Genomic DNA, 112746 nt, shown 5'->3' with positions numbered 1-112746 from the left:
GCTTCGGCCAGCACAATGCGGGCGAACTCCAGCGTCCCAAGTGTGAGGAGCGGAGCAGCCAGGTTTGGCAGAAGATGGCGGATAAGGATGCGTCCGGTGTGACAGCCAAGAAGCTCGGCGGCTTCCACAAAGGCGGTCTGGCGCAGGCTCAGAACAACGCTACGTGCCATGCGCGCATAGACCATCCAACCGTTCAGCGCCAGAACGACAATCACCGTGGTCATGCTCGGCCCGATGACGGCCAGAATGAGCAGCGCCAGCAACAGGCCGGGAAAGGCGACGTTGGTGTCAATGAAACCAGTGATCCACTGATCCGTTCGCCCGCCTGCGTAGCCCGCGATAAGCCCGATGAGAACGCCGAACGTGCCGGCCAAGAGCACGGTCGCAAAGCCGACGAAAAGCGAAATGCGGGACCCGTGGAGCAGCCGAGAGAGCACGTCTCGACCGAGGTGATCCGTTCCCAAAATATGCGCCCAACTACCGCCATCCATCCAGACGGGCGGCTTCAGACGTGCGATGATATTCTGCGCGGCAGGGTCATAAGGCGCCAGGAGCGGGGCGAAAACCGCGATGAAGAAAAGGCTGCCCAGGCAGATAAAGCCAATGAGGCCCGGCGTGTCACCCACCAGGTCCGACCAATAACCGCCGCCCGGCCGCGCATCGGCAACAGGAACGATTGTGGCTTCACCTCCAATTTGCGGATCGGACTCGGCGACACTCATTTGGCGTTCATCTCGATGCGCGGATCGATGGCTTTAAAGAGCACATCGAGCAGGAGGTTGAGGACAACCACAGAGATTGCCGTCACGAAGACAATAGCTTGTAGGAGAATGAGGTCTTGTCGCTCAATGGCCTGGATGGCGGTGAGGCCAAGGCCAGGCCAGGCGAACACTGTTTCCACAACGACAGTGTAACCCGACAGCGTGCGGATAAGCTCCCAGCCTGCGATGGTAAGGATCGGCACCGCAGAATTGCGTAGGGCATGCACACCGACCACGCGCCAGGGCCGGATGCCTTTGGCGCGCAGCACCTTCACATATTGCGCATTAAGCTCATCGATCATGGTCGAGCGAACCACCATGACCAACCGCGTAAGCGCTGGAAGCGCGAGCGTGAGGGCTGGCAGAATGAGGTGGTCCAGCCCTCCCGAACCGGACGTGGGCAGCCAGCCCAAGGTCAGGGAAAACAAGACGATCAACAGAAGCCCGAGCCAAAATTGCGGGATTGACAGCCCCAGCAGGCTGATGATGACAACCACACGGTCGACCAAACCTTCAGGGCGAAGAGCGGCAACGATACCCAGCGGCACCGCCAAGAGGACAGCCAGGCCAATGGCTGAGAAGGTTAAAAGGATCGTGGCGGGCGCTCGCTCGACGATAATCTCTAGCACTGGTCGCCGCTGCCAAAGCGACTCGCCGAAATCGAGTACGGCGACATCGCGCACATAGGTCACGAACTGTTCGAGGATCGGTCGGTCCAGGCCAAGCTGGGCCTCGAAGGCTGCCCGTTGTTCAACGGTCGCCTCTAGCGGCAGCATGACCCGGACCGGATCACCGATCAGACGCGTGAGGATAAAGACAACGACAACGACAGACAGGACGACGATCGCGCCCTGCCACAAGCGGTTGACAACAAATCCACCCATCGCCGTTGCGCCGACCCTTCCGCTACTCGACCGTCATGGTGCTGATGAACATTTTTCCGTCAACACGTGGGTCCCAGCTGAGGCGTTCGCTCATGCCCCAGATGTTGTTGATGTTGAGAAGGAAGGTCAAAAGCGCTTCCTCATGGGCATACTCAACAACCTCTTCATAGATCGCTTGGCGGGCATCGAGATCAATCTCGGTGCGCGCGGCGGTGATCCATTCTTCCATCTGCGGGATGCTGTTGGAGGCACCGAAGCCCGATGGCGCGAGGTAGGCTGAGAACGACCGATCCGCATCCAGCAGCTCATTGCCCGATACGATGAAGATCGCATCGGAACGCTGGCCGTCTTCCGACCGGAAGAGGCGTTGCAGATATTCGTCAAACTCATAAATCTGGACATCAACATCTAGACCAACCGCAGACCAATACCCGCCGACGACCTCGGTCAGTTCGCGGTCTTTCAGCCAGCGACCAGATGTGCTGACCAGCGTGATCTGACCGCCCTCGGCACCAGCTTCAGCCAGCAGTTCGCGGGCACGATCAGGATCATAGGGAAAGGCTGTGACGTCTTCATTGTAGCCGAAGTAGGTCGGGCCAAGCAGCTGACCTTGCTCAACCTGGGCTTGGCCTTCGAACAGGGCTGAGGCCAGCGCCTCCTTGTCGATGGCAAGGTTCAAGGCGCGGCGCACACGGGCGTCAGCGGTGATGCCGCCATCGGCGTTGAGCAGCACCATCGGATGCTCAAGGCTGCGCATCGATGCAGCCTGTGGGACTTGGCCCATGAACTCCGGCAGCAGGTTGGTGACGAGATCAACCTCGCCAGCCAGCAGCGTCGAAAGGCGGGTGCCCGGCTCCTCAATGAAGCGATACGTCACCTGGGAAACATCCGGTGCCTCGCCGCGATAGTTTGGGTCGGCCTCAAGAACGATCTGGTTGCCGCGGTCCCAGCTGACAAAGCGATAGGGACCACTACCAATAGGCGCCTCGGCGAAATCCGTCGCCTGGCTCGCTTCTGGCGGCACAATCATGAAATAGTACATGCGCGCTGGCAGGATTGGGTCCGGTCCGGAAGTGCGCACATGCACGGTCAGTTCATCAACCGCCTCGGCGCCAGCAAAAGTGGAAAAATAGGAGAGCTGTTCTGAGTTCAGCTCTGGATCGATCATCCGCTCGATCGAGAAGGCAACGGCCGCAGCATTCAACGGTTCACCGTTTTGGAAGGTGATGCCCGGCTCGATCTTAAATTCCCACGTAGTGGGATCGATCTGTGTTGGCCACTCAGAGGCGATGCCAAGTCCAAGATTACCTTCGGTGTCCCGCACCATCAGCGTATCGAAAATGTTGTCATTGACTGCTTTTTCGCCGCCATCATCAGCAGCATGCGGATCAAGAGTCGTTGGCTCGCTGCCGATCACGATGGTGATGTCGTCAGCGACAGCCGAGAGCGGTGTTAGAGCCAGAACGGCACCTAAACACCAGCGGATGAAGGGGCTACGCATGGAGGTTCTTCCTTTACTGTGGCATCTCGCCAGGCACGTGGTCGAAGATGGCGCGAGCTTTGCCTTTACGTCAACCGGCAAGCGTTAATTAGGCAGATAAGCAGCGGCATCGATGGCGGGCGTCCGGCCCGCCATTAGGTCGGCGACCAATTGGCCGGCGCCTGCTGCTTGAGTCCAGCCGTTTGAGCCGTGGCCAAGATTCAGCCAGAGACCGTCAACACTGCGCGCCGGCCCAATGCGTGACCGCCCGTCGGGTGTCATCGGACGCAGGCCGGCCCAAGGTTTTGGGTCCGGCAAAGTGTGCAAAGCGGGAAAAAATCTCTCGGTTTCGCGGCGAATGGCGGTAAGCTGTCCTATGCGTAGTTTGGTGTCGAAACCTGAAAGCTCAGCGACGCCGGCAACGCGCAGCTGATTGCCAAGCCTTGTGAACATCAGTTTGGAGTCTTCATCCATAACCGACGACCGGGGGGCAGTCAGTTCATCGTCCAGATCGCCGTTCAAATCGTAGGTAAGGGAGTAGCCCTTCACAGGATAGATGGGTTGCTGTTCCGACAAGGGTGCGAGCAAGCTGTTGGCAAAAGGTCCGGCTGTAAGCACCAGTTCGTCGCCACGGATTGGGCCATTCGCGGTTTCCAGCCCGGCGAACCGTCCGGCAGCAGCCTGTATGGCTGTCACCTCGACACCATAAGAAAACCGAACACCTTGCCCCGATAACCACTGGGCAAGCGCCTTACAAAAGGCTGCGCAATCGCCCGTTTGATCGTCAGGCAGATGCAGGGCACCGGTAAACCGGTCCAACGATCCGGCCAACGCTGGTTCGATCTGCGCGATCTCATGAGCGTCAACCAGCCTATGGTTGATGCCCAGGCCCTCCAAAACGGAAGCGGCGCGCCGACCGGCAGCCAAGGTATCCTCTGAGCGGAAGGTCTGAAGAATCCCGCCACGGCCATGATCGAACTCAACGCCGGTATCGTCCATGAGGGCTGCCAGCCGATCCTGGCTGTAATGGGCGATGGCTTGCATGGCGCGCTTGTTGGCCGCGCTGCGGTCAGAGTTGCATTCACGTGCGAAGGAAAGAAGCCAGGCCCATTGGGCCAGGTCGAGGCGCGGACGGATCTTAAGCGGGGCCGACGGTGCGACCATCCACTTGATGGCCTTGGCGACCATACCAGGTGCGGCCCAAGGGCCAGCAAAGCCCGGACAGAGCCCGCCTGCATTGCCAAAACTTGTAGCAAGACCGGGACCATTCAGCCGCTCAATGACGTGAACGTCCACCCCGTCCTTATGCAACGCATAGGCCGTGGCAAGGCCGATCACGCCGGCGCCTAGAACAAGGGTCGTCATGGCGATGAGCGGTGCGTTTACGCTGCTACTCGGCGGCCGCCATCGCAGCCGGGCCGGTTCGAAAGCCATAGCGCTGATCGAGACCAAGCGCGCGCACCATGTCCAGGCCTGCTTGGAGAGCCGGCTCGGGTAGAGGTTGCAGCGGCTCGCGCAGCGGACCAGCAGGCAGGCCAATAGCACGCATCAGAGTCTTCACCGCAACGGGATTGATGGCCGAGTAAGCAAAGTGCAGGACCGGCAGATTGTCGAGCCAGGCCTGGCGGCACGCAAAGGCGTCCTCCCCCGTTTCCCAGGGCCTAGAGATAGTCGCCATCTCACGGGGAATAAGATTGCCGGTCATGTTCGCTGTGCCGTGGCCACCGAGCGCCATGGTCGGGATCACCAGACCGAGGTTCGGCGAACAGCAGCACATGATGGCCATGTCTGGCTTTGCGGCGCAAACCTGAGCCACCTGGCCGACGCGTGTTGTCGACTCTTTCACCACAACCATGTTGGGGTGGTCGGCCAGCTCTAGAAGATTGGTCCAGTGGAGGTCCGTCTTCACGCGCGGTGGGTTGTTGTAGAACCCCATTGCCAGATCGGTACTGTCGAGCACTTTGAACGCGTAATCGGTGATCGCGGCATTGTCGGCGCAGATGTAGGAGGGCGCGGCAATGATGGCTCCATCTGCCCCTTCTGCTTTGGCAAAGCGCACATACTCTATTGTTGTGGCCGTGTTGTTGCCGGTGCAGCCATACCACATCGTAACGCCTGGTTTCCGCATGGCGAGTGTCCTGCGGATGACCTCGTGGCGTTCCTCTGGCGACAGCATAGAGACCTCGCCGGTCGACCCCATGATCAGCAAGGCCGACGTACCGTTTTCCGCGTGCCAGTCGATTAGAGTGCGAAAGCCCTCATAGTCGATCGAACCGTCGTCATTCATCGGGGTGACGAGCGCAACGAAGGATCCGCTCGGCTTGGCGTGAGGCATGCTTTCTCTCCTAAGGTCAGTTACAGCCACATTAGGACATGATGATGGGCTGTCAAAGGGTGCCTGGGTAATCGCCGCCATCCATCAAAATCGACTGCCCGGTCATCAGACCTGCATGGGCCGAAGCCAGAAAGGTAAAGAGCGCGCCGATTTCCTCCGGGCGGCCGAAACGCTTGGCTGGACTTTTGGCGGCGCGAACGTTCCAGATCTCCTCAAAACTCTTGCCGGTTGTCTCCACCAGCTTCTCAACATGATGACGTTGGCCATCGCTGTCCACGATCCCAGGCAGGATATTGTTGATCGTGACATTGTTGGCAACGCCCAGCCGGGCGATGCCGGCGCAGAAGCCCACAAGCCCTGTGCGCGCACCATTTGAGAGCGACAGTTCAGCATGCGGGATTTTAACACCTCGCGAGGTGATGTTGACGATGCGGCCAAAGCCGCGCTGAACCATGCCATCGAAAGTAGCTCGTATCATCTCGATGGGCGCAAGCATCATCAGATCCAGCGCTTCAATCCATTGATCGCGGTCGTGGTCGCGAAAATCGCCCGGTTTCATGCCACCGGCATTGTTAAGAAGGATGTCTGGCTCCGGGCATGCCGCCAGTGCCGCCGCGCGCCCTTCGAGCGTTGTAACATCGGCGGCAACGGTCTGCACGGTTGCGCCGGTCTTTGCCTGGATGTCGGAGGCTGTTTGCGCCAGCGCCTCCTCGCCGCGCGCGATGATCGTCAGGTTAACGCCTTCCTGACCCAGCGCTATGGCACAAGCGCGGCCCATACCCTTGCTGGCCCCGGTGAGCAACGCATTGCGACCGGCAAATCCCATATCCATTTAGATTTCCTTTTAACTCGCCGCGTCTTTGCGGCCCTAAGGGCAGGTAAGCAAGACTGCAATGAACAGGAAAAACGGAGAACGTCCAATGGCATCGCAGAAAGTAGCGCTGATAACAGCCGGCGGTCGCGGCATCGGGGCCGGGGCTGCCCGGCAGTTGGCTGAGAAGGGCTATGGGGTTGGCATCCTGTCGGTGTCAGGCAATGGCGAAGCCTTGGCCAAGGAGTTGGGCGGTGTTGGCATCACTGGTTCCAATCTGGAAACAGCTGATCTGCAAAAGCTGGTGGATGCTGCTATGGAGCGCTGGGGCCGCATCGATGTTCTGGTGAACTCGGCGGGCCATGCGCCGAAGGGCGACCTTTTGGAGATCAGCGATGAGGACTGGCATATAGCCATGGACTATCTGTTGATGAATGTGATCCGACCGACCCGTCTAGTCGCGCCGATCATGGCAAAACAGGGCGGCGGCGCGATCATCAACATTTCCAGTTTTGCAGCTGCCGAGCCCGACTTGGCCTTCGTCACCTCTGGCGTTTTTCGATCTGGTCTTTCTAGCTTCGCCAAAATGTTTGCCGACAAATACGCCGCTGAGAATGTGCGCATGAACAATGTGTTGCCGGGCTTTATTGATAGCTTGCCGGAGAAAGACGAGCGCCGACAACGCGTGCCCATGGGTCGCTATGGCAAAGTGCAGGAAGTGGCTGGCCTGGTCTGTTACCTTGCGTCTGACGAAGCAGCTTACGTGACCGGCCAAAATATCCGCATTGATGGCGGTATGACGCGATCAGTTTAGCCAGGAGTAGGCCTTGAACATTGGAAGATGCGCACGCTTCGGGATAAACTGGAACCTCACGCGTTCTGGCTTGCGCTCGAACCGTTGCCCAAGCGTCATAACCGGAAGCGTCTGGCCGCGGGATGCGTTCATTGTTTCCCACTTTGTTGCATGGGTCTTTACGATCGCAGATAAGCAGCGTGCGCGTTTCGGCTCGGCTAGCCCAGCGATGGGCGTCGTCGCGCCGTAAAAAGGTCTCACTGGCATAGCGTCCTTTACGCCATACTTGGACGCGATAAGCACCGGAAGGAAGCCCAGAAATGGACGCCATTTTAGTGTGCGCTAGCCGTCATCGATGCGGAGCGATCTAGGGGTATTTCGGGCGAAATCCAGCGTAAGAACCTCGACTGTGGCCAATTGAAAAAAAGATGAAAAATCAAGGTTTTAAACTATCCGTGGCTCCAATGATGGATTGGACGGACCGTCACTGCCGGTATTTTCATCGGCTGATGTCGCGGCGGGCCGTGCTTTACACCGAAATGGTGACGGCGGATGCTGTGATCCACGGCGTCCGTAAGCGTTTGCTTGGGTTCTCGCCCGCAGAACATCCAATCGTCCTTCAGCTAGGTGGTTCAGACCCTGCTAAGTTGGCTGAGGCTGCGCGCATTGGTGCTGACCGTGGCTATGATGCGATCAACCTGAATTGTGGTTGCCCGTCGGATCGCGTCCAGTCCGGCACATTCGGTGCCTGCTTGATGCGCGATGCGGCGCATGTAGCAGGCCTTGTGGAGGCGATGAAACGCGCCACGACGATCCCTGTCACAGTGAAGTGCCGCGTTGGCGTTGATGATCAAGACCCGCACCAGGTGCTTCCAGATTTCATCGCCAAGGTGCGCGATGCCGGGGTCGATGCGGTGATTGTTCACGCTCGAAAAGCCTGGTTGGAAGGACTTTCACCGAAAGAAAACCGCGATGTTCCACCGCTGGACTATGATTTGGTGCTGGCGATGAAGCGCGAATTCCCTGACCTCTGGATGGGCATCAATGGTGGTATTGCAGCTCTGGCAGATGCCAAGACCTTGCTTGATCAGGGCATGGATGAAGTGATGATCGGTCGGGCTGCGTATCAAACCCCAGCCGACATTCTGCTCCACGCCGATGAAGTCCTGTTTGGCGATACATCATCCTCTCAATCGCGCGGTGATGTGGTGCGCGCGATGCTGCCCTACATTGAAAAGCACCTCGTACAAGGTGGCCGTCTCAACCAGATCACCCGTCACATGATTGGGCTGTTCGCCGGTCAGCCGGGCGCGCGCCAATGGCGGCGTATTCTCTCAGAAGGTGCTCATCTGGATGGCGCTGGGCCGGAGCTGGTGCTGCAGGCTCTCAGTGCGGTGGAGCAGCGCCAAACGCAAAAGGCCACCGCAGCCTAAGCTGCGATGGCCTCCAAAACCAAGCTGAGTCGTCGGCTTTACGTGAACTGATCCATGCCTGGGATCTGCGCGATGATTTGGCCGACAACTTCGTCGCCCGCCTTTTCACGCGCGAAGCCAACCACTTCCTGTGTCACACCCTGAATCTGGCCCATATCAAGCCCAGCGCTCATCAACTCGCTGGCTGCTGACATCAGACCACCGGTTTGTCCGCCCATCAAACCACCAACAGCACCGGCAAGTCCGCCTAGGCCACCGCCGCCGCTCGATCCGCCCATCAGGCCACCGAGCGCTCCAGCGAGGCCGCCACTGGCGTCATCGCCGCCTTCGGTAAGGTTGGCGATGAACGCATCAGCGCCAGGAATGGCCTCCATAAGTTGGCTCATCGCATCGTCTGGGCCTTCCTTGTTGAGAAATCCCAAAATCACTCCAATGGCCGTTTGCGCGGTTTGTTCGTCAATGCCCACAGCGTCCGTGATGCGGCCAATCAGCTCTTCCATGCTCGCTTCCTTCCTGTCCTAAGCGAATGCGTTGCGCGCACCCTTGCGTCGGGCAAGGCTGGATTTCAAGGCATTTCCTTCCATCTTGCCCTTGCATCCCACGGCAAATCCCCAGACAAAGCGGTACTTTGCAGGTCATACTCTGACCCGTCGCCGCCATTCCTCACTAGCGATGAGACCATCATGTATAAAGACGATGCCATCTACCTTGGAACCGCAAGCTCCGACACCGACACGCCTGCGCCTCAACATCTGGCGTTGAAGCTTGCCAACCGGCACGGGCTGATCACCGGTGCAACCGGTACGGGTAAAACCGTGACCTTGCAGATCATGGCGGAGGGTTTTTCTCGCGCAGGCGTTCCGGTGTTCTGTGCCGATGTCAAAGGCGATCTCTCCGGCATTGCTGTCGCTGGCACAGAGAAGGATTTTTTGGAAGCGCGCGCCGAAACCATCGGCTTCAAGGATGAGTACACCTATGAAGCAACGCCAACGATCTTCTGGGATCTGTTTGGCGAAAAGGGTCACCCAATCCGCACAACGATCTCGGAAATGGGACCGCTGCTTCTCTCCCGCCTGATGGATTTGAATGAGACGCAGGAGGGCGTGCTCAACATCGCCTTCCGCATCGCTGACGAAGAAGGCTTGATGCTGCTCGACCTGAAAGATCTTCGGGCGATGCTGCTGAACCTGGATGAGCGTAAGGATGAGATTTCGGCCAAGTACGGCAATGTCTCTACTGCCTCCATCGGGGCGATCCAGCGTCGCTTGTTGGTGCTGGAAGACCAGGGTGGGGCCAATTTCTTCGGCGAACCGGCGCTAAAAATCGCTGATTTCATGCGCACGCACACCGATGGCCGTGGCATCGTGTCGGTGCTGGCCGCCGATAAGCTGATGAACAATCCGCGCCTCTACGCAACCTTCCTGTTGTGGTTGCTTTCGGAGCTTTTTGAGGAACTTCCAGAGGTCGGCAATCCAGACAAACCACGCGTTGTGTTCTTCTTCGATGAAGCGCATCTGCTCTTTGATGAGGCGCCCAAGGCGCTGCTGGAACGCGTGGAGCAAGTGTGTCGCTTGATCCGCTCGAAGGGTGTCGGCGTCTACTTCGTCACCCAAAACCCCTTGGATGTGCCAGATGAGGTGCTCAGCCAAATCGGCAACCGCGTGCAGCATGCTCTGCGTGCCTTCACCCCGCGCGATCAACGCGCTGTGAAAGCCGCCGCTGAAACGTTCCGCCCCAACCCCGAACTCGATGCGTTTGAGGTGATCACCCAGCTTGGCGTCGGCGAGGCGCTGGTTTCAACGCTGGAGAAAAAGGGCGTGCCGTCCATCGTGCAGCGCACGCTGATTCGCCCGCCATCCTCGCGCCTTGGCCCGCTTGAGGACGATGAGCGTGCCGAGCACATGAAAACCTCACCGGTTCTTGGCCAGTACGACGAAGCCGTCGACCGCGAGTCCGCGTATGAAATCTTGAAGAAGCGTGGTGAGGATGCGGCAGCCGCCGAGGCGCGCGCCCTGCAAGAGGAAGAAGAGCGCAAGGCCCGGGAGAAGGAAGAGAAAGAACGTGCCCGTCGTCGTGACGACTATGAAGATGACGATGACTACGATGATCGCCGGTCCGGCAGCCGTCGCACCCGTTCTGGCTTCGATATTCCCGAGTTTGGTCCCCGCAGCCGGAACTATGATTATGGTGAGCGCGACTCGCGCCGAACCGAGCGCCGCACAAGCTCACGATCTAGCTCATCCCGTCGGCGTCGGTCTTCCCGCCAAACGCCAACCGAAGCGATGATGAAATCGATCATGCGTTCGGCTGGTACTCAGATTGGTCGCGCGGTTGTGCGCGGTATTCTGGGTAGCCTGCGGCGTTAGCTGGCCTTCACCTCATATCGTTTGCCAAGATCATCCAGTCCGGCGCGGATGATCTCGGCAAGAACATCTTCATCCACATCGGCAAGCTTGTTGACGTATAAACAGGCCTTGCCAATTTTGTGCTTGCCCAGCCGGTCGAGCATATCGCCCATCTGTTGGTAGCCGGGCATGATGTAGAGGCTGAGGCTCGATTTGCGCGGTGAGAAACCTGTGGCCAGGAAATCGCCCTCACGGCCGCTTTCATAGCGATAGTGGTACTGCCCATAGCCCACGATGCTGTCGCCCCACATCACTGGGTTCCATCCGGTCACGCGCCGGAACAGTGCGTCCAAAGCGATCCCATCGTCACGCCGCCGATGTGGCTCAACGGCGCTGAGAAAACGTTCCACGCTTGCATCGGTTGCTTGGGTCTTGTTCTCTGCCATTCCCATCCTCCGGTTCTGGAACCGATTCTATCATGAGCACATCATCCACGTCACTTGCGCCAGCGCTAAACGCTGCTGATGCGCAGTTTGAGCAAAGCCTTGAGCGCCTGTTCGCGCTGCTGCGTATCCCCTCTATTTCCACCGATCCAGCCTATAATGGCGAGGTCAGAAAAACCGCTGCCCATGTGCATGGCGAGTTGGAGAGCTTGGGCTTTAAAGTCACCACGCATACAACCCCTGGCCATCCCATCATCGTTGCCAAGTGGGATGACGCTGCAAGCGACGGTCCACGTGCGCTGTTCTACGGGCACTATGATGTGCAGCCTGTAGACCCGTTGGAGCTTTGGGATCGCGACCCGTTTGATCCCATTGTCGAGACCCGTGCCGACGGGTCAAAAAAGATCGTGGCGCGCGGCGCGGCTGATGACAAAGGTCAGATCATGACCTTCATCGAAGCGTGCCGCGCTTGCATCCAGGCAACCGGCAAACTGCCGATCCCGATCACGATCATTTTTGAGGGAGAGGAAGAGTCTGGCAGCCCTTCTTTGCCTGGCTTTTTGGATGCCCACACCGATGATCTGAAAGCTGATGTCGCCCTCGTCTGCGACACGAATATGTGGGATCGCGACACACCCGGCATCACCACGCGGCTGCGCGGTATGTATGGTGTGGAAGTCACGATTGAGGCGGCGGATAAGGATCTGCATTCAGGCTATTTCGGTGGTGCTGCGCGCAACCCGGCCCACGTCCTCGCCAAGATCATTGCCGACCTGCATGACGATGACGGCGCGATAACGTTGCCAGGATTTTACGATGGCGTGGCCGAGGTGCCTGACGACATCATGGCGATGTGGCAACAGCTCGATTTCTCACCAGAGGCGTTTTTGGGTGATGTCGGCCTGTCTGTACCAGCAGGTGAAAAGGGCCGCTCGGTGCTGGAACAGATTTGGTCGCGCCCAACGCTTGAAGTGAACGGTATCACCTCCGGCTACACCGGTGAGGGCTTCAAAACGGTGTTGCCTGCCGCCGCATCCGCCAAAATTTCCTGTCGATTGGTCAAGGGCCAAGATCCTGATGCTGTGCGCCGGAGCTTTGAGGCGTTTGTTACCGAACGCCTGCCCGCAGATTGCAAGGCAGTGTTCAAAAACAAGGGCGCAGGGCCGGGCATTGAACTGGACACAACCGGACCGGCTTTTGTTGCCGCGCAACAAGCGTTGACCGATGAATGGCCAAAACCTGCTGCGTTCATTGGCGTTGGCGGCTCGATCCCCATCGTCGGCGATTTTCAGACCCGATTGGGTCTGGAAAGCGTGCTGGTTGGGTTCGGTTTGGGCGATGATCAGATCCACTCGCCCAACGAAAAGTACGAGTTGGAAAGCTACCGCAAGGGCATCCGATCTTGGGTGCGCATCCTGTTTGCCCTGGGAGAAACAGCGTGAAGGCGGCAAAGATGAAATCGGTCTGCGTTTTCTGCGGGTCGAACCCTGGCAACCATCCTGACTACGCAGCAGCTGCTGAGGCGCTCGGAACAGCCATCGCCAGACGTGGGGCAACGCTGGTCTATGGCGGCGCGGAAGTCGGTCTTATGGGCATCACCGCGGATGCGGCTTTGGCAGCTGGTGGTGAGGTCATTGGCATCATCCCAAAAGCGCTGATGGACAAGGAAATTGGCCACAAAGGTCTCACCCGGCTGGAAGCCGTCGGGTCCATGCATGAGCGCAAAGCGCGCATGGCGGAGCTTTCCGATGGGTTCGTCAACCTGCCCGGTGGCACTGGCACGTTGGAAGAGATGTTTGAAGTTTGGACGTGGGGCCAGCTTGGTTTTCACGACAAGCCAATTGGCGTGCTCAATGTACGCGGCTTCTACGATCCTTTGATGGTGTTTCTTGATCACCAGCGCGATGAAGGCTTTGTGAAACCTGGCCTGCGCAACACGCTGCTTTCCGCAAAAGAGCCTGATCCACTGCTTGATGCGATAGAGGCCTATGAACCGCCCGTGGTGCAAAAATGGGTGGAGCGCGAAACGCTCTAACGTGCCTGTCAGCATGCGTCAGCAACAAGGCGCGCGGCATCCTAGCTATTGACCGTGCGCAATGGCAGGTGCTGCCCGCTATGCTTCTCCTCCTTCGGCACAGAGGGGATCCATGGCTGCTACTGACAAGACTGAACTGCGCACCATCACCGAGAAAGAGTTCGCAAAGCTCATCAAACTGCTCGATGGTCTGGATGAAGACCTGGCCAACCAGCCTGACAAAGACGATGCGGTATCGATCAAACAGGTGATCGGCCACCGGGTCCATTGGATGGATCTGTTCTTCGGTTGGTACGAAGATGGGAAGGCTGGCCGAGAGGTTGAAGTGCCTGCCCCAGGGTACAAATGGAACCAGCTAAAGCCCTACAACGCCAAAGTTTATGAGGCAGCAGCGGAGCAATCATGGGCCAACATGATGGCTCAGCTCAAAGAGCACCATGCCAATTTCCTCGCCCTCATCGATAGCTTGGACGATGATGTGCTCTACGCCAAACACATATATCCCTGGACCAACGATTGGACGCTCGGTCGCTGGGCCGAATCCTCTGGCCCAAGCCATTACCGCTCGGCGGCAAAGTTCGTGCGCAAGGTTAAGCGCGAAGCTGCGGCTTAAAGCGCAGCCAGGCCGTTCAAGTCGGCAAGCACGGCAGCCGGCGATAGGTCCAGATACTCGTCCGGCATACCGGCACGATTGATCCAAACGGTACGGAACCCAAACGCGGTCGCGCCTGCGATGTCCCACCGGTTGGAAGACTGAAATGAGACTTTGTCAGGAAAGGTGCGAAACTGGCTGGTTGCCATGTCGTAGACGTCGGGATGCGCCTTGTAGGTGCGCAGTTGGTCCACAGACAGTACGGCGTCCAGAAGCGGTCCAATACCGGCAGCTTCCACTGCACCCTCCAGCATGGACGGCGAGCCGTTGGAGAGAATGGCAAGCTTTGCGCCGCCTTCTGAAAGCGTTCGCAGAACAGCGGGCACCTCGGGGTAACAATCAAGGCGTGAATAGGCCGTCAGCAGATCGTCGCGATAGGCCCGGTCAACGCTCGGCACCAGAGCAAAGGCGGTATCAAGGGCTTCTTCGGTCAACTGCCAAAAGTCTTTGTACCGCCCGGACAGCGCGCGCACCCAGGAGTATTCCAACTGCTTATCACGCCAGATTTGCGACAGTTTGGCCCCATCCGGCCCTATCTGGTCGGCGTAGCGACGCACAGCCGCGTGTACGTCAAACAGAGTGCCGTAAGCATCAAAAATGTAGACCGGATAAGGCATGGACAATGGCTCGCTGAGCAAGGAGGAGGAGTGCTGCGCAGTTCTAGGGGCATGGGGTGCAAGGTCAAGCCTTGCCTATGGCTGATAGGCTTGCGAAGAAGAGTGCAACGCATTGCTTTTCTCCAACTTTTGGCCACGCCATGAATCACCATACGCACGCCAGCCACCACCATCACGATGCATCGCAATTGCCCGATTGTTGGACGTTTTTTGATGGACGTTGGCAGGAGGGCAACACACCCGTTGCCGGGCCCATGACTCATGCCTTTTGGTGCGGCTCAACAGTGTTTGATGGCGGCCGGATTTATGACGGCATCGCCCCCGATCTGCTCGCGCATTGCCAGCGTGTGAACCGTTCCGCTGAAGCCCTCAACCTTGCCCCAACCATGGAAGCTGAAGAGATCATGGCGTTGGCGCTGGAAGGGGCGAAGAACTTTTCTGCCGACCAAGCGCTTTATGTGCGCCCCATGTACTATGCTGAGGGTGGAGGCTTTATGGGCGTCCCGCCGAGTGCGGAGACGACGCGCTTTATCATGACGCTGTTTCACGCCGACATGCCTGACCCAGCCGCAGGCATGTCGATTGGTGTATCAAGCTTCCGCCGCCCGACGCTCGAAACCATGCCGACAAACGCCAAGGCAGGCTGCCTCTACCCCAACAATGGACGCGCAATCCTGGAAGCCCAGCAACGCGGTTTTCAAAACGCATTGGTGCTCGACATGCTGGGCAATGTGGCCGAACTGGCCACATCCAACGTGTTTTTGGTGAAAGATGGTGTGGTGCGCACACCTGCACCTAACGATACCTTTTTGAATGGTATCACCCGCCAGCGGATCATCGGTCTTTTGCAGGATGACGGCATCACGGTTGAGGAGGTGAAGCTCACCGTGTCTGATTTCCACCAGGCTGATGAAATCTTCTCCACCGGCAACTACTCCAAGGTGATGCCGATCACCCACTTTGAGGGTCGCGATATTGCGCCAGGTCCATTGGCGGCCAAAGCGCGCTCGCTCTACACCGCTTTTGCCAATGACGGGTCGCACGCCCTGTGAGTGCAGCCCTTGTGAAAGCAGACCGCAGCCAGCTTCTGATCATTGATGTTCAGGAACGCTTGGTACCAGCCATGCAAGACCCGGCAGGTGTCGTCGATACTTGCGCTTTCCTGGCCCAAGCTGCGGGGCATTGCGGCGTGCCCATCGTGATATCGGAGCAGTATCCCAAAGGCCTTGGTCACACCGTGCCTGCTCTACTGGAAGCCTGCACCCGCCCGACCTTGATCGAAAAGACCGCTTTCTCCGTCGCCCAAGAGAAAAAGCTCCTCGACAAGCTGCGCAAAAAGCGCAGCGACCAGCGACGCGATCAGATTATCATCGCTGGCGTAGAAGCCCATGTTTGTGTGTTGCAATCGGCGCTGGAGCTCTCAGTGGCCGGTTTTGAGGTGTTTGTGGTCGCCGACGCCATCTCCTCGCGCCACATCGGTTCACGAGACATTGCGCTCTCACGCATGGCGCATGCGGGCGTGGTGCCTGTCAGCAGCGAAATGGTGGCGTTTGAATGGGTAGGCGACGCCAAAGCCAAGGCATTCAAGCCAATCAGTGCGCTCGTACGCACGCGATGATCAATTGGCGTTGAGCAGAATAGTAAGCGCCAACAGTCGGAACCTATTGTCGCCGTCGGGGTTGGGCCTTAAGTAATGACCCTAAGGCAAGCTGATCTCACATTCAGGTTTGCCGATCTTCTTCTTAACCCCCGATTTGCGGAGACATTCCATGGCTTTCGAACTGCCTGATCTTCCCTATGCTTACGACGCGCTTGGCCCTTACATGTCGGCTGAGACGTTGGAGTTCCATCACGATAAGCACCACATGGCCTATGTCTCCAAGGGCAATGAGCTGGCTGAAGCCGCTGGCATGGCCGACAAGTCGCTTGACGAGATCATGAAGGCGAGCTTCGGCTCCAATGCACCGCTGTTCAACAATGCCGGTCAGCACTTCAACCACATCCATTTTTGGAAGTGGATGAAGCCAAATGGTGGCGGCACGTCCCTGCCAGGCGCTCTGCAATCAGCCATTGATTCTGATCTTGGCGGCTATGACAAAATGCGCGCGGACTTCATCGCCGCAGGTGTTGGTCAGTTTGGTTCCGGCTGGGCTTGGATTGCGGTCAAAGACGGCAAACTGGAGATCATGAAAACACCAAACGGTGAAAACCCAGTGGTGCACGGTGCAACCCCAATCCTGGGCTGCGATGTTTGGGAGCATTCCTATTACATCGACTACCGCAACGCGCGTCCAAAGTATCTCGAAGCGTTCATCGACAGCATGGTCAACTGGGACTATGTGGCCGAGCTTTTCGAGGCCACACGCTGATAAAAGCACAACCGGTGAATGTAGCGTTCAGCGTTTGACGTTACGTTCACCGGTTGTTAGCTCTCCACCACTACATCCTTAGCGATGGTTGGGGAACCTCACTACGCTAACAAGTCAGCCATCGTGCTCGACGACAATCCGCAGATGCGTGGCATCTTGCGCTCGATCCTGAACACGATGGGTCTGCGTTCGGTTGCGGAGTTTTCAGATCCCATAGGCGCGCACAACCATTTGGAAGGCCATCATGTGGATGTCGCCGTGGTGGACCTTGTCCTCAACAGCAGCATCAATGGCATGGAGTTGGCGCTTGCGGTTCGACACAATCCATTGATTGTGAACCCGATGATGCCAATCGTCATGGTTACGGGCTACGCCAGCGCATCCGTTATCACCCAAGCCATCAATTTCGGCGTGGATGAGCTGGTCACCAAGCCGTTCAGTGCGCGCGACTTGATGGCGCGCGTAGAAAAAACGATCAAACGCCCACGCTCTTACATCCGCACACCATCGGGCTACTTCGGCCCTGATCGCCGTCGCCGCATCGACCCGATGTATCGCGGTCCAGAGCGCCGCCAGGATGATTTGGCTGACATTCTCAATTCGCAGGGAAACACGGTGCGCAAGGCCATCAAGACGCTGCGCCCGGACCCGGTTGTTGAAAAACGCTCGGTTGAAGAAACGGTTGAAGAAGCTGTGTTTATGCTGGATTAGAGTGGACTAGCTCTTCACTTACTGGCCATCGTTCACCAGGATAAGACTGCATGACGCCTGGGCTCGTGATCTCCGCACCATCGTCCGGTGCTGGCAAAACAACCGTAACGCTTGGTCTGCTGCGCGCGTTTGCTGATGATGAGGTGTCAGTGCAGCCTTTTAAGGTTGGTCCTGATTACATCGACCCGGCCTTTCATCACGCCGCTTGCCGCCAACCCTGTTACAATCTCGACAGTTGGGCGATGGCGCGCGGTCTTACCACCGCCATTGCATTCAAAGGCGCAGACGCTGACATGGTCATCGCTGAAGGTGCGATGGGCCTTTATGACGGGGCGGAGAAACCTGGTGCAAGCGGATATGGTTCCAGCGCCGAACTGGCCGTACAGATGGGCTGGCCCATGGTGCTGGTGGTGGATGTCGCCAAACAGGCCCAATCAGCCGCCGCCGTGGCATTGGGGTGCGCAACGTTCAATCCCGACCTTCCTTTTGCGGGCGTCATCCTGAACCGCGTCGCGAGCGCCCGCCATGAACGTTTGGTGCGATCAGGGATGGAAATAGCCGGACTGCCCGTGATCGGCGCCTTGCCGCGGCGCAGTGATCTGACGTTGCCAGAACGACATCTTGGCCTGGTCCAAGCCATGGAGCACCCAGACCTTGAGCACGCCATCGCGCTGGCTGCTGATACTGTGCGTCAGCACTGCGATCTGGCTGCTTTGCGCGCCAGTGCGAAAGCTTTGCCACCGATAGAAACGGGCACGTCTTTGCGACCACCGGCGCAGCGCATTGCGCTGGCGCAGGACCAAGCCTTTTCCTTCCTCTATCCCCATCTGCTCGACGCGTGGCGGCAGGCTGGCGCTGAGATCATGCCGTTCTCACCGCTGGCCAATGAAGCGCCTGATCCGTTAGCCGATCTTGTCTGGTTGCCTGGCGGCTACCCGGAACTGCATGCCGGGCGATTGTCCGCAGCAGACCGATTTTTGAAAGGCCTACGTCTGCACGCAGAAACCCGTCCCGTCCATGGCGAGTGCGGGGGTTACATGGTGCTTGGCGAGGCGCTGATCGATGCAGATGGCACCCACCACAAAATGGCCGGTCTGCTTGGCCTTGTCACGAGCTACCAAACCCGCCGTCTCCACCTCGGCTATCGCCACGCTGAACTGCTTGCGGCAATGCCCGGCTTCCCAAAAGGCGCGATGTTGCGCGGTCACGAGTATCATTATTGCTCGATCATCGAGCAACCGGACAGGGCACTGGCCAAAATCGCAGATGCATCAGGCAACACGGTTTCGGAGACAGGCTCCTGCCGAGATCAGGTGACGGGAACCTTTTTTCACCTCATCGCGCCAGATGTTTGAGTGGATTATCACCCGGGAACAACCTTCACCCGGCCACTTCGATGGCGAAGGCAAACACCTCGCCAATCTCATCCAAGCGATCAAACCGCCCGGCCGCGCCGCCATGGCCCGCATCCATGTTGGTTTTTAAGAGAAGTGGTGCATCGCCGGTTGAGAGCTCGCGCAGCCGCGCCACCCATTTGGCCGGTTCCCAATAGGTCACACGCGGATCTGTCAGACCGGCTAGCGCGAAAATCGCCGGATAGTCTTGTGCGCTGACCGCGTCGTAGGGCGAGTAAGCCTTGATGCGGTGAAACGCCTTCTCATCCTCAATTGGATTGCCCCACTCTGGCCATTCCGGCGGGGTTAGGGGCAGCGTGTCATCAAGCATGGTGTTGAGTACATCAACAAAGGGCACCTGTGCGATGATGCCAGCAAACTTCTCGGGCGCCATGTTAGCCACGGCGCCCATCAGCATGCCGCCCGCTGACCCGCCTTGCGCAACGATCTTGCTTCCATCGACAATGCTTGAACTCACCAAATGATCGCGCACGGCGATAAAATCGGTGAAGGTGTTCACCTTGTGCTCGGCCTTGCCCTGCTTGTACCAGGCAAAGCCTTTGTCCTTGCCGCCACGAATGTGCGCGATGGCGTAGACAAAGCCGCGATCCACCAGGGATAGGGCGTTGGTGGAGAAACTGGCGGGGATCGAAATACCGTAAGAGCCATAGCCATAGAGCAGGCAGGGCGCCGACCCATTATCTTTGTGATCAGCGCGTGTGAGCACGGTGACAGGCACCTCTGCCCCATCGCTGGCCTTGGCGAAGATGCGCCGCACGGCATAGTCCGCTGGATTGTGGCCTGAAGGCACCTCTTGCACCTTGCGCACGGTTTGTTCGCCGGTGCTGAGATCAACATCGATGGTGCTTTGCGGCGTGGTGGGTGAGGAGTAGCTGAAGCGCAGCGTGTCCGTCGCGTGCTCGTAGTTGGTGCCAAAGCCCAGCGCGTAAGCCTCTTCGTCAAACGCAACCGCATCGACAGTGCCGTCAGCCCTGCGGTAGCAGAGGCGAGGCAGTCCACCGGCGCGCTCCAGCCAGACAAGCCAGTCTTTGAAGGCCATATGCCCCAGGATCAGGCGGCCCGGTTCATGCGCGACCAGATCGGCCCAGGTGTCCCTGCCTGGCGAAGAAACAGGCGTGCTAACGATTTTGAAGTCTTCCGCGTCATCAGCATTGGTGAGGATGATGAGTGCATCGCCTTGATCCTCAACGGAATACTCGTGCCCAACCTCGCGATGCGCCACACAAAACAAATCTGATTGTGGCGCGTGCAGATCAAGCAGCCACACTTCGCTGGTCTGGTGATCATGGCAATCAATCACCAAAAACCTGCCGGACTGGGTGCGTCCAACCCCGACGAAAAAGCCGGAGTCTTCTTCTTCGTAGATCAGTTCATCCTCGGCGGGATCAGCGCCAAGCTGGTGACGAAACACTTTTGATGGGCGGTGATTATCATCGAGCCGCGTGTAGAACAGTGACGTGCCATCGGCCGACCAAACACCACCACTGCTGGTTTCCTCCACCGTGTCCGGCAGGTCCTCGCCGGAGGCGAGATCGCGAATGCGCAACGTGTATTTTTCTGAGCCCTTATCGTCTGCCGACCAGGCTAACAACGTGTGATCGTCGCTGTGCGAGGCGCCGCCAAAACGGAAATAGGCTTTGCCCTTGGCCAGCGCATCACCGTCCAGCAAAATGGTATCCTCGCCGCCATCTCTGTGTGTGCGCACAAACAGGGGATGCTGCCCGCCCTCGCGATAGCGCGTGCCATAAGCGTATGCCCCATCGGGCGCTGGCACAGAGGCATCATCCTCTTTGATGCGCCCGCGCATCTCTTTCACCAGCGTTTCTTTCAAGCTCTGCAACGGTGCCAGTGCCGCTTCGGCATAGGCATTCTCTGCTTCCATATGCGCGCGGATATCCGCGGCAAGTGTCTCTGGCTTGCGCATCACCTCCTGCCAGTTGTCAGCACGAAGCCAGGCATACAAGTCGTCCAGCGGAACGCCGTGGACGACGCGGTTTGTTCCGTGCTTGGCAGCAACAGGAGCGGGCAGGGTGGGGGCAGAAAAGCTCACAACGGACGCCTTAGCTTTCGGTCTCTTCAGGTTCAAAGTGCAACGCCACGCCATTCATGCAGTAGCGCAGACCGGTCGGCTGAGGGCCGTCGGTGAACACATGGCCCAGATGTGCATCGCAACGTGAACAGCGATTTTCCACCCGGCGCATAAAGAACGAGCGATCTTCATGATCGTCCACAGCGCCCTCGCCAATTGGCTGGAAGAAGCTTGGCCACCCCGTGCCGGAATCGAACTTAGCGGACAACTCAAACAACGGTTGCCCGCAGCATACGCAGCTGTAGGTCCCTTCTCGTTTTTCCTCATTGTAAGGATGGCTGAAAGCGCGCTCCGTGCCGTGCTTGCGTGCCACTTTGAAAGCCTCAGGCGTCAGACGCTCTTTCCATTCAGCTTCCGACACGCTCATCGGATCAACATCATCGGGGAGGGGGCTGTATGTTTTTGTCATCATTGCCTCATCTGGCTTGCAATCAAAATGTGAGGCGAACATAGGCGCTTGTGCGCGAACAACAAGCAGACTTTCAAGCGCGTTTTAGTGAGCCAATTGTGAGCTGTTTCACGCGACATGCTTGAGGCGTCGCTGACGGGCCGACGTTAATCTGTGCATTTTAGGAACAACTGCGATGCTTTGATGTCGATTGTGCACCGAAAACCATTGACCGGGCGCGCAGGGTGTATAGGTAATCATCCCAACACCTTAGCTCGCATCATTCAATTCGAGTATCGCGCTCGCACACCTGTAACCATAGGCACCCCTCTTCAGTGATCGGCCCTGATAGTCCCGCTGGCTTTTATCTCGCGCTTGCCGCGCCGTTCATTGCCGCCGCCATTGCTCCCTTCGCCCACAAGTGGCTAGGCCACCGCGCTGCGTGGCTCTTGGCATTAGCGCCGGCTTTCATTGTTCTTCACTTCCTTGGCTACATGGTGCCGACCGAAACGGCTGACGGTATATTGCCCTCAGTTGCTGAAGGCGGACGCTATCTGTTTGCCTTGCCCTGGGTGCCTTCGCTTGGCATTGGCGCGGACTTTTATGTTGATGGTCTGGCGCACACCTTTGCTCTGCTGATCTCCGGCATTGGTTTCTTCATCGTTCTCTACGCTGGTGGTTACCTGAAGGGCCATGAGCATCTGGGGCGGTTTTTCTCGTTCATTTTGCTCTTTATGGGTTCCATGCTTGGCGTGGTGTTGGCTGACGATGTCATCACCCTCTTCGTCTATTGGGAGCTGACGTCGATCACGTCATTCCTGCTGATCGGGTTCAACCACAAAGCAGAGCGCTCGCGCCGTGCTGCCATTCAAGCGCTGATTGTCACCGCCGGCGGTGGCTTGGCCCTGTTGGCTGGCTTGCTGTTGATGGCTGCTTACACGGGCACCTTCTCACTGTCGGAAATGGCGACGATGACGCCATTGATCAAAGGCTCGGTTCTTTATGTGCCGATCCTGCTGTTGGTGCTGGGTGGCGCGTTCACAAAGTCCGCGCAATTCCCATTCCATTTCTGGTTGCCCAACGCGATGGAAGCGCCGACGCCCGTTTCGGCCTATCTGCACTCGGCCACCATGGTGAAGGCAGGCGTTTACCTGCTGATGCGCTTGAACCCGACACTCGGTGACACGGTTCTTTGGTCCACGATTCTGCCGATCTTTGGCTGTGTGACGTTGCTGGTGGGCGCGCTTCTGGCACTGCGTCAGACCGATCTGAAATTGATGCTCGCCTACACCACTGTCGCCTCATTGGGGCTGTTGGTGGCGCTGACGGGCACATCCGACGAGGCGATTATCAAGGGCGCGGCGCTCTATCTGGTTGCCCATGCGCTCTTCAAAGCCGCGCTCTTCATGGTGGCTGGCACTATTGATCATGAGGCAGGCACACGTGACCTCACCAAGCTTGGTGGCCTGCGTGCGGCGATGCCAATCACGGCTGCTGCTGCCTTATTGGCGGCGCTCTCGATGGGCGGCCTGCCACCGTTCATTGGTTTCCTCGCCAAAGAATACATGTACAAAGGCGCAGCCTATCCAGACCTGCAATCGATCCTGCTCACCACATCACTGGTGCTGAGCAATGCCATGATGTTTGCAGCCGGTTTTGCTGTCGCGCTGCGCCCGTTCTATGGCGAGAAAAAAGAAACGCCCAAAAGTGCGCATGAGGGCCCGCTGATGCTTTGGGCAGGTCCGGTAACGCTAGCAACGCTCAGTCTAATCGGTGGTGTTTTGGCGGCGACAACGGGCGACATCATCATACAGCCGTTGCTATCGGCCATTCTGGGCGAAGATGTTTCGGTGCATCTGCATCTGTGGGAAGGCTTCAACATAGCTGTAGCCCTGTCGCTGGTGACCATAGCCATTGGCACTACGCTTTATCTTCTCCTTGATCGGGTGCGGGGCGTCATTGCAGGCGTCCTCGACTTTATCGGCTGGGGGCCAGACAAAGGTTTCGATCAGGCCCTCGCTGGCTTGGTCTCGATTTGCTACGGCCTCACCCGTCGCATCCAGTTCGGCCGTATGGAAGGCTACATGACGATCACTTTTGCCCTGGTGGCGGTGACGTTCATCGTGCCTCTGACCATCTATGGCGAATGGCCAAGTCTTGCTGAATTGGCTGATATCAGTGACGCCACATTCTACGAGCTGGCGGTTGTTTTCATTGCGCTTGTCGGTATCGCTGCGGTCCTTACCGCTTCCAACCGTCTGACAGCCATTGTCTCTTTGGGCATTCAGGGTTTTGCGGTCGCGCTCATTTTCATGCTCTTCGGCGCGCCGGATCTGTCGTTCACCCAGTTTATGGTTGAAACGCTGTCTGTGGTCATTCTTGCCCTTGTTATGACGCGTATGGCGCTCTTCAAGCGCGATCATCGTTCGTTCTGGCAGTCCATGATGGATGGTGCCATCGCGATTGCCTGCGGCGTTGGTCTCACTGGCTTGTTGCTCTCCGTGCTCTCGCATCCCTTTGATGGCCGCTTGTCCGAGTTCTTTGCCGAGCACTCTTATCCCATCGCCCAAGGCCGTAACATCGTGAACGTGATTATCGTCGATTATCGCGGTTTGGATACGCTGGGCGAAATCGGGGTGGTTTTGATTGCCGGCTTGGCAATCCTCGCCTTGGTGCGCCTGAAGCCAAAGCCCACAAAACCAAGCAAAGCTGATGAAGCCGCCCAGCAGGTCACTCGGGAGGCTGCAGAATGAACACCGTCATCTTCCGTGCGCTGGCGCCTTACCTCACAACATTGATGGTGCTTTTCTCCATCTTTATCTTGTTGCGCGGCCACAATGAGCCGGGTGGCGGGTTTATTGGTGGCCTCATCGCAGCATCTGCCCTGGCGATTTATGGTATTTCCAATGGCGTGCCAGCGGTACGCCGCGCGATCTGGGCGCACCCGATCCACATTGCTGCTTTTGGGCTTTTTCTGTCCGGACTTTCCGGGCTGCCATCGATGCTGGTTGATGCGCCGTTTCTGACTGGTCTTTGGACGTCACCAACGATCTTTGGCGTTGAGCTGAAGCTGTCCACCATCCTGTTCTTCGACATCGGGGTGTATCTGGTCGTGCTTGGCACCATTGGCGGCATCGCTTTGGCCCTTGAAGAGCGAACGGATAACTAGCGATGGAGTTTATTCTTTCCCTTCTTGTTGGCGTCTATTTTGCCGCTTCGGTCTACTTGATGCTTTCGCGGCACGTGATCCGCTTGCTGCTGGGTGCGGCACTGCTTTCCAATGCGGTCAACCTGCTTATCTTTACCGCAGGCCGCCTGGTGCATGAGGTGCCACCTGTTATTCCGCTTGGGCTGACAGCGCCGCCGACTGTCACAGCCAATCCATTGCCGCAAGCGCTGGTGCTGACGGCCATTGTGATTGCCTTTTCAATCTTTGCCTTCTTGCTGGTGCTCGCCATGCGCGCCTACCAGGAGCTTGGCACCGACGACACTGACCATATGCGCGTGGCTGAGCCGGTGGATGCACCGCGCCCACCGCAAGGCTACTGAGGACTGAACGCGTATGGCCGGTGAAACCGCCTCCTATTCTTACGTTGATCTGAGCGTCGCCTATGTCGACGCAACGATAACGGCTGCCGACTATCTGGTTGTTTTGCCAGTGGCTGGGCCGCTTATCATGTCCGCTTTTGCTTTGATGATGCGCCGCCAGCCCCACCTGCAGCCGTGGATCGCCGGGATCACGCTTGGTGTTGTCTTCATTGGCAACCTGGCACTTACTGCGCGGGTGCTCGACAGTGGTCCAGTCTTCATGGCCATGGGCCGTTGGCTGCCACCCTTTGGTATCTCGTTCAACGCCGATGCGCTTGGCGTCATAATGGCGCTCACGTCATCCTTGGTGGCGCTGGTTGCCGTTCTTTACTCGGCCAAGAGCGTTGATGGCGATGGCCGCCGCTATGGCTTTTATCCGTTCCTCCTGATGCTGACATCAGGTGTGTCTGGGGCGTTCCTCACCGCTGACCTCTTCAACCTCTATGTCTGGTTTGAGGTGCTGTTGATTTCATCGTTTGGTTTGATCGTGCTTGGTAACTCGCACGCGCAGCTCGATGGCGCGGTGAAGTACGCGTTTCTGAATCTGGTGGCCACAACACTGTTCCTAATTGGCGTGGGTTACACCTACGGCTTGTTTGGCACACTCAACATGGCCGATCTGTCACTGCGTATCGCTGAAAGCCAGGCGACGGGTGGCATGCCGTTGGCAACGCTCGGAGCACTGTTTGTTTTTGCGTTTGCAATGAAAGCGGCGGCCTTCCCACTCAATTTCTGGCTGCCCGCCAGCTATCACACGCCCAACATCGTTACGTCCGCCGTGTTCGCCGCCCTGCTGACCAAAGTGGGCATCTACGCCCTGCTGCGGGTGGTGGGCATGCTCTACCCCGGCACCTTCGATACGTTCCAGGACGTGCTCATTTGGATTGCGGCGCTGACCTCGCTTTTGGGCGCAGCAGGCGCGTTGGCAAGCACGGACATTCGCAAAATCCTGGGTTTCCTGGTCCTCTCGGGGATCGGTGCTATGTTTGTTGGTATTGCCATCGCAACCCCTGACGGACTGCGTGGTACAATCCTTTACGCCGTTCACTCCATCTTGGTGATGGCGGCGCTCTATCTTGCCGCCGGGGTCATCGGACGCATGAACGGATCGTTCGACTTGCGGTCCGTCGGCGGCCTCTACCGAGCCAGCCCGTTCTTCGCGGCTATGTTCTTGATCTTGGTTTTCGCTATTTCTGGTTTGCCGCCCTTTTCCGGCTTCTGGCCAAAGGTGATTTTGGTCCGCGCCTCCATGGTGGCAGGTGAGGGGTGGCTGACCGCGGCCTACCTCGTCTCCAGCTTCGTTGCGATGATCGCCATTGGCCGTGTTTGGCTGTTCGCTTTCTGGCGCAACGATATCGAAGGTGGAGCCATCCCCGTAACGGGGCTTTCGCTTGACGAGGCGCGTACCTATTTAACACCCATCGCGGTTCTTGTTCTGGTTATCATTGGCCTTGGCATCATCGCAGACCCGGCAGTCAATCTGGCAAGCCTCGCCGCCGTCGGCCTTGTTGATCCTTCCGCTTACATCACGGCCATCTCGCCGGTGGCGCCATGATGCGCACACTGCTCAACCCAACAAAGGGAGCTCCCACATGACCGGCATGTTTCTTGTCAACGTGCTGCTCGCTGTGGCCTGGGTGTTTGTGACCGGTGGGTTCTCGTTCCTCAACGGCCTGTTTGGTTTCGTGCTGGGTCTTGGCGCGCTGTCGCTTATTCGCGAGCAGATTGGCACGATCGGCTATGTGCGCCGCGTGCGCCGCGTGACCTCGCTTGCCTTCTTGTTCCTCTATGAGCTGGTTATGTCGGCGATCCGCGTGTTCAAGCTGGTGCTGACGCCTGACCTTTCCAAGCTGGAACCAGGCTTCATCGCGTATCCACTAACCGTCGACCGTGACTTCGAGATCAGCTTGCTTGCCAATCTGATCACACTAACGCCTGGAACCCTGTCTGTTGATGTGTCGGACAACCGCCGCACGCTCTACATTCATGCCATCCATGTGCCTGATCCAGAAGCGTTGAAGGAAGACATCGCAACAGGGTTTGAGCGCAAGATCATGGAGGCCTTCCGATGACAACACAGGATTTCCTGGTCCTCTGCTCCCTGATCGCTCTGGGTATCCTGGTGGCAGCATTCTTGGTGATTGCTGTGCGCATCATCATCGGGCCCACGCTGCCGGATCGCGTGTTGGCGCTCGATATGCTAGTAGCAACCGGCATCGGCTTTATCGCCGTTGTTGCGGTCAAAACAGGGTATTTGCTGTTTTTGGATATCGCGATTGCGCTTGGACTTGTTGGGTTCTTGGCAACAGTCGCCTTTGCTCGCTTTATTCTTAAACGTGACCGGCCACCAGAGGCCGACGCCGATATGATCGATATCGAGCACGAAGCACATCCGCCACGCGATAAAGACAGCAAACCGGAGCCAACTGTACGTCCACGCGTCAGTGGAAGGCCATCATGAACGGTATCATCGACATCCTTACCGGTTTGATCATCATTACCGGGGCTGTTTTCACCTTAGTGGCTGCTATGGGCATCTTGCGGTTTCCTGACCTTTACAGCCGAAGCCATGCCGCTTCTAAGGCTGGGACCTTGGGGTCAGGGCTTTTGCTTGCTGCTCTTGCTTTGCACTCAGGTGAGTTGGGTGTTGTGACCCGCGCGTTTGCAGCATTTCTGTTCTTGCTGCTCACCGCTCCTATTGCTGCGCATCTGCTTGTTCGCGCCGCCTACTATGTTGGCCACAAGCCATGGGAAGGCACGCAAATCGACAATCTGGCAGGTAAATACAAAGATGATGGTCGTAATTTACGTTGCGATAGCTTTGATTGACCTTCGCACTTTCTGCGAATGCCTGTGTTGTTTGCGTTTCATTAGGTAAACTTGTTTCAACGAATTGTATCGCACTGACATGCTACTTATCTTTGCATGGCGGCATAGTGGCCGCTAATAAGTAATTGTTCTGTTGCCTGAGAATCAGCTTCAAAACGTATTTGAGGCCATTGGCCATAAATTTGCCCACCCAGCGCTGTTGAATACATTTAAAGGCGCGCGCAGGTGTGAAAGGAATAAGTATGAGCGAAGAAACAGCCGGACAAGCCGAAGCTGTCGACACCCAAGGAATACTGGTTGATCTCACCGCGGATATTGTGTCCGCCTATGTTAGCCACAACGTCATTCCTGCTAGCGATGTGCCAACACTAATCAACGATATACATGGAACTCTCGGCACATTGATGGGCCACCCTGCCGAGCCACCCAAAGAAGATCAGAAGCCTGCCGTACCGCCTAAGAAGTCGATCACACCAGATTATCTTATTTGTCTGGAAGACGGTAAGCGCTTCAAATCTCTCAAACGCCATTTGAAGACGCACTACGATCTGTCGCCTGAGCAGTATCGCGAGAAGTGGGGCCTGCCGTCTGACTATCCAATGGTGGCACCAAACTACGCTGAAGCCCGCTCACGTTTGGCCAAAGAAATGGGTCTTGGGCAGCGCCGCGCGAAAGCCAGCTAGTCTGCATTTCTGGCCCGGCGCATTCACCGGGTACCACACTTCGTCTTTCTGCTGCGCGCCAAGAGCGGGAGACAGATACAACAAAAAGCGTCCAGGGTTGTCCTGGGCGCTTTTTTTCTTTGCAAAAAGACAGTGAAACTTATCCCCGCCGACCTGCCCATGGATAACTTAGGAATTTATACCTATAGTATCCAACGAGGAGGTTCACGTGCCAGTTTCGTTTTTTCCCGCGGTCTCGCAGTATAGAGACAAGGATAGCATCAGTGCATCGCGCGCCCAGGGAACAGCGCCATTTGGTGCCGGCGATGCCCGGCACCTGCGTACCGATGGTTTGATCCAGGCGCGCACGCGCAATGTCGAAGCGTGCGTTGCTTTGGTGTTTGGCGTGCGTCACGAGTCGTTGCGCGCAAGTACCCGCGGCAAAGCCGATGTCGCGCGCGCAAGGCAAGTGGCCATGTACCTCTGCCACACGACGCTGGGCTTCTCTCTAACAACAGTTGGTGACTTGTTTGACCGCGATCGCACAACGGTCAGCCACGCATGCCGTGTTGTTGAAGACTTGCGTGACGTTTCAGACTTCGATGCCCGTTTGTCTTACCTGGAGCACACCGTTTTGGCTGGCTGTATTGCGGCACCACAGCCTATCTCAACACCGGCTTGGGAGCGTGCCCGTGGCTAGCGAAACGGCACGCCGTGCGATGGCAAAAACACCCGTCCGACTGCGAGATCTTCAACGCACCCTCAAAGCGATTGGCGCCGGACGATCGCTGCCCAAGTCGCAGTTTGGTTGGCTGAAAGCTCAAGGGTTTGTCGGCGGCGTAGCAGAAAGGCCGATTCTCACCGCCAAGGGGCGAAGTGTCGCCGGGGCAAACATCGCGTTGGCTCAGGAGGATTCGATCATATGCGATGATACTCTGCATTTGCCCGACGCCATGGATCGGCTGGCAAGACCCCGTAATGGTGAGGAGCCTTTGATTGAGCGATGTGATCTGGCCGCTGCGCGCAAGTTTCAAAGCGACCTCCAACGCGCTGGGCTGCGCCAAAGGATCACCCAAAGCTGGTCGCTGGCTTCACTTGGTCAAAGTGGTGGGAAGACCGCAGGCAGTTCGTCACGCCATGAACCGATTTGCATGCTCGACGCTCGCGAGCGAGTGAACCGGGCTTGCGCATCCATTGGTCCTGAGTTTTCAGGCCCACTGATTGACATTTGTCTCTATGAGAAATCACTCACCAGTGTGGAGAAAGAACGTCGCTGGCCAGCGCGCTCGGCCAAGCTTGTGATTGCGCTGGGGTTGCGCGCTCTGGCTCGTCACTATGGCCTCACGCGAGCAGCGACGGGTGGAACCGCGGGCCCTGCGTAAACGGATCAGGCCGCTTGGGCCTGTTCTGCTTCGTGGCGAATACGCTCGATCATCGCGCGCAACCCGTTAGAGCGTTGGGGCGAAAGATGTTCGTCCAAACCTAAAACGGCCATGCGGCCCAGCGCATCGACCTCCAGCGCATCACTGGGCACGCGACCATTGTAGAGTGCCAAAACAATCGCCACCAATCCACGCACGATATGGGCATCGCTGTCGCCGCGAAAGTGTAAGCCGCCCGACGCATCCAGCTCATCGCGTACCAGCCAGACTTGGCTCGCGCATCCCAATACCTTGGCATCGTCGTTGCGTTCATTGTCCTGAAGCGGCTCAAGGGTACGGCCAAGCTCGATCACATAGCGGTAGCGATCTTCCCAGTCGTTCAAGAACTCGAAATTGTCGCGGATTTCGGAGAAGTCAGCCATGCGCTTGCCATCCAGACAGTGTTGCACCCCGATCCATTGCTTTTGATCGTTGGTGTGTCCTGCAAGCAGATAGCGGCCCAGCTCCCGCCCGGCAAGGCAGATTGCGTCGGTCTTTTTTACCTCGCTTAAAGCGGTGGGTACTCGCTGGCTGGAATGCGCCCATCCGCCGCCATGATCAATGCCGCCACATCATCGCGGTTTGCATCACCCTGGGGAAGGGGGACTGCGAGATCATCCTGCGCGCGCACCGGTATGGCATCGGTCTGTCCCTCATCAGCGAGCCAGCCTTGAACAACGCCAGCGGAGTACACCGCCTTTTGGCGCAGCACATCCACAGTGGCAGCGCCCGTGGCGCAGGCGTTGGGATTGCGATCACAAAAACCACGCATATCGCTCACCACGGTTTGCACGGCGGCAAACGTCTCGAACGCCCCTGGGCCGTTGGCAATCCCTGCCTCTTCGCGGTCGATGGGCAAAACAAGCAAAATTAATGCAAGCCAGAAGGCTGTTCGTATCAAAAACATGATGGAGCGTCCGTCCCGTTGAAGCTCGATTGAGCAGAACCTAGCAGGCGGCTGTGAAAGGCGGGTGCAAGAGGGCCCGCGCTTTTGAAGCAACATTGAGTCAAAGGCGACACATTTCAGCAACCAAGGGTTAACCATGGTACCGGGAAAGAACCTTTAAAATGCAATCAATCGCGGCGCGAATGGACACCCTTTACGGTTCATTCAACGCTGCCTGCGAGCGTGCCAGTCGAAGGGGTTCGCACCTTAGATGCGCGAGCCCTGCCCACAGGCAAGACGCGGTTTGATGAGTATCAGCGTACAGACCGATAACCCTTCCAAGGGTGCAAACAGCACGCCAAGCGCAGCCGTCAAGCGGGTTTCGCATGGCCGGTCGCGGCGTCGTGAGATGCTGCGTTATGCGCCGCTGTTTTACCTATCTTGCATCGGTTCATTGGCCTGCATGGCAGTGGCCATGCCCGTTGCTATCGCCGCAACTGGGCAACTGCCACAAACGCCGCTCTTGCTGTCTTTGGCCGTGCACATGGTTGCGCTTGGCCTGTTCTTCTTTGCTGGCCACGTGCGCGATGGGGCCTTGGTCTGCACGGCTGGTTTCATCGGCCTGCTGGCATGGTCAGCCGCTCTGACAGGCGGTCTGTCGTCGCCTTTGATGGTGCTGTTTTTGATCCCACCGATTGAAGCGATCCTCACACGTCGTATCCGCTGCACACAGCTCGTCTTCGTGATGACCCTTGCTGGATTGGTGCTGACGGGCATGTTTGCAAGGCCGCTTGAGGCTGACTTTGCTATCTCCAGCAGCCAGCTCGTCCTCATGACCATGCTGGGTATGCTTTATACGCTCAGCCTGGCCGCGCGCATTGTGCGGGCCCATTCGGTCAAAGACATGCGTGCCAAAGCAGAGCGCCGCGCCGTTGAGCAGTTTCACACCGTCACGCACGATGTGTTCCTCATGCTCCAACGCGATGGCACTGTCACACAATCGTTTGGGGCTCTGCAGGCGGTTCTTGACTGCGATGCCGACGGTTTGGCCCGCTCTGGCCTGATGCAGCGCATTCATGTGTCAGATCGACCGAGCTTTCTTGCGACGCTTGATCGTGTGAGCGCCACCACGCAACGCGATACCGTCGACGTGCGTTTGCGCACCGGTGCTGATGATCAGCCGCAACGCTTTATATGGGCTGAAATTGACCTGTCCGTCTTGCCAGGCGCCAATGGGCACCGCGAGATCTGTGCGCTCATCCGTGACATCAGCGCCGTGAAGAAGCGTGCGGCAGAACTCACTTTGGCGCGTGAGAAAGCCGAAGCCAATGATGCCGCCAAGGGGCGTTTCCTTGCCACTATGAGCCATGAGCTGCGCACGCCACTCAACGCCATCATTGGCTTTGCTGATATTCTCGATGAGGAAGTGTTTGGCGCGCTCGGCAACGATCAGCAGCGCGAATATGTTGGCCTTATCCGTGAGTCCGGTGGCCATCTGCTGCAACTGGTCAATGACTTGCTGGATATGTCCAAGCTCGATGCCGGCCACTTCCAAATCGTTGCGGAACCGTTTGCCTTCATGGCCGTTGTTGATCGCTGCACGCGCTTGGTTGGTCAGCAGATCGAAAAAGCCGGGCTCACGATCTCCATTGATGTGCCCGATACACTGCCCGAACTGGTGGCAGATCAGCGTGCCATTCGCCAGGTGTTGATCAACCTGCTCTCCAACGCTTGCAAGTTCACCCCCTCAGGTGGCTCGATCACGCTGCGCGCCCGCAAGGATGGTGGCAATCTGGTGCTGTCCATTATCGACACCGGTATTGGCATTGCTGCGAAGGACTTAGGCAAGATTGGCCAGCCATTCTTCCAGGCCAACAATGCCTATGACCGTGATCATCAAGGCACTGGCCTTGGCCTGTCGGTCGTCAAAGGTTTGTGCGAATTGCACGGCGGTTCCTTCTCCATCTCAAGTGTTGAGGGCGAGGGCACCACGGTGACCGTGCGCGTCCCATTTGCTGGTCCCCGCACTGCTGATTGCGGACCAACTGATCCTGATGTTGCCAACACAGTGGTTTTGGCCAAGCTGCAACGCGAGCGCTCCGCAGCGCCTGCGGTCAAGGAAACGCGTGATCTCGATGGCGTCGATCCGGACGCACCAAAACAAGATTTGTTCGAAGAAGAAGGGCACCGCGCTCATGGTTAGGCACGAACCCACCCTTGATGGCCATCACGATCATGGCGAGCAGCCTTATGTGTACCACCGGCCAGGCCGGTCGGCGTACCCAGCCGATGCCTATGATGATGGCGGCTATGACGATGAGTATGGCTATGACGACGAACCGCACGGCCTAATCGACCGCATTTTGGCGGCACCTGGCAAGGTGGCGATGACCACCGTTGCACTGGTTGCCTTTGCCGTTGTTGGCGTCAACGCGGCCTATATGCAGCCGGGCGCCCATCCTGCGCCAATGCTTTCAACGCGCGGGGATGCCCCTGCGCTGGCCATGCCGGTTGAAGACAACCGTCTGCCCGATCAGCGGGCTGTCACGATGGCCCCGGCGCCCATTGTACCGCCAAGCCGTTCTTATGATGCGACCGCGTCAATCCAGAACCCCGCAACGTCTGCTGATGATCAGATCGCCTCGCTTTTGCCCCGCCAGCCCTATGTGGTGCCTTCCCCCATCGCACGTCCGCAGCTGACCGCCCAGCGCATTGTCCAACCGTCTGGCCAAGCCGGGCCCCAGCCGGTTTCGCAGCCGATTGCAACTGTGCCGGTGGCCACGCAGCCATCTGTGCCAACACCGCGCCGGGTCGAAACCATTGCCGTCAACGATGCGATTGGCGCCCTTCTCGCACCGGTGATCGCGCCCAACCCAACCGTTGGCACCAACCAGCCGTTGCCGCAATCTGCCAGCGCGCGCTCAGTGCAGCCCGTTGTGGCGGCTGTTCAGGCGGTTTTGGCCGATATGGGCTATCAGCCCGGCAGCATCGATGGGGTGATTGGGCCGAGCACCGAAGAAGCGATCCGCCGCTTCCAACTGCGCCGAGCGTTGGAGCCCAATGGCCAGATCACCAACGATCTGCTGCGCGAGATTGAACGGGTGACCGGCACACGGATCAGCACGTCCTAACGACGTGCTGGAAGGCGGTCGGCCTGCAAAGCCGCCATTCTCGCGCCAAAGCAATTTCAACAAAAGTTGCAGGCTTTTGCGCTCGCGAAATTGCGTAAAAAACATGGATAGAGCATTTTTGAGTGACTCACTGGTCATGAGACATGCGCTAGAGCCGTTTTTCAAAAAAGAGGTCGGGGTACGGGTCGTCATTGAACCGCTCAATCTCCGTCCACCCCATCGTGCGGTAGAGATTGACGGCCTCAAACAGCGCGCTGTTGCTGTCCAAGCGTAGCACGTCCATGCCCAGTGATCGCGCCGCGTCTTCTGCAGTGATCATCAGGCGCCGCGCCAAGCCCAATCCGCGCGCAGCCGGCGCAATCCACATCCGCTTCACCTCTGCCGGCGCGCCATCATTGCCCTTAACACCAACACAGCCCACCGGCATGTCGCCAAGTCGCGCGACCACAAATGTTCCATGGGGGTGCTGCATTTGGCGCAGCTCTGGATCGCCAGCTTTCTTCAGGTCGAAGTCGAGCTTCAGCCTTTCGCCGAGTTCGGCCGCGTAGGCGTTCAAGCATTTGGTTGCGATATCCGAGGCGTAGTCAGCTTCTTCGAACACGATATCGTCACGCGATAGAGCGATGGTGACGATGTCCATGGCATCAAGCAGACGGCGCGCATCTTTGTGCCGCGCCAGTATGGAAGCAGCCCGCTCATCGGACAGCTCCTCATAGATGTCGAATTCCTTTTTGCCTTCTGGTGTAAGGCTCGCAATGCGGCAACGGCGGTCGGTTGGGCTTAGCTTTGTTTCAACCAGACCCTCGGCTTCAAGACCGCGCAGCAGGCGGCTGAGGAGGCCGGTGTCCAGTTTCAGACAAGCCCGTAGCTCCGAGACATTTTCGTATCCAAGCCCAATGGCATTGAGAACACGCGCTGCGCCCAGCGGTCGTCCTCGATTGAGGTAGCGATCCTCCAGCGCGCCGACTTCGACAGCGACGGACCGACCAAAGTTGCGAACGCGGGATACTGGATCTTGATGCATTTAGCTGACTTTAGTCAGCTAAATCGAAAGCTCAAGCGAAATCTTGGGTTTCTGGTACGTGGATCAGGCGTCTTAACAGCGCTCTGGAGGGGCGGCTGACCTGCAAAACCACGGTTCTGCGACTGACAACTTTCAGGTGCATCCCTCGCTCTGGGACGGGATTTCTATCGCTTTTTGAAACGGTAGAACGGCAGCAGTGCAGTTTGCTGTCGTTCGCTGCGGCCGGGCCAAAGACTGCTTTAAGTACGCTAGCTTCTGACTAGCGCTTTCGCTTTTGCAGATCTCGAAGCGTAATCCCTTCCGAGATTGCGAGCATTGCCTCGCTAATTCTCCGCTGCTGCGTTCGCGCTGTTTTTGCTGACGTAACGTGATTGATGAACATCCGTTTCTTGCCAGGAGTCAGCTTGTCCCATTGAGTGGAAGAAATGTCGTCGGCGTCGAGCACCGCTTGGAGGCTGAGGGGCATGTCCACATAATCTTGATCATCCACTCGAAAACGCATCTCGACCTCATCACCAACATCAAGCCCGGTCTGTTCCTTGATCTCTGGTGACACGATGAAGTAGCGCCTGCCGTCGCCGATGGGCATCCAGGCACCGCGTACGGGGACGACCGTGATCTTTGCTGCAACTCGCAAACACGGATGTGTCTTGAAGGGCGGTGCCTCTAGCACGCCGGTATGATCAATGATGATCCGGCTCTTGCTCGCCCTGGAGCCAAAGCGGGTTCAACACCATCGTCTTGAAAAGGATCACAGGCCGTAAGCCGCCCATCGAGGTCATCCGTGGCCGCGTGTCCATCTTCGTTGTCGTAACTTCATGAAACCAAAAGAAACCGGCGAGCGCAGGGAGGAGGCGCTCGCCGGTTCGGTTAGGGTTTTGTTCGTGGCACTTATGTGTTGGGCCTAGCCTTGGAAGGCGTTGCCGAGCTTGTAGTTACAGCTCTCCTCATCGAAGAGTCTCTGGCTATCTCGGCTAACGCTCCACTTGGCGGACCAGCGAACACTTTCAGCAGCCCTTAAGCTTATGAGAACAAGAAGCCGCGATTGCTGTTTTCATCACCGGAGTCTTCCTCACCGGCAACAGATGAGAGCAAGAAGCCGCGATTGCTGTTTTCATCACCGGAGTCTTCCTCACCTGCAACGGACGAGAGCAAGAAGCCGCGATTGCTGTTTTCATCACCGGAGTCTTCCTCACCTGCAACGGACGAGAGCAAGAAGCCGCGATTGCTGTTTTCATCACCGGAGTCTTCCTCACCGGCAACAGACGAGAACAAGAAGCCGCGATTGCTGTTTTCATCACCGGTATCTTCCTCACCGGCAACAGATGAGAGCAAGAAGCCGCGATTGCTGTTTTCATCACCGGAGTCTTCCTCACCGGCAACAGATGAGAACAAGAAGCCGCGATTGCTGTTTTCGTCACCGGAGTCTTCCTCACCGGCAACAGATGAGAACAAGAAGCCGCGATTGCTGTTTTCATCACCGGAGTCTTCCTCACCGGCAACAGATGAGAGCAAGAAGCCGCGATTGCTGTTTTCATCACCGGAGTCTTCCTCACCGGCAACAGATGAGAACAAGAAGCCGCGATTGCTGTTTTCATCACCGGAGTCTTCCTCACCGGCAACAGATGAGAACAAGAAGCCGCGATTGCTGTTTTCATCACCGGAGTCTTCCTCACCGGCAACAGATGAGAAAAATAAGCCGGGATCGTTGTTTTCATCACCGGTATCTTCCTCACCTACAACGGACGAGAGCAAGAAGCCGCGATTGCTGTTTTCGTCACCGGTATCTTCCTCACCGCTAACGGACGAGAACAAGAAGGTGCTATAGCTGCTTCCAACCTGCTGCACCGATGGCGTAGAGTCTGCAAAAGCGAGAGCCGATGAAGCAGTTCCAAGAGCTAGAGCAGCGGCGGCGATAGTAATAATCGACTTTTTCATAACATTATTCCTTTGGTTTTCTGTGTATTGAAGAAAGATGACTTTCTTCATTTTTCCTGGTGGGCGTTTTTGTTTGCCCGCTCGATGACGATGAATGTATAGATGCTGCTCGCTTGTGCAATCCACGAATGCTTCACTTGGCGTCACGCGCTTGTGAGGGGGTTGCGACGGACCCGTGAGGAGCGCGTGAACACTGCCCGGCGCTCAAGCTCAAAGCCCCAGAAATGCGGCTTTTGGTGATCACGACAGAGCACGTAGCCCGTGTGAATTTGCTCACGAAGAAAGATGCTTGATGCTGAAAAAAGCTGAGAAAAACGCGTCACTTGTCGATCGGGCAAACCAAAAACGAGGTCTAAGCCTCGCTACCTCTCAGCGCCGTGAGGAAAAAGACGCACCCAGTACGCGCTTGGCAGTATCTGGCGCGTTGTTCCCTCTGGACTCGTACATGTGTGGCATTGTCGAGAACGCTTTATTGCCAGTCTGTCGTGCTTTATCCCTTGTTCCGCGCATCGCCCTTCGGTTTGCGGCAAGACATTGACGATCTGGTCACCCTCTCTCCGCGCTTCAGGTCAGTTCCGGGGTATCTCGGCCTGCGGCGAGCCATGGCTGTACCTGCGTTCACGGTGACGGGGTTCGCTCGCACACAGGGCGCGAGCATGCAGGGAGCGAGCTTGGCCAAGCTGGCTGTCCTGAATCTGAAATATACAGCACTTGAAAGTCAGCTTCCCACCGTTTCTGCGTGTTCGTTACTGGGTAGCGAACGGCTGGTACGGGCTCAAAGCAGACGACCCCCTCAAAACGCCACAGTCTCCGCCACCAAAAAATCGACCACATCCCGCAGCGCTTCTTGCGGCGAAGCACCTTCGTCGATCCGTTCGCGATAAAGCGCCAACTGCTTGTCAGCCGATGTACCCTGCTGGCTGATGGTGCGCAGATGCGCCAACTCGGTTTCGCAGCCAAGCTCGCGGGCATCCTCGCTGAGCATATCAATCAGCTCCTCGATCAGCTCCTGCATGGGGATCAGCGTGCTGCGCCCGAAATCAACCAGCTCACCTTGCACGCCATGGCGTTGGGCAAGCCAGCGGTTTTCCTCAATCAGAAAATGTGAATAGCTGCGCCATCTCTGGTTCTTTCCACGCAATCGATAGAGCATGCGGGTGAGACACTGGAAAAGAGCGGCTACAGCAGCTGCGTCGGCCAGATTGGTGCAGACATCAGCAACCCGCATTTCCAGTGTTGGAAACTTGTTAGAGGGCCGCAAATCCCACCAAATCTTGGTGGCATCCTCAATCAGCCCAGCGTTCACCAATGTCTTGATCGTGCGCTGATACTCTGAGTATCCAGCAAATTGCTCCGGCAGGCCGGTGCGCGGCAACTCGTCAAACACCGCAAGGCGGTAGCTTTTGAGACCGGAAACGTTGCCGCGCCAAAAGGGCGAGGAGGTGGTGAGCGCCAAAAGATGAGGCAGGAAGTAAGTCAGCTGCGCCATCAAGTCGACGCGCAGATCATCGTCCTCAATGCCCACATGCACGTGCATGCCGCAGATGACCAGGCGCGCCACGACCATTTTCAAATCATCGGCCAGCGCATTGTAGCGTTCTTTGTCGGTGTGGGTGAGGCGGCTCCACTCGGCAAAGGGGTGAGTTGAGGCCGCCATCGGCGCTAGGTCAAACGGGGCCGCCGCCGCGTGCAAGCAACTGCGCATATGTTGAAGCTGTGCACGCGCGTCTTCCACCGTTTCGCACACCGGCGTACCGACCTCGATCTGACAACGCAAAAACTCGTGCGTTACCTGGTCGCCCAGAACATCTTTGCAGGCCTCAAACGCCGCCTCCGGTGGATTGGCCGCCAAGTCTCGGCTCTCCCTCTCCACCAGCAAATACTCTTCTTCCATACCGAGGGTGAAGGAGGGCGCTTTGTGCATGGTGTGTCCTTACTGCCCTCGTGCGAGGCCCTAGGTGAAAACGCCATTCAAAACGTGACCGATGCCAAATGCAACGATAGCCGCTGAAAGCCCGATGGCGAGCGTTTCCAGGCTTGAGCGCCACCAGGGGCTAAGAGACCATCGGCTTTTGCCAAAACCAATGCCGCAAAAGGTCAACGCGGTGGCGGCCAAAGCGATCCATCCAGCGTTGGAAAGGCCGAGCAAAAACGGCACAAGCGGCACCAGTCCGCAAACCAAGAACCCACCAAAGGTGGCCATGGCGGCCCTTATGGGGGAACGGCGGGCGGCCGCCACGCCATATTCTTCAGAGAGCATGGTGGCGATCCAAACGTCGCGGTTGGCCGTGATCACGTCCACCGCCTCGTCCAAGACCTGTCCGGCAAAGCCTTTGGCCGCGAAAATCTGGCGGATTTCTTCGCGCTCACCCTCAGGGAACCGGGCAATGTGATCAGCCTCCACCGCTTCCAGCCGTTTGGCATCATCATTGTCCGCCTTGGTGCCCAGATAGTTGCCGGCTGCCATGGAGAGGCCATCGGCCAAAAGATTGGCAAACCCCAAAATGAGAATGATTTTCGCCGAAAGCGATGCGCCCAGACTGCCGGCAACAATGGCAAAGGTGGTGACGGCGCCGTCGATGCCGCCATACACCCAATCCTGAAGATAGTTGGCGCGGTGCTCCTCGCGCAGGCGTTTGGCGATGCCCGAAGGCGTGTGGGAGTGTTCTGTTTGGCTCATGGCAAGGGTCCAACTGCTTGTTTAGAACCATTCCACTCTGTTGCGGATTTGCCCGCTATGCGCTCGATCAACACCGGTTCACCGCGCTATGGACGTTCCACTCATTGAAATCAGCGCCCGTCTCCATTAGGAAACCGCCCATCCTTCGTCCTTTTTGTCTGTTTTACCCCGTGAGGCCGAAGGGTTTTTGGGAGAGAGTATTATGCCAATGTCGAAATTGCCGTCGCGCCCTCTGGCCGATTGGAGCCCCAGCTCATGGCGCTCCAAGCCGATCCTTCAGGTGCCAAGCTATCCAGACGCGCAAGCTGTCACCGACGTTGAGGCCCGCTTGGCCAGCTATCCACCGCTCGTTTTTGCAGGTGAGGCCCGCAATTTGCGCGCAGAACTGGCGCGGGTGGCCAAAGGTGAAGCGTTCCTGCTTCAAGGCGGAGATTGCGCCGAAAGCTTTGCCGAACATGGAGCGGACAACATCCGCGACTTCTTCCGTGCCTTCCTGCAAATGGCAATCGTGCTCACCTATGGCTCTGCACGCCCGGTGGTGAAGGTTGGTCGTCTGGCCGGTCAATTCGCCAAACCGCGTTCCTCCGACATTGAGAAACGCGATGGCGAGGAGCTGCCTTCTTACCGGGGTGATATCATCAACGGCATCGAGTTCACGCCCGAGGCCCGCATCCCCGATCCGGCCCGCCAAGACATGGCCTACCGTCAGTCAGCCGCGACGCTGAACCTGGTGCGCGCTTTCGCGTCGGGGGGATATGCCAACCTTGAAAATGTTCAGGAATGGATGCTCGGCTTCGTCGCCGATAGCCCGCAGGGTGAGCGCTACCAAGAGCTTGCCCAGCGTATCTCTGAGACCATGAACTTCATGCGCGCCATCGGCATCACGTCCGATCAGTACGCGCGTCTGCGCGAAACCGACTTCTACACCAGCCACGAAGCGTTGCTGCTTGGCTATGAAGAGGCGATGACCCGTAAGGACTCAACGTCCGATGATCCGGATGCCTGGTACACCACATCCGGTCATATGATTTGGATCGGCGACCGCACCCGTCAGCTGGACCACGCTCATGTTGAGTTCTGCCGCGGTGTGCGCAACCCGATCGGTATGAAGTGCGGCCCCTCCATGGAGGCTGACGATATGCTGCGCCTCATCGACCGGTTGAACCCGCTCAATGATCCTGGTCGCCTGACACTGATCGCCCGCTTTGGCCATGACAAAGTCGAAGCGCACCTGCCCGAGCTCGTTCGCGCGGTCGAACGTGAAGGCAAATCGGTTGTTTGGTCCTGCGATCCAATGCACGGCAACACCATCACCGCCAACAACTACAAGACGCGTCCGTTCGAACGCATTCTTGGCGAGGTGGAAGCCTTCTTTGATGTGCACGAAGCCGAAGGCACCTATCCCGGCGGTATCCATGTGGAAATGACCGGCAAGAACGTCACCGAATGCATGGGTGGTGCCCGCGCCATCACCGCAGAGGATCTGCAAGATCGCTACCACACCCATTGCGATCCACGCCTCAACGCCGATCAAGCTTTGGAGTTGGCCTTCTTGGTGTCGGAACGTCTGAAAAAGGGTCGGTCGGAAACGCCGGTGGAGCTGCCACAGGCCGTCTAAAACACTATCAACGAACGATTTGAAAGCGGGGCTTCGGCCCCGCTTTTTTGTTGAGCAACCGAACGGCAAGCTGCTGGCTATGCAGCCTCTTCCTCTTCCTCATCTTCATCCCAATACCACCAGGCCACGGCATAGGTGATCCCAAAGTAGATCGCGAACGTGACGGGCCCCGAAAGCGCATTGTAGGTCACCCACGCGTCGGTGGACGTGTTGCGCCAGACCAGCTCATTCAGCGTCGCCAAGGTAAGAGCCAGGGCAATCCATGCGATGTGCAGCACGGTCCACCCGGTCGGGATCATTTCCAGCTTGTAGCCCATAGAGCGCTGCAACATGCTCGGCCGCGCCAGCATGCCACCGGCCAAGATGATCGCGAAGGATACGCCGCCAATGGTCGGTTTAACTTTGATGAAGCGCTCATCGTCCTGCACCAACCCAGCCCCCAGCATGACAATGGAAAGCAGAACCGTCGAGATCGCCAAAAAAGGCAGCTGACCATCAATGCGGTAGCGCAGATAAACAGCCAGCATGGCGGCCAGGATAGCCGCGCCGGTGGCAACATAGAGCGTGGAAACGGCGTTCACGGCCAGGAAAACAAGGCCTGGCAGGAACTCAAGAAGAAGACGACGATCTAAAATAGGGGGAACTCACAAGACAGGGATTCGTTAGGTGGACTGATACCAATCCTATCGCTGCCCCGGCAATGATGAACCGCTTGAATACGATCTGCTGAAAAGATCGTCACCGAATGCCAGGTTTGTTTCCGCTGGATGAAAGGCGGGTGGGCGCACGAAGCACCATTTCGCTGCATTCGCAGCCAAGGACTGCTTTGACACACCTATCGAGACCGCACGCCGACCTTGACGCTCACGACCTCAGGGTTATCGGCCGAGTAAACATCGTAGTCTGCGAGATACGAACGAGCGAGATCGCCATTCCAGATCGCTTGCCATTGACTGATCAAAGATTGCGGCTGCGGACCTTCGACATGGTATGTAAGCACAGACTGCTTGGGGATCTCTGCGCGATAGAGACCTTCAGGTGCGTCCATGGACAGACTCCGATAGCCGATTGTCATTCGGTACGGGTCCATAAAGCCACCTTCGTAGGCATGATAGACGCAGTAAACGTCTCGGGACGCATCAGCACTGACCTTTGAGCGGACATCAGATGAGTGGAACGCCTCCCATAGGGCATCAATCGATGCGGGGTCATCATTTTTGACCACCTTCGACAGACCGATAACACAGAAGGCATTTTCCTCTTCCAGCTCAGACATTTCGCTTCTCTTTCAATAGGTACTCTGTAAACTAAGATAAACAATATCGGAGTTAATAATGCAGCTGTCGGAAACTGTCGAGTGGGGACTTCACGCCTGCCTCGCACTCGCGATGATGCCGGAAGGCGCACGTATTCCTGCGCATGCATTGGCCGAGTACCACGGTCTCAAACCCAGCTACTTTTCCAAAGCCATGCAAAAACTGGTCGCGGCCGGGATTGTGCGGTCGATTGAAGGCCGGTCAGGCGGGCTGGCCTTGGCCAGACCAGCAGACGATGTTTCAGTTCTGCACATCGTGATGGCGTTGGAGGACCAGAAAACTCTGTTTCGCTGCACAGAGATCCGCCAAAAAGGCCCCTGCGCAGCGGCTCCAAAGCACTACACAGCGCCGTGCAATATCGCTCGGGTCATGCACAAAGCGGATGCAGAATGGCGTCGTGTACTCGCCGAGACAAGCCTTGCGGATTTGAGGAAATCGGCTGTTGCAGAACCGATCTTTGGCGTCAACGAGGCGACGCAGGCTTGGCTTTCTGAAACCGGAGCACTGCGAGGGGTATGATCTAATGGTAGACAATCGATCTCAGTGAGAGAAATGCGCCACTTCTATGGGTGTTCCGTCTGTGCCATGCTCAAAGACACGCACAGGTTTCTCGCCGACCGTGAGCCGGAAACGTGTCGCGCGATGACCAGACAAGTGGGCCTTAGTGCGTTGTGCAGCATCGGTTCTTGTGGGCTCGAAGCCGACATCTAGAATGATGGATGCCTATCGGTTTGCATCACAGGTGGATCGGTGGTTCTAGACCTGCGCTTGGAGCATCTTTTTGATCTTCGATGCTTTCTCAAAATGATCGAGCTGATGTGTTTCAATCCACCACGTCGCAGCTTCCATTAGCAGCGCCGGGTCATTATTTTTGTTGGCAAAGAACGCATAGAAGGATAGCCCCACGGCGTCCCCTTTTTGGGCGATCTTCCGGTCACAAACAGCGATTGCCTTCTCTCGTAGGGATGCACGCACATCAGTCTCCTTGGTTGGCAGCAACCGGTATCACATCACCAGTCTAGAAACTGTCAGCAGTGCAGGCTTTGGCGATGAAAGGGCTGCTCATCCCTAATTTGCTCAAAGTGAACAAAAGGGTGATTGCCACCCGCTGTTCGGAGCGTTAGACCGCTGGCCATGAGCAAAGATACCCTCAACATCGCCGTCGCCCAGCTAAACCCCGTTATGGGAGATTTGGCGGCCAACATCTTGATGGCGCGTGATGCGCGCATGGAGGCAAAACGCCAGGGCGCTGACCTGATAGCATTCAGCGAGCTTTTCATCTCCGGCTATCCGCCAGAAGATCTGATCGACAAAGACGCCTTTTTGCACGCCTGCCGCGAGGCCTGCGAGGAGCTGGCGCGCGAAACGGATGATGGTGGCCCAGCGGTTCTGATGGGCACGCCCTGGCTGACGGATGATGGCAAGCGCTACAACGCTGTCGTTATGATGGACGGCGGTGAAGTGACAGCGGTGCGGGCCAAGGTCGATCTGCCCAACTATTCCGTCTTTGATGAAAAGCGCGTGTTTGATGCTGGTCCACTGCCCGGGCCGATTGATTTTCGCGGCGTGCGCTTGGGCGTTCCGGTTTGCGAAGATGCTTGGTCCGAAGAGGTGCCTGAGTGCTTGGCCGAAACCGGCGCTGAGCTGCTTATCGTTCCCAACGGGTCGCCTTGGTGGGAAGGCAAGACCGATGAGCGTGTGCACATCATGGTCCAGCGCGTTGTGGAGACGGATCTGCCCCTTCTTTATATCAACCAGCTGGGTGGCCAGGATGAGCTGGTGTTCGATGGCGGGTCCTTTGCGCTGGCCAAGGACCGAACACTGGCGCTGCAAATGCCGCAGTTTGAAGCCGCTGTGCAGATGATCAATGCTAAGCGCATCAATGAAGGTTGGACCTTTGAGCGTGGCCAAATCGCCGCCTTGCCGGATGATCTGGAAGCCGATTGGCGTGCCTGCGTCATGGGTCTTGGCGATTATGTGAACAAGAACGGCTTTCCTGGCGTTGTGCTTGGCCTGTCGGGCGGCATCGACAGCGCGATCTGCGCGGCGATGGCTGTGGATGCGCTTGGTGCGCATCGGGTGCATTGCGTGATGATGCCCTATGAGTACACAGCCCAGCACTCCTTGGAAGATGCCGAGGCCTGCGCCAAAGCGCTGGGGGTACGCTACGATGTGGTGGAGATTCATGCGCCCGTTGAAGGGTTTTTAAGCGCGCTTGGTCCCTTGTTCGAGGGCACCAAAGAGGGCGTGACCGAAGAGAACCTCCAGTCGCGCACCCGCGGCACCATTTTGATGGCGCTGTCGAACAAGTTCGGTTCCATGGTGGTTACCACGGGCAACAAGTCAGAGATGTCGGTGGGCTACGCAACGCTCTATGGCGACATGAACGGCGGCTTCAATCCGATCAAGGATGTCTACAAAACAGATGTCTATCGCATGGCTGCCTGGCGCAACGCGCACCAACCCTGCGGTCTGATGGGACCAGGCGGTGAGGTCATTCCAGAGCGGATCATCACCAAGGCACCCTCTGCCGAGTTACGCCCGGACCAGACCGATCAGGACTCATTGCCGGAGTACGATGTGCTCGACGGCATCTTGCGCGGCTTGGTTGAGGATGAAAAATCCCTCCAAGGCATTGTCGCCGACGGCTATGACCTTGAAACGGTTGGGCGCATCGAGCATTTGCTCTACATCGCTGAATACAAACGGCGTCAGGCCGCGCCGGGCGTCAAGCTTACCAGCCGTGCTTTTGGCCGCGACCGTCGCTACCCCATCACCAACCGCTTCCGGGATCGCCGCGATCCGGCCCATCCCCAAGGGACAACGTCCTAAGCCCAACCGGATTGATATCAAAACCAGATGACCATCGTTCGCTTCGCCCCATCACCAACGGGCTATCTGCACATCGGCAATGCGCGCACAGCGCTGTTCAATGCCCTGTTCGCCCTCAAAACCGGCGGCCAGTTCGTGCTGCGCCTGGATGACACGGACACAGCCCGGTCCACGCAAGAGTTTGCTGACACCATTTTGAGTGACATCGCCTGGCTCCGTATCCAGGTGGACCGGCAGGAAAAACAGTCCGCGCGCATGGCGCGGTATGATGGCGTGCGCGATGAGCTGAAGGCCAAAGGCCTGTTGTATGCCTGTTATGAGACTGCCGAAGAGCTGGATTACAAGCGCAAGCGCCAAATGGCACTTGGTAAGCCACCGGTCTATGACCGCACGGGCCTGAACCTCACCGACGAAGAGCGCAAAGAGCTGGAAGCTGAGGGCCGCAAACCCCATTGGCGCTTCAAGCTGACCGGCAAGCGTGTGGAATGGGATGATCTTTGCAAGGGCGCGCAAACCATTGATACAGCGTCACAATCCGACCCGGTCCTGATCCGCGAAGACGGCTCCTATCTCTACACACTGCCGTCGATCATTGATGACATCGATTTCGGCATCACCCATGTGATCCGCGGTGAAGATCATGTCTCGAATACCGGCACGCAGATTGAGATTTTTGAAGCTCTGGGCGCCAGCGCGCCCAACTGGGGTCACCATAATCTGTTGATCGCTGCCGATGGCTCGGCTCTGTCGAAGCGCGAAGGATCCTTGTCTCTCAAGGCCTTACGCGAAGAAGGTACGCAGCCCATGGCGGTGGCAAGCGTAGCAACCCTGGTGGGCACATCGATGGCCATCGCGCCGCGTGGAAGCCTTGCAGAGCTGACCGAAGACTTTGATCTGTCGAAGGTTTCCTCTGGTCCAGCTCGGTTTGAACCCAAGCAGATCGCCGACTTTTCCGCGCAAATGGTTCACGCATTGGAGCCTGCCGATGTCGCGGACACGCTGACAAACCTGGGTATCCCCACTACCGTTCAAGCTGATCTGTGGCTTGCTGTGCGCAAGAACTGCGATGCACCGCAGGACGCCAAAACCTGGTGGGACATGCTGAATGCTGATGCTGTGACGAGCGATCTGGAGAGCGATGATGTCGCCTACATCACGTTGGCCATGACCCACCTGCCAGAGGGAGATATCAGCTCAGAAACATGGGGTGATTGGACCGGTGCTTTGAAGGCCGAGACGGGCCGCAAGGGCAAGGCGCTTTTCATGCCCCTGCGCAAGGCGCTCACCGGTCAGGAACGCGGTCCAGAAATGGGACCGATCATTGTGCTTCTTGGTCGTGAGAAATTGCTCGACCGTCTGCAAAAAGCAGCGGACTAGAGCGGAATTCAAGCGGACGGTCCGCTCAATTTGGCGGACTAAGAGCGGACGAGAAGAAGACCGTCTGCTGTTCGTCCGCCTCAGATCGTGATGTCGCTTAGTTGTCGAAGTAGCCGTGGCTCGGACCAACCCGGCGTACCACTTGCTCACCATCCTGTTCCGGGCGGGTGAGGCGGCCAAGCGCTGAGAAGCTCATCCCGGCATCGTCCAAGGCGCGGGTTTCAGGGTCGCTGGCCATATCGGGTCGCGCGGTTGGCTGCGGCACCTGTGGGCCGGTTGGGGCAGCCGCAATCCGGGTCGACGCGCGCAACTCCTCCAGCACCACCGCGGAGGGCGTGCAGCGATTGTCGGGGTCGAAATTTTCCCGGTACGCAAAGGCATAGCTTTGCGTGGTGTAGGGTTCGCCGGTGAGCGTGTTCATCATCGCATCGACCTGTTGGCCAGGGTTGCGATAGGCAAACAGCTCAACGCTCGTCCCAGGGCACATGGCGGCACAGAGACTGCGATCTTCATCGAACCGGTCGCGCGTGGTGGAAAAGCTGATTGGCCAATAAAATCCGTCACTTGTGCGCACGCACATGGTGCGAAACGTGTTGCCTCGCAGGCGAAACTCTGGCTCGCGGGTGAACTCACCGGGACGATCAAAGCCTCTGGTGCGCGGTTGGCCAGGCATCACAATACCTGACGGATCATCGGGGCGCCGCGCCACATAGGTCGGTTGCGAGCGGATGCCGAAAATCGCTTCCAGCAGATTGCCTGGCTGTACCGATTGACGTGCCTGCTGCTGAATCTGTCGTTGGCCGGGGCCACACTGCGTCGCGAATGCACGTTCCAGCTCAGCAATCCGCCGTGGATCACCGCGACCGCCCCCACCGCCGGAGCGTGCAAGCTGGCGCTGCATCTGGTTCAGATTGGCCTGCATCTGATTGAGCGTCGCCACAATCGAACCGCATTGCGGTGAAGCACCAAAGGCGCATTGGAACCGGTCGAATGCGCCTTGCGCGCGGGCCATCTCGCGCATTTGCTGATTGATGGATTGTTGCAGCTGGCTCGATCCGCCACCGCCGCCATTATGGAGCGCCGCCAACTCGCTTTGAATACGCGCGCACGAGTTCTGAGCGTGAGCTTGAGAGGTAAAGCCAAGACCGAGCGCGAAAACAGCCGCTCCAAGCGTCAACGCCTGGCGTTTCAAGGCCTTTTTCCAATCGTGATGGGCTGTTGCCGTCACGTGCTCATCCACCTCGCGGTTGCCATATCAGAATGCTGAAACGGGTTGATCATTCAACGCGCCAGCAGCCGATAGGTTCATCCTAGCCACCTAGGGTTAGCCAAAGGTTGGCCAAACCGTGGCAATCGACCATGTGGTGGTATCAGGGCCTTAATGAACCCAAGATGAATGATGCTCGTTGTGCGAGGTCGGGCGTTTGGCAGGGCGCGTGTCAAACTGCGGCAAGCGCTCGCGCGCACAGGGTGTAAGGCCCTGTTCTGTGCATTTGGCTGTGTAAGTGGCAACCTCAGACGCGTCGTCCAATTCGAGCACAGCGCCCTCGCTGACTTTCAGCCAAAGCGTTGCAAACAAAAGGCTTTCTTCGTGTGTCAAACTCATGGCACTACCTTCCCTGATCGACCGACCCCTCTCTTGGCGGAGGTTGCCGGTTGCGGATCTCAAGTTTCGGCACACTGCACCAGCCCCACTGGGCGCGCCGTGTTGTTCATCACACCTTCGGTCCGCCTGCATCGATCACGACACGTTGCACACCTGCACTGATAAAAGGATTAAGGCTTGACGAGTTTGCCCAAAACACGGCAGGGAAAAGGCCATGTTTAGGCCGTATGATTATCAAAGCCCTGCTGAAGCTGCTCTAATGGCAGCCATTAGCATTGTGGAGATTTGCAGCTAGCGCACTCACCGCTGGCACGGCCCCGTTTTGCTCCCATCCTACTGAAACGGTTCCTCGCCAGCGGCGGGCTAACCTCTTGTGCGTTACACCTGTAACGCTTTCTACGATGGAACGAGCACAATGACTTTGCAGTTCACCAACACCGCGACACGCTCGAAGGAACTCTTCGTTCCGATCGATGACAAGAATGTGCGCATGTATGTGTGCGGGCCGACGGTCTACGACTTTGCCCATATCGGTAATGCACGGCCTGCCGTGGTGTTTGATGTGTTGTTCCGCCTGCTGCGCCACGTCTACGGCGAGGATCACGTCACCTATGTTCGCAACATCACCGACGTGGATGACAAGATCAACGCCCGTGCAGCGCGAGACTTCCCCGATCTGCCGTTAAACGACGCCATTGCGCGAGTGACCGAAAAAACAACTGTGCAGTACCACGCGGACCTGGCTGCGCTGGGATGCCTTGAACCGACGCACGAGCCACGCGCCACCGCCCACGTCCCCGGCATGATCGCCATGATCGAAACACTGATCGGCAAGGGCAACGCCTATGTCGCTGAGGGTGATGAAGGCCAGGAGGTGCTGTTCGACACGGCGAGCATGGACGGATCATCCGGGCCCAGCTATGGCGCGCTCTCAAAACGCAATCTGGATGAGCAGAAGGCGGGGGTCCGTATCGATGTTGAGGGCCATAAAAAGAACCCTGGTGACTTTGTGCTCTGGAAGCAGTCCTCCGCCGAGGAACCGGGATGGGACAGCCCGTGGGGCAGGGGGCGTCCGGGCTGGCACATCGAATGCTCAGTGATGAGCGCCCACCATCTGGGCACCACGTTCGATATTCACGGTGGCGGGCTCGACCTCATCTTCCCGCATCATGAAAACGAGATCGCCCAAAGCTGCTGCGCCCACGGGACAGACAAGATGGCCAACACTTGGTTGCACAATGGCTTTGTGCAGGTCGAAGGGCGGAAGATGTCCAAGTCCGAGGGCAACTTCGTCACGATTCATGATGTGCTGCACACCGAAAAGGTGGGCGGGCGAAAGTGGCCGGGTGAAGTCGTACGGCTAGCCCTTTTGATGACGCACTACCGCGAACCGATGGATTTTTCGGTCAAGCGACTGGAGGAAGCGGAAAACTTGATGGCCAAATGGCCGGAACCGGAGCCAAGCGATGCACCGTGCCCGCCGGATGTGTTTGAAGCGCTGCTCGACGATCTGAACACACCGGCCGCCTTGCAAGGCATGCAGCGGCTTTGCACGCGTGATACCGCAGGCTTTGCAGCGGCGGCTGCCGTTTTGGGCGTTGCCAAGGCAGCAGCACCCAGCGTTGATCTCTCACCGGCGGAAGCGGAAGTCATCGACCGAGAAGTCGCCACCCGCCTGGGCTTCATCGCGAACAAAGACTGGGGCAATGCCGACCGCATCCGCGATGAATTGGCAGGCCGTGGCATCGCGTTGAAAGACGGCAAAGACCCGGAAACCGGAGAACGCACAACGACGTGGGAAGTGAAGCGATGACCACCTCGCTCTCCGGTGGTTGCCAATGCGGCGCGGTGCGCTACCGCGTGACCGGCACGCCCGAAACGCCCCATCTCTGTCACTGTCGCATGTGCCAGAAAGCCTCCGGCAACTACTTTCTGCCATTGGCCTGGGCGCCTGGCGACATGCTCACCATCTCGCGCGGCGCGCCGTCTTGGTTCCACTCGTCTGACCCGATCCGCCGCGGCTTTTGCTCAACTTGCGGCACGCCGCTGTTCTATGACCCGATATCCGAAGAGGGCGTGGCATTCACGCTGGGCAGCTTGGATGATCCAGCGGCTTTGCCGCCCGCCGCCAATGATGGTGAGGCAAGCCGCGTCCCCTTTTTCCAGGCGCTTTGCGATCTCCCGTCTGATGAGATCGGCCAGGATGATCTGTCGCCGGTGATCACGGCCACAAACCACCAGCATCCTGATCGCGACATAGAGAACTGGCAGGTGAAACGATGATCGGTCCCTACTCTGGCGGCTGCCAATGCGGCGCCGTGCGTTATCGTTTCGAGACGCTTGGTAAAGCGAGCATCTGCCATTGCCGCATGTGCCAAAAGGCAGTGGGCAACTATTTTCTGCCTCTGGTCGAAGTGGAAGGGTTCGAATGGACGCGCGGTGAGCGCGGTCTGTTCGCCTCATCCAACCTGTCCAATCGCGGCTTCTGCACCAAGTGCGGCACGCCGCTGACGCTTGAGACCGATGAGATCGTCGAGGTGGTCATCGGCACGATGGACGACCCATCCATCGTGCCCATTGAGTACCACGCCAACACCAATGATCGCCACGAGGTGGTGATGTGCCTGAACACCATTCCCGATGCGGCTCCTGAACGCCGTGAGGAAAACGATGCGTGGAACGCGCGCATCATCTCGCACCAGCACCCCGACCACGACACAGAAACGTGGGAGCCAAAACAATGACCCAAGAAACACATCAAAAAGAACGCCTCTATCTCTTCGATACCACGCTCCGTGACGGCCAGCAGACGACCGGCATCGATTTTTCGTTGGACGACAAGATCACCATCGCGCGCATGCTCGATGAGTTGGGCGTGGACTATGTTGAGGGCGGCTATCCGGGCGCGAACCCCACCGATTCCGCCTTTTTCGAAGAAACGCGAACCCAGAATGCCACCTTTACCGCCTTTGGCATGACGCGGCGCGCGGGTGTTTCCACCTCCAATGATCCGGGCCTGAAAGCGCTGATCGATGCAGCGGGCGATGCCATCTGCTTTGTGGCCAAGAGCTGGGACTATCATGTGCGGGTGGCGCTAAAAACCACCAACGAAGAGAACCTCGCCTGCATTCAGGACAGTGTGATGGCAACGCTGGCCGCTGGCAAAGAGCCAATGGTGGACTGCGAGCATTTCTTCGATGGCTACAAAGCCAATCCTGAGTATGCCCTGGCTTGCGCTGAAATCGCTTACCAGTCGGGCGCGCGCTGGGTGGTGCTGTGCGACACCAATGGCGGCACGCAACCCGATGAGATCGAAGCCATCGTCAAAACCGTAATGGGAAAGGTGCCGGGCACGCATCTCGGCATCCATCCGCACAACGACACCGAGCAGGCTGTTGCGAACGCGCTGGCGGCGGTGCGCGCGGGCGTGCGGCAAATCCAGGGCACGCTGAATGGCATTGGAGAGCGTTGCGGCAATGCCAACCTCACCAGCCTGATCCCAACGCTGATGCTCAAAGAGCCCTATGCCAGCCAGTTTGAGATAGGGGTTACACCCGAGCAGCTTTCCAAGCTCACCGTCACCAGCCGCACGTTCGATGAAATTTTAAACCGCGCGCCGGATCGTCATGCGCCCTATGTTGGCGCTGGCGCCTTTGCCACCAAGGCCGGTATTCACGCTTCGGCCGTGCTGAAAGAGCCGGAGACCTATGAACATGTGCCACCTGCTGTAGTGGGCAACACGCGACGGGTTCTGGTGTCGGACCAAGCTGGCAAATCCAACCTTCTCGCCGAACTTGGCCGACTTGGGATAGTGTGCGACCCGAAGAACTCCCGTCTCAACGATCTGCTTGCAGAGCTGAAGGAGCGCGAAGCAGCCGGCTACAGCTATGAAGGCGCCGATGCCTCACTGGCGCTGCTTGCCATGGCCCGACTTGGCACTGTGCCGACCTACTTCAAAGTGGAAAGCTACAAGGTGGCCGTCGAGCGTCGCTTCAACGCGCTGGGTCAAGAGATCGATCTCTCTGAGGCGGTGGTGAAGGTGGACGTTGACGGGCAGCGGCTGATGTCGGTCGCCGAAGGCAACGGGCCGGTGAACGCGCTGGACAATGCCCTGCGCAAGGACCTTGGCCGCTTCCAGTCGGTGATCGAGTCGCTGGAGTTGGTGGACTACAAGGTGCGTATCCTCAACGCCGGGACGGCAGCTATAACGCGCGTTCTGATCGAGAGCGAAGACACCGCCACGGGCGAGCGCTGGTACACGGTTGGCGTGTCAGAAAACATCGTCGATGCCAGTTTCCAAGCGCTGGAAGACTCCATCACCACCAAGCTGATGCGCGCGGATGGGCTGATGATGGCCCCGGCGGCGGAGTAAGCTCGTGACCTGTCCCATGGCACGCGAGAGCAACACGTCTGACCTTCCAGGTTTGGAGGTGCTCTACCCGGCAGCCTTTCCTGACGAGGACTTGCTGGCCTTGGTGCACGACCTGGCGGTGGAGCCGAATGTGCTGTCGCTCGTGCTCGACCAGTCTGGTGCGATCATCGGGCATGTCGCCTTCACGCCATGCACAATCCAGGGCGATCGCCAACCACTTGCCCTGCTTGGACCGCTGGCGATCCATCCAGACTGGCAGAAGCAGGGGTGGGGTGGCGCCCTAGTGCGCGAAGGGTTGGCGCGCCTGCGAAAACAAGGTGTTGCTGGGGTCCTCGTCCTCGGTGACCCAGCTTATTATGGCCGTTTCGGATTTGTAGCTCAGGCAAACCTATTCCCGCCGCATCCTTTGCCAAAAGAATGGGCAAGCGCCTGGCAATCCTTAGCTTTGGGTGATGAAAAGCTGGGCGGGGGGCAGTTGAAAGTCCCAAAGGTTTGGGACGATCCAAAACTCTGGGCAGAGTAGGTCTACAAGCGCTCAAGCGTTTCCTCGTCGCCTTCCAGGGCCGCCTCTGACAACGCGGCGACCTCGGTGCGCAATTTGGGTACGATCTCGCTTACATCTTCCGTGATCAGATAGCGGATCATGGTCTGCTGGGTGATGAAACCTTCGTCGATCATGTGATCCATGAGTTCGGTCAGTGGTCCCCAAAACCCGCCAATATCGGCAAGCAGCACCGGCTTTTTGTGACGGCCGAGCTGCGCCCAGGTGATCATCTCCACCACTTCTTCCAGCGTACCGATCCCGCCAGGCAGCGCGACAAAAGCGTCCGCCTCATCGAACATACGGCGCTTGCGCTCGTGCATGTCGTCGGTGATCACCAGATCTTCGACACGGCGCAGCATCACCTCGCGTTCTTCCAGGAAACGGGGGATGACACCGGTCACCTTGCCGCCCGCATCCAGACAGGCACGTGCGACCGTTCCCATAAGGCCGACCGATCCGCCGCCATAGACAAGCCGTATGTTGGAAGAGGCCAACGCCTCGCCGAGGCCTTGGGCGGCACGTTCGTAGGCGGGATTTTCGCCGGTGCGTGAGCCGCAATACACGCACACTGAAGTCAATTTGCTCATGGCTCTTGAGTGACACTGGGCAAAGCAAGCGTCAACCACCGTTATCCCTGGCCAATGGCCTTCCTTGCGTGCACTGCAAAACGGTACTAAACCCAACAGAATCGGGCTGTATGAAGGAAATGTGATGAACTCTGGTGTCGTAGGAGCCATAGCCCTGCTGGCGGTTGGCGGAGCGCTCTATCTTGGATCGACCTATTTGGGCGATTATTTCGGTGAGCCTGATGCTGCAACGCAACAAGCTGTTGGCAGCGAAGAAGGTGAAGCTGAGGCTGGCACCGAACCGCTCGCGCTCGTTCCTGATGCTGCCGAGACAGCGTTGGAAGAAACCGCTGAGGCCGTCACCGAAGCTGTCGAGGGTGCCGCTGATGCAGTTGCTGAGACAGTCGAAGGCGCCGTAGATGCCATCACAGACACTGCCGAGACGGCCAGTGAGGCTGTCACCGAAGAAATGGCTGCGCTGAGCGAAGAAGCAGCTGGCGAAGTTCTTCAAAACCTTGGCCACGATATGCCCGAAGAGGCCTCTGAGCCTGGCACCACGCCGGTGCTTGATGTTGTGCGGGTTGAGCCGACGGGCGATGTTTTGATCGCGGGCAACGCGCCTGAAGGTGAGCGCGTTGGTCTGATCTACAATGACGAGGTCGTTGCCGAAGCCGAAGTGACCGAGGGCGGGGATTTCGTGCTTGTGCCCGAAGAAGCCCTGCCGACCGGCGAAGGTACGCTGGAAGTTGTCGTGATCGATGAAGACGGCAACCGCGAGGCGCAGTCGGACGAGCAGGTTGCGATTGTACTGCCAGAAGAAGGCAATGAAGCTGGTTTCCTTGTTGGCGTCCTGCGTCCCGGTGAGCCGGTCGAAATCATTGAACGTGAAGCACCTGAGGTTGATGTCGCCTCCAGCGGAGAAACAGCAGCAGAGGTTGCTTCGGAGGTCGCTGATACAACCGAGGCCGCCGAGGTCGAAACGGCTGCGCGCACTGAGCCAACAACATCAACAGAGGCAGAGGCTTCCCCGTTTGTTGTTGTGGATGCCATCGAGCTGGAAGGTCAGGAGATTTGGATTGCCGGTGCAGCTGCACCTGGCACCGTTGTCCGTCTCTACCAGGACAACGAACTGCTTGGCGAAACTGTCACCGGTGAAGAAGGCCGCTACCTGTTCGAGGGTGTTCTTAACGATGCCGTAGGCGAGGTCACCGTGCGCGCTGATGCGCTTGACACCGGGTCGGCGGACGTGATCGCGCGTGCTGAAGTGCCGTTCGATATGCCTGGCACAGCAGCCGAGGTTGAGATGGCAGATGCCGACATGTCAGCCGACGATGTGGCCAACGACGATATGGCGGGAGAAGAAACGACCGGCGATGGTATGTCTGACACCGAGATGGCAGACGCCACGGCTGAGACGGCTGACGTGGTGGCAGAGACAGCCAACGCTGCCGCTGACGCTGTTGGTGAAGCCGTAGCAGATGCCGCCGAAAGCGTCGCTGAAACAGCTACCACTGTTGCCGAAGCGGCAAGCGATGCTGTTGAAGCCACCCAAGAAGCGGTTGCCGATGCGGTGGAGCAAGCCGCTGAGGTTGCAAGCGCGGCGACGTCCACCGAAACGTCAGAAGCGGCCCCGGCAACGTCAACCACCGCAACATCGGCCGATGAGACAGAGGTCGCTGCCACCACAGCACCGGCCGCCAGCAATGAGCGCGTCTCAGTGCTCGATACCGGTCGCGTGATCATCCGCCGTGGCGACAATCTCTGGCGCCTGTCGCGCCGTGTCTTCGGTCAGGGTATCCGCTACACGTCGATCTATGATGCCAACCGTGATCAGATCCGTGATCCAGCACTCATCTTCCCAGGCCAGGTGTTCGACCTGCCAACCCCACAAGAAGAGTGGGGCGCCGTGCCTGGAGTGGAAGCGCTGGAGCCTGATCAGATCCCAGGCTCTGACGACGCGCAAAACTAGCGGCAACCGTTTCGCCGCCACACAAGGGGTTGTCGCGGACGCCGCGCGCCCCTATTTCATCGTTAGATGACGATGAATGCCCGGACACAGCATTTCACTCCCGTCGTGCATGATGATGAAGCGTTGGCCCGCATAGCCAAGGCGCTTGCTCACCCTGCGCGTCTGGCGCTCTTGCGCGCTCTGTCGGCGGAACCCTGCTGTTGCGGTCACCTTGTGCGCGATCTTTCACAGCGCGATATGGCGCTTGCGCAATCCACCGTCTCTCAACATCTCCGCGTTTTGGTTGATGCGGGTCTTGTCACCCGCACCGCCTGCGGCGTGGAAAGCTATTTCAATGTGAATGCCCAAGCCGTTGACCGCGCTTTGGCGGCATTTGCCAACCTTACATCTGTTGGCTCGACATCGGTGCGGCCAGCCAACGAACCTTTTGAGAAGGCGTGAGCCCTATGGCGATTGCCGCAGATTCCCCCCACAACAAACCTGAAGCCAACAAGCCTGCGTTGTCAGTGGATGACCGCGCAATGGCCGATACGCTCAAAGTTCTCTTCCCCTATATCTGGCCGAAAGATCGGCCTGATCTGAAACTGCGCATCTACATCGCGCTTTTCATCCTCGTGCTTGCCAAGCTTGTCACGGTCCTGGTGCCCTACAGCTACAAATGGCTCACAGACTCGCTCACCGGTGAACTGGGTGCGCCTGCCAGCGTCCCAGAGTGGCTGATCGTACCGATGATGCTGGTGGTGGCCTATGGCGTTGGCCGCTTGATGATGGTGGGCTTCAATGAGCTGCGGAATGCCCTGTTCGCCAAGGTTGGTCAGCACGCCGTGCGCAACCTCGCCAACGAAACATTCGGCCATATTCACCGCCTCTCGCTGCGCTTCCATCTTCAAAGGCGCACAGGCGGTCTCTCGCGCATTATTGAGCGTGGCACCAAGGGCATTGAGATCATCATCCGCTTCCTGATCCTGACGGCAGTGCCGACGATCTTAGAGTTCGCGCTGATGATTGCCGTCGTTACCTACCAGTTCGACTGGACGTATGCGGGCATCGTGATTGCCATCGTGGTTGCTTTCATCTGGTTCACCAAGGTCGCCAGCGATTGGCGCATCGCCATCCGCCGCGCCATGAACGAGGCCGATACCGACAGCAACACCAAGTCCGTCGATGCAATGCTCAACTACGAGACGGTGAAGTACTTCAACAATGAGGCTATGGAGGCCCGCCGTTTTGATGGGGCGATGGCCAAATATGAAAAGGCGGCCACGCAAACCTTCACGTCGCTGGCAACGCTCAACTTTGGCCAAACCTTCATTTTTACCATCGGCCTGGTCGCCTGCATGATTTTGTCCGCCCAAGCGGTGCAGGCCGGCACCCAGACGCTTGGTGATTTCGTCATGATCAACGCGCTTCTGTTGCAGCTTTGGCAGCCGATGAACTTTTTGGGCTTTGTCTACCGTGAGATCAAACAGGGTTTGGTCGATCTGGAAACCATGTTCGATCTGCTGCGCCAGAACCCGGAAATCACAGATAGCCCCGATGCCCTGCCGCTGGATGTGAGCGGCGGTGCCATACGGTTTGAGGATGTCCGTTTCTCCTACGACCCCAATCGACCGATCCTCAAAGGTATTTCCTTCGAGGTGCCAGCGGGCAAACAGGTGGCACTGGTCGGACCGTCGGGTGCCGGCAAGTCGACCATCTCGCGGCTGCTTTACCGCTTCTACGATGTCAGCGAGGGATCAATCAGCATCGACGGGCAAGACCTTAAAGACGTAACCCAGACGAGCCTGCGTCAGCAGATCGGAATGGTGCCGCAGGATACGGTCCTCTTCAACGATACGATTGCCTACAACATTCGCTATGGACGTCCATCGGCCAGCGAAGAAGAGGTGCACGAGGCTGCTCGTATGGCCCAGATCGCCGACTTCATTGAGCAATTGCCTGACGGGTTTGAAACCCAAGTCGGTGAGCGTGGCCTAAAACTCTCCGGTGGTGAAAAGCAACGCGTTGCCATTGCCCGCACGCTGCTGAAGGCACCACCCATCCTTATCTTGGATGAGGCCACGTCGGCGCTCGACACACAGACTGAGAAAGAGATTCAGGCAGCGCTGGATGTTGTTTCCAAAGACCGCACCACACTTTTGATCGCCCATAGGCTCTCCACTGTGATTGATGCCGACGAGATCATCGTGTTGAAAGCTGGCGAGATTGCCGAGCGTGGCACCCATGATGAGCTGCTGGCGATGAACGGTCTCTACACCACCATGTGGAACCGCCAGCGTGAAGCCAGTGAAGCCGAAAAGAAACTGGCCGAAACCCGCGCCCAGGATGTTGAGGGTGTGATTGATCGCGGTCCACGGGCGGGCGAGCCGAGCTTGGCTTAGGCCTATATCGCAGTTTTCTCGACAGGGGCGAGCGAACCCGGTAGGACCGGCAATCCCCCTGTTCTAATGAGTTTCAACCCTTCATGAGCATTGCCCAATCGATCCGCACCGCCATCCCGCCAATCAACCCGGCGGGCTATCCGTTTATCGGCCTCTTCGCGCTTGCGTCGGTGGCACTCGGCTTTTTGTCGGTCAGCCTGTTCTGGATCGGTGTGGGCCTCACGATCTGGTGCATCCTCTTTTTCCGCGATCCTGCACGGGTTACGCCGGTTGATGATAGCTTGGTGATAAGCCCTGCCGATGGACGCGTATGCTTTGTCGGCCACCGTGCGCCACCGCCAGAGCTCGGCCTTGGTGATCAGCCAATGCGCATGGTGGGCATTTTCATGAACGTGTTCGATGTGCATGTGAACAGGGCGCCCGTGTCGGGTTCCATCACCAAGGTTGCCTACAAGGAGGGGGCGTTTTTCAACGCCGATCTCGACAAGGCGAGCGAGAAAAATGAGCGCAATGGTTTCGTGTTCAACACCCCGCACGGTCCTTTGGCCGCCGTGCAGATCGCAGGATTGGTCGCGCGGCGCATCTTGGCGTGGAGCGCCGAAGGCGACAGTGTGACAGCCGGTGAGCGCATCGGCATGATCCGTTTCGGAAGCCGTGTCGACGTTTATCTGCCGGAGGGTGCCAAGGTAGACGTGGCCATGGACCAGCGCACCCTTGCCGGTGAAACCGTGATTGCACGGTTTGGACAAACGTCCTCTGGCGAACGCTTTCACCGGACGAGCTAATGCGGTTGGCGCTTGCGCCAGAGCAGGAATAGATGCTGTGACTCATACATGAGTGGGTTGTTCCAAGATTTTGAGCCCGGCGGAAAGCCAGGGTCTAAGCGTGGGCGGCGTTGGCGTCGGTTGAACCGAGTGCCGTTGCGCATGGTGTTGCCCAATATGGTCACGCTGTTGGCGCTATGCTCTGGACTGACAGCCATCCGATTGGCGCTGGAAGGGCGGCTGGAACTGGCCATGATGGCGATCCTTCTGGCCGCGTTCCTTGATGCCTTGGATGGCCGGTTGGCGCGCATGCTGAAGGGCACGAGCCGGTTTGGCGCGGAACTGGATTCGCTTACTGATTTTGTGAATTTCGGCGTGGCGCCTGCGCTGATCCTTTACCAGTCATCGCTTTCGGCCATCGACAATCTCGGGTGGATTGCAGCCCTGCTTTACGCCATCTGTGCAGGGCTCCGGCTGGCACGTTTTAACGCGGCCTTGGATGTTGAAGGTCCAGACCATAAGGCTGACTTTTTTGTCGGTGTCCCGGCACCAGCCGGTGCTCTATTGGCTCTTCTGCCGATGTACTTTGCGCTGCTCGGTGGCAACTGGCTCACCGGCTCACCGCTTCTGGTGGCTGCCTACATCGTGGTTATCGGCTTGTTGATGGTGTCGTCGCTGCCAACGTTTTCTGGCAAGCGGTTGGGCGCGCGTCTTCCCTCTGACAGCGTGCTGCCATTGATGGTGGCCATGGCAGCTGGAACCGCGCTGCTGGTGGCCTTCACATGGCATGTGCTCATTGGCCTCTCCTTTGTTTACTTGGCAGCTCTGCCCTTGGGCGTTTGGTACGCCCGCAAACTCGATGCCAAGGCCAAAAAAACCATATCGGCTCTTACCGATGCGCCTGACGAGTGATTTTGTCGTCAGCGCGCTGGTTCGGCGCGTGGAAGGCGAGGGCGCTTATGCCACCGTCGCGCGTCGGGGGGACAACACAGCGGGCGCCATTTTTGTGCTTGTTGATGGGCTGGAAGGCGAGGTCGCTCTTTACGGACCGGCGCCGCCACAAATGGACGATGAGCCTCTACCAGCCGACGCAGCTCTAACCGGCAACCGCCTGTTCGCGGTGATCCCCTTGGAGCCAGAACCAACGCGCGCCGCTGCCGATGAGGCCTTGCAGCGCCAAATGCGGTTTGATCCCGATGTTTGGGTGGTGGACATTGAAGACCGCCACATGCGTGCCTTCGTGCCAGTGGTGGCCAACTAGCCTGCGTTGCGCAGCTTCTCTTCGATCATCGCAGTGCGGTCAGCCAGCGACATGATCGAGCGGGTTTGCGGGCGCGCAGAGGGCTCAGAGCCGGCAGCAGACGCAACCGTTTTTGGCGTTTCACCGCGCATCGCGCCGACAATCATCCGCGCGCTTGCCTCCGGCATCGCATTGAAACGATCGACCAGGGCAAAGGTGTCGCGTGGACTTCCGGTCAGGCCGGTTTTGCCCAGGATCAGCATGCGCGCAAATGCGGTGGACGAAAGCCCAGATGCCCGTGCAAGCACCAACAGCGCATCGCCGTCAGCCTCATCAAGCAGTTTGCCAACAAGAGTGCGGTCCAGGTTCAGCGTTTCAGCAAACAGATCGGCGAGCTTTGATGAGTCACGCAGCGCAATGACGGTCAGGAAGGCCAGATCGGCATCATTGCGCGTTGGGTCGAGTGCTTTGCGGGCTTGCTGAAGGCTCACCGTTCCCGGGCGATCTTCAGCCAGGCGTCGCATGACCGCCCGGCGACCGGCACTATCAAGATTGGCAAAATCCTGCGCGCTGCGGCGTGGATCGGCGGTGCCGGTTGGATAAGCTGGGCGTGCGGGCGCTGCTATGTCCGGCTCTTCTTGTTTTTCAGCTGCTGTTTTGGCGGCATTGGCCACGCCACGCTCCACCAGCTTCTGCGCATCGGCGCTAAACTCGGTTTGCCGATTGTCGAGCAGTGCTTGCAACACCGGCCCGCTTCCATCGGCAACCAGCATGGTAACGTGTTTGCCGTGCAGTGTGTGGTGACGCGCAATCAGGGCACGGATTTCCTCGCTGCCTGTTTCCAGGAAGTAGGCAATGGTTTCATCACCCAACCGATTGGCGCGAATAAGGGTGTGGGCGGCGCGCTCACTAGCGCGCGCCAAGCGATCTGCCAGACCGCTGTTAACGTCCTCCCGGCTTGCGACGGCCTTGGCCAGCGCCACCAGCTCTTCCTCGCTGGCGATCCCAATATAGCCGTGGGCGAGAGCCGTCAGCCGGGCCAGCTCTTCAGAGCGACCACGCGGGGTGAGCGCCAGGAGCGTGGAAACTGCCCCCATCAGCTTGATACCCGCCAGCGGTTTTGAGGCATTTGCGGCAGGTGACGGACTGTTGCTGGAAAGCGCAAGAACGGCATCTGCAGCATTGTCTGTGTCGGCAACCCTGCTAGCACCTGCACTCGGCCCATCGGCTTTGTCTGCCGTGTCGGGCCTATCTCCAAACGTTGGAAGGTGCGCCATAGATGGTCTCGTCATGTTGCCGCGGAAAAGAAGAGCTTTCTTGTGCCAAAACTCCGTTAGCAAAGGATTAACCTTGCCACTTTCTTAATGCCCCAACACGAGGCGAGGCGTGGGCTGATTCGGCTCACCATCCTTGCACCAAACGATGCGCAAAGGGCCTGTTTCTATAGGGCAACTGAAATCCATGGGTGACCGCAGCCAACAACGCAGCTCACGTCAACAGCGCGGCCTCAACAAGGCCGTCAACGCTGATGCACGCGCGCGCCGAGCCACCAAAACGGCAAGCAATGTGGTGCCGCTGCCCCCTGTTGATCGTCCATCGCAAAGTCCACTGCCCAAAGATCATCAAGCGCAGATTGTGCTGTTCACCGGTGTGCAGATCGTCCGCAATGGAACGCAAGGCTAGCCGAGGGCCGATGGGCCGTTTCCTTTCAGGCAAAGCTCTCATCGCTGCTGCATGCGCGCTGATACTGGCCGGTTGCGCCCAAACAGGTGATTTTGGCAGGCAGCGCCCCAATGTCATCAATGACAGTGTTCTGCCCGTCGTTGGTATGGTCTCGACCTACAGCGCTGGCGAACCTGTTTCACACTTCAACTACACCGATGATGAGCGCACCCTGCGCAACCTTGGCTGGACCTTGGTCGTGCCAACTCACTCCCATGATTGGATTGGTCGTACGGCTGCTGAGCTGCAGCGTGCGCAGATCATCCGGCGTCTGGATCTGGTGCTCAGCCCTGAGCGCTACTCGGCCATGCTGTCGGGTGAGCGTTACCGTTCCAGTGATGCGCGCTACGCCCGTATCATGGACGATGCGGTGAAGGATATGGCTGCAATTGAGCCTTACATGGCTTACGTTGCGCGCGTTCGCATCGCCGATGAACAACGTATCAACGCCGCTTTTGGCCTGCCGGATATTGGCGCTTCAGAGCTGGCAGCTGCCCATGGCCGTGTGGCGGAGAACCAGCGCCAGATGGCGTGGGTGAAGCGGGCCATGCTTTTCCGGCTGTATGCCTATCGCTATGCGGTGGATCGATTGATGATCCAAACGCCCTCGCGCTTGGCAGGGCAAACCATTGAGCGTCTCAACGCGCTTGAAGCCTTGATCCAAAATGCAATTGCGGTGGACCTTGAGCAGGCCCCCATCAGCCATCCCGGTCAAATGGTCGATCTGTTGGAGATCGTGGCCAAGGCTTGAAGCATCCTCGTGATCGCAAGAGTTGTCCGGGGCCTTGTGCCGAGGAGCCATTGTCCCATTGTTTTTGTGCAGACACTTGAGACAGGCCAACTGTCTCCCAGACGCTATTGCTCACCACCCGCCTCTTCCAGGTCGGGCCGCACCACAGGTTGCGGCACGCTGGGCGGACCAGAGGGTGTGGCTGGGCCTCGCGGTGTTTGCGAACCATCATCATCGATCTCAGGCTCGGCAAAAGTAAAGGTCGCCAGCGAGCACTGCATTTGCGCCAGCTGATCGCGCAGGGCCGGGCGCAGCGCATTGTAAGTGGCAAGGCCACTGATCCGCACCACTCCCAACGGTCCGTCCATCTCCACCACCAGTGCATCGCGTGGCAATTGCGCCCCGGCAGCTGAAAGATCGCGAGCAAGTGCGGGTCGCATCACCAGCAGTTCCAAACCACCGCCAGAAGCCGCGTTGTGGTTGACCGAGCCAACAACCAGGCCGCTGAGCGTGTGCACTGAGATCGACCAAAAGGGCACGTCCAAGTTGCCAGCAACCCGCACGGCACCGTCGCGCAGATCAAAGCTGCAATAGACGCTGTCCATGCGATCATCGGCGTACCGAAAACTGGGGCGTGGTTCACCGGCTTGGCCAGTGTAAAGACGAGGCGCGGACTGTCCGGCTGGGATAACCTCATCGATCAACACCCCGCGACCAATCGATGGCAGCGCAAAAACGATCACAAAGTGCACCACCAGTGTCGCGAGCAGCGTTAGCGCAAGCCAAAGACCCAGCGCGCTTGCAACTTTGCGCAAGGTGGGGCGTGTGCGAGCTTTGGGCAGCAGAAAATCGATATCACTCATCAGCCGCACCCAGGGCCGGTCGACCCAACAGAGATGGTGGGAAGAGAGGCCTCGCCGCTTTCTGGAACAGAGGTGATTGCGCCGTCGTAGACGTGAAGCACCAGGCTGATCGGCAGGCCTGAGCGCACCAAAATGGAATTGGGCGCATCAGGGCTCGGACCGATGGTCAGTGAAAAGCTACCATCGGCATTGTAGACAATATCTTGGCTGTGAAGCGCTAAGCGCGCTGTAGCCCCGGACTGCGTCTCACCCAGTTCCAGCGTCGCACCACTGGCCTGCGCCAAGGACAGCGTCCAAAGGCGGGCGATTTCAACGAATCCAGAGACGATAATAGAGCAGTTGGGCAGCAGGGCCTGGTCGGCATGGGATTCAAGCGCCACAAAGCGCATACCCTCCGCGCTACCGGGCGGAAGCTGGCCGGAAGAGGCGATATAGGCGTGGGCATAAGGGTCAGCCGCAGCATCGCCGACGGCACGCACAGCTTCCCATGGCCCAATGTGCAACGTACCGGTGGGCCGCAACGTTTGGGTGGCGTAAATGGCACTCACGGTGCCTGCAACAACGGCGGTCAACGCCATCGACAAGAGCCACAACAAACGCGCCATTCTGGATCTAATTCGCCTGCTCAACCCGAAGGTCATCAGGCGCGATCGATGTATCCGAGGTGCCCAGCGCATCGATAGCAAACGATGAGCGCAGCTCACGCGTGTTGGTGGGGTCAAACCTGTTTGCGACGCCTTGCAAGGTCAGCATCAGACCTTCGCTGAGATCGCTGGCTTGAATGGGGCCATGCTCAGAGGCATCGCGTGCGGTTACCAGCTCCACATCATCGCGCACAGCCTCGTCGACGCCGGGAAGCAAGGGTGCTTGGCTGTCGCGGTGCGCCAATTCCATGATCGATTGCCACGTCATAGCTGGCAGACGACCACCTGTGAGATTGGCCGTGGAGGTGAAATCATCATTGCCGTACCAGACGCTTGCCGTGTAGCGACCGGTGTAGCCGATGAACCAGGCGTCTCGATAAGCTTGTGTGGTACCTGTCTTGCCGGCTGCGGAAATGCCCGGCAACTGTGCCCGGCGCGCCGTGCCTGCCTCAATCACCTGATGCAGCATACGGTTCATACCGCCGACCGCATCCGCAGAGAGAATCCGTGGCGCAGCAGGCCCATCCACGGAACGATCGTAGACCAGTTCGCCATCAAGCGTGCGCATCTCCATCACCGCATAGCCGCTGGCGCGATAGCCACCATTGCCGAGCGAGGCGTAAGCGCTGGCCATGTCCAAAGGCGTCACCTCAGCCACGCCAAGTGGCAAGGGGCGGGTGATTGGAAGCTCTGAGCGGATGCCCATATCATAGGCTGTCTCAACAATGAGATCGCGGCCCATCGCTTCGGCCAATCGCACTGGCACTGTGTTGATGGAGCGGGCGAGGGCCGTTGTTAGGGTCACACGGCCACGATAGCTGCGCCCATAGTTGCGCGGGCTCCAGCCGCCTATCGTGATCGGCGCATCGACCACGATGGAGTTGGGCGTGTAGCCATTCTCAAGCGCGGTGGCGTAGACGAACACTTTGAACGACGACCCAGGCTGACGCAGAGCGTGCACGGCACGGTTGAACTGGCTTTGACCATAGTCGCGGCCACCCACCATGGCGCGCACGGCGCCGTCGTTTTCCATCAGAACCGCAGCCGCTTCGCGCACGCGGTAGGCGCGGCCGGATTCAGCCAGATTGTTGAGGACCGCTCGTTCCGCACCCGTTTGCAGGCGGCTATCGAGGGTGGAGCGCACGACCAGTACCCGCTGGCCTGGTGGGGCGATCTCGCGCACCTCTTCGAACACCCAATCCAGGAAATGGTTGGGTGCAGACAGCGCATCGCGCGGAACCGCCGATGCCGGGTTGAGCCGCGAGAACAGCACCTGGCCTTCGGTCAAAAAGCCAGCTTCCACCATGTTGGAAAGCACTTCACTGGCGCGCAGGCGTGCCGCAGCGAGATTAAGGTGCGGCGCGTAGCCAGCTGGGGCTTTATAAAGACCCGCCAGCATGGCTGACTCTGCCAGCGTGATGTCGCGCACATCTTTATCGAAGTAGAACTCTGCAGCAGCCACCACACCAAAGGCGCCGCCGCCCATATAGGCGCGATCAAGATAGAGCTTGAGAATATCATCCTTGGTGAGATTGATCTCCAACCACAGCGCTAAGAACGCCTCGGTGATCTTGCGCATCAGGGTGCGCTCGTTGGAGAGGAACAGGTTCTTGGCCAACTGCTGCGTGATCGACGAGCCGCCCTGCACAACGCCCTGCGCACGCACATTTTCAAGCAGCGCGCGAGTTGTGCCGATAACATCGATACCGAAATGGGAGTAAAACCGCCGATCTTCGGTGGCGAGTGTCGCCTGGATCAGATGATCGGGCATCTCTGAAAGCGGCACACTGTCGTTCTGCAGAACGCCGCGACGCCCAATCTCTTCGCCATAACGATCCAAAATGGTGACCGCGAATGTGTCTTGTTCGCGCCAATCGTTGGAAATGCGGTCAAAGGCCGGCAGCGCGAGAATCAGTGCCAGCACCGCGCCCATGGTGCCGAAGGTTGCAAGTTCATCGACAACTTCCACCGCCATGCGCTTGATGCCGCGCACCCGGAAGCGTTCGAAAAATCGGCGCACCCCGGACATGAAATTGGTCAAAGAACGACCGGTGACAAAGAGAGCTGTGTCCAGCGCTGCATCGATCTCAATAGGGCGCGGCAAGCCCTGGCGTGGCTTGAGCGCAGGGCGTTGCGGCCGGTCGGGCGACGGCGCAGTTGAGGGCTCTGAGGATTCAGTCTCTGGCGGGGTTGAAGGTGTATCGCTCATCGGTGGCGGTCAAACGTCTCGGGCAGCTAGAACAGGTGTCAAAGCAGGGGGCACGCGAAGGTATGGCAAAGCAAAACCAAGCGCTCAAGAGCAAGCTTGGTTGTCAACGCCGCTGCCCATCTTTTACGCGTGCTCGGCGTTGGCCGCCAGCGGTGAATTTGCTAAAGAGCAAAGTCAAGCCAATCTGTGACTTTTCCGCCAGCCAAGGCCCCTGCTGTGGATCAACAAACTGACCCCCGAACATCGCCGACGGACTTGCCGTTTTGGCAGACCAAAACGCTTGAAGAGATGTCGAGCGAAGAGTGGGAAAGCCTGTGCGATGGCTGCGGGCGGTGCTGCCTGTCCAAGCTGGAAGACATTGACAGCGGCGCCATCGCGTTCACCTGTGTCGGCTGCGCACTGCTTGATGGCAAAACGGCACGCTGTAAGGATTACCCCAACCGCTTCGCCAAAGTGCCTGATTGCCTGGCGATCACGCCGGAAATGGCGCGAAACTCCGCTTGGCTGCCACCAACCTGCGCCTATGCACGGATCGCCAATGGCGAGGGATTGGCATGGTGGCACCCGCTTGTATCAGGCACGCAAGAAACCGTGGAAGTGGCCCGAATCTCGGTCGCTGGCCGGGTGATCAGCGAAGATGAGGTCGAGTTGGCCGATCTTGAAGACCATATTGAGAACTGGCCGGATGAGGACCCGATGGTTCCAGCCGAAGAGTATTATCAAGTGGAATCAACGCTCTAACTTCTATTAAAAGAAAATAATCCTAGAAATAGGAAAAAAGTCCTTGACCCACTGTGCTGTGTTGCGGTACATAGTGGGCATCATCGCAGAAATGGGTCAGCCAAGACGATCCATCTAGCGCTTTGGGCGCACGTCTGCGCTCCAAGTTTCCTGCCCACATCTGCCTTTCGTTTCAGCGGCCATGCGCAAGCATTGGCCGCTTTTCTTTGCCCGTCTGCCAAGGCCAACCGAGGAGTCTGAATGCCCGCCACGCCTTTAGAAATGACCGAGGAGCAATGGGCGGCGGTGCGTGCTGCCTATGAAGGCGAGATTTTCACCATCGATGAAATCACCGAACAGTTCGGCATGTCGCGCACCCGGCTTTACCGCCGCGCTGCCCTAGAGAACTGGGCGACGCGCCGTGACTCCCCGCTGGTACCAAGGCGGGCCCACCCACAGCCCCACACCGGCACACCGACCGAAAAACGCGCGGCGCTGGCCGCGCGGCTTTTTCATGCTCTGGAGGAGCGCATAATGGCCATTGAGGAAGAAACAGCCCAGCACGACGCCTCCCACGGCGAGCGCGATGCCAAGGCCCTAACGGCGATGGCCCGGGCGCTCGATATGCTCGGCGAGATGCTCGAAGCAACCGAGGCGAACACCAAAGACACCCCTGTTTCCCAGGAGATCGATGCTGATGAGTTCCGCCACCTGCTTACGGACCGCCTTGATCGACTGCGCCAAGGCAGGGGCGAGTGAGGATTTCACCAAGCGGTTGAGCGATCAGGCCGTCCTGCGGCTGTGTTTCGATTGGGACAGTTGGGCACGGCCTGACCAACGCCCACCGATCAAGGCGTGGTCCACATGGATGCTGATGGGCGGTCGTGGTTCTGGCAAAACCCGTGCGGGGGCCGAGTGGGTGCGCGGCGCCATTGAGGGCAGGGCGCGGTACGCGCCTGAGCCGTGCGGTCATCTGGCTCTGGTAGGTGAAACCTTTGCCGATGCTCGCGAGGTGATGGTGGAGGGCGTTTCCGGTCTTCGCCAGATCGCTCCACCCTGGAATCGACCTCGCTACGAGGCGACCCGCAAACGGCTGGTATGGGAAAATGGTGCGGTGGCCCATCTGTTCTCCGCCGAAGACCCAGAGTCTCTGCGTGGCCCACAATTCGATGGGGCTTGGTGCGATGAGGCAGGGAAATGGAGGTATGGCGAGGAAGCGTTCGACCAGTTGGCGTTCGGCCTGCGCCTGGGTGCACAGCCTCGCTGCGTCGTCACCACCACGCCACGCGCTACGCCTTTGGTGAAGCGACTTATGGATGACCCAAAGTGTATCGTCTCGCACGCCACGAGCCATGCCAATCAGGCGTTTCTGGCCGATGGATTCGTGCAAGGGTTAGAGCAGTCTTATGGCGGCTCACGGCTTTATCGCCAGGAGGTGGCAGGCGAACTGATCGCTCAGCGCGCCGACAGCCTTTGGAAGCGTGACATCATTGATAGCACGCGGCTGAACGAAGCTCCGCCGCTGCGCCGCGTCGTTGTGGCTGTGGACCCACCGGCATCCTCGCATGCCAAGTCCAACGCCTGTGGCATCGTTGCCTGCGGTGTGATGGAGAATGGTGATTTCGCTGTGCTCGCCGATGATACCTGCGGGGCTGCCCGCCCGGAACAATGGGCGGCGCGCGCCATCGATCTGTTCCACCGGGTTGAAGCCGATCTCATTGTCGCTGAATCCAATCAGGGCGGCGACATGGTCCGCTCAGTGCTGGAGCAGGCAAGCCGAAATGTGCCGGTGAAATTGGTGCACGCCAAGCGCGGCAAGTGGCTGCGCGCCGAACCGGTGGCTTATCTCTATGCCCAGGGACGGGTGCACCATGTGGGTGCGTTCGCCGCGCTGGAAGATGAAATGCTCGATTTCGGGCCCGAAGGGCTGTCGGCCCCTGGCCAATCACCGGATCGGCTCGACGCTTTGGTCTGGGCCATCACTGAACTGATGGGCGGCGGTAGCGCGCCCAGACTGCGAAAAATCTAAGTTTCGAAATTCACTCCAGAAGGAGACACACATGTTCTTCACGCGCCCGCGTAAAGCGGCCAGCGCTTCTGCTCGCCCAAATGTGCTGGGCAGGACGAGTGACACCGCTCGTCTTGATCAAAAAGCCACAGCACCCGCCGGGCGTCCGGACTTGCCACTGTTTCAACTGCACACGCCTGGCACGCCCATTTGGACGGACACCGGCTATGCGAGCCTTGCCCGCCACGCCTATTGCCGCAATCCGGTGGCGTTTCGCGCTGTTCGGCTGATCAGTGAAGCGGCCGCCTCCGTGAAACTCGTCCTGCGCTCGGGCGGACGTGAATACTCTGATCACTGGCTGCTCGATCTCATCAACAAGCCGGGTCAGCATCTCTCGCGCACCAGCCTGCTTGAAACGCTCTCTGCCCATTTGCTTCTGGAGGGCAATGCTTATCTGCTTGGCGGATTTGAGGACGGCAAACCCACCTCGCTTTACCCCCTACGCCCAGACCGGGTGCGGGTGAAAGCAGGCAGCGATGGCTGGCCAGCAGGCTATCTCTATTCAGTGGGCCGTCAGACCGTGACGCTCAGCCCGGACCCAGAAAGTGGGCTGATGCCGCTCGCCCACATGCGCCATTTCCATCCGCTGGACGATCATTATGGCATGGGCTGCTTGGAACCAGCACGCACGGCGCTCGATCTGCATCAGGGTGCCAGCAACTGGAACAAAGCGTTGCTTGACAATGCCGCTCGTCCGTCTGGCGCTCTGGTTTACTCCGGTGGCAATGGGCACCTGGATGGCGAGGCGTTTGAACGCCTGAAAGCTGAGCTTGAAAGCACTTATCAGGGCGAGACCAATGCCGGACGGCCTCTGCTACTGGAAGGCGGGCTCGATTGGCGGCCCATGTCGCTCAGCCCCAAAGACATGGATTTCCAAGAAGCGCGCCATGGCGCCATGCGCGAGATCGCGCTGGCCTTCGGGGTGCCGCCGCTGATGCTTGGCCTGCCGGGCGACAACACCTACGCCAACTATGCCGAAGCGCAGCGCGCGCTGTGGCGCCAGACCATCTTGCCGATGGTGGCCCGCATCCTGGATGGCATCACCCATTGGCTGGCCCCGTTATCACCCGATGAAACGCTTGATCTGGCCGTCGATTTGGATGCCGTCGAGGCGCTTTCCACCGAACGCGAAGCGCTATGGCGCCGCGTCTCGTCTGCGACGTTCCTGAGCGATGAGGAGAAGCGCATGGCCGTTGGTTATGGCGAGGACTCGCCGCAGGCAACCAACGATCCCGCCCATGATTGAGCGGCTGGCAACACTGTTTTTCGAACGGGGCGACATTGGCCATGTCGCCCTTTTTCTTTGGGCGGCCAGCACCTCGGCCTTGGCGGTCGCGCAGTTACGCCAGCTTTCGCGCACCACCCGCAGCTTTGAAAGCTTTGTTCTGGCGATTGCCCGCCTCAACGCGATGCTCGCCAGCGACAACGACCCGCACGACAAACCGAAAAGGATGTGACCGATGGTGAAGCGATCCACACCAACCAAACGCAAACGGCGAAAGCCCGCCAGACGCGCCGCGCTCCCCACGGCCCATGGACCGGAAGCGGCTGCCATCGACGCGCTGTTCGACGCGTTTGCCCACAACTTGGCACACAAGCTCGCCGCCAAGGCCCAGCGCGCTAGGCCTTCATCGCCGGTGCAAGGAGAAACCCGTTGATCCAGCCATCATCAGCGGAAGAGAGCTTCCGCTTTGCCGGCTATGCGAGCCTGTTCAACGTGACCGACCTGTCCGGTGATCGCGTTCTAATGGGCGCGTTTCATCGATCTTTGCAGGCGCGGGGTGCAGCGGGCATTCGCATGCTCTGGAACCATGACCCTGCCGAGCCCATCGGCGTGTGGACGGCCATCCATGAGGACGCAAAAGGTCTGCGCGTAGAAGGTCGCCTGACGCCGGACCTCGATCGCGCTGATGGTCTTGCCGCTCTGCTGCGCGACGGTGCGGTCGATGGGCTGTCCATTGGTTTTCACACCATCCGCGCAGACCGCTCAAAGCCTTTCAAAGCCGTGAATGGCCATATCTCCACAGGCAAGGGTCGGCGCCTGATTGAGATCGATCTTTGGGAAATCTCGCTGGTGGCTTTCCCCATGCAGCCCGGTGCCCGGGTCGACCGTGTGATGCCAGCAACGGCAATGCCGCCGCCGCCTTGTCCTCGCCCAACCTCGTCTCCCTCCAAGCCTAAAGGATTTTCCCATGACCAAATCTGCCACTGAGCGCGAAACCAAAGCGCAAACGTCATCCGCCGATCCGTCGAGCGAACCGATCATCGTTGCTTCCATGATGGAAGCACTAACCGCCTATCGCGATGCCAATGATGAACGTCTGGATGCGTTGGAAAAGCGGGGGCAAGCCGATCCGCTTCTGGCCGATAAGTTGGCCCGTATCGATGCCGCGCTGGATGCCAACACCGACAAGCTGAACCGCCTGTCTGCGACCAGCCAACGTCCACACCTGGAAACCGCATCCGCGCGCTTAGAGCGCTCTGACCATGTCCGCGCGTTTGAGACTTATGTACGCGCCGGTTCCACGGCAGGTTTGCAGCTGAAAGCTATGGAATCAGGCACCGATGCTGATGGCGGCTATCTGGTGCCGCAGGAGGCTGAAAGCACCATTGGCGATCATCTGACGGCGCTCTCGCCGATGCGCTCCATCGCCACGGTGCGGCAGGTCTCCTCGACTATCTTCCGAAAGCCGGTGACCACCGAAGGCTTTGATGCAGGCTGGGTGGCCGAGAACGCCGCGCGCCCCGAAACCGGGTCGGTCACCCTGTCGGAGATCGCGTTCCCAACCATGGAACTTTACGCCATGCCAGCGGCCACGGCGACGCTGCTTGATGATGCGGCCATCGACATGGATGTCTGGCTTGCTGGTGAAGTCGATGCAGCGTTTGCCGAGCAAGAGAGCTTCGCGTTCGTTAAAGGCAATGGCACGACACAACCGCTGGGCTTCCTGTCCGCCCCGATGGTTGATGAGGCCAGCTGGGCGTGGAACAGCCTTGGCACGGTGTCGACTGGCGTTGACGGCGATTTCCCAGCGTCGGATCCGTCCGAAGTGCTGATCGATCTGGTCTACGCGCTGAAATCCACCTACCGCCAGAACGGCACCTTTGTGATGAACCGCTCCACCCAGGCGAGCTTGCGTAAGATGCGCGACTCCGATGGCAACTACATCTGGACGCCGCCATCGGCAGCCGGTGTCAAAGCCTCTCTGCTCGGCTTCCCGGTGGTGGAGATGGAGGACATGGATTCCATCGGTTCTGACACCAAAGCCATCGCCTTTGGCGACTTCCGCCGTGGCTATCTCATCGTTGATCGCATCGGCGTGCGCCTGCTGCGCGACCCCTACACCGCCAAGCCCTACGTGCTTTTCTACGTTACCAAGCGTGTTGGCGGCGGCATTCAGGACTTTGACGCCATCAAACTTCTCACCTTCTCAGCGGCGTAAGGGGAGCCCTCCCGCCCTTCTACGCCCGCTGAGCTGCAAACGGCCTGCCTCTCCCCGCGAGGCGGGCCGTTTGCGTTGAACGATCCTTTTCACCCTTTTTGGAGTGTCGCCAATGACGCTGGTGCAACTCACAAGTCCTGCCGTCGAGCCCGTAGCGCTGACCGATTTTAAGGCGCATGCGCGCATCGATGCTGAGGATGAGGACGCATTGCTCGCGGCGATGCTGCTTGCCGCGCGCGCTCATATTGAGACGCTGTCGGGCAAGCTTTTCATCACCCAAACCTGGCGCATGCTAGCCGACGAGGTGCCGAGCAACGGCCGCATCGCGCTGCTGGTTCGCCCCATTCGGTCCGTCGACAGCGTCGTGGTTTACGATGCTGCCGGATCACCGCTGACACTGGAACCGGAAGATTGGCTGGCCGATCTTGGCGGGCGCTGGCCGCGGCTTATGCTCCGCCGCCCGGCGGCCACCCGCATGCGCGCCATGAACGGTATCGAGATCGATGTCACCGCTGGGTATGGCGATACGGGCTTGGATGTGCCTGCCGTGCTGCGCCACGCCATCCTGATGCTGGCTACCCATTGGTATGCACACCGGGCCACGGGCTTTGATTTCACCTCTGCCGGTGAGCCGGATGGGCTTTTTGAACTGATCGAGCCGTTCCGCGAGGTGCGGCTATGACCATTTCTGGCGAACCTGGCGCGTTGAACTTGCGCATGCAGGTGTTTGAGCCGGTGGCCGCGGATGATGGGCTCGGCGGTAACATCATCACCCTCACACTACGCCGCTCGGTTTGGGCTGCGTTCGATGAGGATGGTCCCGCCGGCCAAAGCACTGATCCGGTGAACGACGCCTTGGCCACTGGCACCCTGCGCACCCGCATTGGCATGGCCCCGCCGGTTGGTTGGCGGCTTACCTGGGATGCGCTTGGCGGTACGCGTGCGCTGGAGGTGATGGCGGTTCAGCGTGGCACATCCGCTGATCCGTTTGATCTGTGTGCCGTGCGCGAGGTGGCACCATGAATGCGGTTCGCGCCCTTGTCACAGCGCTGAAAGACGATCCTGCGCTCGCCGCATTCACCATCACCGACCGACCGGCGCGCCCGCGAAACCTGCCGCACATTCGTGTTGGACCGGTGCGCGAAGAGCCCTGGTCCACGAACACCTCCAGCGGTGCCCGGGCCACCATCTCGCTCGCGCTCACCAGCCGTTCCGGCAGCTTTGCCTCGCTCAGCGAAGCCACGGATGCCATTGGAGTGATGCTTAAAACACCGCTGACCATTACGGGCGCGACCAGCGTCGTTCAGCGGCTGGCGAGCACACGTTTTGCCCACGAGCCGAACCACAATCTGGAACGCGCCGACCTATCGATCGAACTGCTGATCGATCTTGGCGATGCCACCTAACCCGCGAGGCCAACATGACCGCCCAGTCCGGACGCAATTTGCTGCTGAAAGTCCACAACGCTCAAACCGACCAGTTCGACACCGTCGGTGGCTTGCGCGCCCGTGCCATCGGCTTGGCGCAAGAGCTGGTGAACGTCACTCATGGCGAGAGTGAGGGGCGCTGGCGTGAGCTGATCGGCGATGCTGGTCTGCGCCACGGCAAGATTTCCGGCTCCGGCCTCTTTCGCGATGCAGCCTCTGATGCCCGCGTGCGCGGGCTCTTTTTCGATGGTGCGGTGAGCACCTGGCAGGTGGTGATCCCCGACTTTGGCACCATCGAAGGCCCGTTCCTGGTGACCGCGCTCGACTATGCAGGGCGCCATGATGACGCGATCACCTTTGAGATGATGCTGGAGTCCGCCGGTGCATTGACCTTTGAGGCGACGGCTTGATGGCCAATCGCTATCGCGGCGACGCCAGCTTGCAAGGGCCGGATGGTCTCTACACGTTGCGCCTGACTCTAGATGCGTTCGCCCGCTTGGAAACAGCGTTTGGCACCGAAAGCCTGGATGCTTTGTTCCGGCTGCTCTTGGACGGCGATCTCACTGCCCCCCAACTGCAAACTGTGCTGACCGAGGCTCTGGTGGCAGGTGGCGATGTGGATCGGCAGGGCGCTGATGCCGTGCTGGCTGGGATCGGCAAACCTCTCGCTTTGCGCCAAGCCTATGTTGATCTCATGCGTGCGACGTTTGCACCATGAGCCGTGAAACCACGCTGAATGCCGTCGTGGATTGGTTGGTGCGTCAGCGTTTTGCAACGCTTGAGACTGTCTGGCTGCTAACCTTGCCCGATGTGCGCCGCGCCACCCGCATCGCTGCCCCGCCCCAGACCAACACACCGCCGACGCCCGATGATCTGGCCGCGCTGATGCGCGCCTTCCCTGACATCCTAAACCCGCCGGAGAAATGCTATGACTGAGACACGGCCTGATGACTTCACCACCGGATTGCGCGAAGAGCTTAGCGACTTGCAAGCCGATGTCACGTCGCTGTCCGGCGAGTTGACCAAGAGCCTGACCAAAGCGCTAGTGGAAGGCCGAGAACTTGACGGACTGCTGCAACGGCTGATCCTCTCTCACTCAAACACCACGTTCTCCTCCGCCATGGACGATGTCTACGGCTTGGTCGGCTCGCTCGGCGAAAGCCTCGTTGGGGCGGCTATCGGTGGCGTGACCGGCGGTGCTGCCAACATCTTCAACGTTAATGTGGCGACGCCGGACGCGACAAGTTTCCGAGGGTCGGAAACCCAGCTCACCGCCTCGCTCGCCCGTGCAGTCTCGCGCGGCCAGCGCGGTTTGTAGGGAGAGGGCGGTATGACCATCCCTGGATTTCACGATGTCAGCTTTCCCGTACCCGTGGCCAGAGGCGCCCGCGTCACAACCCATCGGCAAACCGATATCGTCACCCTCGGCTCCGGCCACGAAGAGCGCAACACACGCTGGAAACACGCCAAGCGCACCTTTGATACCGGTGGTGGCGTGCGCTCGCTCGATGATCTCTACACTGTGCAGAGCTTCTTCGAGGCGCGTCTCGGTCAGCTTTATGCCTTCCGCTTTCGCGACCCCCTGGACCATGCGTCAGGACCGCCAGGAAAAGCGCCCGATCCCACCGATCAGCTGCTGGGAACCGGCGATGGCATCACGGCGGCTTTCCAACTGGTCAAGCACACCAGCGATGCGGTCGCACGGCCCATTCGCCTGCCGGTCGCGGGTTCAGTTGCCGCTGCCGTGCACGGCGTGACCACCGCCAACATCTCGGTCGACTTAGAAACGGGTATCCTCACCTTCGACCCAGGCTCTATTCCCGCCATTGGAACAACGGTCACTGCAGGCTTTCTGTTCGATGTTCCGTGCCGGTTCGACACCGACACGCTGGATATTGACCTCACAGCCTTCAAGGCCGGGTCATTGCCCACAATCCCCCTGAAAGAAGTGTTTCTGAAGGAACCCGCCGATGCGTGAGCTTCAGCCTGATCTTGCTGCGAGCCTCGCCTCGGGTTGCACAACACTTTGCCGCTGCATCCGGCTCATTCGAACGGACGGCGATATGATGGGCTTCACCGACCATGATGCGCCCATTGAGGTAGATGGCAGCACATTTTTGCCAACCGATGGCTTTGAAGCGAGCCAAGAAAGCGCCGCGCTCGGTCCGTCGACGGGCGAATGGGATCTGCGCGCGGCACTCACCGATGATCGCCTCACCCAAGAGGATTTGCTGGCCGGTCGCTATGATGGCGCTGAGGTCGAGAAACTGCTCGTCGATTGGCAGAACCCAACGGCCTATGAACTTCTGTCATCGGGAACATTGGGGGAGGTCAGCAGCCGCTACGGTTTGTTTCAAGCCGAAGTGCGCGGACCCTTTGCCGCATTTGATCGGGTCCGTGGACGGGTGTTTTCCGCCAGATGCGATGCTGAACTGGGTGATACGCGATGCGGAATAGACCTCAATCAGCCCGCCTTCACAACGACAACCACCGTTGAGGTGGTGCTTGAGCCGCACATTTTCTTGATGACCGCACCTGCTGATCAGGCAAGTGGCCATTTCGATGGGGGAACCTTTGCGCAAGGCGACGATAAGCCGGTGCGGGTCCGCGCTCACAGCGTGAATGGCGCAACTGCGCGCATCACCTTGTGGCAGGCCCCTATCACGCCGTTGGAAGTCGGGTCAGAGATCACGCTGAGAGCCGGTTGCGACAAGAGCTTTGCTACCTGCAAGGCGCGTTTTTCCAATGGCGTCAACTTTTGCGGCTTTCCCTACATGCCGGGGGATGACTTTGCGCTTTCCTATCCAGCCAGCAGCGATGGCAATTTGGACGGTGGGAGCTTGTCGTCATGAGCGCACAAATCTTGGCTGCACCCCAACCTCAATCTCGAGACCTAGCCGCCCGTGAGGCTGTCTTAGCCGAAGCGGTGCGTTGGATCGGTACGCCCTACTGCCATCAAGCCTGCAAGCGCGGCGTGGGGGCTGACTGCCTGGGGCTGATTGTCGGCGTCTGGAACGCGGTCGCGGCCACGCCGATGGAGCTAGCTCGCCATGATCAGCGCAGCTGGGCGCAACATGCCGATGGCGAGCCTATGCTGAATGGGTTGCGTCAGTTTCTTACCGAACAAGACCCGGCGAACGCGTTGCCCGGCGACGTGTTGGCGCTGCGTTGGCGCAGCCGTTGGCCTGCGTCTCATCTGGCGATCCTGATGCCTGACACCACCATCGTGCACGCCTATGAGGGTGGGCGCGTGGTGCGTTCCAATCTGGCACCCTGGTCCGCCCATATCGCGGCGTCTTTTGCCTTTCCTGAACGTCTGAACGCATAGGAGGCCGCCATGGCCACGCTCGTCCTCGGTTCCATCGGCAGCGCCGTTGGCGGCACGCTGGGTGGCCCCACAGGCGCCATCATCGGCAAGGCGATTGGCTCCTTTGCTGGCAGCGTCATCGACAATCATCTGTTTGCCGGTTCGTCGTCTTCGCACACCGAAGGCCGCCGATTACAGAATCTCGACGTGCAGACCTCCACCGAAGGGGCGGCGATCCCGCTGACCTTTGGGCGAACACGTCTGGCCGGCCAGATCATTTGGGCGACGCGCTATGAAGAGGTGAAAACCACCACCCGCCATAAAACCGGTGGCAAGGGTGGGGGAGGCGGCGGTGGTCAAGCGACCTCGACAACCACCACCTATAGCTACTTCGCGAACTTCGCGATTGGCCTGTGCGAAGGGCCCATTTCGAGCATTGGGCGCGTTTGGGCCGATGGCAAACCGCTCGACCGCAACACCGTGTCGATGCGCGTGCACAGAGGTGGGCCGGACCAATCTGTCGATCCATTGATTGCGTCCAAGGAAGGCGATGTGCCCGCCTTCAAGGGAACCGCCTATGTCGTTTTTGAACGCATGCCGCTGGAACCCTATGGCAACCGCCTGCCGCAGCTTTCCTTTGAGATCATCCGCCCGGTTGGAGGGCTGGAGAATAGGGTGCGGGCTGTTACCTTGATCCCAGGTGCGACCGAGTTCGGCTATCACCCCGATCCGGTGGTCCGCGCATCCGGCTATGGTGTGACCGAGGCAGAAAACACCCATGACACATCCGCCACCACCGATTGGCATGCTTCGCTGGACCAGCTGCAAGCGCTTTGTCCAAACCTGGAACGTGTGGCGCTGGTGGTTGCCTGGTTTGGCACCTCGTTAGATGCCGCGACCTGCAAGATCGAACCACGCATCGAACGTCACGATAAAACCACATCGATCCCATGGAGCGTTGCGGGCTTGTCACGATCGCAGGCCAACACCGTTTCGCTGCATGAGGGCCGCCCCGCCTGCGGCTCGACCCCCAGCGATGCCAGCGTCATAGCCGCCATTCAGGATTTGAAGGCGCGTGGGATCAAGGTGACGCTGATGCCGTTCATCATGATGGATGTTCCGGCTGATAACACGCTCACCGATCCATGGACCGGCGCCGCGTCTCAGCCTGCCTATCCGTGGCGTGGGCAGATCACCGTGTCGCCGGCGCCTGGACAGATCGGCTCACCGGATGCGACTTCAGCCGCTGCCAGTGATGTCAGCGCTTTTGTTGGCACGCAAAATCCGTCCGCCAGCGAGTGGTCATTCCGCCGCTTCATCTTGCATCTTGCCGATTTGGCCAACCAAGCCGGTGGTGTGGATGCCTTCATGCTCGGCTCAGAACTGCGCGGTATCTCAACCGTGCGCGATGCGCCGGGGTCTTACCCTTTTGTGGATGCGCTGGTGGATTTGGCAGCCGACGTACGCGCCAAGTTGGGCGCGGACACGATCCTAACCTATGGCGCTGACTGGACCGAATATGCCAACCACCAGCCGGATGATGACTCCGGCGATCTGACCTTCCATCTCGATCCGCTCTGGGCCAGCCCCAACATCGATGTGATTGGCATCGATCAGTACCAGCCGATCACCGATTGGCGCCATGATCCGAACCATTTGGATAGAGGCCTTGGTGATGGCCCACATGACCCGGCAGTCATCGAGGCAGGTCTCACCGGTGGCGAGAATCTCGACTGGTACTACGCAAACGATGTGGATCGCGCGGCGCAAGTGCGAACCCTCATCACAGATGGCGCCTATGGCGAGCCCTGGGTTTTCGCGTCCAAGGATTTGGTGAGCTGGTGGTCAAAGCCGCATCACAACCGCGTCGGCGGCGTGCGCCAAGCCTCGCCAACCGCCTATGTGCCGGGCCAGAAACCTCTTTGGCTGACGGAATTTGGGGCACCGGCGGTTGATCTCGGCGGCAATCAGCCCTCGGCCTTTCCAAGTGACAAACCGGACAATGACAGTCTGCCGTTTGGCTCCAAAGGCTATCGCGACGATGCCCAGCAGCGCGCCATCCTTGATACAGCGCTAAAGCTCTGGGGTGAGGAAGGTGGCGCTGCCAACCCGCTGTCGCCAATTGCTGGCAGGGCAATGATTGATCCGTCTGCGGTACATCTTTGGACCTGGGACGCGCGGCCCTTTCCCCTCTTTCCTTATGCCAGCGACATATGGAGCGATGGCGTCAACTGGACACGCGGCCATTGGCTGAACGGTCGCTTGGGCGCTGGTTCCCTTGGCTCAGTAATCCTCGCGCTGTGCGATCACTTCGATTTGCCGCCCATGGATGTTAGCGGCGTGCACGGCATGATCGATGGCTACACGCTGTCTGAACCGACCAAAGCGCGTGTGGCGTTCGATGATCTGAGCGCCGTTTTCGCGCTTGATATCGTGCCTAAGGCAAGTTCCGCCAAAGTCACGATGCGCAAAGCAGAACCTTTGGAGCAGGTGGCGCAGAATGGGCTGGTGGCGCCTGCCGAAGGTCCGTTGATCACTGTGGCGCGTGAGGATCGCGAGATGGTGCCGCGTCAGGTCACGCTTGGTTTCGCCAGCGCGATGCACGACTATCAAACAGGTGTGGTGCGCTCAGCGCGCGCCGATGGTGTTACTGGGCCTGACCAATTTCGCTCCGTCGCGGTGAACCTTGATCCGCGCTCTGCCGGTCAGATCGCTGAGCGGATGCGTCAGGAACAGTTGGTCGGCGCTGAAACTGTGCAGTTCACCTTACCCCCAAGCCTGCGCGCCCTGGAGCCAGGCGATGTGATCGATGTGCAGGTGGACAATGAGGTGGCGCCGATCCGCGTTGCCATCGACAGACTGATTGACGGAGCGGAGCGCACCGCCGAAGCCCATTGTGTCGATCCGTCACTTTATGATCTGGCGCCCGACAGCGATCTCTCAACACACATTGCTCTGCGGCCGGTTTTTGGCCCGCCCGACTGCATCGTGCTCGATTTGCCCAGCCAGTCGAACGGTGAGGGCGCCCACAATGTGAAGCTCGCCGCCTTTGCGAGCCCGTGGCCGGGGTCGCTGGATGTTCATGCAGGCAGCGAGGCGGCAGGGTTTGACAGTGTGCAGTCCATCGCCACCCCTTCCGTCACTGGTGTTTTGGTTGAGGAATTGGCGCCGGGGCCGGTCGCCCATCCTCATCGCGGCGGCAGTTTCTTGGTTGATGTGCCAACCGGCTCATTGGCATCCATCACGCAGCAAGCCTTGCTGGCAGGCGGCAATTTGGCCGCTCTGGTCACGGATGACACATTGGAGGTCATCCAGTTTGCGAGCGCTGAGCTTGTTGAGGAAGACCGCTATCGCGTGCGCGATCTGGTGCGCGGATTGGGCGGGACAGAAGATGCCGCGAGCAATGTCACGCCCGCTGGCACACGGTTCGTGCTGCTGGACGATAACCCGGTCGATCTCAACCTCTCGGCCCAGGCACTCATCAGCGGCACCACGCTGCGGGTGGAGCCGCACAGTGGTGGTGTCGGCACATTCTCGCGCACCGATGTTCCGCTGACTGCCATTCCGCGGAGCCTGCAACCCTTGGCGCCGGTGCATCTGCGCGCTGCCAAAACAGCTGATGGCGCGTTGACCATCAGCTGGATACGCCGCTCGCGTGGCGCAACGGACCTATGGGAGCTGGCCTCAACACCGTTCAACGAGGAGGCCGAGCTTTACCGCCTTCTGGTCGTGCAGGGTGAAACGGTGCTCCGCGAGGTAGAAATCACAGAACCGCATTGGACTTACAGCGCGACAGACCAAGCTGCCGACGGTCTCACAGGAGGCGACTTTCTGAGTTTCCAGGTCGCTCAGCTTGGCACTGGCGGGCGTTTGGGGGCGCCTCGGACCCTGCAGATTACACTCTGACCAATTCTGAGCGCATTGTTCAGTTCCAGTTCATCCAATGCGCTGTATAGACGACAGCATGAGTGATTTATCCGCATCCCCCTCTGCTGTTCAGCGCTGTCTGGTTGTTGCTGTGTTGGCCTTTGGTTTGACGCTTTCTGGTGCTTCGTCAGTCGCTGCGCAATCGTGCCTGTCGGCGTCGCAGACCCGTTCAGCCATTGCCTCAGGCGAAGTGGTGCGTTTGTCCGTCATCACGGCAGCGGCCCGTTCGGCTGGGTTTAGCCAGGTCGGGTCGGCGGCAGTGTGCGGATCGCCGGGCAATTACGTTTACAGTGTTGTTGCCAGCAGCCCGAACGGCAGTTCGGCACGCCTCACGTTCGACGCGCGTTCGGGCGCGCTTCTCTCGCGACAATAACGGGAACGGAGGGCGGCATGAGACTTCTGGTTGTTGAAGACGAGCCAACGCTCAACGCGCAGCTGAAACAGGCGCTTGAGGAAGAGGGCTATGTTGTCGACGTCGCCCTGGATGGCGAGGAAGCAGCGTTTCTCGGTGAAACCGAGCCTTACGATCTCATCGTCCTGGATATTGGCCTGCCGCAAAAGGATGGCCTGACCGTGCTTGAAGACTGGCGCGCTGATGGCATTGCCACGCCCGTTCTCATCCTCACCGCCCGTGATCGCTGGAGCGATAAGGTGAAGGGCATGGATGCCGGCGCCGATGATTACGTCGCCAAGCCTTTCCAGATGGAAGAGGTGCTGGCACGCGTACGGGCCATTCTGCGCCGTGCCGCTGGTCTCTCGTCCAACCTGCTGAGCTGCGGACCCATTGCGCTGGACCTTAAAACCAACCGCGTGACCGACAATGGCATGGCAGTGCGGCTTACGGCGCAGGAGTATCGGGTGCTCGCCTATCTTCTGACGCAGTCAGGCAAGGTCATCTCGCGCACCGAACTCACCGAGCACATCTACGATCAGGATTTTGATCGCGACTCCAATACCATTGAGGTGTTTGTCGGTCGTTTGCGCAAAAAGCTTTCCGTCAACATCATCGAGACGGTGCGCGGCATGGGCTATCGCATCCAGGATCCCACAGCGGCATCGGATGCGGCTGATGCGCAGGCCAAAGGGTAGGACCCTTCGTCCCATGGCCTCTCCCACATCGTCACAAAAGTCCCCTTTGGCGCAGTCTTTGGCTGTTCGCCTCGGTGTGCTTGCCACCGGTGGCTCGTTTGTCGCTTTGGTGCTCGCCGGCGCAGTGATGGCCACTTTGCAGCGTGCGGGCGCCGAGCGGGCATTCGACGAGCGCTTGTCGGTGTTCGTCACCCAGCTTTTTGCCGATTATGCCAACCGAGATGTCTTTGATGCGACGGCCCATTTCGCCAATCCAGCCTTCGGGTTGCCGGGCTCTGGCTGGTATTGGGTGGTGGGGGACCCGGAGACGGGCGAGCCGCTTTTTGCCTCCGCATCTCTGTTTGATCCGCTCCCTGCGCCGGAGGCTCCGCCGACTACAGGAGATGCGCGTCCAGACGGCCCAGTCAGCCGCCCCTTGGAGCTGAGCGGACAGCGCCTGCGCCTAGTTGATCGGCTTTATGAGTTCGAGGGCGAACAGGTTCTGGTGCGTGTCACAGCGCCAACCGATGGGCTGGATGCAGAAATCCGCAACTTCCGCGTGGCGCTGGCACTGACCCTTGGTGCCATGTGGTTGGCCCTTCTCGGCTTGGCCTATCTGCAGGTTCGCATCGGTCTTCGGCCATTACAAACTTTGCAGAGTGCGATTGCCGACGTGCGAATCGCCAAAACCCGTGAGGTTTCGGGCACCTTTCCACGCGAGGTCAGCCCTTTGGTGGACGAGTTGAACGGCCTTCTGCAAGCCAATGAAGCCATTGTTGAACGGGCACGCCACCATGTTGGCAATCTTGCACACGCGCTAAAAACCCCGCTGGCCGTTATTCTCAACAGCGCTCGTGGAGAGGCTGACACAGCGACACTGGCGCGGATCAGCAGCGAGGCCCAGGCCATCGATGATCGTGTTCGGCTCTATCTTGATCGTGCGCAGCGCGCTGCAACACAAGCGACTTCTGGCAAGTCGACCTCGCTGCGCGATGTCGTTGATCCACTGGTACGCACCATGGCCAAACTCAACCTGGATCAAGGCCTTGCCTTCGATGTCGATATTGCTGCGTCTGTGCGGGTTCGCGCAGACCGCGAAGACCTGGAAGAGATGCTCGGCAACTTGTTGGAAAACGCTTGCCGCCATGCAGACAGCACTGTCGCGGTGGCTGCACACAAAACTGACGATCTTCATCAAACGCTTACCATCACCATCGACGATGACGGCTCTGGGCTTGATTCCAAGGCGCGCGCGCTGGTGCTTAAACGCGGCAAGCGTTTGGACGAAGCCAGCCCAGGGTCAGGTCTTGGCCTGTCCATCGTGAAAGAAATGGCGGAACTCTATGGCGGCACACTCGTTCTAGACAAAGCGCCCATTGGCGGCCTTCGCGCCGCCTTACTCCTACCGGCGGCTGCCCCAGTTCCGCCGGATTCATCACGCTAGTCGCCACCCGGCGCACGCGTACTTCTACACTGCACCAAACCATATCGGGAGATGACCCTTATGTTGAACACTTCAATTTCAGCCGCAAAGGCTACAAAAACGGGTGCCAAACGCACCACCGCGCTGCGCAACGGTGCCATTGCTTTGATGGCCCTGACAGCGCTGGCCGGTTGTCAGTCATACGGCACTGGCCCACGCGAAGGTGTTGGTGCCTTGGGCGGTGCTGTCGCCGGTGGCGTACTCGGTAGCCAAATCGGATCAGGGTCTGGCCAGGTCTTGGCGACCGTTGGTGGCGCTGTTCTCGGTGGCTTGCTGGGCGCTGAATTGGGCCGTCAGCTCGATGCGCAGGCGCAGCAGCGTTATTATCAGGCGCAATTCCAGGCTCTTGAGACCGGTCGCCCTGGCGCTCCGGTTGCATGGCAGTCGCCGACCGGCCCGCGTGGTCAGGTCGTTCCAGGTCAGTCTTACCAGATCAACTCTCTGGTTTGCCGCGATTACACCCACACAGTGTACATCCAAGGCCAGCCTGAAGTGTTGACAGGCACTGCGTGTCGCCAGCCTGATGGCACATGGCGTAACGTCGGCTAACCACCGCGCGCCACAACGCGGCGTTAACCCTCTTCTGGCAGGCTTGTGGTCTAGTGAACTGACCAGGGCCCCATGTCTGCCAACACACGCATCGGCAGGCAGGAGTTAATCTCCCGCCTGCGCGAATATCTTGGTGAACTTAGCTCCGACTCGCATCGCACTTTGACGCGGTCGATCGATCGATCGCGTGCGCGCGGCGAGCAGTCACCTGTTCATGACATCATTATGGATGCGCTACGTGAGGTCATGGACTCCGAGCCTGGCGGTGAGCGGTCTTTATCAGCCGAGCGAGCGTTCTTTTTGCCGCTTGAGCCCGTCATGGGGTCGATCTCCCTTCCTGAAAAGCAAGTGGGCGTTATTGATCGTGAATCTTTGCGCCCGATCTGGATTTGGATCACCCGTGACCTTGCCCCTGGTCGCTGCGATGAATCGCTAGCAGCCCTGCGTGCGGCTATCGTGGATGAAGAACCTGATGCCATCGCTGAATGTGCCGACGACTTTCAGCGCGAGGTATGCCTGCACACCTCAGCCTTGATGGCTGAGTACGACAAAGCGCAGGGCTCGCTCAAACGCTTGGAAGGCCAATTGGGCAGCTCGCGCGTTTTGGCGGACCTGCACGACATCATTGCTTTCTTCAAACAAAAACCCGCCTTGAAAGCCTTCTTGGATGGCTTGCCCGACAAGCTGCCCGTGGGTCGCAGCGGACTGGCCATGCTCAACAAAGCGCTTACCGTCTACGCCGATCATCCTCCGACCGATACGATCTATGCTTTTGCAGCTGTTCTTGATCGGCTGGGTTCGCCGAGCGATCTGGTGCGGTTTGCCGTCTACTACGCCAATTCCAGCAGTCCATCGGTTATTCGCGGCACCATGGCAGGCGGTGCGGTCCAAATCGCGCTGAGCGAGGCCATGCGCGAGATTGAGCGCCTGCGCCTGGTACTGGCAGGTGACCGCAATCTGGACAAGGTCACTCAAAGCCTGCGGCTTTATCACGAGCTGGTCTCAGCCATCGAACGCACGCTCGATGAAGCCCCTGAAGACCCTTGGTTAAAGCGCCTGGCAACCGTGCGTTCCCGCGCCAGTGATCTGTTGATCAAAGAGCTTGATCCGCTGTTGCACATGATCAAGCGCAGTGTCGGTGTTATGGAATCGCGTGGGCGCGAAATTGTGCCGGATGCATCCAGCCTTCAGGAGGCTGTGTTTGGTCTTACGCTGTTCATGGTAGCCAGCGAGATTCGCGGGTCTCTGGCGGTAAACTCTCTGATCAAGCGCATGGAAAAGAATATCGAGGACGCGCTGGAAAGCCAGGGCAAGCAGGCAATTGACCGCTTGGCCAGCGCGAGCGATGAAAACTGGGATGCCGCGGAGGCCCGCTCGGCAGGTGCCGCGGAATTGTTTGGTATCTATTTCGGCGGGGCATACGGCGCGACCATGGAGCGTCGCCACGCAGCAACCGTTGAAGCGCGCGCCCGCGACATCGAGATTCAAGCAAGACTGGCTGGCTAACCGCCAGCCAAGCGCGGTGCGACATAGTATCATTCGTGTTGCACCCACTGGACAATCATCGCGCCCAATCCTAGCCATGATCGCCAATCACATGCCGTGTGAAAGCGGTTTGAGTGAGCTGTTTAGATCGGGCTAAGGGTGTTGGCGTGCTGGTATGGGTTGTCTTTGCCGTTTTGACGGCGATTGCCGCGATCGCGGTGCTGCTACCCTATGCGCGTGCTCGTCGTACGGTTGATGATCTGGGGGGCTCCGACGCGGAGGTCTACAAGGATCAACTCTCTGAAATCGACAAAGATGTTGAGCGCGGCGCACTAAGTGAAGCCGAAGCCGATGCTGCCCGCCTGGAGATTTCCCGGCGTTTGCTGAAAGCCAGCGACTTGCCTGACCAGCACGAAACAGCGGTGGTCACGCCCTCGCGATGGCGTCCACGTTTGGTTTTGGCAACAGCTTTTTTGATCGTGCCGCTGTCTGCTTTGGCAATTTACGTATCCTTTGGCTCGCCGGGAATGCCGGACAACCCGCTTGCCGAGCGCTTGTCAGCAACCGTTGAAAACCAGGATGTTGCGATCCTTATCGCCCGTGTGGAAAATGCCGTTCAGGAAAATCCCGATGACGCCCGGGGTTGGGCCATTCTTGCGCCAATTTACTCACGCCAGGGACGCTTTTTTGAGGCACGCGGAGCTTTCCAGCAGTTGCTGCGGATTCAAGGCGACAACCCGGTTTTGCTGACCGATTTGGGTGAGGTGATCGTGGTCGAAAACCAAGGTCTGGTCACCGAAGAGGCGATGCAGCAGTTCAGGGCAGCCCTCGATATTGAACCAAGTTTCCCAAAAGCCCGCTATTACCGCGCTTTGGGTCTGGTGCAGGAGGGGCAGCTGGATCAGGCGCGCGAGATACTAATCGCCCTGCGCAATGATGGCGGGTCCGATGCACCATGGACGGCAAGTGTCGATGCCTTGCTCGCTGATATGCCGAGCGCCGTACGCGTGCCGGCACCCGATACGGATGCCGCTGAGGCTATCATCTCTCTTCCTGAACAAGAGCGCCGTGCCGCCATCGAAGGCATGGTCGATGGCCTGGCTGCCCGTCTGGAAGACCAACCGGATGATCTGGCCGGATGGAGCCAGTTGATCCGATCTTACGTGGCTTTGGGTGATCGCGATGACGCCGAGCGCAGCCTCTGGACGGCACTTGCTTTCTTCCAGGCCGACAATCCAGCACGCCTGCGCTTGCTCACCATTGCTGAAGAGCTTCAGCTCAACACCACACCGCCCTGACGTCGTTCTATCCGTGGCCATACTATGGGCATTTTGCCGCGCTTGATGCGCGTCTAAGCGACCCCTTATAAACCGTGATAACGCTGCGCGAGTTTTGACAACTCGACACGACGAGGACCTCTTCATGACCCGTAAGGGCCAACGTTTTCTTCTCATTGGAACAGCGCTTAGCGTGCTTGCCGTTGCCACTGGCCTGGTGCTGTTCGCGATGCGGGATTCCATCGCTTTCTTTTCTTCTCCCACCGATCTTTACTCCCAGCCCACCACCGAAACGCAGCGCATTCGTTTGGGCGGTTTGGTGGCTGAGGGCACGGTGATCCGTGGCGTTGGCGACACTGTGCGCTTTGGCGTGACCGATACCAATGCGACGATCGAAGTGGCGTATACGGGCATCTTGCCGGACCTCTTCCGCGAGGGCCAAGGCGTGGTCACGGAAGGCTATCTTGGCCCCGATGGCACATTCCAAGCCGACACGGTGCTGGCCCGCCACGATGAAAACTACATGCCGACCGAAGTGGCAGAGAGCTTGCGTGCCCAAGGCGTCTGGCAGGGCGAGGGGAGCGAAGGCACACAGCATCCGCCCGCCAATCCACCAGCGCTGAACGCGTACTAGACACCGCAGGGAGCGCGCGATGATCGTTGAGATAGGCCATTACGCAATGGTGCTGGCCCTGGTGCTGGCCCTTGTTCAAAGCCTCATGCCATTTTGGGGTGCACGCACCGGTGATGTTGGCCTGATGCGCATCGCCGATGTGACCGCGCCCGTGCAATGCGCCTTTTTGGCGCTGAGCTTCGCAGCGCTCACGTACGCCTATGTCGTCTCCGACTTCTCCGTCGTCAACGTGGTGATGAATTCACACTCGGAGAAGCCGCTTCTCTTCAAGATCACCGGCGTTTGGGGCAACCATGAAGGCTCAATGCTCCTCTGGGTGTTGATCCTGGCGATCTTTGGTGCTGGCATCGCTTTCTTCGGGGGAAATCTCCCACGCTCGCTGAAAGCCAATGTGCTTTCGGTGCAGGCCTGGGTGACGGTCGCGTTTCTGCTCTTCATTGTGCTGACCTCCAACCCGTTTGACCGGGTTCACTCAGCGCCTGCTGAGGGCGAAGACCTCAACCCGATCCTTCAAGACATCGGCCTCGCGATCCATCCGCCGCTGCTCTATCTCGGCTATGTGGGCCTCTCGATCTCCTTCTCTTTTGCCATCGCTGCCCTCATCGAAGGCCGCTTGGATGCGGCCTGGGCACGATGGGTCCGTCCATGGACTTTGGCCGCCTGGGTCTTCCTGACGCTTGGCATTTCGATGGGCTCTTACTGGGCTTATTACGAGCTTGGCTGGGGTGGCTGGTGGTTCTGGGACCCGGTTGAGAATGCCTCCTTTATGCCCTGGCTCGCTGCCACCGCGCTGCTCCACTCGGCCATCGTGATGGAGAAGCGCGAGGCACTGAAAGTGTGGACGGTACTCCTCGCCATCATCGCGTTTTCGCTGTCCCTGCTCGGTACATTTTTGGTGCGCTCGGGCGTTTTGACGTCCGTGCACGCCTTTGCGACCGATCCCGAACGCGGGCTCTTTATTCTGGCTATTCTGATGGTCTTTATCGGCGGCGCGTTTGCACTGTTTGCCCTGCGCGCGAGCGAACTGCGCCAGGGTGGTATGTTCGCGCCTATCAGCCGGGAAGGCGCATTGGTCGTCAACAACCTCTTCCTGTCGGTGGCAACGGCGACCGTGCTGCTCGGGACGCTTTATCCGCTGCTGCTTGAAGCGCTGACGGGTGACAAGATTTCCGTCGGACCTCCTTTCTTCAACCTCACCTTTGGCCCCTTGATGATCCCACTGCTCTTGGCGGTCCCGTTTGGGCCGATCCTAGCGTGGAAGCGTGGCAATCTCGCCATGGCCTTAGAACGGCTTTGGTGGGCGGGTGCTGCCTCGCTGCTTGTGGTCGCCTGCATCTTCGCGCTGTTCGGCATTGATGCTTGGATCAAAGCCATCGCGATTGGTGTGGCTGTCTGGCTGATGCTTGGGGCGCTGGCCGATCCGCTTGGCCGTGTGAAAGCGTTCTCCTCACCTATTGGCGATACGTTCCGTCGCTTGATCAACCTGCCACGTTCTGCTTGGGGCACGACAGTTGCCCACTTCGGCGTCGGCGTGATGCTGCTCGGCATCGTTGGCGTATCGGCCTTTGAAAGCGAAGAGATCACCACGCTGAACCCTGGCGAAACAGCATCCATCGCGGGCTATGAGTTCACCTTCGAGGGCCTGCGCCCCAACACCGGTGAGAACTACACCGAGGTGATCGCGCAGTTCACGGCACGTGAGGGTGGTAATGTGATCGCGGTCATGGAACCCTCACGCCGTGTCTATCCGGCGCGCAACTTCCCCACCACCGAGGCGGCGTTCCATACGGTCGACATGTTCTCGCAGCTTTACATCTCGCCAGGCGACCCAACGCAGGATGGTGGCATTGTCGTGCGCTTCTACCACAAACCGCTGGTGACACTGATTTGGATCGGCACACTGATCATGTCCGCCGGCGGTGTGCTCTCTCTCATGGACCGTCGCCTACGTGTGGGTGCACCGACACGTGCGAAGAAAGCCAAGCAACCGTCAATCCCTCAAGGCATGGAGCCAGCTGAATGATGCGGCTAGCACTTGCGGCCTTGATGAGCGTGATGCTGGCTTTGCCAGCGCAGGCGGTGCTACCCGACGAAGTGCTGAACGATCCGGTGTTGGAATCGCGGGCGCGCGATCTATCCGCAGAAATCCGCTGCTTGGTGTGTCAGAATGAAAGCATCGATGCGAGCAACGCCCAGTTGGCGCGTGATTTGCGCATCTTGGTGCGTGAGCGTTTGGTGGCTGGGGACAGCGACCAAGAGGTGCTTGATTTCCTCGTCGCCCGCTATGGCGACTTTGTCTTGCTGCGCCCGCCTGTGAACCAAGCAACTGTCCTGCTTTGGTTTGGCCCGGCACTGGTGCTTGTGATCGCCGGGACGGTGATTTTTCTGCGTACGCGTGGCCGCAAGAGGGTCGTTGCGTCAGCACCGGCTGCACTGAGTGCAGATGAGCAGGCCCGCCTTCAAGCGCTTTTGAAATCCGACCAGGACTAGGTTCGCAAACCATAGCGCGTCGCGCACAGACTGCTCACCCAGCTGTGGCTTGCGCGTGATCGCGAACGCATGCGAGCGTACGCCATCTTTACAGGGCCAGTTCAGGCCGCTTTTCCAGGACGACTTTCCATGCCAGCCACCACCAGCCGCATCACCTTCACCGGTGCATCGGGCGCAACCCTTGCCGCCCGGTTTGATAAGCCAGCAGGTAAGCCGCGTGCATGCGCGCTTTTTGCCCATTGCTTCACCTGCTCCAAAGATGTGTTCGCCGCCAAGCGTATTGCCTCAGAACTGGCTGCTCATGGCATCGCGACCTTGCGGTTTGATTTCACAGGTCTCGGCCATTCCGACGGCGATTTTGCGTCCACAAACTTCTCCTCCAACGTCGCTGATTTGATGAGTGCTGTGGAGTGGATGCGTGCCAATGGTGAGGCACCTTCCATCCTGATCGGCCATTCCCTGGGTGGGGCGGCGGTTCTTTCGGCTGCCCCCGGTATCCCAGAAGTGAAGGCTGTCGCCACCGTCGGCGCCCCGGCGGACACCGCGCACGTGGTGCACAACTTCCATGCCGACGTCGAAGCCATCGAGCGTGATGGCAAGGCCGAGGTGAACCTGGCTGGTCGTACCTTCACGATTGAAAAACAGTTTCTGGAAGACGTCGCCAAGCAGAACTTATCGGAGCGCATCGCATCCATGAAAAAAGCTCTGATGGTGTTCCATTCACCCGTGGACGCGACAGTGGGCATTGAGAACGCCGCGATCATCTACAATGCCGCCAAACACCCCAAGAGCTTTGTCACTCTGGACGGCGCTGACCATTTGCTCACAAGCCATAGCGATGCAGCCTATGTGGCTCAGATGATCGCTTCCTGGTCAGAGCGTTATGTCCCTGCCGCTGAGCCGCACGAAGCGACCTTCTCCGGTGACGTGGCAACAGCCAAGATAGCGGTCGCTGAAACAGGCGCTGGCAAGTTTCAAGCCTCGGTTCGTATGGGCGCGCATGGCATTCTGGCTGATGAGCCTGAAAGCTATGGCGGCATGGACACTGGGCCTGCCCCTTACGACATGCTGGCCGCTGCGCTGGGCGCCTGCACCACCATGACGCTGCGCATGTACGCTGACTTCAAGAAGCTTGATTTGCCACTGACCGCTGTAACCGTGGAGCACGACAAAGTGCATGCGAAAGATTGCGCTGATTGCGGTGAAGAGATTGAAGGCAAGGCTGGCAAGATTGACCGGTTTGAGCGGACCATTCACCTGTCTGGTGATGTGACGCCGGACGTAAAGGCCAAACTCATTGAAATCGCTGACAAATGTCCGGTGCACAAAACGCTGACCAAAGGCGCAGCCGTTGTCACCAAATGCGCCGCTGAGACTGTTTAGAGCCGTCAAGAAACACGAACATTACAAAGGTTTAACCCGATCGACATGGTGCGGTAAGGCGCAGAACACCAAATAGCTTCCATCGCTGGGGGCCATATCGGCCCACGCACCGGTCAGACGGTGCGACAATGACTGGCATAAAGGAACATTGGCGACATGACCGATCCAAATCAGACCTCCCAACACTCGGCCTCCACAGGCGTGTTTCAAACAGAGGGCGGCGTGCAAATGCCGCGCCGCGCCCGGTTTCTCAACCGCAAAACCACTTTGGCGCTTTCCACCATTCTCGGCCTTGGCCTGCTTGTACCGCTGGCTGGCACGGCGGTGGTGAGCAGCGTCCAGCAAGCCCGCGCTGCCGAGGCGGTGATCCCTGACAGCTTCGTGGCGCCAACGGGCTTTGAAGATCTTGTTGAGGCGGTCATGCCCGCCGTTGTGGCCGTGCGCGTGGAAGCTCAACAGCCAGTCGAAACCTCCAACCGTGATATTGACCGTTTGCCCGATGGCACGCCGTTTGACCGCTTTTTCCGCCGCTTTGGCCCGGAAGCTGAAGAGTTTTTCCGCCGTGGTCCTGGTGGTGGGCAAGACCCGCGCACGCCGCGCCGCGGTGGCGGACAGGGTTCCGGCTTCTTCATCTCTGAGGATGGCTATCTGGTCACCAACAACCATGTGATCGAAGATGCCGGCGCCGTTCAGATCGTGATGGACAATGGTGACATCTTGGATGCTGAAGTCCTCGGCACGGACAGCCGCACCGATCTGGCGCTGCTGAAGGTTGAAGGCAATGATTTCACCTATGTGCGCTTGGCTGAAGAGCAGCCGCGGATTGGTGAAGTCGTCCTGGCCATCGGCAACCCCTTTGGTCTTGGTGGTTCGGTGACCTCGGGTATCGTTTCCCAGCAGGGCCGTGACATCCAGCCTGGCCCGTATGATGAGTTCTTGCAGATTGACGCGGCCATCAACCGGGGTAACTCCGGCGGCCCGACCTTCAACATGCGTGGTGAAGTGGTTGGCGTGAACACCGCCATCTTCTCCCCGTCCGGTGGCAATGTCGGTATCGCCTTTGCTGTGCCGTCCACGGTGACCGCTGACGTGATCGGCGATCTGATTGAAAACGGTGCTGTGGCCCGTGGCTGGTTGGGTGTGAACATCCAATCGCTGACACCGGAGCTTGCCGAAGGCATTGGCCGCGACTCAACAGAAGGCGCGATTATTGTCTCCGCCGCCGCTGGATCGCCTGCTGAAGAGGCTGGTCTGCAATCAGGCGATACGATCCTGTCGGTGAATGATGTGGCCGTGGAAGGCCCGACAGAGCTTGCCCGCATCATTGGCGCTTTCGATCCTGACGAGACCGTGGAAATTCTCATCTGGCGCGATGGCCGGGAGCAAGTCATCGATGTCCTCTTGGGCACTCTGCCATCGGAACGCGAACTGGCCAGCCAGTTCCGTCAGCCAGATTTGGATCGCTCGCAGCCAAGCATCGTTGATCAGCTTGGTATGACGGTGGCGCCTGCCTCTTCGCTTGGGCTTGATGTGGAGGGCCTTGCGGTCACCGAACTTGACCCCAACGGTGTGGCTGCTGAACGTGATCTGCGCGAAGGCGATGTGATCGTTGAGGTTGCTGGCCAGCCAGTCAGCAGCATGCGCGATTTGACGTCTGGTCTACGCCAAGCCGCGCGCAATGGTCAGGCCTCTGCTCTGGTCCGCGTTGAAGGCCAAAACGGCGCTTCACGCTTCGTGGCTCTGCCCACCGACCGCGGCTAACACCTTCCCACCCATGCTGATACCCCGGCTTTAGCCTGTCGCCCCCGCCGGGGTACCAGTCGCGCATGGCGGGCCTGTGAGCTGGATATTCCAGCTCCGCCCAATGGACTGCCATGCGCACCCTTTTTCTCGTGCGCTTGAGGCTGGTATCCAGCGCGTTTTGAGTTTTATCTGAGAAAGATATCGCAAACGCGTTCGACCGTAGGGAGAGGCAGCCAATTGCGGTTCAAATCAAACCAAAACGCGTGGCCAGAATCGCGTTAATGTCATCCCCACTCTCTGGCGTGTCCAACAACCCGTGAAAGGTTCGATTATGAAAGTGCTCATCATCGAAGATGACGTGGAAGCTGCCGCTTTCATCGTCAAAGGGTTCCGTGAGGCCGGCCACGCCCCCAGCTACGCCGCTGATGGCGAAACCGGGCTTGAATACGCAATGTCGGATGATTTCGACGTTTTGGTCGTTGACCGCATGCTGCCCAAACGCGACGGCCTATCGATCATCGCAGCTCTGCGCGAACAGGGCAAACAAACCCCGGCGCTGATCCTTTCCGCTTTGGGTGAGGTCGATGATCGCGTGGCTGGCTTGCGTGCCGGCAGTGATGACTATCTGCCCAAACCCTATGCTTTTTCTGAACTTTTGGCGCGCGCCGAAGTGCTGGCCCGCCGCACCACGCCCGGCGAAGCACAAACCACCTATCACGTGGGGGACTTGGAGCTGGACCGGCTGTCTCATACGGTCAAACGCGCTGGCGAGGACATTCCTCTGCAGCCGCGCGAGTTCCGCCTGCTTGAGTTCTTGATGAAAAACGCTGGGCAAGTCGTCACCCGAACCATGCTTTTGGAAAAAGTCTGGGACTATCACTTCGACCCGCAGACCAATGTGATTGACGTCCACATTTCTCGCCTGCGGTCCAAGATCGACAAGGGGCAAGACAAGCCGCTCATCCAAACCGTGCGAGGGGCGGGCTATGTCCTCCGCGACACGGCTTAGGCCTTTCCGCACCACAGCTTTCAAGCTTGCTGCAGGCTATCTGGTCGTTTTCGGCCTCTTCGCAGGCGGGCTGATCGGTTATCTGGTCTGGGAGACGTCTTCGGTTCTGATCCGTGATGTTGATCAGCGGCTAACAACCGATGCGCGCCGCCTTGGCCAGCACTATCAACGTGCCGGTATCAATGGGCTGTTCACAGCCATGCAGGAAAGCGCCCAACGCCCCGGCAACCGGCTTTACGCACTGCTTACACCCGATGGCGTTGAGGTGATCAACTCAGTAGGCTTGCTGCCTGATGGCGTTTGGGATGAAGCCGGTTTGGCACGCTTTGCGTACAAGCAAATCGGACCGGAGGGCCATGAGCGCGACAGCCGCGCCATAGTGCGCATCATCCTGTTGCCCGATGGCTTTCGCGCGCTGATCGGCCTGGATATTGGCCAAACAGATGTCATCCGCCAAGCCATTGGCCGTGCAGCGATGGTGTCGATGGTGCTGCTGGCAATTCTTGCGATTTTGGGTTGGTTCTATGTCAACAAGCGTGTCTTGAAACGCTTGGACGGCATTTCACAGTCCACCGCGCGCATCATGGACGGCAACCTATCTGAGCGCATTGCGGTTATGGGTACGGGGGATGAGTTTGACCGTCTCGCCGATCAGCTCAACGTGATGCTCGACCGGCTTGAGCGTCTGATGAACGGGCTGAAAGAAGTGTCTGATAACATCGCCCATGATCTGCGCACGCCGCTTACGCGCATGCGCAACCAGATGGAAGACGCTTTGCGTCAGCCGCCCGACAATGCCACGGACCGTGCGGCGTTGGAAAACGCGCTGGGCGAGGCCGAGCGTTTAATGGCCACGTTTCAAGCCCTGCTCACCATTGCGCGTGTGGAGGCAGGTGGCCGCCGCCACACGCTATCTCAAACTGATCTTGGCCAGGTGCTCACAGACGTGATGGAGCTTTATGAGCCGGTGGCCGAAGACAAAGGTGTGTCGCTATCCTTCAAGCCCGCCCCAGAGGCGGTTATGGCAACCGTGAACCGGGAATTGGTGGGTCTGGCGGCCGCCAATCTTATCGACAATGCGCTAAAATATGGGGCAGGCGAGGGCGGAACAATCGAACTCGCGCTCTCCAAAGCAGCGGGCATGGCCGTGCTTACCGTTACCGACGATGGCCCTGGCATTCCCAATGGTGACCGCGTGCGCGTGAAAGACCGCTTCGTTCGGTTGGACAAAAGCCGCACGGCCGATGGATCTGGCCTTGGGTTGGCGCTGGTTGAGGCGGTCGCAGCGTTTCATGATGGGGCACTGGAGTTGGGCGATGCTGACCCGGGCCTGCGCGCCACACTGACACTTCCGCTTGGTTCGCCGGAGGCAGGATCATGAGCGCCACTCTTGCTGCTATTCTTGATGCTGCCCCGCATCTGCACGATCTGACGATGAAAGTGCATGGCATGGTTGAGATCGAACCTTCGGCGCTGTCTACGATGCCTGATGCTGTTGCCGAGGCTATACAAACACTGAAAGCTTCGCCGCTGGATGACGAAGCAGCGGTGATGACGGCGCTGCGCGTTGCCAAACAGAACGCCTCGCTGGCCATCGCACTGGCGGATCGTCTGGGCCAGTCGACTGTCGATGAGACAACCCAAGCGCTTTCAGACTTTGCGGATGCAGCCATCGAACACGCTGTTCGCGCCTCTTTCGTTCTGGAAGGTAGGGGTGAGCGGTGGCTTGGTACGCCGGACGCGGTTCAAGGCTATTGTGTGCTTGGCATGGGCAAGTTGGGCGGCGGTGAGCTGAACTATTCCAGCGACATTGACCTTATCATTCTGTTCGATCCTGAAACGCTGGACGCGCAAACCTCCGACAAAATGGAAGCCGGCCCCTTTGCGGTGCGTGTCACCCGCCGCTTGGTGCGCTTGCTGCAGGAGCGCACAGGCGACGGCTATGTGTTCCGCACCGACTTGCGCCTGCGCCCTGATCCATCCTCTACGCCGCTGGCACTCTCCATTGATGGCGCGCTCAACTACTATGAAGCTCAGGGGCGGACCTGGGAGCGCGCGGCCATGATCAAGGCGCGCTGCGTGGCTGGCGATCAAGGACTGGGAGCGCAGTTCCTTAAAGCGATCAAACCGTTCATCTGGCGTCGTCACCTGGATTACGCAGCAATCGACGCCATCCGTTCCATCAAGCGGCGCATCAATGCCCATAAGGGTTTTGGGGCAATCACGGTGCCTGGCCATGATGTGAAGCTAGGACGCGGCGGCATCCGCGAGATCGAGTTTTTTGCCCAAACTCAGCAGCTTATTGCCGGTGGTCGCAACCCTGCACTGCGCATGATCCGCACCAAAGAGGCGCTGCGCGGTCTGGCCGATTTGCAATGGATTGAGCCGGAAGCTGCTGACACGCTGTGCGTGGCGTATAACCAACTGCGCAACGTGGAGCACTGCATCCAGATGCTGCGCGACGAGCAGACCCACCGTCTGCCGCAGGATGATGAAGACCGCACCAACGTGGCAACGCTGATGGGCCAGGAGCTCGCACCTTTTGACGAAGCCGTTCGCACCACGTTTGAAAGCGTGCATGCGCAGTTCCAGGCACTCTTCCCCGATGATCCAGATGAAGACGCGCGCTTTGATCCTTTTGAAGAGGACCCAAGCGACAAGCTCGCGCGCCAACTCACCGAGCTTGGCTATGAGCAGCCCACCGATGTCCATCGGCTTTTGCAAGGCTGGATGCGCGGGCGGATGAATGCCACCGCCACCAGTGCAGCCCGAGAGCGCTTGCGCGCGCTTGGACCTGACTTGTTGCGTGCTTTTGGTCAGACCGATCGCCCAGAGGTGGCGCTGCGATCTCTTGATCGGTTTTTGAATGGCCTACCGGCGGGGCTGCAATTCTTTTCCATGTTGGAGAGCAACCCAGCCGTTATGGGCTTGCTGGCGCGGATCATGGGCACCGCGCCTAAACTTGCTGACACCTTGGCGCACCGACCAAGGCTGTTCGATGCCCTGCTTGATCCGCGCTTTTTTGGCTCTCTGCCAAGCCGCGATTCCATTCGCGCTGATCTTGAACGTGCGATGGGCGAAGCGCCGACGTATGAGGCCAAGCTCAATGCCAGTCGCATTGTCGGCCAAGAGCACCACTTTTTGATTGGGGTGCGTCTGCTCTCGCAGACACTGACAGCGGGGGAAGCATCAGAGGCTTACACCGATCTTGCTGAAGAAACGGTGCTAGCTCTTCTCGATCTGGCGGAGGCGGATGTTCGTGAGAAGCATGGCTGTTTTGAAGGCGCCTGCTTAAGCGTTTTGGGCATGGGCAAGCTTGGTAGCCGCGAGCTCACCGCGTCTTCCGATCTTGATCTTTTGCTCATCTATGATTTGCCCAATGGGCAGGCAGAAAGCGATGGCGCGAGGCCTATCGCGCCCTCGCAATACTACACGCGGGTGACCCAGAGACTGATTTCGGCGCTCAGTGCGCCAACTGCTGAGGGCGTGCTTTACGAGCTGGATATGCGCCTTCGGCCCTCGGGCAATGCAGGTCCATTGGCCACCAGCCTTACAGCTTTTGAGCGCTACCAAATCGGCTCGGCGCGCACATGGGAACATATGGCGCTGACACGCGCGCGGGCGTTTGGCCGCGACGGAGAAGGCTGTGTAGCAATACACGAGGCGATCGAGCGCATCCTCACAGGTCGATCTGACACCGACAAGGTGCGCACCGACGTTGCTGATATGAGAGCGCTGCTTGAACGCGAAAAACCGGCAAAAAGTGTCTTTGATTTGAAGGTCACGCCTGGCGGTATCATCGATGTGGAGTTCATCGCGCAGGGTATGCAGCTTTGCCATGCCCATGCCAACCGCAGCGTGTTGCACACCTCCACCGAGGAAGCGTTGCTTGCTTTGCAAGACGAAGGCTTTCTGTCTGCCGATGACGGTGCCGCGCTTGCTTCTGCCCATCGTCTTTACGGCACCCTTTCACAGATTTTGCGGCTTTGCTTGGATGGCGTTTTTGATCCAGCAACAGCAGCACCCAGTTTGCGTCGACTGGTTACCCAAGCTTGCGATTTGCCAAGCGTTGAGACCGTCAAAACGCATCTTGAGCACACACAGGCCGACGTCCGTTCGCGGTTCACTCGCCTGTTTGTAGCCGCGAACGATGATCGTTCGCGTTCATCCCTCGGGGGCGACATTCTCGAAGGAAAAAACCAATGACCAACTTTAAAAATCTCACGGTGATTGCACTGGCCGGTACGATGCTTGCCACGGGCCTCACCGTTTCGGCCATGGCCGATGATGGCCGCGATGGAGCGCGTGAGCGTGACCGTGGTGCAGCCGGTTTCCGCGCTGGCGAGCGGTTTGCGCGCGCCGACGCTGATGGAGATCGTATGATTTCGCTGGAGGAGTTTCAGGCCGGTACAGCCGAGCGTTTCATCGCGATGGATACCGACGGCGATGGCTTGGTAACGCCTGCTGAACTGGTGGCCGAGCGTCAGCAACGCGCAGAAGAGCGCGCAGCGCAGCGCATGGCCCGGATCGACACCGACGAAGATGGCGCTCTATCTCTGGAAGAGATGGCAGCAGCCAGCGAAGCGCGCTTCGCCCGCATGGATCGCGATGACAACGGGAGCTTGGAACCACGTGAACTTCGCCAAGGTTTCCGCGATGGCGACCGGGGCGAGCGCGGTGGTCGTGATGGTCGTGGCGGCCCGCGATCTGACAACTAAGTCGCCAGCAGCAAGGTGATTGAGTCTTGCTATGGCCTCAAGTCACATCAAAGCGCCTCGGTCTCTGACCGGGGCGTGTCTTTGAGAGCTGCTGAAACCGTTGGGCCTTAAGAGGCATGCACCGTTGGTTGGGCCTCTTGAGATTTTGCCAGAGGGGTGCAGGGCATACGCCTTGATGGTCGCTCGACAGCAGCCGTGCTCTTCACAGTGGTCGAAACGTAGTTGGCGTGATGGACGTCTTTGCCGCTGTCAGCATCATCGTTCTGACCTGTAAAGCGCACCGGAAGGGAAACACCTACCAATGTTCCAACGTGCTCGCGTGAGTTGATCCGCAGCGCGCCATTGTGCAGATCGACGAGTTTGCGTGAGATCGCTAGGCCGAGACCTGAACCTTCGCGTGGCCGTGTCATGGCACTGTGCACCTGCTCGAAAGGTTCGGTGACCTTGTCCAGCTTATCTTTGGGAATACCAATGCCGGTATCACGCACGCTCAAGAAGAGCTTGTCGCCCTTGCAGCGGATGCGCACAACGACTTTCCCGCCGCGCTGAGTGAACTTCACTGCGTTGTTGAGTAGGTTGAGCAACACTTGGCGGATCGCGTTGGGATCGCACTCAGCAAAGTGATTGTCGCCCAGATCAGTTGTGATGGAGACACCTGCTTTGTCGGCATCCAGTTGGACCATGCGGATGCACTCATTGACAGCGACCGCAACATTTTCGCGTTGTGGGGAAACGGTCACGCGGTCGGTATCAAGCTTGGCCATGTCCAACACATCGGAAATGACGCCAAGCAGAAACTGACCGCTTTTGTGAATATCATTGGCGTAGCCGGAATAGGTCTGGCTGCCGAGTGGACCGAGGATTTCGGTGCGCATCAGTTCAGAAAAGCCAATGATGGCATTGAGTGGCGTGCGCAGCTCGTGGCTCATGTTCGCCAAGAACTCCGACTTTGCCTGGCTGGCAGCTTCGGCACGTTTTTTCTCTTCATTGAAGCGCTGCGCAAGCGCGGCCATATCGCGCCGCGAACGGGAAAGATCACCAATAGCTCCAATCAGGCGGGTTTCAGAGTCCACCAGCGCCTGCTCTTTCTCTTTCAGCGCGGTGATATCACTGCCGAGAAATGCGAAGCCGCCATCATAGGTGCTACGAACGGTGACCTGGAACCAACGATCATCTGGTAGGCCGCAGATGAGCGGTTTCTCAATCATCTGGCCATCTTCGCTTTCCTCTTGGCCAAGCAGGTGCGAGGCGCATAGCTCTAAGTCGAAGGGGCAGAGAACGTTGCCATCATTGCCGCGAAGGTCGCCGCTGCGTGACAAGGCATTGAAGCGGTTGAAGCCATCATTGCTGGCAACCAGATTGCCTTTCGTATCCCAAAGTGCAAACGCGTCCGATACCGCCTCAATGGACTCGCGAAGATGCCGGTTGGCCTCCGTGGTTTTGCGCTCAAACCGGCGCCGATCCGTGATGTCGTTTGCTGCACCAATCAGCCGCAACTTGGCTCCCGGCAAACGAACGACCTCCGCATGCAGATGGATCCAGCGCCACTGACCATTGGCGTGCAACAATCGGATGGTCGCTTCCAGTTGCCCTTTGCGCGCTTTGCGCAGAGCGCGTGCCTTGAGTGCGAGATCGGTGTTGCTTGGATGCAGGATTGCGTCGAGATCGCCGATGCTGAGAACTTTGCCGCTCGGCGCATAGCCAAGCATGTTGAACATTGAATTCGACCAGTCGATGGCGCCACTGTCCAAGTCCCAGTCCCAGAGGCCACTGCGTCCCCGGTTGAGAGCCGTTTCAAGCCGTAGATGCGCTGTGGTGAACCGTTCGGTGGCGGAAACCGTGCGGTCGCTTTGCCAGATGAACGAGTAGCCAAGGATCAAAATGACAAGGCTGATCCCGCCTAGCAGTGCTAGCTCGTTGGACATCTCGTCAAGCCACGCGGCCTGCACCGGTTGAGGGTCAACAAGAAGGGAGGCTTGCACGGTGCCTGCCGGCCCAGTGGCTTGAGCGCGCGCGTAGAGCAGCTTCTGCACGGCCTCGTCGCCCATGACCACGGAGCTGAAGTCCAGATCAGCCGGATAGGTTGTCGAAACAGTGCGGTCGCCAAATTGAAGCCGGGCTTCTAGGGGCGTGCCCGCACCATCATAGATCGCTTGGACGGCCAAGCTGGCGCCCTGACGAAGTGTTTCAACGTCGCCATTGGTCACCGCGCTAACCGCCATCTGAGCGATCACCATCGCCTGTGTATCGAGCATGTTTTGCAGATCTGCTAGCCGACCAGAGCGCTCTGTCCAAAGCGCACTCACACGCACCACCATCAACACCACCAAAAACGTGATGATAAGTGCCGATGTGAGGTGCCGCAGGCGCAGCGTCAGGGGTGTGGCAACCGCTGCAGCGGGCAAAGGGGTGGAAAGCGACGAGGGTTCAGTATCGAGCGGGCGAAAGGCATCGCGCTGATCGGCAGGGCTGCGCCGATGATCAGTTTGCTCAGTGCCTTGAGTGTCGCGTGAAAACGGCAATGAGTCGCCGTTTGCCGCAAGAGCTGTCGCCCGCGCCATGCTGAATTGCCTTCAATGTGTTTGATACGCTGGAACGCAACAGTCTTCCGAATCACTTTGATTTGAATCGCTGCGAATCAGCTTGTCCAGAGTCTGAAGGGCAATCAGATGAAAAAATTAGCGAAGTTTAAACGCTTCCAGCCCGCCGATGTGACCAAACGGTAACAATCACGGGCCACTGAAGACCGATTGGCAGCAGTCAGCTGGCCTCAGGCTCGAGCATCCGCGTTACGATGTCTGAAAGGTCTGTCGATATGTTCGGCATTGATTGCAGGGTTTCCAACGCAGCTTGGGCGAACGTTTGACGCGCGGCATCCATCGTACGCCACGTGCGGAAGGCCGAGGCGAGGCGGGCAGCCAGTTGCGGATTACGACCATCAAGTGTTCCGATCCGCTCAGCCATCAGCTGGTAACCCGATCCATCGGCTGCATGGAACCCAGACAGATTGCCGGTCGCGAAAGCGCCTAGAAGGCTACGGACGCGGTTGGGATTCTCCCTGTCATAGGAGCGATGGCCTTCCAGTGCCACCAACGTGTCAGCCGTGCCGTTCATTGCCTGGATGGCAAACCACTTGTCCATCGTCAGCGGATCATCATGAAACTCCGCATCAAATGCCTCCAGTGCCTGATCGGCCAGCGGGCTTCTGCGTTGAAGCAGCAAGGCAAGGGTTTTGATCCGCATGGTCATGCCGCCGGCGCCGCGAAGCGCCCGCCCCAGTAGGTCGTCAACATCTGGTGTCTCGCAGCGCGAAAGATGTTGCAGCAGGGCTAAAACCAAAGAGCGCTTTGCAGCTGCCTCAGGGGCAATGTCGCCACTATCCTCTAACTCAAAGCGTTCAAGCGCTTCGACCACGGAGGTGCCCCGATCAGCGCATAGATCGCGAGAGAAGCTTATGCGCGCCTCTTCAACATGAAGCGGGTCGATATTGCGGCCAATCGTGCGCGCTAAGTCGTGCGCGGAGGGCAGGGTGATGGTAGCCGCCCGACCAGCTTGATCGGTATCATGGTCGATCTCGCAACAAAGTCCGGCGGCGATCATTGCTTCAAACAAGGCGTGATCATCACCAAGCGGTTCGCCAAGGGTTAGGCGGTGATAGCGCCTCTGCAAAGCATCACTGTAGAGCGACTGCAAATGGGCCCAACTACTAAACGTGTTGCTGTCCTTGGCGGCCAAGAACAACCGGTCGGAGTCGTCTAGTCCCTCCACCATGTGGTTCACGGGGGCTGAATAGTCTCGAAAGAGCGATGGACGCACCGTGCCACTGGGCAGATCAGTGAACTGCAAAGAACCGTGTGCGCTATCAAGCAGGAACTGATCACCCACAAGGCGGCCACCTTGAACGACCACATGGTCAGGAGAGATGGCAAGGTCATCACCGGCTTCATCAACAAGGGCGAGGCGACATGGGACGGGCAGGGGCTTCTTGTCAGGCTGTCCCGGTGTCGGTGAGGTGGACTGGCTAAACGCCAAGTGTGCGGTGCCTGCGTGCGTATCCGCTTGCCAGTCGACACTCACCTGCGGAGTCCCGGCCTGTGTGTACCAGCCCAAAAAGTCCGGCCAAGCGCCCAGATCACCGGCCTCAGCCTTCATCGCGCTTAAAAAATCCTCAAGCCGAACGGCCTGACCGTCATAGGTTGAGAAGTAGCGGTCCATCGCTGCGCGAAAGCGCTGCGGCCCAAGCCAAGATGCGATCATGCGTACGATTTCAGCACCTTTTTCGTACACGGTCGCGGTGTAGAAGTTGTTGATCTCACGATAGCTATCGGGTCGGACTGCATGGGCCAGCGGTCCACCATCTTCGGGGAATTGATGCGCCCAGAGATCGCGCACATCTGTAATGCGTTTGATCGTCCGATCGTAGATGTCGCTGGTGTACTCTTGGTCGCGGAAAACGGTCAGCCCCTCTTTCAAACAGAGCTGAAACCAATCGCGACACGTAACGCGGTTGCCTGACCAGTTGTGAAAATACTCGTGGGCGATGATGGCATCGATGCGTTGATAGTCTTCATCCGTTGCCGTCGTCGGCGAGGCCAGGATGTACTTGTCATTGAAGATGTTGAGGCCCTTGTTCTCCATCGCGCCAAGGTTGAAATCTGACACAGCAACGATGTTGAACACATCAAGATCGTAAAGCCGTCCAAAGCGTTCCTCATCCCACGCCATGCATCGCTTTAGGGCCTGCATGGCGAATGTGGCGCGTTCAGCCTTGCCAGGCTCCACATAGATCGAAAGCGCAACCTCGCGGCCATCGCGTGTGGTGAAACTGTCGCGGACCTGGTCCAGATGACCGCCAACCAACGCGAACAGATAGGATGGTTTGGGGTGAGGATCATGCCAAGTGATGCTGTGCCAGCCATCATCAAGTGCTTCGATCGGGCTGGGATTGCCGTTGGACAGAAGCACCGGGCAGGCGGCTTGCTGCGCCTCCAAGGTCACGGTGTATGTGGCCAAAACATCAGGGCGATCAAGGAAAGGTACGATCCGGCGAAACCCTTCTGCCTCGCATTGCGTGCAGTAAACGCCATTGGTGAGATAAAGCCCGCTCAGCGCTGTGTTGCTGGCCGGATCAAGGGTGGTGGCAACCTCTACTTTACTTCCCTCGCGCGTCGATAGTGTGAAAGCAACGTGTTTGCGATCTTGCTGAGGCTCGATCTGAGCACCGTTCACCCGCACATCAACCGGACCAAGCGCATCGGCATCCAGCACGAGTTGCCCATGGCCGTTTGCATGGACGAGCGATGGGTTGGGGCGAACGTGATAGGTCGCTTTGGCCTGCGTGCACGGTCCATCCAGACGCACTGTCATATCCACATGGTCGATAAGGAAGGCAGGCGGTTTGTAGTCTGCCAGGCGAATGGATGGAGGCGTCTCGTTCTTCATTCGACGGGACATGGCATGCAAGGCGTGCCCAGAACAAGACGTAATAACCCGTCGGGCCTATCGCGCATATCAATCCCTGTCAGACGATCACGGTCACAAGAGCCTCATCGCGATCCAACGCGCCTTGCCATGGCTGAGTTGGCGGCGTAGGCAATCGACCTATCGCGCACGGCTGGCCTGTCGGATCAACGGTTCATCCAGTCCTCTCACACACGTCAACGGGGCCCTTTCGCTCATGGAAGCTCTCTCCGCCATTCCTATGGATCAAGCGTTCTACCTGGCTGCCGCCTTGCTCGTCGCCGGGGCGATCACCGGCGTGCTTTCAGGCCTCTTCGGTGTTGGCGGCGGGGCGGTTATGGTGCCAGTGTTGTTCGAGGTGTTTGGCTTTGCTGGTGTTGATGAGGCCGTTCGTGCGCCCCTTGCTATTGGTACATCACTGGCGGTGATCATCCCCACATCCATCCGCTCCTTTCGCGGTCACAAGGCGCGCGGTGCGGTGGACATGGACGTGCTGAAAGTGTGGGCGGTCCCCATTCTCCTTGGCGTCATTGTCGGTGCGCTTATCGCCCGTGTCGCAGAGCCGTGGGTGTTCCTTCTGGTCTTTGCAGTGGTTGCAACCCTCAATGCCGTCAAGCTGCTGTTCGGTCGGGAAAGCTGGAAGCTGGGTAAAGATCTACCTGGCCCCTGGCCGATGCGGGTGATCGGCTGGGTGATTGGTCTGCTATCCTCGCTAATGGGCATTGGCGGCGGCGTGATGGCCAACATGGTGCAAACCCTCTACGGGCGCCCGATCCTCAACTCCATTGCAACATCCTCAGGCGTTGGCGTTCTGATCTCCATCCCAGCAACGCTTGGCTACATTTATGCCGGTTGGCCGCAAATGGATGTGGTGCCGCCTTTCTCGCTGGGCTTTGTCTCGCTGATAGGTGTGGCGCTCCTGCTGCCGCTGACTGTTCTCACAGCGCCTCTGGGTGTGAAAATCGCGCACGCATTGCCCAAGCGCACGTTGGAGATATCGTTTGGGGTCTTTCTGGTGATCGTCGCGCTGCGCTTCATTGCTGCACTGCTCGGCGTTTAGCCAATCACGCTCTGATAGCCCCAATAGCCAACGAGTAGGACAATCAGCGCACCGCCCCAAAGCAGCAGGTAACGAAGCAGTGGTGCGACGGGCTGTCCACGGGTCAAAACGCCACCGCCCAGATAAACCAGCAGGGCAAGCATAGCGGTGACAGCGGCCAACTGGCCTGGCTCCACACCAAGCAGAGTGTCTCCATTGCCGCCTATCAACAGCACCAGCAGTCCGGTGGCGAGGATGGCTGCAGCAACCCATCCATAAATCGGCATCACTGGCCTCCGCTTTGTTCGTCGATGCCAGCGGCCTTGCGCTGCATTTTCAAGTGCTTGATCCGGTCGGGGAGTAACTCCATGACCTGGAGCCGTTGCGGGTCGCTCAGTTTTGACCAGCGTCCGATCTCATCCATGGTGCGACCGCATCCCAGACAAAGCTGAAGCAATGGATCAATCCGGCAGACCTGAATGCACGGCGAGACTGTCGAGCTTTGGTGGGCAGGGGGAGGGGGCGCCATCGGGCTATCGGACGGGGAGGCCATGAAACTCAAAAACCATAAGCAATGGGTTGATTAGCGGACGCTAAATGATCATGGGCACTGATATAGAAACGGTTATCAGGCCAGCAAGGTCTGTTAGCTGCTGATTGGCGCCCAGAACATCGCCTGTCTGTCCTCCCAGGTGCTTTCGTGCAGCTCGTGCGATTAACCAAGTCAGTCCAGTCATCACGGCCAACAGGCTAATGAGCATCCCCAAAGCAATCCAAAGGCCCGCGCCGAGCCACAAGGCTGGGCCGGCAACACAAGTGGATAGGCCAAGCGCCGTGAGAGCTGCTTTCCGTGATGGTTTGCCAAGCCGTGCTGAGGCACCATCGGGTCGTGCATGATCAAGCGTACTGGCCAAGCCCATGGTGGCTGCTCGGCTAAGTGTTTGGGTGGCGATAAGCGCTGCCAACGCAAGCAAAGGACTTGCGGCAACCAGGGTCGCCAACGTAAGAACCCGCCCGCCAACGCTGAGGATCAGCGCCAACACGCCATAAGTGCCGATAGCGGAGTCGCGCATGATGGCCAGCTTGCGCTCACGTGTGCGACCGCCGCCGATCCCGTCGGCGCAATCGGCAAGGCCATCCTCATGCAGAGCGCCAGTGGCGAGGATCATGGCAGTGGTGCCAAGCAGTGCCGACAGAAACGCTTCTATGCCGAGTATCAACGACAAGGCTGTCACCACGCCTCCGATGCCACCGACAATCACACCGCAAGCTGCAAAAGCGGGTGCAAACCCATCGGCCGACACGATCGGATCATCGTTCTCGCGCGGCAAGACGGGCAAGGGCAGGCGGGTGGCGAACCGCAAGGTCCGATAAAAGTCGAACAGAAAGGTCGTCAAAAACGTCATGGCGCACCGGTACGCATCCGCGCACGTGACGACAAGGCCAATTGAACCGCAATCCAACGCGCGCTATTGCGCCACCACGTTTTCAACCGTGTGAGGACTCACCAACGTGCCCACTGCGACCGGCCTACCTTTCGACGATATCCGCGCCCTGTTTGAGCGCTTGACCCAACCTGATTTGGAAGCGCGCGGGCGCGCAGCGCTACGCAATGCCAATCTGCTTAAGCCCACCGGTTCGTTGGGCGAGTTGGAGGATATCGCGCTGTTCCTTGCTGGCTGGCAGGGCGTTGAGAAGCCACAGATTACACGACCTATCGTGGCGCTTTTTGCTGGCAACCATGGCGTCCACGCCCAGGGAATCTCCCGCTGGCCAATGGAAATCACCCAAACCATGGTCGACATGTTCATGCAGGGTGGGGCGGCAATCAATCAGCTCTGCGCTTTGCACGGCCTCGGCCTGAAAGTCTTCGACTTGGCGCTCGATATGCCGGTGAACGACTTCACTGAAGAACCTGCGATGGATGAGAAAGGCTGCGCGGCGACCATAGCCTTTGGCATGGAGGCCATTGCCGGTGGTGTGGACCTGGTCTGTTTGGGCGAGATGGGGATCGGGAACACAACAGCCGCCTCAGCCATTTACGCTGCGCTCTATGGTGGCGATGTTGAAGACTGGGTTGGTGACGGCGCTGGCGCTGACGATGACCAGCGGGCTCGCAAGGTCGCAGCCATCACAAAAGGCTTGGCATTGCACGCGCCCAGCCTTAATGACCCGCTGGAGATTTTGCGCTGCTTTGGCGGTCGCGAGATTGCCGCCATGGTTGGCACGATTATCTCAGCGCGCGCTGAGCGTGTGCCGGTTGTGATCGATGGGTTTGTGGTCAGCAGCGCCGCTGCCGTGCTTCACAAGATCGATCCAGCATTGCTCGATCATTGCCTGTTTGCCCATGTATCAGCTGAGCAGGCCCATCAAAAAGCGTTGGATGCGATGGGCCAGAAGGCGCTGCTCAATCTCGGCATGCGGTTGGGCGAGGGCACGGGTGCTGCCCTGGCAGCGATGCTGGTGAAGTCAGCAGCATCCACTCATTCGGGTATGGCAACATTTGCCGATATTGGTTTGCCTGAAGTGACGAGCTTGCCTGCCGAGCAGGAAAGCTGACCCGGCGGGCGCTGCCCAGGCGATCAAAGAAGCTACGCTGCGCGCTCTGATGCCATGGCAGGCATGGCCTGCATCACACGGTCGGCTGGGAATATCGCCCGCACCAATGTGCCTTCGCGCAGCTTTGAGTGCAGCTCAAAGCGCCCGCCATGGGTTTTCATCAGCGCCTGAACGATGGGCAAACCAAGGCCGGTGCCCTGTTCGGCATGCTTGATCGCGATCGAGCCCTGGCCGAAGGAGGAAAGAACCACTGGAATTTCATCTTCGGGGATGCCGGGGCCGGTGTCGCGCACCTCAATCATCTGACCGCCATCCTGCGTTGCGGCCACACGCACCGTGACCTCGCCATTGAGCGGCGTAAACTTGATGGCGTTGGACAGAAGGTTCAGCGTGATCTGCCGCACGGCACGTTCATCAGCCCAGAGTTTCGGCATGCCCTCTTGGTAGTCCTCATGGACGGTGATGCTTTTGCCTTTTGCCTTCATCGCCAAAAGATGTGCTGCCTCTTCCACAGTGTAGGCGACCTGCACGGCCTCTTCGCTCAGTTCATGACGGCCGGCTTCGATACGCGAAAGATCGAGAATCTCGTTGATCAGGTTGAGAAGGTGCGCACCGGACTCGTGAATATCATTGGAGTATTCGCGGTACTGATCATTCGGCAGCGGGCCAAGCACTTCACCTTTCAGCACTTCGGAAAAGCCCAAAATCGCATTGAGCGGTGTGCGCAGTTCGTGGCTCATCGTCGCCAAGAAGCGTGACTTGGCAAGGTTGGCTTCGTCGGCGCGGCGGCGGGCTTCTTCGGCAATACCGCGCTGTTGTTCCAGCTCGGCGATCATGTCGTCTTTCTGTGCGCGTGCTTCCAGCAACGCCAGCGTGGTGCGATGCATCTGCTGGGCGATGATCAGGAAGAACAACTGCACGCCCAAAGCACCGAATGCCATGATGATGCTGATCGCATCGCCACGAACACCAAGGGAGACGGCGTAGCAGACGGCGATGGGCGTTGTCGCGCAGGCAGCAGTGATCGGCAAATGATGGTTCAGCATCGCTGATGTGGCAATAACCACAACCAGAATGGAGAACATCAGCGGGTCCATATTACCCAGTTCAGGCGGCAAGCCCACAATGTAGAGGCTGATCGGCAACAGGCCCCAAACCACACCACGCACAGTTTCGGCGATGGAGAAGTGGCGCACCCATCGCACCGGATCGAGCGTATCAAGATCGGCGCGTGCAACCTTCTTGGCCATCAGCGCGACAAAAAGCTGAACAGAGATGATGGCAACAGACCAGGCGCCCGCCATGATGGTGGGCATGACGAAGAATGCGGCCACACACACGGCCACCACAAAGGCCAGTTGGAACGCAAAACCACCCAAATGATTGCCAGCAAACAGAGCAACGATCTGCTGCTCATAGGTGAGCGTTTGCCCGGTTGCTGAGTTCAGCCGTTCTCGCACACCACGCACGGCGGTGCGTGTGTCACGCCGACGATCCGCCCGCGCGCGGCTCTGCGCGAGACTGGAAACACCGGTGGCTTGCAAGCGTGTCGACATCGGGCCTTGAATGCTGTGAAAAGCTGGCGTGCAGCGTACAGCCCAAAGTCTGCCAAAAGAGTGAACAGAGCCTTGCCCAACACGGTTAATCGATCATGAAAGCGCAGCCGAGAGCCCCAGAAAAGCTGGCGACTGTCATGCAAAAGGCGCGGGCCTGTCGCATCTGCCGCGATGAACCCGCGCATCTGCCTGCGTTACCCCATGAACCGCGGCCAGTCTTTCAGCTTTCCGCAAGGGCAAGAATCCTGCTGGCCGGGCAAGCGCCGGGCGCCCGCGTCCATGCGTCAGGCAGGCTGTTCACTGACCCCTCTGGAGACCGTTTGCGCAGTTGGTTGGGGGTTAATGAAGAGGTTTTCTACAACGCAGATGAGCTGGCCATTGTGCCGATGGGCTTTTGTTTTCCTGGTTATGATGCCAAGGGCAGCGACCTGCCGCCGCGTCGTGAATGCAAGCAAACCTGGCATGATGACCTGTTCGCCGGCCGAGCCAGCTTTGACCTGATCCTGGTGATTGGGCGCTACGCCCGTGACTATCACCTGCCAGAAAAGAAGCGCGAAAATCTCACTGTGACCATCCAGGCGCAGTCTGAAAATCTGGAGCAGACCAGGCAAGCGCCAACCATCGTTCTGCCGCACCCATCCTGGCGCAACACTGCTTGGTTGAAGCGCAACCCGTGGTTTGAAACAGACCTGGTGCCGATTATTCAGACGCGCATCGCGTCCGCGTTGGAAAATCCAACCCCTGCATAGCCATTGCGGAAAGGGGGTGCTAAACGCAGATATATGCAATAAATCACCTCATTCATGGATTTCATAAAATGAGTTTGCCTGATTTGACGTTCGATGTGATCGACCGCCGCATTCTTGCTGCCTTGCAGGACGATGCGACGCTTTCCATGAACGAAATCGCTGCACGTGTGGGCCTGTCGGCAACGCCCTGCTGGCGGCGTATTCAAAAACTGGAAGAAGCCGGCATCATCACCAAGCGCGTTGCCTTGCTCCACGGGCCGTCGATTGCCGCTGGCGTATCGGTCTTTGTTTCGGTGCGCACCAACCAGCACACCGACGAGTGGCTGAAACGGTTCGCTGAGGTGGTGAGCGCCATGCCTGAAGTGGTCGAGTTTTATCGCCTCTCCGGTGACATCGATTATCTTTTGAAGGTCGTCGTTCCCGACATCGCAGCTTACGATGCGTTCTATAAAAAGCTGGTCTCCAAGATTGACCTTTCGGATGTCTCCTCATCTTTTGCGATGGAAGAGATCAAGTACACCACGGCCCTGCCACTCGATTACATGAAGGTCGACAAGCGCCCTGCCACCAGCGTGTAAGGTTGGGGATGCTATCAACCGCTGGGCGCTATCTGGCCAAAGGCTGAGACGGCATTCCGGGCTTGGCTGAACCGATCCAGCACATCATCGCGCAGGGGTTGGGGAGAGAGTATCTCTCCCACTTGGGGCAGTGAGATGCTGAGGCCCATCCCATGAGCGGCCAGTGCTGCCGTGCCCAGAGCCGTTCGTTCTGCTTCGTCTGATCGCCGTGTTTGGCGACCCAAAACATCTGTCAGAAACTGGCAGAAATAGGGGTTGGCCGTCATGCCGCCGTCAATCGCGATTGGCCCCGACAGCTTGGTCGCTGTGTCCATGGCGGCAATCACCTCACCAGCGCGCAGGGCCACCCCTTCCAGCAATGCTTGCATCATGTCAGCCGGTTCGGTGTCCAAGCCCAGTCCCAACCAGGCACCTCGGGCCGATCTGTCCCAATGGGGGCAGGCAAGCCCAGCCAGGGCAGGAACAAAGGCCAGTCCGCGTTCAATGGCCCGTCCTTCAAACTGCTCAATCTGGCTATAGCTATCGAACAGCCCCAGACCGCGTGCCCAGTTCACCGCTGAGGCTGCTGCGTACACACCACCATCCAAAGCGTAGACAGAGGCTGCCCCTTCAAGCTGCCATCCCATTGTTGGCAGCACGCCTTGGGTACGCACCAATGGGCCGGTAACGGCCAAGGCGAATGCGCCGGTTCCAAACGTTATCTTGGCCTGGCCGGGCGCGTGCCCACCATGGCCATAAAGCGCTGCCTGCTGGTCCGTCACACTGGCGCACAGGGGAAGATCATATGTTTCTCCCAGCATCCCAGTTGTCGGTGTGATGCGCGGCAAGCATTCCATCGGGACACCGAAAAGCGCGCACAGATCTACGTCCCAGGTGCAGCAGTCTATGGCCATCAGTGATGTGCGAGACGCAGTTGTAACATCTGTCTCGAAGCGTCCTGTCAGCCTGTCACGAAACCAAGCGTCCGTCGTGCCCAAGCGAAGATGACCGTTGGCTGCAAGCTTTTGCGCTTCGGGTACATTGGCGAGAATCCACGCCAGCTTGGTTGCCGAAAAATAGGGATCAAGCGGAAGGCCTGCCCGATGAAGGACCATGTCGGCCATGCCATCGGCAGCCAGTTTGGCTGTGACATCACTGGTGCGCATGTCCTGCCAAACGATCACCGGACCAACAGGCGCGCCGGTTCGCGCATCCCATCCCAGGCAACTCTCGCCTTGATTGGCCAAACCAACAGCGACGGCTCCAGCATCGGCCCCAGCCTGGATGCAGGCTTCTATGTTGGTCAGCAATTCAAGCGGATCATGTTCCACCCATCCAGCCTGTGGGTAGTGCTGTTTGTGCGGCAGACCGAGCAAAGGCGTCACCTCGCCATCCTCGCTCACCATCAGCGCCCGAGTGCTGGTGGTGCCTTGATCAATGGCTAGGATCATGGGTCGCCTTTCACACGAAGCTGAACATGTGGTTCTGTTCCATAGCCGGGAAGCGGTAGCAGGATGCGCCGCTCTGGCCGGGTGCGCAAATGCTTGCTGGCGACCACCGCGCCTTTTGCCAGGAGATTCAACCTGCCATCCACAGGCTGGCCAACCCGCAACTGCAATGCC

114 protein-coding genes (2 of these 114 only partly in view) are annotated in these 112746 nt (G+C 58.7%); 78 read left to right on the top strand and 36 right to left on the bottom strand.

Translation table 11 applies throughout. The features are described from left to right. The 6 genes from ABWH92_RS17050 to ABWH92_RS17025 all read right to left on the bottom strand — a co-directional run. Positions 1–722 carry the 5' portion of an ABC transporter permease gene (locus ABWH92_RS17050; protein WP_375570417.1) on the bottom strand. 232 nt of this gene lie to the left of the window's left edge, so 722 of the gene's 954 nt are visible here — the first part of the coding sequence; its start codon is at positions 720–722; its stop codon lies beyond the left edge, outside the window. Then, complete coding sequence (locus ABWH92_RS17045) at positions 719–1645, bottom strand: ABC transporter permease (RefSeq protein ID WP_375570416.1); 927 nt, start codon at positions 1643–1645, stop codon at positions 719–721. The genes ABWH92_RS17050 and ABWH92_RS17045 overlap by 4 nt, the downstream gene beginning before the upstream one ends. Positions 1646–1667: 22 nt before the next feature. Further along, complete coding sequence (locus ABWH92_RS17040) at positions 1668–3146, bottom strand: ABC transporter substrate-binding protein (RefSeq protein ID WP_375570414.1); 1479 nt, start codon at positions 3144–3146, stop codon at positions 1668–1670. Between the two features lie 84 nt (positions 3147–3230). Continuing rightward, positions 3231–4490: a D-amino acid dehydrogenase gene (locus ABWH92_RS17035; RefSeq protein WP_375570413.1), complete on the bottom strand. Its 1260-nt coding sequence runs from the start codon at positions 4488–4490 to the stop codon at positions 3231–3233. Positions 4491–4515: 25 nt separating this feature from the next. Next, positions 4516–5460, bottom strand: coding sequence for a dihydrodipicolinate synthase family protein (locus tag ABWH92_RS17030; RefSeq protein WP_375570411.1), 945 nt, complete (start codon positions 5458–5460; stop codon positions 4516–4518). 52 nt (positions 5461–5512) lie between these two features. After that, positions 5513–6292, bottom strand: a complete 780-nt coding sequence (locus ABWH92_RS17025) for an SDR family oxidoreductase (protein WP_375570409.1) — start codon at positions 6290–6292, stop codon at positions 5513–5515. Positions 6293–6380: 88 nt separating this feature from the next. Here ABWH92_RS17025 and ABWH92_RS17020 point away from each other — a divergent pair, with 88 nt between their 5' ends. Both ABWH92_RS17020 and dusA read left to right on the top strand, forming a co-directional pair. Beyond that, complete coding sequence (locus ABWH92_RS17020; RefSeq protein WP_375570407.1) at positions 6381–7085, top strand: SDR family oxidoreductase; 705 nt, start codon at positions 6381–6383, stop codon at positions 7083–7085. Between the two features lie 407 nt (positions 7086–7492). Then, positions 7493–8497 (top strand): tRNA dihydrouridine(20/20a) synthase DusA, encoded by a 1005-nt coding sequence (gene dusA / locus ABWH92_RS17015; protein WP_375570405.1) that lies wholly within the window; start codon positions 7493–7495, stop codon positions 8495–8497. 38 nt (positions 8498–8535) lie between these two features. On the opposite strand, the gene ABWH92_RS17010 is transcribed toward dusA, so the two are convergent. Next, the gene (locus ABWH92_RS17010) at positions 8536–8997 is read right to left on the bottom strand and encodes a DUF2780 domain-containing protein (protein WP_375570404.1); all 462 of its coding nucleotides are present in this window, start codon (positions 8995–8997) and stop codon (positions 8536–8538) included. 183 nt (positions 8998–9180) lie between these two features. Here ABWH92_RS17010 and ABWH92_RS17005 point away from each other — a divergent pair, with 183 nt between their 5' ends. Next, positions 9181–10863, top strand: coding sequence for a helicase HerA-like C-terminal domain-containing protein (locus tag ABWH92_RS17005; protein ID WP_375570402.1), 1683 nt, complete (start codon positions 9181–9183; stop codon positions 10861–10863). On the opposite strand, the gene ABWH92_RS17000 is transcribed toward ABWH92_RS17005, so the two are convergent. Beyond that, a complete protein-coding gene (locus ABWH92_RS17000) occupies positions 10860–11288 on the bottom strand; it encodes a DUF1801 domain-containing protein (RefSeq protein WP_375570400.1) in 429 nt (142 codons plus the stop codon). The genes ABWH92_RS17005 and ABWH92_RS17000 overlap by 4 nt on opposite strands. Before the next feature lie 32 nt (positions 11289–11320). Between ABWH92_RS17000 and ABWH92_RS16995 the strand changes: the two genes are divergently transcribed. From ABWH92_RS16995 to ABWH92_RS16985, 3 genes are all read left to right on the top strand, one after another. After that, the gene (locus tag ABWH92_RS16995; RefSeq protein ID WP_375570398.1) at positions 11321–12727 is read left to right on the top strand and encodes a dipeptidase; all 1407 of its coding nucleotides are present in this window, start codon (positions 11321–11323) and stop codon (positions 12725–12727) included. An 11-nt stretch (positions 12728–12738) separates the two neighbouring features. Further along, complete coding sequence (locus ABWH92_RS16990) at positions 12739–13320, top strand: TIGR00730 family Rossman fold protein (RefSeq protein WP_375570397.1); 582 nt, start codon at positions 12739–12741, stop codon at positions 13318–13320. 112 nt (positions 13321–13432) lie between these two features. After that, positions 13433–13933, top strand: a complete 501-nt coding sequence (locus ABWH92_RS16985; RefSeq protein WP_375570395.1) for a ClbS/DfsB family four-helix bundle protein — start codon at positions 13433–13435, stop codon at positions 13931–13933. Here ABWH92_RS16985 and ABWH92_RS16980 read toward each other — a convergent pair. Then, entirely contained in the window at positions 13930–14589 is a 660-nt protein-coding gene (locus ABWH92_RS16980; RefSeq protein WP_375570393.1) for a haloacid dehalogenase type II, read from the bottom strand. The two genes, ABWH92_RS16985 and ABWH92_RS16980, sit on opposite strands and share 4 nt — an antisense overlap. A 140-nt stretch (positions 14590–14729) precedes the next feature. Between ABWH92_RS16980 and ABWH92_RS16975 the strand changes: the two genes are divergently transcribed. The 5 genes from ABWH92_RS16975 to ABWH92_RS16955 all read left to right on the top strand — a co-directional run bounded on the left by ABWH92_RS16975 (position 14730) and on the right by ABWH92_RS16955 (position 19024). Then, positions 14730–15641, top strand: coding sequence for a branched-chain amino acid aminotransferase (locus ABWH92_RS16975; RefSeq protein WP_375570391.1), 912 nt, complete (start codon positions 14730–14732; stop codon positions 15639–15641). After that, positions 15638–16207 (top strand): isochorismatase family protein, encoded by a 570-nt coding sequence (locus tag ABWH92_RS16970; RefSeq protein WP_375570390.1) that lies wholly within the window; start codon positions 15638–15640, stop codon positions 16205–16207. Before ABWH92_RS16975 ends, ABWH92_RS16970 begins: the two co-directional genes overlap by 4 nt. Before the next feature lie 151 nt (positions 16208–16358). Then, positions 16359–16958 (top strand): superoxide dismutase, encoded by a 600-nt coding sequence (locus ABWH92_RS16965; RefSeq protein ID WP_375570388.1) that lies wholly within the window; start codon positions 16359–16361, stop codon positions 16956–16958. A gap of 84 nt (positions 16959–17042) precedes the next feature. Then, positions 17043–17669 carry a response regulator gene (locus ABWH92_RS16960; protein ID WP_375570386.1) on the top strand — a complete coding sequence of 209 codons (627 nt, stop codon included), beginning with the start codon at positions 17043–17045 and terminating at the stop codon, positions 17667–17669. A 50-nt stretch (positions 17670–17719) separates the two neighbouring features. Continuing rightward, entirely contained in the window at positions 17720–19024 is a 1305-nt protein-coding gene (locus tag ABWH92_RS16955; protein WP_375570384.1) for a cobyrinate a,c-diamide synthase, read from the top strand. 25 nt (positions 19025–19049) lie between these two features. Here the strand turns inward: ABWH92_RS16955 and ABWH92_RS16950 are convergent, their stop codons facing one another. Together ABWH92_RS16950 and msrB are read right to left on the bottom strand one after the other, a co-directional pair. Then, positions 19050–21134 carry a S9 family peptidase gene (locus ABWH92_RS16950; RefSeq protein WP_375570382.1) on the bottom strand — a complete coding sequence of 695 codons (2085 nt, stop codon included), beginning with the start codon at positions 21132–21134 and terminating at the stop codon, positions 19050–19052. 10 nt (positions 21135–21144) lie between these two features. Then, entirely contained in the window at positions 21145–21585 is a 441-nt protein-coding gene (gene msrB / locus ABWH92_RS16945) for a peptide-methionine (R)-S-oxide reductase MsrB (protein WP_375570380.1), read from the bottom strand. Positions 21586–21899: 314 nt separating this feature from the next. Here msrB and ABWH92_RS16940 point away from each other — a divergent pair, with 314 nt between their 5' ends. The 10 genes from ABWH92_RS16940 to ABWH92_RS16895 all read left to right on the top strand — a co-directional run bounded on the left by ABWH92_RS16940 (position 21900) and on the right by ABWH92_RS16895 (position 30022). Continuing rightward, positions 21900–24314, top strand: coding sequence for a putative monovalent cation/H+ antiporter subunit A (locus tag ABWH92_RS16940; protein ID WP_375574277.1), 2415 nt, complete (start codon positions 21900–21902; stop codon positions 24312–24314). Beyond that, the gene (locus ABWH92_RS16935; RefSeq protein WP_375570378.1) at positions 24311–24730 is read left to right on the top strand and encodes a Na(+)/H(+) antiporter subunit B; all 420 of its coding nucleotides are present in this window, start codon (positions 24311–24313) and stop codon (positions 24728–24730) included. The genes ABWH92_RS16940 and ABWH92_RS16935 overlap by 4 nt, the downstream gene beginning before the upstream one ends. A gap of 2 nt (positions 24731–24732) precedes the next feature. Further along, the gene (locus ABWH92_RS16930; protein ID WP_375570376.1) at positions 24733–25110 is read left to right on the top strand and encodes a Na+/H+ antiporter subunit C; all 378 of its coding nucleotides are present in this window, start codon (positions 24733–24735) and stop codon (positions 25108–25110) included. 13 nt (positions 25111–25123) lie between these two features. Then, positions 25124–26704 (top strand): Na+/H+ antiporter subunit D, encoded by a 1581-nt coding sequence (locus tag ABWH92_RS16925; RefSeq protein ID WP_375570374.1) that lies wholly within the window; start codon positions 25124–25126, stop codon positions 26702–26704. Positions 26705–26741: 37 nt separating this feature from the next. Beyond that, complete coding sequence (locus ABWH92_RS16920) at positions 26742–27221, top strand: Na+/H+ antiporter subunit E (protein ID WP_375570372.1); 480 nt, start codon at positions 26742–26744, stop codon at positions 27219–27221. Beyond that, positions 27218–27610 carry a cation:proton antiporter gene (locus tag ABWH92_RS16915; protein ID WP_375570370.1) on the top strand — a complete coding sequence of 131 codons (393 nt, stop codon included), beginning with the start codon at positions 27218–27220 and terminating at the stop codon, positions 27608–27610. Before ABWH92_RS16920 ends, ABWH92_RS16915 begins: the two co-directional genes overlap by 4 nt. Beyond that, complete coding sequence (gene mnhG / locus ABWH92_RS16910; protein WP_375570369.1) at positions 27607–27978, top strand: monovalent cation/H(+) antiporter subunit G; 372 nt, start codon at positions 27607–27609, stop codon at positions 27976–27978. Before ABWH92_RS16915 ends, mnhG begins: the two co-directional genes overlap by 4 nt. A gap of 242 nt (positions 27979–28220) precedes the next feature. Next, positions 28221–28661, top strand: coding sequence for a MucR family transcriptional regulator (locus ABWH92_RS16905; protein WP_375570367.1), 441 nt, complete (start codon positions 28221–28223; stop codon positions 28659–28661). Positions 28662–28869: 208 nt separating this feature from the next. Then, positions 28870–29340 (top strand): helix-turn-helix domain-containing protein, encoded by a 471-nt coding sequence (locus tag ABWH92_RS16900; protein ID WP_375570365.1) that lies wholly within the window; start codon positions 28870–28872, stop codon positions 29338–29340. Beyond that, a complete protein-coding gene (locus ABWH92_RS16895) occupies positions 29333–30022 on the top strand; it encodes a DUF6456 domain-containing protein (RefSeq protein WP_375570364.1) in 690 nt (229 codons plus the stop codon). The genes ABWH92_RS16900 and ABWH92_RS16895 overlap by 8 nt, the downstream gene beginning before the upstream one ends. Positions 30023–30027: 5 nt before the next feature. Here ABWH92_RS16895 and ABWH92_RS16890 read toward each other — a convergent pair whose 3' ends face one another. Then, a complete protein-coding gene (locus ABWH92_RS16890; RefSeq protein ID WP_375570362.1) occupies positions 30028–30444 on the bottom strand; it encodes a SufE family protein in 417 nt (138 codons plus the stop codon). Positions 30445–30569: 125 nt separating this feature from the next. Then, a complete protein-coding gene (locus ABWH92_RS16885; RefSeq protein ID WP_375570360.1) occupies positions 30570–30968 on the bottom strand; it encodes a DUF5330 domain-containing protein in 399 nt (132 codons plus the stop codon). A gap of 286 nt (positions 30969–31254) precedes the next feature. On the opposite strand from ABWH92_RS16885, the gene ABWH92_RS16880 reads away from it, so the two are divergent. After that, a complete protein-coding gene (locus ABWH92_RS16880) occupies positions 31255–33150 on the top strand; it encodes a sensor histidine kinase (protein WP_375570359.1) in 1896 nt (631 codons plus the stop codon). Continuing rightward, entirely contained in the window at positions 33143–34078 is a 936-nt protein-coding gene (locus tag ABWH92_RS16875) for a peptidoglycan-binding protein (protein WP_375570357.1), read from the top strand. The genes ABWH92_RS16880 and ABWH92_RS16875 overlap by 8 nt, the downstream gene beginning before the upstream one ends. Before the next feature lie 148 nt (positions 34079–34226). Here ABWH92_RS16875 and ABWH92_RS16870 read toward each other — a convergent pair whose 3' ends face one another. The 5 genes from ABWH92_RS16870 to ABWH92_RS16850 all read right to left on the bottom strand — a co-directional run bounded on the left by ABWH92_RS16870 (position 34227) and on the right by ABWH92_RS16850 (position 39720). Further along, complete coding sequence (locus tag ABWH92_RS16870; protein WP_375570355.1) at positions 34227–35102, bottom strand: GNAT family N-acetyltransferase; 876 nt, start codon at positions 35100–35102, stop codon at positions 34227–34229. Positions 35103–35361: 259 nt separating this feature from the next. Then, complete coding sequence (locus ABWH92_RS16865) at positions 35362–35691, bottom strand: YdeI/OmpD-associated family protein (RefSeq protein WP_375570354.1); 330 nt, start codon at positions 35689–35691, stop codon at positions 35362–35364. 434 nt (positions 35692–36125) lie between these two features. Then, positions 36126–37040: a hypothetical protein gene (locus ABWH92_RS16860; RefSeq protein WP_375570352.1), complete on the bottom strand. Its 915-nt coding sequence runs from the start codon at positions 37038–37040 to the stop codon at positions 36126–36128. 793 nt (positions 37041–37833) lie between these two features. Beyond that, on the bottom strand, positions 37834–38964 hold the full coding sequence (locus tag ABWH92_RS16855; protein ID WP_375570350.1) for a carboxylate-amine ligase: 1131 nt from the start codon (positions 38962–38964) through the stop codon (positions 37834–37836). 30 nt (positions 38965–38994) lie between these two features. Continuing rightward, the gene (locus ABWH92_RS16850; protein WP_375570348.1) at positions 38995–39720 is read right to left on the bottom strand and encodes a VIT1/CCC1 transporter family protein; all 726 of its coding nucleotides are present in this window, start codon (positions 39718–39720) and stop codon (positions 38995–38997) included. 208 nt (positions 39721–39928) lie between these two features. Here ABWH92_RS16850 and ABWH92_RS16845 point away from each other — a divergent pair, with 208 nt between their 5' ends. Then, positions 39929–41338 carry a class II 3-deoxy-7-phosphoheptulonate synthase gene (locus ABWH92_RS16845; RefSeq protein WP_375570346.1) on the top strand — a complete coding sequence of 470 codons (1410 nt, stop codon included), beginning with the start codon at positions 39929–39931 and terminating at the stop codon, positions 41336–41338. Between the two features lie 77 nt (positions 41339–41415). Here ABWH92_RS16845 and ABWH92_RS16840 read toward each other — a convergent pair whose 3' ends face one another. Further along, on the bottom strand, positions 41416–41973 hold the full coding sequence (locus tag ABWH92_RS16840; RefSeq protein ID WP_375574276.1) for an inner membrane-spanning protein YciB: 558 nt from the start codon (positions 41971–41973) through the stop codon (positions 41416–41418). A gap of 200 nt (positions 41974–42173) precedes the next feature. Continuing rightward, positions 42174–42614, bottom strand: coding sequence for a GyrI-like domain-containing protein (locus ABWH92_RS16835; RefSeq protein ID WP_375570345.1), 441 nt, complete (start codon positions 42612–42614; stop codon positions 42174–42176). Between the two features lie 58 nt (positions 42615–42672). On the opposite strand from ABWH92_RS16835, the gene ABWH92_RS16830 reads away from it, so the two are divergent. After that, positions 42673–43173, top strand: coding sequence for an RrF2 family transcriptional regulator (locus ABWH92_RS16830; RefSeq protein ID WP_375570343.1), 501 nt, complete (start codon positions 42673–42675; stop codon positions 43171–43173). A 237-nt stretch (positions 43174–43410) separates the two neighbouring features. On the opposite strand, the gene ABWH92_RS16825 is transcribed toward ABWH92_RS16830, so the two are convergent. Next, complete coding sequence (locus ABWH92_RS16825) at positions 43411–43629, bottom strand: DUF6500 family protein (protein ID WP_375574275.1); 219 nt, start codon at positions 43627–43629, stop codon at positions 43411–43413. Between the two features lie 159 nt (positions 43630–43788). Between ABWH92_RS16825 and ABWH92_RS16820 the strand changes: the two genes are divergently transcribed. Both ABWH92_RS16820 and gltX read left to right on the top strand, forming a co-directional pair. Next, positions 43789–45486 carry an NAD+ synthase gene (locus tag ABWH92_RS16820; RefSeq protein WP_375570341.1) on the top strand — a complete coding sequence of 566 codons (1698 nt, stop codon included), beginning with the start codon at positions 43789–43791 and terminating at the stop codon, positions 45484–45486. A gap of 27 nt (positions 45487–45513) precedes the next feature. Continuing rightward, positions 45514–46863 (top strand): glutamate--tRNA ligase, encoded by a 1350-nt coding sequence (gene gltX, locus ABWH92_RS16815; RefSeq protein WP_375570339.1) that lies wholly within the window; start codon positions 45514–45516, stop codon positions 46861–46863. Between the two features lie 97 nt (positions 46864–46960). Here gltX and ABWH92_RS16810 read toward each other — a convergent pair whose 3' ends face one another. Together ABWH92_RS16810 and ABWH92_RS16805 are read right to left on the bottom strand one after the other, a co-directional pair. Further along, the gene (locus ABWH92_RS16810; protein ID WP_375570337.1) at positions 46961–48091 is read right to left on the bottom strand and encodes a DUF2865 domain-containing protein; all 1131 of its coding nucleotides are present in this window, start codon (positions 48089–48091) and stop codon (positions 46961–46963) included. A 150-nt stretch (positions 48092–48241) separates the two neighbouring features. Further along, positions 48242–48469 carry a hypothetical protein gene (locus ABWH92_RS16805; protein WP_375570336.1) on the bottom strand — a complete coding sequence of 76 codons (228 nt, stop codon included), beginning with the start codon at positions 48467–48469 and terminating at the stop codon, positions 48242–48244. 415 nt (positions 48470–48884) lie between these two features. Here ABWH92_RS16805 and cysS point away from each other — a divergent pair, with 415 nt between their 5' ends. Genes cysS through ABWH92_RS16780 form a run of 5 tightly spaced genes read left to right on the top strand, consistent with a single transcriptional unit; the run spans position 48885 to position 53364 of the window. Further along, the gene (gene cysS / locus ABWH92_RS16800; protein WP_375570334.1) at positions 48885–50282 is read left to right on the top strand and encodes a cysteine--tRNA ligase; all 1398 of its coding nucleotides are present in this window, start codon (positions 48885–48887) and stop codon (positions 50280–50282) included. After that, the gene (locus ABWH92_RS16795) at positions 50279–50752 is read left to right on the top strand and encodes a GFA family protein (RefSeq protein ID WP_375570332.1); all 474 of its coding nucleotides are present in this window, start codon (positions 50279–50281) and stop codon (positions 50750–50752) included. The genes cysS and ABWH92_RS16795 overlap by 4 nt, the downstream gene beginning before the upstream one ends. Beyond that, complete coding sequence (locus tag ABWH92_RS16790; protein WP_375570330.1) at positions 50749–51213, top strand: GFA family protein; 465 nt, start codon at positions 50749–50751, stop codon at positions 51211–51213. Before ABWH92_RS16795 ends, ABWH92_RS16790 begins: the two co-directional genes overlap by 4 nt. Next, the gene (cimA, locus tag ABWH92_RS16785; protein WP_375570328.1) at positions 51210–52841 is read left to right on the top strand and encodes a citramalate synthase; all 1632 of its coding nucleotides are present in this window, start codon (positions 51210–51212) and stop codon (positions 52839–52841) included. The genes ABWH92_RS16790 and cimA overlap by 4 nt, the downstream gene beginning before the upstream one ends. A 16-nt stretch (positions 52842–52857) precedes the next feature. Beyond that, positions 52858–53364, top strand: a complete 507-nt coding sequence (locus tag ABWH92_RS16780; protein ID WP_375570326.1) for a GNAT family N-acetyltransferase — start codon at positions 52858–52860, stop codon at positions 53362–53364. Positions 53365–53366: 2 nt separating this feature from the next. Here ABWH92_RS16780 and ABWH92_RS16775 read toward each other — a convergent pair whose 3' ends face one another. Further along, complete coding sequence (locus ABWH92_RS16775) at positions 53367–53972, bottom strand: TIGR00730 family Rossman fold protein (RefSeq protein ID WP_375570324.1); 606 nt, start codon at positions 53970–53972, stop codon at positions 53367–53369. Between the two features lie 124 nt (positions 53973–54096). Here ABWH92_RS16775 and ABWH92_RS16770 point away from each other — a divergent pair, with 124 nt between their 5' ends. The 6 genes from ABWH92_RS16770 to ABWH92_RS16745 all read left to right on the top strand — a co-directional run bounded on the left by ABWH92_RS16770 (position 54097) and on the right by ABWH92_RS16745 (position 60326). Further along, the gene (locus ABWH92_RS16770; RefSeq protein ID WP_375570323.1) at positions 54097–55920 is read left to right on the top strand and encodes a LysM peptidoglycan-binding domain-containing protein; all 1824 of its coding nucleotides are present in this window, start codon (positions 54097–54099) and stop codon (positions 55918–55920) included. Positions 55921–55992: 72 nt separating this feature from the next. Then, the gene (locus ABWH92_RS16765) at positions 55993–56361 is read left to right on the top strand and encodes an ArsR/SmtB family transcription factor (RefSeq protein ID WP_375570321.1); all 369 of its coding nucleotides are present in this window, start codon (positions 55993–55995) and stop codon (positions 56359–56361) included. 5 nt (positions 56362–56366) lie between these two features. After that, a complete protein-coding gene (locus tag ABWH92_RS16760) occupies positions 56367–58301 on the top strand; it encodes an ABCB family ABC transporter ATP-binding protein/permease (RefSeq protein WP_375570319.1) in 1935 nt (644 codons plus the stop codon). An 83-nt stretch (positions 58302–58384) separates the two neighbouring features. Next, positions 58385–59086 carry a phosphatidylserine decarboxylase gene (locus ABWH92_RS16755; protein WP_375570318.1) on the top strand — a complete coding sequence of 234 codons (702 nt, stop codon included), beginning with the start codon at positions 58385–58387 and terminating at the stop codon, positions 59084–59086. Positions 59087–59134: 48 nt separating this feature from the next. Beyond that, positions 59135–59977 (top strand): CDP-diacylglycerol--serine O-phosphatidyltransferase, encoded by an 843-nt coding sequence (gene pssA, locus ABWH92_RS16750; RefSeq protein WP_375570316.1) that lies wholly within the window; start codon positions 59135–59137, stop codon positions 59975–59977. Then, complete coding sequence (locus ABWH92_RS16745; RefSeq protein ID WP_375570314.1) at positions 59961–60326, top strand: DUF1491 family protein; 366 nt, start codon at positions 59961–59963, stop codon at positions 60324–60326. Before pssA ends, ABWH92_RS16745 begins: the two co-directional genes overlap by 17 nt. Here ABWH92_RS16745 and ABWH92_RS16740 read toward each other — a convergent pair. After that, a complete protein-coding gene (locus ABWH92_RS16740; RefSeq protein WP_375570312.1) occupies positions 60323–61582 on the bottom strand; it encodes a DUF2336 domain-containing protein in 1260 nt (419 codons plus the stop codon). The two genes, ABWH92_RS16745 and ABWH92_RS16740, sit on opposite strands and share 4 nt — an antisense overlap. A 184-nt stretch (positions 61583–61766) precedes the next feature. On the opposite strand from ABWH92_RS16740, the gene ABWH92_RS16735 reads away from it, so the two are divergent. Both ABWH92_RS16735 and ABWH92_RS16730 read left to right on the top strand, forming a co-directional pair. Beyond that, entirely contained in the window at positions 61767–61988 is a 222-nt protein-coding gene (locus ABWH92_RS16735) for a hypothetical protein (protein ID WP_375570310.1), read from the top strand. Positions 61989–61998: 10 nt separating this feature from the next. After that, positions 61999–62778: a hypothetical protein gene (locus ABWH92_RS16730; RefSeq protein ID WP_375570308.1), complete on the top strand. Its 780-nt coding sequence runs from the start codon at positions 61999–62001 to the stop codon at positions 62776–62778. A 104-nt stretch (positions 62779–62882) separates the two neighbouring features. On the opposite strand, the gene ABWH92_RS16725 is transcribed toward ABWH92_RS16730, so the two are convergent. Genes ABWH92_RS16725 through ABWH92_RS16715 form a run of 3 tightly spaced genes read right to left on the bottom strand, consistent with a single transcriptional unit; the run spans position 62883 to position 66473 of the window. Beyond that, positions 62883–63620 carry a hypothetical protein gene (locus ABWH92_RS16725; RefSeq protein ID WP_375570306.1) on the bottom strand — a complete coding sequence of 246 codons (738 nt, stop codon included), beginning with the start codon at positions 63618–63620 and terminating at the stop codon, positions 62883–62885. Beyond that, positions 63620–64225, bottom strand: coding sequence for a hypothetical protein (locus ABWH92_RS16720; RefSeq protein WP_375570304.1), 606 nt, complete (start codon positions 64223–64225; stop codon positions 63620–63622). The genes ABWH92_RS16725 and ABWH92_RS16720 overlap by 1 nt, the downstream gene beginning before the upstream one ends. Positions 64226–64232: 7 nt before the next feature. Next, the gene (locus tag ABWH92_RS16715; RefSeq protein WP_375570302.1) at positions 64233–66473 is read right to left on the bottom strand and encodes a transglycosylase domain-containing protein; all 2241 of its coding nucleotides are present in this window, start codon (positions 66471–66473) and stop codon (positions 64233–64235) included. Between the two features lie 216 nt (positions 66474–66689). Here ABWH92_RS16715 and ABWH92_RS16710 point away from each other — a divergent pair, with 216 nt between their 5' ends. From ABWH92_RS16710 to ABWH92_RS16545, 34 genes are all read left to right on the top strand, one after another. Beyond that, positions 66690–67214 (top strand): YcgN family cysteine cluster protein, encoded by a 525-nt coding sequence (locus ABWH92_RS16710; RefSeq protein WP_375570300.1) that lies wholly within the window; start codon positions 66690–66692, stop codon positions 67212–67214. Positions 67215–67454: 240 nt separating this feature from the next. Then, positions 67455–67952, top strand: coding sequence for a hypothetical protein (locus ABWH92_RS16705; RefSeq protein ID WP_375570298.1), 498 nt, complete (start codon positions 67455–67457; stop codon positions 67950–67952). Then, positions 67891–69222: a DNA-packaging protein gene (locus ABWH92_RS16700; RefSeq protein ID WP_375570296.1), complete on the top strand. Its 1332-nt coding sequence runs from the start codon at positions 67891–67893 to the stop codon at positions 69220–69222. The genes ABWH92_RS16705 and ABWH92_RS16700 overlap by 62 nt, the downstream gene beginning before the upstream one ends. A gap of 31 nt (positions 69223–69253) precedes the next feature. Beyond that, positions 69254–70507 carry a phage portal protein gene (locus ABWH92_RS16695; protein WP_375570295.1) on the top strand — a complete coding sequence of 418 codons (1254 nt, stop codon included), beginning with the start codon at positions 69254–69256 and terminating at the stop codon, positions 70505–70507. Continuing rightward, entirely contained in the window at positions 70500–70718 is a 219-nt protein-coding gene (locus tag ABWH92_RS16690; RefSeq protein WP_375570293.1) for a hypothetical protein, read from the top strand. The genes ABWH92_RS16695 and ABWH92_RS16690 overlap by 8 nt, the downstream gene beginning before the upstream one ends. A 3-nt stretch (positions 70719–70721) precedes the next feature. Beyond that, positions 70722–70919 carry a hypothetical protein gene (locus ABWH92_RS16685; protein WP_375570291.1) on the top strand — a complete coding sequence of 66 codons (198 nt, stop codon included), beginning with the start codon at positions 70722–70724 and terminating at the stop codon, positions 70917–70919. After that, a complete protein-coding gene (locus tag ABWH92_RS16680) occupies positions 70916–71473 on the top strand; it encodes an HK97 family phage prohead protease (RefSeq protein ID WP_375570290.1) in 558 nt (185 codons plus the stop codon). Before ABWH92_RS16685 ends, ABWH92_RS16680 begins: the two co-directional genes overlap by 4 nt. After that, positions 71454–72704 (top strand): phage major capsid protein, encoded by a 1251-nt coding sequence (locus ABWH92_RS16675; protein WP_375570288.1) that lies wholly within the window; start codon positions 71454–71456, stop codon positions 72702–72704. The genes ABWH92_RS16680 and ABWH92_RS16675 overlap by 20 nt, the downstream gene beginning before the upstream one ends. 112 nt (positions 72705–72816) lie before the next feature. Further along, the gene (locus ABWH92_RS16670) at positions 72817–73386 is read left to right on the top strand and encodes a head-tail connector protein (protein WP_375570286.1); all 570 of its coding nucleotides are present in this window, start codon (positions 72817–72819) and stop codon (positions 73384–73386) included. Then, positions 73383–73727: a hypothetical protein gene (locus ABWH92_RS16665; RefSeq protein ID WP_375570284.1), complete on the top strand. Its 345-nt coding sequence runs from the start codon at positions 73383–73385 to the stop codon at positions 73725–73727. The genes ABWH92_RS16670 and ABWH92_RS16665 overlap by 4 nt, the downstream gene beginning before the upstream one ends. Next, positions 73724–74110, top strand: coding sequence for a DUF3168 domain-containing protein (locus ABWH92_RS16660; RefSeq protein WP_375570282.1), 387 nt, complete (start codon positions 73724–73726; stop codon positions 74108–74110). Before ABWH92_RS16665 ends, ABWH92_RS16660 begins: the two co-directional genes overlap by 4 nt. A gap of 14 nt (positions 74111–74124) precedes the next feature. Then, complete coding sequence (locus tag ABWH92_RS16655; protein ID WP_375570281.1) at positions 74125–74541, top strand: phage major tail protein, TP901-1 family; 417 nt, start codon at positions 74125–74127, stop codon at positions 74539–74541. Then, positions 74541–74849, top strand: a complete 309-nt coding sequence (locus tag ABWH92_RS16650; RefSeq protein WP_375570279.1) for a GTA-gp10 family protein — start codon at positions 74541–74543, stop codon at positions 74847–74849. Before ABWH92_RS16655 ends, ABWH92_RS16650 begins: the two co-directional genes overlap by 1 nt. Beyond that, on the top strand, positions 74846–75067 hold the full coding sequence (locus ABWH92_RS16645) for a hypothetical protein (RefSeq protein ID WP_375570277.1): 222 nt from the start codon (positions 74846–74848) through the stop codon (positions 75065–75067). The genes ABWH92_RS16650 and ABWH92_RS16645 overlap by 4 nt, the downstream gene beginning before the upstream one ends. Beyond that, positions 75060–75449 carry a hypothetical protein gene (locus ABWH92_RS16640; protein ID WP_375570275.1) on the top strand — a complete coding sequence of 130 codons (390 nt, stop codon included), beginning with the start codon at positions 75060–75062 and terminating at the stop codon, positions 75447–75449. The genes ABWH92_RS16645 and ABWH92_RS16640 overlap by 8 nt, the downstream gene beginning before the upstream one ends. 12 nt (positions 75450–75461) lie before the next feature. Continuing rightward, positions 75462–76109, top strand: a complete 648-nt coding sequence (locus tag ABWH92_RS16635) for a TIGR02217 family protein (protein WP_375570274.1) — start codon at positions 75462–75464, stop codon at positions 76107–76109. Next, complete coding sequence (locus ABWH92_RS16630) at positions 76102–76983, top strand: DUF2163 domain-containing protein (RefSeq protein WP_375570272.1); 882 nt, start codon at positions 76102–76104, stop codon at positions 76981–76983. Before ABWH92_RS16635 ends, ABWH92_RS16630 begins: the two co-directional genes overlap by 8 nt. Further along, positions 76980–77459: a peptidase P60 gene (locus tag ABWH92_RS16625; protein ID WP_375570271.1), complete on the top strand. Its 480-nt coding sequence runs from the start codon at positions 76980–76982 to the stop codon at positions 77457–77459. The genes ABWH92_RS16630 and ABWH92_RS16625 overlap by 4 nt, the downstream gene beginning before the upstream one ends. 9 nt (positions 77460–77468) lie before the next feature. Then, complete coding sequence (locus tag ABWH92_RS16620; protein ID WP_375570269.1) at positions 77469–81344, top strand: glycoside hydrolase/phage tail family protein; 3876 nt, start codon at positions 77469–77471, stop codon at positions 81342–81344. Positions 81345–81402: 58 nt separating this feature from the next. Continuing rightward, positions 81403–81738, top strand: coding sequence for a hypothetical protein (locus tag ABWH92_RS16615; RefSeq protein WP_375570267.1), 336 nt, complete (start codon positions 81403–81405; stop codon positions 81736–81738). 17 nt (positions 81739–81755) lie between these two features. Beyond that, positions 81756–82454 (top strand): response regulator transcription factor, encoded by a 699-nt coding sequence (locus ABWH92_RS16610; protein WP_375570266.1) that lies wholly within the window; start codon positions 81756–81758, stop codon positions 82452–82454. Positions 82455–82467: 13 nt separating this feature from the next. Next, positions 82468–83877, top strand: a complete 1410-nt coding sequence (locus tag ABWH92_RS16605; protein ID WP_375570264.1) for a sensor histidine kinase — start codon at positions 82468–82470, stop codon at positions 83875–83877. A 60-nt stretch (positions 83878–83937) separates the two neighbouring features. Next, entirely contained in the window at positions 83938–84465 is a 528-nt protein-coding gene (locus ABWH92_RS16600; protein ID WP_375570262.1) for a glycine zipper 2TM domain-containing protein, read from the top strand. A 72-nt stretch (positions 84466–84537) separates the two neighbouring features. Next, complete coding sequence (locus ABWH92_RS16595) at positions 84538–85971, top strand: hypothetical protein (protein WP_375570260.1); 1434 nt, start codon at positions 84538–84540, stop codon at positions 85969–85971. Positions 85972–86084: 113 nt separating this feature from the next. Continuing rightward, entirely contained in the window at positions 86085–87248 is a 1164-nt protein-coding gene (gene ccmI / locus ABWH92_RS16590) for a c-type cytochrome biogenesis protein CcmI (RefSeq protein WP_375570259.1), read from the top strand. 124 nt (positions 87249–87372) lie between these two features. Then, the gene (gene ccmE, locus ABWH92_RS16585) at positions 87373–87861 is read left to right on the top strand and encodes a cytochrome c maturation protein CcmE (protein ID WP_375570257.1); all 489 of its coding nucleotides are present in this window, start codon (positions 87373–87375) and stop codon (positions 87859–87861) included. A gap of 19 nt (positions 87862–87880) precedes the next feature. Beyond that, on the top strand, positions 87881–89884 hold the full coding sequence (locus tag ABWH92_RS16580) for a heme lyase CcmF/NrfE family subunit (protein WP_375570256.1): 2004 nt from the start codon (positions 87881–87883) through the stop codon (positions 89882–89884). After that, positions 89881–90351, top strand: coding sequence for a cytochrome c-type biogenesis protein CcmH (locus ABWH92_RS16575; protein ID WP_375570254.1), 471 nt, complete (start codon positions 89881–89883; stop codon positions 90349–90351). The genes ABWH92_RS16580 and ABWH92_RS16575 overlap by 4 nt, the downstream gene beginning before the upstream one ends. A gap of 129 nt (positions 90352–90480) precedes the next feature. Further along, the gene (locus tag ABWH92_RS16570) at positions 90481–91734 is read left to right on the top strand and encodes an alpha/beta fold hydrolase (RefSeq protein WP_375570252.1); all 1254 of its coding nucleotides are present in this window, start codon (positions 90481–90483) and stop codon (positions 91732–91734) included. A gap of 156 nt (positions 91735–91890) precedes the next feature. Further along, positions 91891–93495, top strand: coding sequence for a trypsin-like peptidase domain-containing protein (locus ABWH92_RS16565; protein ID WP_375570250.1), 1605 nt, complete (start codon positions 91891–91893; stop codon positions 93493–93495). 313 nt (positions 93496–93808) lie between these two features. Then, the gene (locus ABWH92_RS16560; protein WP_375570249.1) at positions 93809–94486 is read left to right on the top strand and encodes a response regulator transcription factor; all 678 of its coding nucleotides are present in this window, start codon (positions 93809–93811) and stop codon (positions 94484–94486) included. Next, positions 94464–95867 carry an ATP-binding protein gene (locus tag ABWH92_RS16555; RefSeq protein ID WP_375570247.1) on the top strand — a complete coding sequence of 468 codons (1404 nt, stop codon included), beginning with the start codon at positions 94464–94466 and terminating at the stop codon, positions 95865–95867. Before ABWH92_RS16560 ends, ABWH92_RS16555 begins: the two co-directional genes overlap by 23 nt. Further along, a complete protein-coding gene (locus ABWH92_RS16550; protein ID WP_375570245.1) occupies positions 95864–98692 on the top strand; it encodes a bifunctional [glutamine synthetase] adenylyltransferase/[glutamine synthetase]-adenylyl-L-tyrosine phosphorylase in 2829 nt (942 codons plus the stop codon). Before ABWH92_RS16555 ends, ABWH92_RS16550 begins: the two co-directional genes overlap by 4 nt. Further along, complete coding sequence (locus ABWH92_RS16545; RefSeq protein ID WP_375570243.1) at positions 98689–99204, top strand: EF-hand domain-containing protein; 516 nt, start codon at positions 98689–98691, stop codon at positions 99202–99204. The genes ABWH92_RS16550 and ABWH92_RS16545 overlap by 4 nt, the downstream gene beginning before the upstream one ends. Positions 99205–99311: 107 nt before the next feature. Here ABWH92_RS16545 and ABWH92_RS16540 read toward each other — a convergent pair whose 3' ends face one another. Together ABWH92_RS16540 and pepN are read right to left on the bottom strand one after the other, a co-directional pair. Continuing rightward, positions 99312–101765 carry a PAS domain-containing sensor histidine kinase gene (locus tag ABWH92_RS16540; RefSeq protein WP_375570241.1) on the bottom strand — a complete coding sequence of 818 codons (2454 nt, stop codon included), beginning with the start codon at positions 101763–101765 and terminating at the stop codon, positions 99312–99314. 199 nt (positions 101766–101964) lie between these two features. Then, positions 101965–104646: an aminopeptidase N gene (gene pepN, locus ABWH92_RS16535; RefSeq protein ID WP_375570239.1), complete on the bottom strand. Its 2682-nt coding sequence runs from the start codon at positions 104644–104646 to the stop codon at positions 101965–101967. Positions 104647–104881: 235 nt separating this feature from the next. On the opposite strand from pepN, the gene ABWH92_RS16530 reads away from it, so the two are divergent. After that, entirely contained in the window at positions 104882–105724 is an 843-nt protein-coding gene (locus tag ABWH92_RS16530) for a sulfite exporter TauE/SafE family protein (RefSeq protein ID WP_375570237.1), read from the top strand. On the opposite strand, the gene ABWH92_RS16525 is transcribed toward ABWH92_RS16530, so the two are convergent. The 3 genes from ABWH92_RS16525 to ABWH92_RS16515 form a co-directional block, all read right to left on the bottom strand. Next, positions 105721–105990, bottom strand: coding sequence for a hypothetical protein (locus ABWH92_RS16525; protein ID WP_375570235.1), 270 nt, complete (start codon positions 105988–105990; stop codon positions 105721–105723). The two genes, ABWH92_RS16530 and ABWH92_RS16525, sit on opposite strands and share 4 nt — an antisense overlap. Further along, positions 105990–106232, bottom strand: a complete 243-nt coding sequence (locus ABWH92_RS16520) for a DUF1289 domain-containing protein (protein ID WP_375574274.1) — start codon at positions 106230–106232, stop codon at positions 105990–105992. The genes ABWH92_RS16525 and ABWH92_RS16520 overlap by 1 nt, the downstream gene beginning before the upstream one ends. Positions 106233–106296: 64 nt before the next feature. After that, a complete protein-coding gene (locus tag ABWH92_RS16515; RefSeq protein ID WP_375570233.1) occupies positions 106297–107109 on the bottom strand; it encodes an adenosylcobinamide-GDP ribazoletransferase in 813 nt (270 codons plus the stop codon). 106 nt (positions 107110–107215) lie between these two features. Here ABWH92_RS16515 and cobT point away from each other — a divergent pair, with 106 nt between their 5' ends. Continuing rightward, positions 107216–108262, top strand: a complete 1047-nt coding sequence (cobT, locus tag ABWH92_RS16510; RefSeq protein ID WP_375570231.1) for a nicotinate-nucleotide--dimethylbenzimidazole phosphoribosyltransferase — start codon at positions 107216–107218, stop codon at positions 108260–108262. 32 nt (positions 108263–108294) lie between these two features. Here the strand turns inward: cobT and ABWH92_RS16505 are convergent, their stop codons facing one another. After that, positions 108295–109818: a sensor histidine kinase gene (locus tag ABWH92_RS16505; RefSeq protein WP_375570230.1), complete on the bottom strand. Its 1524-nt coding sequence runs from the start codon at positions 109816–109818 to the stop codon at positions 108295–108297. Between the two features lie 95 nt (positions 109819–109913). Between ABWH92_RS16505 and ABWH92_RS16500 the strand changes: the two genes are divergently transcribed. Next, the gene (locus ABWH92_RS16500) at positions 109914–110567 is read left to right on the top strand and encodes a uracil-DNA glycosylase family protein (protein ID WP_375570228.1); all 654 of its coding nucleotides are present in this window, start codon (positions 109914–109916) and stop codon (positions 110565–110567) included. 68 nt (positions 110568–110635) lie between these two features. After that, the gene (locus tag ABWH92_RS16495; protein ID WP_375570226.1) at positions 110636–111145 is read left to right on the top strand and encodes an Lrp/AsnC family transcriptional regulator; all 510 of its coding nucleotides are present in this window, start codon (positions 110636–110638) and stop codon (positions 111143–111145) included. Between the two features lie 14 nt (positions 111146–111159). Here ABWH92_RS16495 and ABWH92_RS16490 read toward each other — a convergent pair whose 3' ends face one another. Then, entirely contained in the window at positions 111160–112575 is a 1416-nt protein-coding gene (locus ABWH92_RS16490) for an FGGY family carbohydrate kinase (RefSeq protein WP_375570224.1), read from the bottom strand. Next, positions 112572–112746, bottom strand: partial view of an NAD(P)/FAD-dependent oxidoreductase gene (locus tag ABWH92_RS16485; protein ID WP_375570223.1) — the 3' portion only. It continues 1052 nt past the right edge of the window; only the last 175 of its 1227 coding nucleotides appear in the window; its start codon lies beyond the right edge, outside the window; its stop codon occupies positions 112572–112574. Before ABWH92_RS16485 ends, ABWH92_RS16490 begins: the two co-directional genes overlap by 4 nt.

Origin of the sequence: Ahrensia marina, from assembly GCF_042140245.1 — a bacterium.
GTDB lineage: Bacteria > Pseudomonadota > Alphaproteobacteria > Rhizobiales > MH13 > MH13.
Note: the sequence above shows the minus strand (reverse complement) of the source record. Positions and strands in the feature narration are given on the sequence as shown.

Coding starts and splice junctions, on each gene's coding strand:
- ABWH92_RS16570 (WP_375570252.1), top strand. CDS start 90,481: ATGCCAGCCACCACCAGCCGCATCACCTTCACCGGTGCATCGGGCGCA.
- ABWH92_RS16880 (WP_375570359.1), top strand. CDS start 31,255: ATGAGTATCAGCGTACAGACCGATAACCCTTCCAAGGGTGCAAACAGC.
- ABWH92_RS16995 (WP_375570398.1), top strand. CDS start 11,321: ATGAGCACATCATCCACGTCACTTGCGCCAGCGCTAAACGCTGCTGAT.
- ABWH92_RS16720 (WP_375570304.1), bottom strand. CDS start 64,225: ATGGCGCGTTTGTTGTGGCTCTTGTCGATGGCGTTGACCGCCGTTGTT.
- ABWH92_RS16495 (WP_375570226.1), top strand. CDS start 110,636: ATGAGTTTGCCTGATTTGACGTTCGATGTGATCGACCGCCGCATTCTT.
- ABWH92_RS16690 (WP_375570293.1), top strand. CDS start 70,500: ATGATTGAGCGGCTGGCAACACTGTTTTTCGAACGGGGCGACATTGGC.
- gltX (WP_375570339.1), top strand. CDS start 45,514: ATGACCATCGTTCGCTTCGCCCCATCACCAACGGGCTATCTGCACATC.
- ABWH92_RS16835 (WP_375570345.1), bottom strand. CDS start 42,614: ATGTCTGAGCTGGAAGAGGAAAATGCCTTCTGTGTTATCGGTCTGTCG.
- ABWH92_RS16795 (WP_375570332.1), top strand. CDS start 50,279: ATGACCACCTCGCTCTCCGGTGGTTGCCAATGCGGCGCGGTGCGCTAC.
- ABWH92_RS16965 (WP_375570388.1), top strand. CDS start 16,359: ATGGCTTTCGAACTGCCTGATCTTCCCTATGCTTACGACGCGCTTGGC.
- ABWH92_RS17030 (WP_375570411.1), bottom strand. CDS start 5,460: ATGCCTCACGCCAAGCCGAGCGGATCCTTCGTTGCGCTCGTCACCCCG.
- ABWH92_RS17040 (WP_375570414.1), bottom strand. CDS start 3,146: ATGCGTAGCCCCTTCATCCGCTGGTGTTTAGGTGCCGTTCTGGCTCTA.
- ABWH92_RS16665 (WP_375570284.1), top strand. CDS start 73,383: ATGACCATTTCTGGCGAACCTGGCGCGTTGAACTTGCGCATGCAGGTG.
- ABWH92_RS16850 (WP_375570348.1), bottom strand. CDS start 39,720: ATGAGCCAAACAGAACACTCCCACACGCCTTCGGGCATCGCCAAACGC.
- ABWH92_RS16555 (WP_375570247.1), top strand. CDS start 94,464: ATGTCCTCCGCGACACGGCTTAGGCCTTTCCGCACCACAGCTTTCAAG.
- ABWH92_RS16600 (WP_375570262.1), top strand. CDS start 83,938: ATGTTGAACACTTCAATTTCAGCCGCAAAGGCTACAAAAACGGGTGCC.
- ABWH92_RS16595 (WP_375570260.1), top strand. CDS start 84,538: ATGTCTGCCAACACACGCATCGGCAGGCAGGAGTTAATCTCCCGCCTG.
- ABWH92_RS16955 (WP_375570384.1), top strand. CDS start 17,720: ATGACGCCTGGGCTCGTGATCTCCGCACCATCGTCCGGTGCTGGCAAA.
- ABWH92_RS16695 (WP_375570295.1), top strand. CDS start 69,254: ATGTTCTTCACGCGCCCGCGTAAAGCGGCCAGCGCTTCTGCTCGCCCA.
- ABWH92_RS16770 (WP_375570323.1), top strand. CDS start 54,097: ATGAACTCTGGTGTCGTAGGAGCCATAGCCCTGCTGGCGGTTGGCGGA.
- ABWH92_RS16635 (WP_375570274.1), top strand. CDS start 75,462: ATGACCATCCCTGGATTTCACGATGTCAGCTTTCCCGTACCCGTGGCC.
- ABWH92_RS16980 (WP_375570393.1), bottom strand. CDS start 14,589: ATGCCTTATCCGGTCTACATTTTTGATGCTTACGGCACTCTGTTTGAC.
- ABWH92_RS16550 (WP_375570245.1), top strand. CDS start 95,864: ATGAGCGCCACTCTTGCTGCTATTCTTGATGCTGCCCCGCATCTGCAC.
- ABWH92_RS16515 (WP_375570233.1), bottom strand. CDS start 107,109: ATGACGTTTTTGACGACCTTTCTGTTCGACTTTTATCGGACCTTGCGG.
- ABWH92_RS16705 (WP_375570298.1), top strand. CDS start 67,455: ATGCCCGCCACGCCTTTAGAAATGACCGAGGAGCAATGGGCGGCGGTG.
- ABWH92_RS16660 (WP_375570282.1), top strand. CDS start 73,724: ATGAATGCGGTTCGCGCCCTTGTCACAGCGCTGAAAGACGATCCTGCG.
- ABWH92_RS17045 (WP_375570416.1), bottom strand. CDS start 1,645: ATGGGTGGATTTGTTGTCAACCGCTTGTGGCAGGGCGCGATCGTCGTC.
- ABWH92_RS16675 (WP_375570288.1), top strand. CDS start 71,454: ATGACCAAATCTGCCACTGAGCGCGAAACCAAAGCGCAAACGTCATCC.
- ABWH92_RS16580 (WP_375570256.1), top strand. CDS start 87,881: ATGATCGTTGAGATAGGCCATTACGCAATGGTGCTGGCCCTGGTGCTG.
- ABWH92_RS16745 (WP_375570314.1), top strand. CDS start 59,961: ATGCGCCTGACGAGTGATTTTGTCGTCAGCGCGCTGGTTCGGCGCGTG.
- ABWH92_RS16700 (WP_375570296.1), top strand. CDS start 67,891: ATGAGTTCCGCCACCTGCTTACGGACCGCCTTGATCGACTGCGCCAAG.
- ABWH92_RS16645 (WP_375570277.1), top strand. CDS start 74,846: ATGAGCCGTGAAACCACGCTGAATGCCGTCGTGGATTGGTTGGTGCGT.
- pepN (WP_375570239.1), bottom strand. CDS start 104,646: ATGAAGAACGAGACGCCTCCATCCATTCGCCTGGCAGACTACAAACCG.
- ABWH92_RS16775 (WP_375570324.1), bottom strand. CDS start 53,972: ATGAGCAAATTGACTTCAGTGTGCGTGTATTGCGGCTCACGCACCGGC.
- ABWH92_RS16790 (WP_375570330.1), top strand. CDS start 50,749: ATGATCGGTCCCTACTCTGGCGGCTGCCAATGCGGCGCCGTGCGTTAT.
- ABWH92_RS16920 (WP_375570372.1), top strand. CDS start 26,742: ATGACCGGCATGTTTCTTGTCAACGTGCTGCTCGCTGTGGCCTGGGTG.
- ABWH92_RS16670 (WP_375570286.1), top strand. CDS start 72,817: ATGACGCTGGTGCAACTCACAAGTCCTGCCGTCGAGCCCGTAGCGCTG.
- ABWH92_RS16760 (WP_375570319.1), top strand. CDS start 56,367: ATGGCGATTGCCGCAGATTCCCCCCACAACAAACCTGAAGCCAACAAG.
- dusA (WP_375570405.1), top strand. CDS start 7,493: ATGAAAAATCAAGGTTTTAAACTATCCGTGGCTCCAATGATGGATTGG.
- ABWH92_RS16915 (WP_375570370.1), top strand. CDS start 27,218: ATGACAACACAGGATTTCCTGGTCCTCTGCTCCCTGATCGCTCTGGGT.
- ABWH92_RS16765 (WP_375570321.1), top strand. CDS start 55,993: ATGAATGCCCGGACACAGCATTTCACTCCCGTCGTGCATGATGATGAA.
- msrB (WP_375570380.1), bottom strand. CDS start 21,585: ATGATGACAAAAACATACAGCCCCCTCCCCGATGATGTTGATCCGATG.
- ABWH92_RS16985 (WP_375570395.1), top strand. CDS start 13,433: ATGGCTGCTACTGACAAGACTGAACTGCGCACCATCACCGAGAAAGAG.
- ABWH92_RS16735 (WP_375570310.1), top strand. CDS start 61,767: ATGGGTGACCGCAGCCAACAACGCAGCTCACGTCAACAGCGCGGCCTC.
- ABWH92_RS17025 (WP_375570409.1), bottom strand. CDS start 6,292: ATGGATATGGGATTTGCCGGTCGCAATGCGTTGCTCACCGGGGCCAGC.
- ABWH92_RS16990 (WP_375570397.1), top strand. CDS start 12,739: ATGAAATCGGTCTGCGTTTTCTGCGGGTCGAACCCTGGCAACCATCCT.
- ABWH92_RS16725 (WP_375570306.1), bottom strand. CDS start 63,620: ATGAGTGATATCGATTTTCTGCTGCCCAAAGCTCGCACACGCCCCACC.
- ABWH92_RS16685 (WP_375570291.1), top strand. CDS start 70,722: ATGGTGAAGCGATCCACACCAACCAAACGCAAACGGCGAAAGCCCGCC.
- ABWH92_RS16860 (WP_375570352.1), bottom strand. CDS start 37,040: ATGAAAAAGTCGATTATTACTATCGCCGCCGCTGCTCTAGCTCTTGGA.
- ABWH92_RS17005 (WP_375570402.1), top strand. CDS start 9,181: ATGTATAAAGACGATGCCATCTACCTTGGAACCGCAAGCTCCGACACC.
- ABWH92_RS17035 (WP_375570413.1), bottom strand. CDS start 4,490: ATGACGACCCTTGTTCTAGGCGCCGGCGTGATCGGCCTTGCCACGGCC.
- ABWH92_RS16870 (WP_375570355.1), bottom strand. CDS start 35,102: ATGCATCAAGATCCAGTATCCCGCGTTCGCAACTTTGGTCGGTCCGTC.
- ABWH92_RS16975 (WP_375570391.1), top strand. CDS start 14,730: ATGAATCACCATACGCACGCCAGCCACCACCATCACGATGCATCGCAA.
- ABWH92_RS16890 (WP_375570362.1), bottom strand. CDS start 30,444: ATGGCTGACTTCTCCGAAATCCGCGACAATTTCGAGTTCTTGAACGAC.
- ABWH92_RS16605 (WP_375570264.1), top strand. CDS start 82,468: ATGGCCTCTCCCACATCGTCACAAAAGTCCCCTTTGGCGCAGTCTTTG.
- ABWH92_RS16885 (WP_375570360.1), bottom strand. CDS start 30,968: ATGTTTTTGATACGAACAGCCTTCTGGCTTGCATTAATTTTGCTTGTT.
- ABWH92_RS16780 (WP_375570326.1), top strand. CDS start 52,858: ATGGCACGCGAGAGCAACACGTCTGACCTTCCAGGTTTGGAGGTGCTC.
- mnhG (WP_375570369.1), top strand. CDS start 27,607: ATGAACGGTATCATCGACATCCTTACCGGTTTGATCATCATTACCGGG.
- pssA (WP_375570316.1), top strand. CDS start 59,135: ATGAGTGGGTTGTTCCAAGATTTTGAGCCCGGCGGAAAGCCAGGGTCT.
- ABWH92_RS16655 (WP_375570281.1), top strand. CDS start 74,125: ATGACCGCCCAGTCCGGACGCAATTTGCTGCTGAAAGTCCACAACGCT.
- ABWH92_RS16865 (WP_375570354.1), bottom strand. CDS start 35,691: ATGCCCATCGGCGACGGCAGGCGCTACTTCATCGTGTCACCAGAGATC.
- ABWH92_RS16960 (WP_375570386.1), top strand. CDS start 17,043: ATGGTTGGGGAACCTCACTACGCTAACAAGTCAGCCATCGTGCTCGAC.
- ABWH92_RS16560 (WP_375570249.1), top strand. CDS start 93,809: ATGAAAGTGCTCATCATCGAAGATGACGTGGAAGCTGCCGCTTTCATC.
- ccmE (WP_375570257.1), top strand. CDS start 87,373: ATGACCCGTAAGGGCCAACGTTTTCTTCTCATTGGAACAGCGCTTAGC.
- cysS (WP_375570334.1), top strand. CDS start 48,885: ATGACTTTGCAGTTCACCAACACCGCGACACGCTCGAAGGAACTCTTC.
- ABWH92_RS16740 (WP_375570312.1), bottom strand. CDS start 61,582: ATGGCGCACCTTCCAACGTTTGGAGATAGGCCCGACACGGCAGACAAA.
- ABWH92_RS16935 (WP_375570378.1), top strand. CDS start 24,311: ATGAACACCGTCATCTTCCGTGCGCTGGCGCCTTACCTCACAACATTG.
- ABWH92_RS17010 (WP_375570404.1), bottom strand. CDS start 8,997: ATGGAAGAGCTGATTGGCCGCATCACGGACGCTGTGGGCATTGACGAA.
- ABWH92_RS16625 (WP_375570271.1), top strand. CDS start 76,980: ATGAGCGCACAAATCTTGGCTGCACCCCAACCTCAATCTCGAGACCTA.
- ABWH92_RS16820 (WP_375570341.1), top strand. CDS start 43,789: ATGAGCAAAGATACCCTCAACATCGCCGTCGCCCAGCTAAACCCCGTT.
- ABWH92_RS16855 (WP_375570350.1), bottom strand. CDS start 38,964: ATGCACAAAGCGCCCTCCTTCACCCTCGGTATGGAAGAAGAGTATTTG.
- ABWH92_RS16490 (WP_375570224.1), bottom strand. CDS start 112,575: ATGATCCTAGCCATTGATCAAGGCACCACCAGCACTCGGGCGCTGATG.
- ABWH92_RS16875 (WP_375570357.1), top strand. CDS start 33,143: ATGGTTAGGCACGAACCCACCCTTGATGGCCATCACGATCATGGCGAG.
- ABWH92_RS16715 (WP_375570302.1), bottom strand. CDS start 66,473: ATGAGCGATACACCTTCAACCCCGCCAGAGACTGAATCCTCAGAGCCC.
- ABWH92_RS16630 (WP_375570272.1), top strand. CDS start 76,102: ATGCGTGAGCTTCAGCCTGATCTTGCTGCGAGCCTCGCCTCGGGTTGC.
- ABWH92_RS16565 (WP_375570250.1), top strand. CDS start 91,891: ATGACCGATCCAAATCAGACCTCCCAACACTCGGCCTCCACAGGCGTG.
- ABWH92_RS16925 (WP_375570374.1), top strand. CDS start 25,124: ATGGCCGGTGAAACCGCCTCCTATTCTTACGTTGATCTGAGCGTCGCC.
- ABWH92_RS16615 (WP_375570267.1), top strand. CDS start 81,403: ATGAGTGATTTATCCGCATCCCCCTCTGCTGTTCAGCGCTGTCTGGTT.
- ABWH92_RS16530 (WP_375570237.1), top strand. CDS start 104,882: ATGGAAGCTCTCTCCGCCATTCCTATGGATCAAGCGTTCTACCTGGCT.
- ABWH92_RS16640 (WP_375570275.1), top strand. CDS start 75,060: ATGACTGAGACACGGCCTGATGACTTCACCACCGGATTGCGCGAAGAG.
- ABWH92_RS16755 (WP_375570318.1), top strand. CDS start 58,385: ATGAGCATTGCCCAATCGATCCGCACCGCCATCCCGCCAATCAACCCG.
- ABWH92_RS16805 (WP_375570336.1), bottom strand. CDS start 48,469: ATGAGTTTGACACACGAAGAAAGCCTTTTGTTTGCAACGCTTTGGCTG.
- ABWH92_RS16730 (WP_375570308.1), top strand. CDS start 61,999: ATGGGCCGTTTCCTTTCAGGCAAAGCTCTCATCGCTGCTGCATGCGCG.
- ABWH92_RS16520 (WP_375574274.1), bottom strand. CDS start 106,232: ATGGCGCCCCCTCCCCCTGCCCACCAAAGCTCGACAGTCTCGCCGTGC.
- ABWH92_RS16500 (WP_375570228.1), top strand. CDS start 109,914: ATGAAAGCGCAGCCGAGAGCCCCAGAAAAGCTGGCGACTGTCATGCAA.
- ABWH92_RS16575 (WP_375570254.1), top strand. CDS start 89,881: ATGATGCGGCTAGCACTTGCGGCCTTGATGAGCGTGATGCTGGCTTTG.
- ABWH92_RS17020 (WP_375570407.1), top strand. CDS start 6,381: ATGGCATCGCAGAAAGTAGCGCTGATAACAGCCGGCGGTCGCGGCATC.
- ABWH92_RS16540 (WP_375570241.1), bottom strand. CDS start 101,765: ATGGCGCGGGCGACAGCTCTTGCGGCAAACGGCGACTCATTGCCGTTT.
- ABWH92_RS16905 (WP_375570367.1), top strand. CDS start 28,221: ATGAGCGAAGAAACAGCCGGACAAGCCGAAGCTGTCGACACCCAAGGA.
- ABWH92_RS16650 (WP_375570279.1), top strand. CDS start 74,541: ATGGCCAATCGCTATCGCGGCGACGCCAGCTTGCAAGGGCCGGATGGT.
- ABWH92_RS16610 (WP_375570266.1), top strand. CDS start 81,756: ATGAGACTTCTGGTTGTTGAAGACGAGCCAACGCTCAACGCGCAGCTG.
- ABWH92_RS16930 (WP_375570376.1), top strand. CDS start 24,733: ATGGAGTTTATTCTTTCCCTTCTTGTTGGCGTCTATTTTGCCGCTTCG.
- ABWH92_RS16525 (WP_375570235.1), bottom strand. CDS start 105,990: ATGCCGATTTATGGATGGGTTGCTGCAGCCATCCTCGCCACCGGACTG.
- ABWH92_RS16545 (WP_375570243.1), top strand. CDS start 98,689: ATGACCAACTTTAAAAATCTCACGGTGATTGCACTGGCCGGTACGATG.
- ABWH92_RS16845 (WP_375570346.1), top strand. CDS start 39,929: ATGTCGAAATTGCCGTCGCGCCCTCTGGCCGATTGGAGCCCCAGCTCA.
- ABWH92_RS17000 (WP_375570400.1), bottom strand. CDS start 11,288: ATGGCAGAGAACAAGACCCAAGCAACCGATGCAAGCGTGGAACGTTTT.
- ABWH92_RS16830 (WP_375570343.1), top strand. CDS start 42,673: ATGCAGCTGTCGGAAACTGTCGAGTGGGGACTTCACGCCTGCCTCGCA.
- ABWH92_RS16620 (WP_375570269.1), top strand. CDS start 77,469: ATGGCCACGCTCGTCCTCGGTTCCATCGGCAGCGCCGTTGGCGGCACG.
- cimA (WP_375570328.1), top strand. CDS start 51,210: ATGACCCAAGAAACACATCAAAAAGAACGCCTCTATCTCTTCGATACC.
- ABWH92_RS16505 (WP_375570230.1), bottom strand. CDS start 109,818: ATGTCGACACGCTTGCAAGCCACCGGTGTTTCCAGTCTCGCGCAGAGC.